The following is a 108,831-nucleotide window of genomic DNA, read 5'->3' on the forward strand; positions in this document are numbered from 1 at the left end:
AAAAAAGACTGCAGGCAAACTCGAAATTTTCGAGTTTGTCTACAGTCTGGAGCGACTCATTTTGAGTCGCCTTTTTATTTATTCACTTAATGCTTCTGTAAGTACTGGAACCACTTGTTTTTTACGAGATACAACACCAGGAAGTTCTACCTCATTGTCTTTTAAAGTCTTGCCAAATGCTTTTGCAGCATCCTCGCTTGCACTACCAACTACTACAGCAACTGAGTCATTATTTAAAATATCTGTAATGATGAAGAAGTATAAATCTAATCCATTTTCTTCAGTATATTTATTTAATAGGCCAACTAATTCATCTTTACGGCCTAATAGGTCATTTACATCAACAGCATTTACTTGAGCAATAATTGATTTTACATTTCCAAACGTAAATTCCTTTGCGTCTAGAGAAAGTAATTCTTCTAATGATTTGTCAGATAAATCGGCACCTGCTTTTAGCATAGCCAGTCCATACTCTTCTACATTCACACCCGCAATTTCAGCTAATTCTTTACCAGCTTTAACGTCTTGATCTGTACATGTTGGTGATTTAAATAATAATGTATCCGATACGATAGCAGATAACATTAATCCTGCAATATTTGAAGGAATTGCTACATTATTTTCTTTATAAAGTTTGTTTAAAATTGTTGCCGTACATCCAACAGGTTCTGCACGGAAATATAATGGATCTGAAGTTTCGAAATTAGCAATACGATGGTGATCGATTACTTCAATCACTTTTACTTCTTCAATACCATTAGCAGACTGTTGACGCTCATTGTGGTCAACTAAGATAACTTGGTTTGTTTCTGTTGCAACATTATCAATTAATCTCGGTGCTTCAAATCCGAATTTTTCTAATGCAAATTTTGTTTCATTATTAACCTCACCTAGTCGAACTGCTTCTGCATCTTCACCTAGCTGTTGTTTTAAAAAAGCATAACTAATTGCTGATGTGATTGTATCTGTATCTGGGTTTTTATGTCCGAAAACTAATACTTTGCTCATTATATTTTAGTACCTCCTAAATAGATGTCATTATTCGGATTTATTTTATCATACTGTCTAAGGAATTGAAAAACTGAACCAAATTTTTGTCTTTTTCCCCTACGAATTATAATAGGTTCACAAAAAAGCGTATTCGCAGTAAAACTTGTTACGAATACGCTTTTGAATTATATTCTTTTGTTTACTGTCTCTAATAAGTAAAACTACTTTCGATTTGTTCGTTTGTCTTCTGAAAATCATTATATTGTCTTCTGTTTTGTGCAATCATACCTTCAATCATTGCATTAATTAGTGAAAAAAGTGAAACATTCGTTTCTAAAGAATTTTGTTTATGTTGATGAATTGCAAAGAGTGCATTGGAATAATCACGAAGTGAAGAAAGTGTAGAATTTGTTATTGAAACCACTTTTGCATTTTTATTTTTTGCTAATTTAGCAACTGTTAATACATCTTCAAAAAGATGATCAACACCAATAATTATAAGTAATGATTTACTATCTATATTACTTAATTGTTGAACGATATCTTCCATGTCATGTTGTATCTGCTTAACATGTTTACGATAATTTTTCAGAATACTTGTCATATACGTAGCAGATGGTGCAGATTGTCTAAACCCTAATATATATACGAATTCAGATTCGTGAAGACATTTTGTTGTTTTTGCAAATAAATGTGGATCAATTAATTCCAAAGTATTTAATATATTCGTTACATCGCGATTCATTAATTCATTTATCGTATTGTCTATTTTTTTTGGTATTACTTCGCTTCCACTTTCAGTATTTCCGTCTTGCACTAATTCCTTTTTTATTTCTTCCTGTAACTCGTTATAGCCATTTAGCTCCATTGCATAGCAGAAGCGAATTACAGTAGATTCACTAACACCTATAAGCTGTCCTACCTCAGAAGCAATATGATTAGCTACTAAAGTTGGGTTATCAATAACAAATTGGGCAACCTTACGCTGTCCTCTCGATAATCGAATAAAGCGTTTTTTTATATTCTCAAGTATGTTCATATTAGCTTCCTAACCTCCTAAAAGGATCTCAATTGTATACAATATAACAATTGAAAGGTTAACATTTATAAATTTGAAAGACAATAAGTTTTCTGAAAAATCTCATATTTAAAATTTCCAAAAGACATATATTTGTCAAAATTAGATTAATATCATCTAATTTTTAGATTAGTTGGAATTAAGAGGATAGAAAAGCAATAAGAAAAGGGAATTACAGTTTTAAAACTAAACCATAACACCCCTTTAATAAAATATCTATTAATCTAATTCTACCTGTTTTGTTTCTTTTCCTAAGAAGATGATTGCAAGCACACCAATGACGATTGAAATACAGAATATGCTAAATATTGAACCTATATCCGAACCTGTTGCCAGTAAGTTTCCTACTAATAACGGTCCGAATATTCCACCTACACGTCCAACTGCAGCTGCCATACCAGCTCCAGTACCACGGATTACTAGTGGATATTGCTCTGGAGTATAAGCATATAAAGCACCCCATGCACCTAAGTTAAAGAATGATAATAATATTCCTGATGCTAATAAAACTTCAATAGAATCTGCATTACCGAATACAAACGCACTTCCCGCAGTTCCAAGTAAATATGTAACAAGAACAAACTTTCTTCCTGCCTTCTCAATTAGCCATGCTGCAGTAAAATAACCTGGGAGCTGTGCTAACGTCATGATCACAACATACCCAAAACTTGATATTAGACTAAACCCTTTTCCAACCATTACACTTGGTAACCATAAGAACATTCCATAGTAGGAAAAGACAACTACAAACCACACAATCCATAGAGTTAATGTAGCCTTTGCATATTTTTTCTCCCATATTCCCGCAATGTTTTTCCATACACTACGCTTTTTCGCCTCTGGTCTAGCAGTAAATTGCGGAGAATCTGGTAAATGTAAACGAATAAAAATTGCATAAAATGCTGGAAGCGCTGTTAATATTAACGCTACACGCCAACCTTCAATTGGCCAAAAATCTGCTGGGATAACAAAATAAGCGATAATTGCACCTAATAACCATCCACCAGCCCAAAAGCTCTCTAATAATACCACTACACGACCACGTTCTTTTGCTGGTACACTTTCAGAAACTAAAGTAGATGCGACAGGAAGTTCCCCACCTAATCCCATACCAACGAAGAAACGTAATATTAAAAATACGGCAAAAGTAGTAGTCAAAGCCGATAATCCACTAGCTACTGAAAACAGAACGAGTGTCCAGATAAAGATTGTTTTACGCCCTACTTTATCAGCAAATACACCAAATATAAGCGCCCCTACTGCCATACCTATGGAGTTGATACTTCCAATCCAGCCCATTTGACTAGAATTTAACCCCCAATCGGCTGCTAATGCAGCAATGACGAATGATAATAATGCAACGTCCATTGCGTCAAACATCCACCCAACCCCAGCAACACCTAGGAGTTTGTTACGTGATATGGGCTTCGTATTTGAAGAAGATTTTGTTATTGTTTTACTCATTACATCCACCTGTCTTTACACTTGTATTTACACTTATAAAAGTAACTCTTTTTGAATGTTATATCAAGGGGAAATTTCAAAATTAATAGTTATAGTTTGTGCAAATTATCAAATTCTATTGAAAAGTAGGTAAGATTTACGTTAAAATGTCTTTTATATAGAAACAAATGTTCATCTTGTGAGAACAGAAGGAGATACTTGTATATGTGGAAAGGTCTTATTGAAGAATATAAAGAATTTTTACCAGTAACTGATCAAACACCTGCATTAACACTAAACGAAGGTAATACTCCATTAATTCATCTTGTAAATCTTTCGAAAAAATTAGGTATTGAACTATATGGAAAATATGAAGGTTTAAATCCGACTGGGTCATTTAAAGACCGTGGTATGGTTTTTGCTGTTGCAAAAGCAATTGAAGAAGGTGCTAAATGTGTCATTTGTGCATCTACAGGGAATACTTCTGCTGCTGCGAGCGCTTATGCAGCACGTGCAGGAATTAGTTCCATTGTTGTCATTCCAAAAGGGAAAGTGGCACTTGGTAAATTAGCACAAGCTTGTATGTATGGTGCAAAAATAATCGAAATCGATGGGAACTTTGACGATGCACTTAGTATTGTTCGAGAAGTAAGTGAAACAACTGCTGTAAAACTTGTAAACTCAGTCAATCCATATCGGATTGAAGGACAAAAAACAGCAGCATTTGAGATTGTTGATAGTTTAGGATCTGCTCCAGACTACTTATGTATCCCTGTAGGTAATGCGGGAAATATAACTGCTTACTGGAAAGGCTTCAAAGAATATAATGAGGCAAAAAATACAGGACTCCCAAAAATGTATGGATTTGAAGCAGAGGGTGCTGCAGCCATCGTAAAGGGTGAACCAATCGCTGAGCCAGAAACTGTTGCGACAGCAATTCGAATCGGTAACCCAGCAAGCTGGAAGTTCGCTGAAGCAGCACGTGATGAATCAGGGGGTATTATCGATTCAGTTACTGATGAAGAAATTCTAGCAGCTTATAAATTAATTGCTCAGTCCGAAGGTGTATTTGTAGAACCAGGTTCTGCTGCATCATTAGCTGGGGTAATTAAATCAGTAGAAAATGGGAAAATCGAAAAAGGTAGCCGTGTCGTTACTATATTTACTGGTAATGGATTAAAGGACCCAGACACAGCGATGAAAGTATCAACTGTTGATCTAGTTTCACTTAAAAATGATAAAGAAGAAATTCGCAAATATATTGAGGGAGTTCTATGAGTAAAAAATGGCAAATCACTGTCCCTGGGAGTACTGCTAACTTAGGACCAGGATTTGATTCAATAGGACTTGGTTTATCGTTATATTTAAGTTTGACAGTGTCATTACAGGATAAGTGGGAGATTATTCACCTTTCTTCAGGCCTTCCGAAGACATTTAATCTTGAAGATCATCTTATATACAAAATTGCTACTGCGACCGCAGCACGATTCAATATGCAGATGCCTCCTTGCCGGATCGAAATGGAAAGTGAACTGCCATTTGCAAGAGGCTTAGGTAGTAGTGCAGCTGCCATTGTTGCAGGGATTGAAGTGGCGAATCTTGCATGTAATTTAAATTTAAGTGTACAAGATAAATGTAATATTTCTTCTCAAATCGAAGGTCATCCGGATAATGCGACCGCTTCAGTATTGGGTGGATTAACAATTTCAGCTATGGATGAAAATGGAGTTGTCGACACAATCCATATAACAGATTTAGATAGCTCTTTTGTAGTTTTTATTCCAGAAGTTGAATTAAAGACATCAGAAGCAAGAGGTGTTTTGCCCGAAACATTCGATCGCCAGTATTCGGTCTTAGGTAGCGCAAATGCCAATATGCTTGCAGCAGCCCTTGTAGCTAAGGATTATGCTCGTATTGGTCGATATATGGAAGCAGATTTATTCCATGAGCCTTTCCGAGCACAACTCATTCCGCAGTATGATGCTATCGTTAACGCTGCTAAAGCGAATGGTGCGTTTGGTACTGCCCTGAGCGGTGCTGGTCCAACAATGATCTCAATGATTCCGAGCAATATAGGAAGTCAATTTGTTCGTACTATGGATGAATTATTTCCTTTACACAAGATTATTTTGACGAAAGTAGCTCCTACAGGTGTAAATGTAACTGAAATTCCTATTGTTTCGAAATAATTGACAAAAGGGTAAATCAAAAGGATTTTATATCCTTGTGATTTACCCTTATTTTATGTTAACAAAACAAGGCTAATAGCCATAACAGCCATACCTGCGACTACACCGTAAATTGATAAATGTGTCTCGTCATACTTTTTGGCTGCTGGTAGTAGTTCATCTAATGAGATAAATACCATAATACCAGCCACTCCAGCAAAAATAACTCCAAACATTACATCATTTAAAAATGGCATTAATATTAAATAAGCAATTATTGCTCCCACCGGTTCTGCTAATCCAGAGAAGAAAGATAGTTTGAATGCCTTTTTTCGTATTCCTGTTGCAAAGTAGATTGGAATAGCTACTGCAATCCCTTCTGGAATATTATGAATTGCAACAGCTATGGCAATCGCAATACCAACATTTGGGTCTTGTATAGTGGCCATAAACGTTGCAATACCTTCAGGAAAGTTGTGTATTCCTATTGCTAATGCAGTAAAAATACCCATTTTCATTAGCTTATCGTGATCTATGTTTGTTGCACTTTTCTCAGCTGCGTGAAGATCCTCAACAGTTTTGACTTCATGAGGATTTTTGCTTTTAGGAATAAATCGATCAATCACTGCAATAAATAACATCCCTCCAAAAAAACCGAGGATTGTCATCCAATACCCCATCGAATTGCCAAGAGCATATGTTAATGAATCTTTTGCTTTTACAAATATTTCGACTAATGATACATAAATCATAACCCCTGCTGAAAAACCTAATGCAACTGAAAGGAACTTTTTATTTGTCCTCGATGTAAAAAATGCAATTAAAGCCCCTAATCCAGTAGCTAACCCAGCAAATAACGTCAAACCTAAAGCTAAGATTACATTACCGTCCATTCTCATTCTCCTCATTACATTATCGTAATTGTATTATATACACAAAGTTTCCTTTATGCAACTTTTTTCACCTAAGTTATCACTTATTCCTCCAGTGAAATTTTAGTGTATATTTGTACCTTTCATTAATAAATTAAAAAAGCGCCTATTGGATTAGGCGCTTTCTTTAGTCATTAGCTTTTTTATTTTTCTATTTCTACCTTCATACCAATAAACGCAAATGATGAACCATGTAAAACCTAAACTCCAACCCGCAATAACGTCGGTAGCATAGTGGTGACTACTAGAAATTCTAGATAAGCCCATTAATACTACAATTAAGATGGCAACTATCCAAGTTACCATAATTGATTTTCTATTCATTAGAAGCTCTGTAACTATGTATGCGATTGTAAATACATATAAGAATCCTACCATGGCATGACCCGAAGGCATACTAAACGAGGTTAGTTGCTCTACTACATCTGGACGTGGTCTTTCAATTAATGTCTTAGCAAGTTGATTAATCCCATTACCTGCACCTACCGTTAAAACAACAAAAAGCATTCCCCGATAGTTTTGCTGTCTAAACCATAAAGACAATATTAAAACAATCGAAATTATAATAATAAAATTTGTTTCTCCAAATAAGTGAAAGAAGGATATGAAGGAATTACCAAAGAATATTTGGTGCATTGCATCGTCAAATTGTACCGCTAAAGGTTGCTCATACGAAAAAGCGAGTACAATAAAACAGATTAACGCTATTAATGTCATAATATAAGTCCTCTTTTTCAATAAAAACACCGCCCATACTACATCTTTTTTTCATATTATCATATTCTCATATGGAGATAATATGAAAAAAAAAGCTGCCCTATATATTTAGGACAGCTTGTTTGAAATCTCTATTTTAATTCATTAAGAATTTCTTGAATTTTGGCTAATTCAGATTGTACTCCACCGCCACTTAAATACCAAAGTGGCCCATCTAAGTATACGATTCGATTATTTTTATAAGCAGTTGTTTGTTTAATAATATCGTTTTCCATATCAGATGCGATATTAGATGTTGCGCCTGTTGCAGCTGTACGATCAATGACAAACAAAACTTGTGGATCAAAATCTAAGATTGCTTCAAATCCGAAGTTTGAGCCATGGGAAGAAGCCTCAATATCCTCTGTAACTGGTACGAATCCATAGATATCATAGATATAGCCAAAGCGTGAGTTTGTAGCAAAACCAGATAATTTACCTTCGTTGTACATTGTTACTAATGTTGTATCAAACTCACTAGCTAAACCTTTTACTTCTTCAAGAGCTGTGTCAATTTTAGCGACATGTTCTTTTACTTCATCTTCTTTTCCAAAGATTTTACCAGCAATTTCTGTTGATTTTAAGAACGTACCCCAGTAGTCATTTTGGTTTGTACCTACAAAGATTACGTTTGGTGTAATTTCTTTTAACTGTTCATAGAATGTTGCTTGACGACTTGAGATGAAAATTACATCTGGTTCAAGAGCAGCAATATCCTCTAATAATGGAGCTTTTAAAGTTCCAATGTTTGCATAATCATCTGATGCGTATTTTGATAAATATGCTGGTAATGTAGTATCTTTTGGAATACCAACAATCCCTTCAACGCCTATTGCATCAAGTGTGTCTAAAAATCCATAGTCAAATACAACAATTCTTTCTGGCACTTTCTCAAGTGTTACATCTTTAAAAGCTACAGTACCTGCTTCTTCACTTTCAGTTGTAGCAATTGTTGGTGATATTGTCATCGGATAGCCATCTACCGAAGCCCCTTTACTTTGCTCTGAACTTGTATTTGAATCATTTGTTGATTCATTTCCAGAATTACATGCAGCTAGTACAAATACCATCATAGCTAAAACTAGCGTAAGTAATTTCAAATTTTTCATTGTAACCTCTCCTATTCTTCTCAATGAAGTTTAATCTCCTCCATGATAATGAGAATCATTATCAACTAATTGAAATTATATCAGTTCCAAAAGAAACGTCAATACTTTTTATAATTTTATTTTAGCCAAATTGTTTGATTGAAATTCGTTAATTTCCAACAGGAAATTTACCTTTTCCACATTAAGAAATGGTTTAGAAAAGCGTAAAACTTTTCTAAACCATTTAATTAATAAGAATTAAAATAAACACAAATCCTGCAACCGTTTTGTTCCTGCACAGGTATATCCATATCATAAATTTCTCGTAATGCGTCGCGATTAATTATTTCTACAGTTGGTCCACTTTTTACGACACTACCGTTCTTAAGTGCAACAATGTAATCTGAATACACTGATGCAAAGTTAATATCATGTAGTACGATGACAACTGTTTTCCCAAGCTCATCTACAAGCTTACGAAGAATTTTCATAATCTGAACAGAGTGTTTCATATCTAAGTTATTTAACGGTTCATCAAGAAGTATGTAATCTGTATCTTGAGCAATAACCATTGCGATAAATGCACGTTGTTTTTGCCCCCCAGATAATTCATCTAGGAACTTATCTTGCATATCCCCTAAATTCATATAATCAATTGCTTGATCGATAAACTGTTCATCTTCATCTGTTAACCGACCTTTAGAATAAGGGTAACGTCCAAAAGAAATTAGCTCACGAACCGTTAAACGAACATTTAAATAGTTTGACTGTTTTAAAATGGAGACCCTTTTAGCAAACTGGTCTGATTTCCACTTTTTAACGTTACTTTCATCAAGTAATACTTCACCAGTGTCTGCGTCTAATAAACGACTCACCATTGATAAGAGTGTTGATTTACCTGCACCATTTGGACCTATAAAAGATGTAATGGCTCTTGGTTGAATTTTTACAGAGACATTATTTACAACAGGCTTGCTACCAAAACGTTTTGTTAATTCTTTGATTTCAATCATCCTGCTGCCCTACTTTCTTTTAGTAATAAGTAAATAAAATAAATACCACCGATAAAGTTAATAATAACACTTAAAGTTGTTTTCATTTCAAATATATGTTCAACGACAAATTGTCCACCAACTAAAGCAATAACACTAATTAATCCTGCTCCTAAAATGTGAATGGAGTGTTTATACGTAACTAAAAACTGATAAGAAAGATTTGCAACGATTAATCCAAAGAATGTAATCGGTCCAACTAACGCAGTCGATGTTGCAATGAGCACTGACGACAAGACTAATATATTCATCACTAGTCGGTCGTAATTAATACCTAAGTTAATAGCGTTTTCACGACCTAGTGACATTACATCTAACTGGCTCATAATACGGTAACCATATATGAATGCAATTATTATAATCCCCATAGATATATATAATAGCTCTACTTTAATGTTGGTAAAACTTGCAAATAACCTGTTCTGTAAGCTTAAAAATTCAATAGGATCTATTAATACTTGTAGGAAAGTAACTAAACTTCCAAGTAAAGTACCTATAATCATCCCTATTAGTAACATTAAATAGATGGGATACTTATCAGCTCTAAATAGAAATCGATACAATAAAAGAGCAAATAACACCATTACAACAATTGAGGTAGCGAAGTTCAGATACTGGTTTACTACCCAGACAGAAAGTGAACCCGCAAAGAAGAATATTAAAGTTTGCACTACTTCATACATGGAATCAATTCCCATGATCGAAGGAGTTAAAATTCGATTTCGTGTAATTGTTTGGAACACTACAGTTGAATAAGCAATAGCAAAGCCTGTTACGACCATAGCTCCTACTCTCATCATACGTCTTGGAAACGCATAATCAAAGCCACCTTTAATATCATAAAATGCATATAAAAGAATACTGATAATAGCTATAACTGCTAAAATTATTAACTTCTTTGTATTACTTCGCATATGCTCTCCCCCTAAACAACATGATTAAGAAGATCGCACTGCCAATCACAGCTACTGTTACGTTCACAGGAATTTCATAAGGGTACACGACTACACGTCCTAGAATATCACAAATTAATAAGAAAACGATTCCCATTACTGCAGTGTGTGGGATTGTTTTACGTAAATTATCTCCTAAATATATAGAAACAATATTCGGTACGATAAGTCCTAAAAACGGTATAACTCCAACTGTTAACACAACAGTGGTAGCTATGATGGCTACTAATATAAGTCCGATATTTAATACCCACTTATAACTTAAGCCTAAATTTTTAGCAAAGTCTTCACCCATACCCGCGACTGTAAACTTATTTGCATATATATAGGCTAAAATAATTGCCGGAATACTTAAATATAACAATTCATAACGTCCTGCGATTATTAAAGTGAAACTTCCCATCAACCAAGAATTAATATTTTGGATTAAATCACCTTCGTAAGCAAAAAACGTCGTAATTGAAGATAATATATTTCCATACATAATACCGATTAACGGAACAAAAATAACATCTTTAAATTTGATTCGATCTAAAATCTGCATAAATAGTAAAGTTCCAACTAATGCAAAAGCAAAGCTGAAAATAACTTGTTGTGTATAACTTACATTTGTAAAGAATAACATCGAAATGAGAATCCCTAACTTTGCAGCATCTAAAGTTCCTGCTGTTGTTGGGGATACAAATTTATTTCTACTTAAAGATTGCATTATCAAACCCGCAATACTCATCCCTGCTCCAGCTAAGATAATAGCCAATAAACGCGGCAAACGGCTGATTAAGAAAATTTGCATTTCTTGAGATTCCCAATCAAGCAAGTCGCTTGGTTTAATATCAATCGCTCCAATAAATAATGAAACAATTGAAAGGATGATTGCTGCTATTATTAACATCCACAGTCTCATTTTTATCCCCATAATCCATTTATTCTCCAAGAGTTCATTGAAAATCATTCTCAACTCGAGTATATAACTAATTATAAGCACTATATTTTGAAAAATCAATATGTACTTGAGAATGATAATCATATATAAAAATTACAAAATTTATTATATAGTAAAAATTTTATATTATTTACTGAGTATACTGTTCACCTTTCATTTAGTATTATATAACCTTAAATTAACTATTCTCTTTATTCCCTTGGGGTAACCATTAGTTGTTTACAAATAAAAAACCCCCTAAAAATTTAGGGAGCTTTCGTTTATATTAGAAAGTAACTTCGGTAGCAGTATCGATAACTTCTTGTGGTACCTCTATTGCTTCTATCTTATTTATATTCATAAAGGCCATAGTTGTATTCATTTGCACTGTTTCACCAGAATTTGCTTCAACCATTTCCATGACCATCGTTATTTCTTCAGTATCAAACGTTTCTTTGTTAACTACGATAACATAACTCATATCATTGAATTTAATACTCTCAAGTACAGCTTGGTCTTCAGCTGAGATAGCACCAGTACCTAATGCTTGTTCTAAAACGAAGTCGTTAAATTTATCACCAGATGCATCTAACGTTAAAATGTACTGATTATCATTTTGTTCAAAGGTAAAGTCTTTTATGAAAGTTTTTAGCATTTCTAATTGCTGTGAAGCATCTGCTTGATTTGCGCTTTGTTCCATCATTTGCTCATAATTATCAGCAGGTAACTTCGACCATGCCGCAGTCATTTCATCATACATAAAGAAACCATCTTTAACCATATACATTTCATAACTCAATGGCATTTCTTCACCCGTAGTTGGGTCAGTCATTGTTGAAGTACCTTTTGCATACATCGCCATAGGATCCATTGTCATATCCATTGTCATGTCACTTTTTATAGTGATTTCTTCTCCACCACTAGTCATAACTTGGTGCATAGTAACTTCTGATGTAAGACTCTCTATCTCATTCTGTCTATCCATTGCTTTTTGATATACTTCTTCTAATGTTAATTCCGAAACTTTCGATTGATCTTCTTTTACTTCAGTTGATGTATTTTCAGTAGTATCTTTAGATGTGTCTTCTTCTTTTTTAATTGGAGTTGCTGTGCTGTTACATGCAGTTAAAATCAATGCAAAAAAGCAGGCAACGAATAACGATGACCATTTTTTCATCTTTTCAAATCCCTTCAGACTAGTCTGGTAATCTTTTAACATATTTAGGAAGATGACTTCCTATATAGTCATTATATTGGAAAAGATGAGGTAATTTACATAGGCCATTAGTATACAATTCTTTATATAGGTCATTTGTATATATGTTTCTACATCTTTATTACAAACTCTTCATATTTTTGATAATCAGAATGTTTCAATTCTAATGTGAGAAGTGTCCCTAGTTCTTCATAATCAGTTGAGAGAATTGATGCATTTGTATTCAAATAGGATACGATATCTCCGCGGTCAAAGGGAATAAGCATTTGGCATTTAGTATAATTCGCAAATATTCTTTGTCTAATTATTTCTACCAATTCATCTAGCCCTTTATCTTCTTTTGCCGATAACCATATATTATCCCCACTAACTAGAGGATAAGTAAGATTCGCTAGATCTGATTTGTTATATACATATATAGTAGGAACATCTACTACTTCAATTTCCTTTAAAGTATTTGTAGTTACATCCATCATAAATTCGTATTCCTCGTTTGATACGTCCACCACGTGTAGAAGTAAATCAGAATTCTTCGCTTCTTCTAAAGTAGATCGGAAAGCTTTCACTAAATGGTGCGGTAATTTACTCACAAACCCAACGGTATCGGTTAGTAAAAATGATTTGTTATCCTCTAATTCGATACTTCTTACAGACGTTTCCAACGTAGCAAATAACATATCTTTCTCAAAAACTTGTTTATTTTCGAGTTGGCCAAATTTCTTTAATAACTGATTCATAATTGTTGATTTTCCAGCATTTGTATAACCAACTAATGATACTACAGGAATTTCATTTTTCTTACGTTGCTTTCTTTGTGTTTCACGTTGATCTTTCACAACCTCTAATTCTTTTCTTAATTTTGAAATTTGATCTTCAATTTTCCGACGATCAAGTTCTAGTTTTGTTTCTCCAGCACCACGGTTTCTAAAACCACCACCAGTACCTCCACCTTGTCTTGAAAGAGAAGCATGAAGTCCAACAAGTCTTGGAAGCATATATTGTAATTGAGCTAATTCGACTTGCATCTTTGCTTCACGTGTTTTTGCACGTCTTTCAAATATATCTAATATTAACATCGTACGATCAATTACTTTACTATCTAACTCATGCTCTAAATTCCGAATTTGAGATGGTGAAAGCTCATCATTAAAAATTACAAGGTTAGCACCTGACTCTTCATAGTATCGTTTTATTTCTTCTATTTTACCTGTCCCCACATAATGAGATGGCGTAACACGATCTAAGTTTTGAGTAATTGTCCCAACAATCTCAACATTTAATGCTCTTGCTAACTCCCTAAGTTCTACCATTGAATATTCGAAATTTTGATTACTTTGAATATTAACTCCAACAAGAATTCCACGTTCTACTAAAACTTCAACTTCTTTCATTTCACTCACAGACTTTCCTCCATAATCAGTAGAAATTTTTAAAGTTCGTATATTATTATATCCTTTAAAATAGAAATAAAGACCCTAATTGCTAACTTGTTACAGTTCATAATAATCGATTCTTAAATAGAAGTGTTAATAGTTCATCTAATTATTCTTCAATATCTACTTATAGACTTACGATTAAGACTGCATCACATCTTTGTGCTACACTATTTTTCAGATAGCAAACGGAGGTTAATATATATGAACTTTGAGGAAATGAAAGAAGAATTACTACAACGAATGATTAGTAAACAGCTAGTTAGCGCTACAATAAGTCAACCTCGCCAGAAATCAAACGAAATAAAAAGAATTAAAATAAAGCCTATTGAACTAAAGGGCACTTATCATATTCAATTTGAATATCAATATGAACGGGTATTAAAGCATGAAAATGTTTTATTAGAAGATATTGGTCAATCTCTGGATAAAACTTTTGACCAATTCCGTCAAGTACACGCACAATTTACAAACGAAAGTATCCAAGTACAATTATCAAAGAAAAACAAAGTTTTATGGAAAAGTGATCGAACTAAAGAAAAAACAGTTAATTTATCACACAATCGTAAAAAGCAGTATTTACTTGATGATGCAACACCTTATCCTTTCCTTATCCGATTAGGTGTGCAAACTGAAGAAGGCAAGGTCAAAAAACAAAAGTACGATAAGTTTAAACAAATTAATCGTTTTATAGAATTTATAGATGATTCCTTAGATTACTTACCAAAAGATAAGCAAATTCGTATTCTAGATTTCGGTTCTGGCAAATCCTATCTAACCTTTGCTTTGTACCATTATTTAAAGATTGAAAAAGGTTTGGATATTAAGGTAACTGGACTCGATTTAAAGAAAGAAGTAATTGAAGAATGTGCTAGAATAGCATCGGATCTAAATTATACGGATCTTGAATTTCTAGTTGGGGACATCAATGATTACAATGAAGAAAACTCTGTTGATATGGTTGTAACATTGCATGCATGTGATGTAGCTACCGATATGGCATTAGCACGAGCAGTTAAATGGGGGGCTAAAGTGATTCTGAGTGTTCCTTGTTGTCAACATGAGTTAAATCGACAGTTAAATTCACCTGCGTTAAGTATAATGACTCAGCATGGTTTAATACGTGAACGATTTGCTGCACTTGCCACGGATTCTATTAGAGCAGAGTTACTAACTTTAGTGGGATATGAAACTCAAGTATTAGAATTTATCGACATCGAACATACTCCAAAGAATATATTATTACGCGCATATTATTCTGGTAAAAAACCTACTTTAGAGCAAAGAAACCGTTATGATGAGTTTGTTCATTTTTTATCTGCAAAACCCTTTCTTCAGAATGAATTGCAAGATTACTTAAATAGTTAGAGCTAAAGAACATATACTAATAAGGCAAGTCAGTCTTTGGGAAACCGAAGAACTGTACTTGTCTTTATTATTGAAGACATACAAATCAGAAATATTACAGCAGTGTAAATTTTGTATAAATCAACATTATTTTTATATAGATTTAGTAAAAATTTTGGTATTATGGTTAAGGTTTTTGAAAAAAATCTCACGTAAATCAGGAGGCATTACATGTTTAACTCTAGAAAACCAGATCCTTTTTTCATTTCATTACATAAAATTGCTGAAAATATGAGAGAAGCAATCCATTATGCAAATAATGCGAAATATGGAACTGTTGCAGAATTAAAAGATGTATCGATTAAAATAAAGCAATACGAAACTTATGGAGACAATCTTATACATGAACTGATTGTAATGTTAAACAAATCATTCATGACACCAATCGAACGTGAAGACATTTTAGCTTTAGCTAACTGCTTGGATGATGTATTGGATGGAATGGAACATTGTATAGCTCATTTTGAAATGTTTTCATTCACTGAAATTGATGAATCCATGAGAAAATTTTTAGAGTTCATTACTAAAAGTGCCGATGAAATTGTTTCAGCGATTGAGTTATTAAATAGAAAGAACTTATTAGAAATGCGAAAACATATCATTCTAATAAAAGATTACGAACGTGAATGTGACGAAGTATCTCGTTCTTCCATCAAACAATTATTCCTAAAAGAAAAGGATCCTATACGCTTAATTAAGTTCCGAGATATTTACAACCAACTAGAAGATATTGCAGATTACTGCCAAGACGTTGCGAATACTCTTGAAACAATAATCATGCGTAACGCGTAGGGTGAACTTTTATGGATACAATATTAATCATCACTATATTAGTTGTTATATTCGCACTTGCTTTTGACTTTATTAATGGGTTTCATGATACAGCAAATGCAATTGCTACTTCTGTATCAACACGTGCACTACCTCCACGTGTAGCTGTTTTGTTAGCAGCTGTAATGAATTTCCTTGGGGCCATTACGTTTGTAGGTGTAGCAAAGGCGATTGCTAAAGATATCGTCGATCCATTTGCATTGAATACAAGCGCCGATGATACTACAGGGACAATTGTTATATTAGCTGCACTATTATCAGCTATAACATGGAATTTATTAACTTGGTACTTTGGGATTCCATCAAGTTCTTCCCATACATTGATTGGGTCTATTGCTGGGGCAGCTATTGCAGCAGCTGGATTTGGCATTTTAAATTATAGCGGATTTAAAAACATTCTAATTGCCTTAATCCTATCGCCATTTTTAGCACTGGCAGTTGGATTTATCATGATGTCTCTCTTTAAAGTAATCTTTAAAAATTTGAATTTATATAAAACAAACCAAGGTTTTCGTATATTTCAAATTTTCACAGCTTCTTTACAAGCATTTACACATGGTACAAACGATGCTCAAAAAGCAATGGGGATTATTACAATGGCATTAATCGCAGCTGGTATACAAACAGACGATTCTGTACAAGATTGGGTACGAATTGCCTGTGCCATCGCAATGGGGCTAGGAACTTCCATTGGTGGGTATAAAATTATTAAAACAGTTGGCGGTAAAATTATGAAGATACGCCCAGTAAATGGTGCTGCTGCAGACTTAACTTCTGCATCAATTATCTTCGGTGCAACTCTGATACATCTGCCAGTTTCTACAACACACGTAATTTCATCTGCTATTATGGGTGTAGGATCTGCTCAACGTGTAAAAGGTGTTAAATGGGGAGTAGCTCGAAAAATTGTATTAACTTGGCTAATTACTATGCCTATTTCAGCTGTTATGGCAGCTATTATCTATTTCTTATTAAGTTTATTCATTTAACATCATTAGCAATCACATAAAACAATTTATACAAGCTAAATGGCCCATGCCATTTAGCTTGTATTTTTTGTGGGCAAATTGTTTGGGATACTTTAAACTAGTAATGTAGAAAATGTTGAAAGGTGGATTATGTTGAAATTATTCTCAAAATTCGTAACAAAATATCCAAAATCAATTTTAACTTTCTGGCTTGCTTTGTTATTAGTAATGACTTACTTTGCCATACAATTACCACAAAAGTTGGAGGGTGATGGTTTTTCCGTAATGGATGACCATGCACAAGTAACAGAAGAACTATCTGAAACCTTTGATCTACCTAAACAAACCATTTTCATACTCTTTGAACAAAAAACCAATGACGAAATTCACAATTTATTAAACACCTTAGAAGAACAAGTAAGTACTATTAGCAAAATTACCTCTCCAATTGGTATTGATTCATTAAATAAAGATGGATATTCATATGCAATATTAGCATTTGACCATACAGTAGACGATTATCCAAAGGTAGTTGCTGACATTAGAACTGTAATTGATAACCAAGAGGGAATTTCCATCACAGGTGCTCCTGTTATTACACAGGACATCAACGTAGCTAGTCAGAAAGACTTAGCAAGTGCAGAAGCGATAGGATTACCTATTGCAATAATCGTACTATTACTGGCATTTGGTACCATAGTTTCTGCACTATTACCTATAATTATTGGTGTTATTTCAGTTGTGGGGGCCCTAGGAATTCTTGCCTTACTTGGCGATTCATTGAATCTATCAATTTTTATATTAAACATTACACCAATGCTCGGTTTAGCATTAAGTATTGATTTCGCCCTATTGTTTATTAACCGTTATAGGGAAGAACGGCATCATTCTTCAATTATTGAATCTGCCCAAATAACAATTCAAACTGCCGGCAGATCTATACTATTTTCAGCCCTTTGCGTTATCATCGGTCTAGGTGCCATGTCGATCATTGAGGTTGAGATTTTCCAAAATATCGCTCTTGGTGGCACGATTGCTGTCTCACTAGCTGTTTTGGCAGGAGTTACTTTACTCCCTTCTCTACTTGTATTAATAGGTGATCGTTTAAATAAAGGACGAATTTTAAAAGTAAAGCCTGTAGCTACTCGGTGGCAAAAGTTTGCGGGATTCGTTATGAAATTTCCAGTTTCTATCGTTATTATTTCATTACTAATCTTATTAATTGGCATGATCCCTTTAAAAGATATGGAATTAAACATACCATCTGCAGATTCTCTACCGACAAAATACGAATCTCGCGCAACCTACGACCAGCTTCAAGAAACTTTTGGCGTAGGAGAAGAAGCAGTTGTATATTTACTGGCTGATCGAGAGGAAGGTTGGGATGATGAAGCTGGGCTAAATAAAATATTAGAAATACAGCAAAAATTACAAGAAGACCCTTTAGTAAATGATGTTACATCCATCTTTACTATTGCTAAAATTGACACATTAGAAATGTGGGATATGACAAAACAAAGTCCAGAACATGCTGCTACCTTACAAACAATTCAAGAAAGCTTTATAAAAGAAAATCAAATGTATATGATGGTTTATTTAGATGCTGAAGGTTCTTCAAGTGAAGCCCAGGACTGGGTTCGTGAATGGAAGGATATGGACTTAGGAGTCAATTTCGCACTTGGTGGGCAACCAAAGTTTAACCAAGAAATTTTTGACGAAATTTCAAATAAAATTTTAATTGCGATTGGAATTATATTAGTTTCTACATTCTTTATATTAATGGTTGCATTTAAATCTTTGTTAATTCCACTGAAGGCTATTTTAATGAATATAATTGGATTAGGTTCAGCTTTTGGACTACTTGTATTTATCTTTCAATATGGGAATTTAGGAATGGAACAGAGCACATTGTCCCTAATCATACCAGTCTTAGTCTTTTGTTTAGTGTTCGGGTTAAGTATGGACTACGAAGTGTTTTTAATCTCGCGCATTCAAGAGGAATACTTGAAAGGGTCGGACAATACAAAAGCTACAATCGATGGTTTAGTGTCTACAAGTAAAATTATTACTTCCGCGGCATTGATTATGATTGTATTAACTGGTGCCTTTGCCTTTACAGACGTATTACCTGTTAAACAAATAGGCGTTGGCATTGCCATTGCTGTTGCAATTGATGCAACAATTATTCGTCTAATGTTAGTACCTAGTCTCATGAAATTATTTGGCGACTGGAACTGGTGGTTACCATTTAGAAAATCTAAACCACAAAGAAAACTTAATGACTGAACAAAGAAATTGACCGACCTAAATTAGGTCGGTCACATTGTTTCCCTCTATAAATTTATAAGACTGTTCATCGATAGTTTTTTTCGGCTCATAGGTTGCAAAAAATACTTGAAACGCGATGACTATTAATATAACTGCTACTAACACAAAGCTAACTAAAGATATCGCTGCCTTTTTTCCACTCATCGTTTTCCCTCAATTTCTTCTCTAATCTTTTCTTTTGAATCCATCTTCTTGTAAATACGAAACAGCCGCTTCCCGAGTACCAAAGCTTTCTTCTAAATTCTGCTCGTAGTAAACATTCCAACTACGTTTTTCATAAATTAACTCAATTACCGCACCATTCTTTGAAGTCCATTTTTCAATAATCGGTTGGTCAGGATCTACAGATAAATAATTAATGGCATCTTCTAGAATTTCACGTAATTTCGATTCATTGTAATCTCTTATATTAACAAGACCTTTTTCATTTACCTCAGATTCATATTTTAATAAATCTCCAACATAAACGAAACCGTTCCCATTTGGATGAAGTTTTTCTACTACAATGGTCTTTTCATATAAGCTTTCATCATAATGATAATTTAATCGGTTTAAAGAGATTTCCTTCTTTGTTAATTCAGGAAATGTCTCGATAATCTTCTGTTTCTGTTCAAATGATAGCATGGGTGAGCTCCTTTTTATATACATTAATGTAATTGATAATTACTGTTACAGCGAAAAACAGCATACCATATTGGCATACTGTTAGTAACATGTTTTAAACTGATTTAGTTGCTGCTTCTTTAATCTTTTTACGTTCTTCATAAATATTGATAACGACTGCCTTAATTACTGCATATGTTGGAATAGCAATAATAATCGCGATAAATCCAGCAATGTTGCCAGCTGCAAGTACAATCGAAATTACTGTTAATGGGTGGATATTTAGCTTCTCTCCCATAATATTTGGAGTGATTAAGTTACTCTCTACCTGTTGTGCAACAAGAGTAATGATACATACCCAAACGACTAATAATGGGTCCTGTGGGGATTGTACTAAAGCAATTACAATAGCAGGTGCTAATGAAATCCATGGTCCGATAAAAGGAATCATATTCATAAAGAAGGCGAATATTGCTAGTAACAATGAATAGTCCAGTCTAATTAGAAGATATCCAATATATATAGAAACAGCTAATATTGCACTGATCATCACTTGCCCCTGAACATAGTTACGCAAAACATTGTCAATATCAGATAGAGTCTCTTTTACCCATCTACGTCTTTCCCCTGTGAATACGTTGTAAATTTGAGGCGCAAATTTTTCATGATCTTTTAACATAAAAATAAAGAAGAATGGAATTAAAATTAAAGTAAATGTGGCAGATACTGCTCCGCTAATAAACGATACAATCATTTGACTTCCCGCTACAGCAATACCTTGAATCGAATCAATTACAGAATCTATCATTTGCTGGGCCTGTAGAGGCAAACTGTCTTTGTTAGCTATGACAAAATCTGTTGCTTCCATAATCTTATCACCGATAAATGGAGCATTTTTTACCAGGTTACTTATTTGGGTTGAAATTGGGTTGGCGATTAACAATGCGAGACCTGTAAAAACACCTAATAATAGTAGAACAATCGTAATGATACTTCCCCATCTTGGCATTCCGCGCTTTTCTAAAAGTCTTTGTATCGGTTCCGTCACATAGTAAAGCACTCCCCCAATAAGCAAGGGCACAAATATTGTTTGCAAGATAATAAATAGCGGATTAAAAATCCAGTGTATTTCAATGGTGTATTTAATAATAAATAGTAATAGTAAAAGTCCAACACCTACTTGAAACCATACTTTTTTTGTCATTATTTTTTTCACTTCCTTCCTAAACCTTTAACTAGTTTTTACCAAAAATGAACAATTAAAACCATATACGAATATATTAACAAAATCACCCATTATATATAACAAAAACCCCTCGAAAAACGAGAGGTTTTTATTTTACAATTGTTCGTCATTAACCGAATTAATATATTCTTCGATAGATTCAATAATTGACTCAATACATCCATCTTTAAATGGTGATATTAAACCAGCTTCTTCAACAAGTTTTGTAAAGGATTTTGAACCACCTAATCCACAAAGGTGAAGATAGTCTTTCCAAGCATCATCAAAGTTCTCTCTTGAACGTTTCCAGAACTGATATGCACAAACTTGAGCAAGTGTGTAATCAATGTAGTAGAAAGGACTGTTATAAATATGTCCTTGGCGTTGCCAGAAGCCGCCTTGTTCTAGATAATCGTAGCCGTCATAATCTCTATGAGGTAAATATTTTTCTTCAATTTCTTTCCACGCTTGTTTACGTTCAGCTGGTGTCATGTTTGGATTTTCATAAACAACGTGTTGGAATTCATCAACCGCAACTCCGTATGGTAAGAATAATAATCCACTAGTTAAGTGAGTAAATTTATACTTTTCCGTTTCTTCTTTAAAGAATAGCTCCATCCACGGCCAAGTGAAGAACTCCATACTCATCGAATGAATTTCACATGACTCATAAGTAGGCCATAAGTATTCAGGGATACCAATATTACGACTTCTATACACTTGGAACGCATGTCCTGCTTCATGTGTAAGAACATCAATATCACCTGAAGTACCGTTAAAGTTAGAGAAGATAAATGGTGAATTGTAATTTTCGATAAATGTACAATAACCTCCGCTTTCTTTCCCTTTTTTCGCTTCTAAGTCCATTAAATCATGTTCAATCATGAAGTTAATAAATTCACCAGTTTCAGATGAAAGTTCTTCATACATTTTCTTACCATTTTCAGTAATCCATGCAGCGTCACCCTTTGGATTTGCATTTCCTGAAAGGAAGTTTAAACCTTCATCATAATATTTAAAGTTATCTACACCAATTCGTTTAGCTTGTCTTTCATAAAGCTTTGTAGCTACTGGTACAATATACTCTTTTACTTGGTCACGGAAATTCTTAACCATTTCAGCATTATAGTCCACTCGGTTCATATTAATGTAACCAAGTTCAACATAGTTTTTATACCCTAAAGTCGTAGCGATTTGATGTCTAAGTTTAACAAGAGCATCATAGATTTCATCAAATTTTTCACCATTCTCTTTAAAGAAGTCAAATCTAGCAATCATTGCATTTTTACGTACTTCTCGATCTGTTGACTCTCCATATGGAGCTAATTGAGCCAGTGTTAAAGTTTTTCCATCAAATTCAATTTGTGCAGAGGCAACAAGCTTACTATATTCTGATACAAGTTTGTTTTCCTTTTGCAGTAATTCAATAATTTCTGGTGAGAAAGATTTAATTTGGTTTTCAGCTAAAGCAAAAAGCTGAGTTCCCCATTTTTCCTCTAGTTGCGCACGGAATGGAGATTTGACAAGCTCTTTATAATATTCGAAAATTACTTCCTCAAATTGTGGTGAAATATCGTCAAAGTAATCACGCTCGTTTTGATAAAACTCATCATTTGTATCAATAGATGCACGGATATATACTAACGAAGATTGTGTTCCATATTCATTTCGTACTTTGTTTATTTGCTCAATAGCAGTAATTTGTGCTTCAACAGTTGCAGCATTTTTGAATTGCTCAATAAATAAACGAATTTCCTTTGTTAACGTTTCTAATTCGGGTCTCTTATAATCATATTCCTTAAAGGTAACCATTATCTAGCCTCTTTTCTTGTTTTTGGAATAGTTTGAATTTTAATTATATACCTAATCTGGACATCTAGCAAACTAGTAACCAATACATATTGACCTATTCAAAACTGTAGGTTCAACTTGCAGTTTTGAATAGGTATTGGAGTAAAGTTAAACTATTTTACAACAAACTGACTGATTGATTCTTGTAAACTTAGAAGCTCATGTGTCAAATCATTTGAAGATTCTGTAACCAGTTGAATTGCTCTTTGTTGTTCTTCTACTGATGCGGTTACTTCTTCTGCTGTTGCTGCATTGTTTTCGCTAATTTGTGTGATACTGTCAATTGCTCTCACAATACTATTTTTTGAATTATTCAATTGGTTAGCACTGTCGGTTACTTGTTTAATCGCTCTAATTATATTATCTACAGCTGTTTCAATTTCCCTAAAGGATGTTTCAGTTTCATTTACCGATTTATTTTGACCTAGTATAATAACATTTGTCTTTGACATTTCCTTTGTAACATTTGCAGTCTCACTTGCAATTCCTTTTAGTGTATTACCCACCAAATTCGTCGCTTTACTTGTTTGGTCCGCTAGCTTCCGGACTTCTTCTGCAACAACTGCAAATCCTTTACCATGTTCACCGGCTCTAGCTGCTTCAATAGATGCATTTAATGCTAATAAGTTTGTTTGATCTGATATTTCATTAATTGTTCCAACTATACCTTCAATTTCTTTTACTTTTAATACAAGATTATCTAGTACTACTTGCACATTATGAATTACATCTAGTGACTCTTGAGAGCGCACTTTTAATTCAACTAAATTGTTCATCCCATTTTCACTTGATTTCTTCATTAGTGTTGATGATTCTAACATTGTGAGATTTCTTTCATGGAGTACTTCTATTTCTTCAGCAAATTCTCTCGTTGTTCTACTAGTTTCCTCAGCGTCTGAAGCCTGTTGTGTTGCACCTTTTGCTACTTCTGTAACAGCCTTCACAATATTCTCTCCATAGGCTGTTGTTTCTTCAGCTACAGCAGTCAAATTACTAGAGGTACTTTGAATTTCAACAATAGTGGATTCCACACCTGATATGAGTGTTTTCAATTGACCTACCATATGGTTAAAACCATTATTTAAAAATCCTACTTCATCGCGTCTCTTCATTTCATCTAGTTCAACTGTTAAATTACCTTTTGCCACTTCACGAACATTTTTGGTTAGTTTCGTTAATGGGTGTGCAAGATACTTTGAAAAACCTAAAGCATAAACAGATCCGATTATTAAAGCAATAGTAATTGTAATAACGATTGTAAACAATAATTCATTTGCAGCAGCATTAAAGTCTTGACTGTACGTTCCTGACGCAACAATCCAATCCCAATGCGGATCTACTTTTGAAAAGATAAGTTTAGGGGCTACTGTTGTTTGCCCTGGTAATTCAAATTCATAATATGTAAACCCTCCTCCTGCTAATGCCTGATCTTTAACTTCTCGTATGAAGTATTGACCAGTGCTATCTTGGTCATTCCATAAATTATCGCCTTCTCGTGTTGGATGGCCAAGCAGTGTGCCATCATGACCTAAAATATATATGTAACCATTCTCACCCAAATCCCCAGGATAGGAAATTTCACGTTTCCCCTCAGCATTCATTGCCCCAATTAATGTTGTCTTTACTTGCTCCTGTGCTTCCTCTAGTGTTAATATACCGTTTTCCACATCTTGATTTACTCTTTCAATTAATTGTAAGGAGGATTCGACACTATTCTTAATAATTGTCTCACCTAGATTATCTAGGCTGCTTTGAGCTTTATAATAGCTTACAGCACCGATAATTATACTTGGAACTAATAGTAACGTTGCTGCAAATATTAATAGAGTTCCTTTAATTGAACGAAAAAACTTCATATCATTCCACCACGCTTTATATTATTAATTAATAATATTATTACAACATTTCCCCATTCTTACAATATTATCTTAGTAGAATAAATACATATTTTCTATTTCGCGTTCGATATTTTCTCCTTTGCTTTAATATATAATCGAACCCTATCTATTGGATAAACCAGTTTTCAAAGATATTTTTACACACAAAAAAACCAGTAGCTAGGGCTACTGGTTTTTACTCTAATTTTTAATCTTCTAATTCAGCGTTATGATACACGCGTTGAACATCATCTAAATCTTCTAATGCATCTATCATTTTTTCGAACTTTTCTTGTTCCTCAGCCGATAATTTCACTTCAGTTTGAGGTAACATTGTCAGCTCAGCTACAGTAAATTCTGTAATCCCTGCTTCTTTAAATGCCTCTTGAGCTACATGGAATTGATCTGGTTCTGCATATACAATCGTTACATCTTCATCTTCAAAGACATCACGAGCATCAACATCTGCTTCTAGCAATATTTCCAATACTTCGTCAGCAGATTTACCTTCTATTCCAAAAACAGCCGTAGAGTCGAACATATAAGTAACAGAACCACTTACACCCATGTTCCCACCGTTTTTACCGAAAGCCGCGCGAACATCTGAAGCCGTTCTATTTACGTTATTTGTTAACGCATCAACAACCACCATTGTTCCGCCTACACCAAAGCCTTCATAACGTAGTTCATCGTAGTCTTCGCCGCCAGCACCTTTTGCTTTATCAATTGCTTTATCAATAATGTGTTTTGGCACATTGTAAGTTTTCGCACGTTCTAATACAAATTTTAATGCTGCATTTGATTCTGGATCTGGTTCACCTTTTTTAGCAGCTACATAGATTTCAACACCAAACTTCGCATAAATACGACTAGTATTTTTATCTTTTTCTGCTTTTTTATCTTTAATATTATTCCATTTACGACCCATTGGGATCACTCTCTTTCATTGATTATGGATATACATCAAGGCATGTTCACCTATATTAAGAAAATGAGACTGTAATATTATACACCAAGATACTAAAAAGTTAAAAGATGATAATATATTTAAGCTTCTAGTTTTTAAGGATAATTTGTAATAGTGCCTGACATCCGTCTAATACCAATTCATAGGTCTCTTGAAAATCACCTGTGTAATAAGGATCTGGAACATCTTTATTATGATTTGTTAGATCTAAGAAACGGACAATTTTCGGATGATTCGGTTGGCCAAGCATATCACGGATATTACGAACATTGCTCGAATCCATTCCAATAATATAATCAAACTTATCAAAATCATCTTTATGTAATTGCCTTGCTTTTATGCCTGTTGTTGATATATTAAATTCTTTTAGTTTTGATATAGTTCCTTTATGTGGGCCTTCTCCAATATGCCAACTACTAGTCGCCGCTGAGTCTACTTTAATCTTATAGCTAAGCCCTCTTTTTTCAACGAGGTCCCTCATAACTGCTTCGGCCATCGGAGAGCGACATATATTGCCAAGGCAAACAAACAATACATTAATCATGTGATTTCTCCTTATAGAAAACACTCTCCATCTTGGGAGAGTGCATATATACTATTTCTTCTCTTTTAAATCCTCTAAAACTTTTATGAGTCGATTAAGTTCCGCCTCTAAAAATTCCGTTGCAGCTTCTCTTCCTTCTTTACCACTTTCTACAATAAATGGTTCCCCGTATATTAAGTATCCTTTTTGACGCTTAAATACTTCCTTTACATTACGTGGGCCAATATAAGCTGCTGGTACAATTTTCGCTTTTGACAGTTGCGCAATTGTAATAGCACCTTGCTTTAACTCTGTATTTTCTGTGGATCTTGTTCCACTTGGGAAAATACCAACGATTTTACCTTCTTTGATAAGCTGTCTTGGTATTTTAATTACACTTGGACCAGGGTTATCACGATCAACAGGAAATGCATTCAAATTTGCTATTAACGGGCCTAATACTTTTCCTTCAAACAGTTGTTTTTTTGCCATAAAGTGTATCTGACGAGGGAAAATAGAAACTCCTAAATTTAGAATATCGACATACCCATTATGAGTACAGGCGACAATATACCCTTCTTCTTTTGGTAAGTTTTCTTTCCCATATACTTTTGCTTTTGAACCATTAACAGTTAAAAAAGCTCTTACAAGTCTTGCTCCAAAATTATATAACACGAATGTCGCCTACCTTATACTATTTCTATTATTGTTATTGTAATCTATAATCTACTGTGGATTCAATCGATGTTTTATTCTATTTCTCCAACTAGAATATCTAAATCAATTGTTATCTCTTTAATATGCATTTGATTTATATTTTCTACATGCCACCCTAACGGTGTCATTTCTAGAAGTTTTGGTACAAGATGTTCTTCTAGAGGTTGAGTATAAGTTATACGAAAGACCTCCACTTTTGACAAGTGCTCTTTAAAGTGTCTAACCGTTCTTTCATTTGTATATTGTTCTTTGTCAGTTTTAGCAAACGCTTCTTTTCTCAACTGCTGTAAGTAGCCTTCTTGAGGAACTACTTTAATTACCTTTCCTTTTGGTGTTAACAGTCTCGTAAATTCTTCATAATTAGCTGGTGAAAGGAAATTTAAGATACAGTCAAAAGTTTGTTCCTGGAATGGACTATTTGCCAAGTCACCAACACACCATATGTTTTGGTCGTAATATTTTGCAGCTGTAAGTATACCTTCTTTTGAAATGTCTATCCCTACTGATACTGTATCAGACTCAAGTTTTCCACAGATTTTATCCAAATGAGTTCCTTCACCGCAACCAGCATCTAAAATATTAATTATATTTGAAGCAGAAAGTATCTCCACTATTTTTTCATGTACAGGATTATACAACCCACTTAGAATAATCTCTCTGCGTGATTCAAATAATTCTTTACTATACATAGACTGAATATGTTTTGTAAGAAAGTTTACATAACCTTGTTTAGCAATATCAAAAGAATGATTTTGTGAACAGCGAATTGTACCACTTTCATCGATAATCATGTCATTTTTACAAACAGGACATTGGAAATGCTTTTGCTGTTGTTTCATAGTTGAAATACTAGCTTCTCTTTTAGAAAGTTTACCCATTCTTTACTCCTTAATGATTATTAATAGTGTTATCCCTACTATACTTTATTTTAGGAAAGTGAGTGTGATTTCAATGTTATTTATAAATAAGCTTGTTTTATTTTTAATGCTTTTACAATAAATTATGAGCTACACCATTTGTGATAATAAAATAAACCGGAAGGAGTTTTAATTCCTCACGGTTTTCCATTTGCATTTTTAGTTTGCTCTTGTTGGAAACTGCTTGACCTTTTCTACAGCTTCTATAAGTTTTTCAGTTACAATATCCGATTCTTGAATGTGACTATTTAGAACTGAATTTGTTTCATCAAAAATTTCCGTAGAACGTTTAAAGTTATTTAAAACTTCCTCGTTGGATATTTTCTGATTTTGTATAAATGTAATTAATTCATGAACTTCGATTTTTACATCCTTAATCATACTCAGCAATTCATGAATCTGTTCTGATGTATTTACACTTGTTTTCATTCCTTGTTCTACTAGCTGCATATTACTTTGGGTATTATCAAATACTTTCATTATCTGTAACTGAGTTTCTTTTGTAAGATTCACTATATCTTCAGTACTTTTTTTAGTACTTTCTGCTAGTTTCCTAACTTCATCCGCAACGACTGAAAAGCCTTTCCCATGTTCTCCAGCTCTTGCAGCCTCAATGGATGCATTTAGTGCAAGTAAATTCGTTTGATTTGAAATATCACTAATCACTTTTACGATATCTTCAATTTGTTTAGAACGTACGCTTAATTCGTTCATATTATCAGTTGTTTTTTTCGATTCTTCTCCTAAACGGTCAATAATTTCTCCAACTGCACTTACGGCTTCTTTACTATCATTGGATACTCTAACCATTTCTTCAGAGGCATTAATTAATTTGTCACCTTTTTCCAAGGCTTTATCTGATATAACATTTGATTCAACTGTGCTTTGTTCAACTATATTAAATTGGTTTAATATGTCTTTAACCATTTCCCCTAGTATGATATGTTGACTATTGACTTTATCGTGCTGTTCAATTGTTGAGATAAGTTCCTTATGTAATTGATTTAAAAATATTTGAAATTTGTGTTCCTTTTCATCTAACTTCTCATTTAATTCATCAATTTTTTGCTTAAATAATTCAATATCGTCCTTTTTGGAAAATAAAGCAGATAGCATAGACATCCCCCAGTTTGTTATTAAAAAATAATATATATTACTACAAAGTATAGCACACTTTAAAACCAATACAGTTGTTCAATTTATTGATAGTTAAAAAAGCATTCCCAAAAGTCATTCTTACGTCGACTTTCAGGAACAGCCTCTAAATTCTATTAGCAATCTTCTGGTGGAGTATTGTGAATATTCGGTGGAGCGGGATGTAATTTTGGTTTTGGAGCAAGAGGAACAGGTTTTTCTACATATTTAAATACTCCCTCACAGTCCATGCTCGGTCCATGTGCCCATCTACCTTGCGCACTTTGATTTCCTGCTGAAGTATTAAATAAAACATGTGAAACTTCACGATGCTCTAATTGCCTTGGAAACGTACTTGGAACAACGATATTTTCCTTTTCTTCTAATTCTTTAATTGCAGCATACCATTGGTTTTGATGCATAGTATCTCGAGCTAATAACCAAGCAAGCATATCCTTAACACCACGGTCGTCTGTCATTTCATACAATCTTGCAACTTGTAGTCGACCTTGAGATTCTGCTGTTAAGTTCATGCGAAAATCCGCTAATAAGTTACCACTAGCGATGATATAATCAGCCGTCCAACGGTTACCATTACTATCAGCTGGCATTGCTCCTAAACCTGAAACAATAATATGTTGTGGGTTCATTCCGCCAAGAATCGCATTAATTACTGGATCTTTTGCTGCTGCCTCTAATGTAGGAACAGGTGCACCTTCAAGTAACCTTGCAATCATCGTCGCTAGCATTTCAATATGCGCAAGTTCCTCTGTTCCTGTATCTAAAAGTAAATCTCTATATTTTTCGTTACCTCTAACATTCCATCCTTGGAATAGATATTGCATAGCAACGGATATTTCTCCCCATTGTCCACCTAGAACCTCTTGAAGCATTCTTGCAAAAACCGGATCAGGTCTTTCAGGTTTTGCATGATACTGTAATTCCTTCACATGATAAAACATAACTCTATTCTCACACTCCTTAAATTGTAACTATCTGTAAACTATGCGAGTATGATATTATTTGGCACAGCTAAATAGATAATTATTTAAAAGTTTATAATTTATTAATTTTTGTAAATAATAACTGTGAGGTCTTATTACTTTAGGAAATTTGGAGGTCTCGCGATGGACATTATCAATGAATATTCTATACCTGCTTACCTTGAATCCAATGAACTAACCTTCGAGCTAGAGACAATCGTAGGTTTTGAACATATTATGTTCCCAGTTCAAGCAAATGAGTATGATTTAAAGCCACAAGTTGAGGTAAAAGTTGATTTAGATTTAGAAAAAAACAATCAAAAAAGTGTAGATGAAGGCCATTCTTCATGGAGACTCGACCCGGTATTTACTGCTCAGGTGTTCACAAGTTTGCATGTATTTCTGAAAGGTATAGTTGGTGATTTTCCTATTAAATATGAAAATTTAAAACTAATTTATAGCAACAATGAAGCCTCCGTAGTACAAGTGAATGATCCTGATACTAATATAAGTATGGTTTATCTAAAAAAACTTGTCCGACAAGATGAGACTGGAATATGGACAGTTGTTGGGTATGATATAGCACAATAAAAATTAAAAAACCGATTTGTCTCACATATTATGTGACAAATCGGTTTTTCTAAGTCCTTCATGAACAAAGGCTAATATTTCATTATTCTACGTCTTTTGTCCATTCTGCAACCTTATCTGGATTTGCTTCTACCCATTTAGCAGCAGCTTCTTCTGGAGATGTTCCCGAATTAATATCTAGCATTACTTCTTCCATATCAGCACTCGTCCAGTGGAATGCATCAATTACTTTAAATGCTTCTGGTAGATCTTCTTCTAATCCTTGACGAGCAAATGTATTAATTGTTTCTTCCCCACCGTAGACACCATTAGGATCTTCTAAGTATTTCAGATCATATGCAGCAAACTTCCAGTGTGGAGACCAACCAGTTACAATAATTTCTTCTTCATTTTTGATTGCTTGATCTAGAGAAACTGTCATTGCACCTGATGACGAAGGTACAAGTTCCCAACCATCTAAATTTTCATACTCTGCAATTGTTCTCTCAGTGGCAGCCATTACCCCCGCACCAGCTTCAATACCTGTGATTTTCATGTCCGCTTCGTCAGTTAGGTCTGCTATAGAATCAGCTTCCATATAAGTTGGAACGACTAAGCCAATTTTAGCACCAGATAGGTTTTCACCTAATTCTACTAAACCATCTTTATATCTTTCATATTGTGCAGCATGTGTGCCTGGTAACCAGCCAGCTACCATCGCATCCGCTTCCCCTGTTGATACTGCCTCCCACATAATGGCATTATCTAAAGGAGTAAGCTTAACATCATAACCTAAGTCTTTAAGAACTTTACCTACTACATGTGTAGAAGCAATTTCACTATCCCATTCAACATAAGCTAAATTAACTTCCTTTTTTTCAGCTCCACCATTATTTGTAGATGCGGTATCTCCTCCACCACAAGCAGCAAGTAATGCTCCTAAGCCTAATGTTAAACCTAGTAATTTCAATTTTTTGAAATTCAATTAAATCTTCCTTTCTTTCGATTAACTATTTAATCGTTTATTATTTATTCTTTTGCTGGTAAATCTTCTATTGAATCAATATCCATATAAGATGGAACAGTGAATCCGTTTTGTGTACCAGTTAAATTTGGACCTAAGTCAACAATATCTTCTTTATATTCTTCAAAGAATGCACCATGTGTACTTGGTAACCAAGGAGCTAGTGATGCATCTGCTTCCCCTGTAGCGATTGCTTGGAACACTACCGCTGGGTCAACAGGTGTGATGGTTACTTCAAATCCATGTTGTGTTAATACTTCTTCCATTACATAGACAGATGCAAGTTCCGAATCCCATTGAGTTGTCACTAATTCAATCTTTTCACCGTTTACTTTTTCTACATCATCTGTCCACTCATTTACTTTATCAGTGTTTTGGTCTACCCAATTTTTTGCTGCATCTTCAATTGGAGTCCCTTTGTCTTCCGCTTCATACATTACCGCTTCCATATCTGCTGGTTCCCAGTGGAAAAGGTCAAGAATCGTATATGCTTCAGGTAAGTCTTCTTCTAAACCAATTCTAGCAATCGTCTGAATATCTTCAGCTCCACCAAAAGTACCTTTCGGATCTTCTATAAACTTCAAATCATATGCTGAAAACATCCAGTGAGGTGTCCAACCTAATACTATAATTGGTTCTTCGTTCTTAATAGCCGCATCTAGAGCACCAAGCATTCCTGCTGTTGAACTTTCAAGAACTTGCCAACCTTCTAAGTTCTCATATTCTTCTAATGTTTTTCTCGCTTGACCGCTTATCCCTGCACCCGGTTCAATTCCGGTAATTGTATAATCTAGTGATTCACCTAAATTGTCCGTACCACTTGCTTGACCATTATCCGTTGATGTCTCTCCACTTCCACCACAAGCAGCTAATAATAAAGTTAAAGATATTCCTGCTGTCATACCAAATTTCTTAAATTTACTCATTTTTTCGTCCCCCTTGGTTACTCAATCAATTCGCCTTGGCGTAATTGCGCCCAGATTTTCTCGAGCTTGCTCGAGAAATTACCTTTAAAAATCTGTGGCATCCGCCGGAGGCTTTAACTTCATTCAGCCTGAATCAATTACCCCAATGATTGGATAGATTTTCTGCATGCATACTACTCACTACATATAGAAGTAACTGAATGAAGTTAAACAAACAGCCTTGGTTGCAGACTACTCATTTGAATTAAATTTTTTTATTTAAATAGCAATTCAATTTTATTGACGCTTTTTATTAAAGCTTTGTGTTAATCGGTCAACAATGATCGCTAAGATTACTAAACTTATACCTGCTACAAATCCATTACCCACTTTTGCTTGTTGCAACGCGGATAAAACATTTCGACCTAATCCTGGTGCCCCGATCATCGATGCAATGACTACCATAGATAGTGATAACAACACAGTTTGGTTTACTCCTGCCATAATCGTTGGTCTTGCAATTGGCAATTCCACTTTGTATAGTTTTTGCCAACCTGTACTACCATAAGAGTCCGCTGCCTCCACAAGTTCTTTTGGTACTTGACGAATCCCGAGGTTTGTAAAACGAACAACTGGCGGCAATGCAAAAATTATAGATGCGAACACACCAGGAACTACCCCAATACCAAAGAAAGCTACAGCAGGAATCAAATAAACAAATCCTGGCATTGTTTGCATAAAGTCAAGAAGTGGTTGAATAATTGTTTCCGCCACTTTGCTTTTCGACATGAGAATCCCTAATGGAATACCAATAATCACTGCAATGACACTTGAAAATAACACAAGCGTTATTGTATTCATTAATTCTTCCCAAAGACCTTGGTTATAAATGAAAAGAAGCCCTACAATTGAAAATATAGCTAAACCAAATTTTCGTTTTGTTGCAAAAAACGCAATCGCTGCAATGATTAATATAAATAGAACCGGCGGAATCATAACTAAGAAATCAGTTACAAACTCCATTGAGAATTTTCCACTTTTTTTAATGACGTCAAAGAAGCCTGCAAATGTATCTGTTAACAAGTCCATCGCATCTTCAACACTATCTGCTACCGGAATCTTTGGTATAAAATCAAGAAATTGAGACATTTTCCGTCACCCCCTCATTTTCATCACTTGAGGAGAGTGCTTCAATGACAACGCCCCTTATTAACACGCCTACTAATTTTTCCTCTTGTACAACTGCCAATGGTGTTTTGGAATCTGAAATGATCCCTAAAACATCTTGAATGTACATTTCAGGAGGAACTATTGGCATATCTGTTCTTACGTAATTAATAACGCTATTCTCGCCTTTTTTAGACGCTTCTAGAGCGTCATCAGCAGTGATATAACCTTTAAACTCTCTTAATTTATTAACAGCTAGAAGGACGCTAACTTCTTCTTCTCTCATTCTTTGTAACGCAACTTTAGGACCGTCAATATCAATATTTAACGAGATAGGACGAATCATTGCATTCTCCACAGTTAATACTTTTGATCGGTCTACATCCTCTAGGAATGTTCTTACATAATCGTTCGCTGGATTTGTTAATATTTCTTCTCCAGTTCCAATTTGAATGATTTCCCCATCTTTCATTAGCGCAATACGATCACCAATACGTAAAGCCTCGTTTAAATCATGTGTGATAAAGATAATTGTCTTTCTCACCTTTTGTTGTAAATCTAGTAATTCATCCTGCATATCTTTGCGGATTAATGGATCGAGGGCAGAAAAAGCTTCATCCATTAGCAAAATGTCAGGATCATTTGCTAATGCTCTTGCTAAGCCGACTCGTTGTTGCATACCACCAGATAATTGACCTGGAAGTTGGTCTTTGTATGGTAACAACCCAGCATTATTTAAAGCCTTTTCTGCTTTCAATCGTCGTTCTTCTTTTGAAATGCCACGGATTTCTAAACCGAATTCTGTATTTGCAAGTACAGTTCTATGTGGGAATAAGCCGAAGTTTTGAAAAACCATACTCATTTTTTCCCTGCGGACATTTATGAGCTGTTTTTTATTCATTTTGGAGATGTTTTCGCCATCTATGTAGATGTTTCCACTAGTGGGTTCAATGAGGCGATTTAATAAACGAACTAACGTGGATTTACCACTCCCTGAAAGTCCCATGATTACAAATATTTCACCTTCATTAACAGTGAAATTGGCGTTATAAACCCCTATAGTTGCACCAGTTTGTTTTAGGATTTCAGTTTTGCTTTTATTCTGCTCTACAAGCTTTAATGCCTGATTAATATGTCTGCCAAAAATCTTAGACACATTTTCAATCTTAATCTTCTCCATATCATACTCCTCTCCAATAAGTAATAAAATCCCAATTCCCTAAGTGACAACTCAATGTTATCAAAGGGTTGTTACTTGTGTCAATCTTCCAAACTTGTAATCTATCATACAAAGGAATAGAAAAAGGTCTACGAATACCTTTATGTCAGTACTCGTAGACCTACTAATTATGAATATAAAAATTTTTCGACTCGTTCCAAACTCTCATCATTTCCGATGAAATAGATAATGTCATTTGGCTCAATAGTAATATAAGGACCTGGTGAAATAAAAAGCTCTTGTCCCCTTTTAATACCAACGATTGTTGCTAGTGTATTTTGCCAGAAGTTAATTTCACCAATAGAGCGAGAGATATATGGTGAATGTTCATTTACTTCTAATTGAAGTGGCACAAAAGGATTTATAGAGCGAAATCTCTCCGTTCTACTTACAAGTCGTTCCGTAATTTCCTGTAAGAAGCTTAATTCTTCCTTTTGCCTTTTCAAGCTGTCTAACATTTCTATTTGAATTTGTTGAATAGACTGTACTTCTAAAAATTGCTGTACAAATTGGGCTGCTTTTTCATAAGACTTGATCATTACACCGCTGCCCTTTGTTGCTTCAACGATTTCTAAATCCTGCAATACGGCAATCGCCCTTCTAGCAGTTTCTGACGATACGCCATATTGGCTTGCTAGTGAAGACCTGGCATAGATTTTATCACCAACTAAATACTTCTTCTCTACAATTTTAGAAGCAATGTCCGCTGCTATTTTTGCATACTTAGGCTGTTTTACTTGTACTTTCTTCTGTTCCAATTCAATAACCTCACAAGGTATTATTCTAAAAATCCGTTTATTTTCATTCTTATCCATAGTAAGACATATTAATTTAACTTACTAGTGAAATCTAAGGGAGTGCATTGAAACAAATTACCTATCCTAAATAAAATCTATAATTTATTAGGAAATTTACGGTTGACCTTCTCGTTACGTAAACCTTTATTATAAAACTACAGGGGGGATCAGTAATGGAGTATACCATTAGTAAGCTTGCCAAATTAGCTAATGTTAGCGCGCGAACATTACGCTACTATGATGAAATCAATTTACTAAAACCAGCTAGAATTAATAGTTCTGGATACAGAATCTACGGTCAAAAGGAAGTTGATCGACTACAGCAAATTATGTTTTTTAGAGAGCTAGATGTTGAATTAGATACAATTATTTCTATTATGAACAATCCAGAATTCGATAAAACGAGATCATTACAAAATCATTTAAATCAACTAATCCAAAAAAGATCCCTACTGGAAAAATTAATTGAGACGGTTGAAAAAACAATCGCCTCTGACAAAGGAGAGCTAAAAATGTCAAATGAACAAAAATTTGAAGCATTCAAAGATAACTTGATCCAAGAGAACGAAAACAAATATGGAGAGGAAGTACGAGAAAAATACGGTGATAAAACTGTTGAAGAATCTAATAAAAAATTTAAAAACATGTCGCAACAACAGTACAATACGATGGTGAAGCTAGGTGAAGATATTTTAGCGCTATTACCAAAAGCCGTAGAAACTGGCGATCCTGCGTCAGCACTTGCTCAAGAAGTCGCTTCGAAACATAAAGAGTGGTTAACTTTTACTTGGCCATCTTATTCAAAAGAAGCTCATAGAGGTCTTGCGGATATGTATGTAGCTGATAAACGCTTTAAAGCTTTTTATGATAAAGCTACTGAAGGAGGCGCAGAGTTTTTAAGAGAAGCCATTATTATTTTTACAAATAAATAACCCGTTACTTTTAACATGGTGAGTATGGATTTTTCAACTCACCATGTTTTTATTATCTATTTATAAATCGTGTTGTAACAATTCGAATGAATTTTAACATATTGGAAACTATAAAAGAGAACTTACCTGAATGTTTATATGTACCATCAATTCTGTAAAAAGGAGCACTATCAGATGCAAAATAATGAGAACAAATTGATGAAAACTCAATACGAATATGACAATCAGGAGTACATAGTTTTAAACAAATGTCCTCATTGTAATCTAGATATTCATCCGACTGTTAAAAGTAGGTTTAACTTGGAAAATAGTAACTATAATGTCACCGCGTTATCTTTATCTTGCCCATCTTGTAAAAGAGATTATTTTATATTTAACGATTTTCGAAGTGAAGTTGCTGGTTTTGAAAAGTTTATTATGTCATTTCCTAATTACGGTTTTAGTGAAAATGCATTAGTTAAAAACACCTCAAAAAAGTTTCAAAATTTATATATGCAATCCATTAATTCTGAACTTTTAGGACATATTGATATTGCATTTTTTGGGTATGTTAAATCACTTGAGATATTAGTAAAAGAAATTGCTACTGTCCAACACCCTGAATCAGAAGATGTTATTCTTTTTTCCAATCTAATTTCTTGCCTAGAACAGTTTCATGCAACTAATATGCATTTATTTTCAAAGAAGTTACTAGAGGTTTTGAAAAATGATTATCTTTTCTATCACAAAACAGAAGATTTTCATACTTGCTCGGAACTCATAAAAGATAGCATAAATTACTTTTTACTGTATTTAGAGTTATTATTAAAAACCTTTTCGATAAATAATCAATCAAAAACAGAGAAACCATCCAAATAATAAAGGGGATTGTTTGTTATGCCAAAAATTGTTTCTGTTAGTACATATGAACCTCCATATTCAATTGAACAATCTAATTTGAAACTATTAACTAAAGAGCTCTTTCAAGATCGATTCCATCAGCTTGACAGACTTTTAAATGTGTTTGAAAACGGTGAGATTCAATCAAGGCAATTTTGTGTACCAGTAGAATGGTATAAACAAGAGCATACATTTGAAGAACGTAATAATCTATACATCGAACTTGCAACGAAATTTAGTGTTGAAGCGATAAATCGCTGTGTTGAGAATCAAAATTTTCTAGAAGAACCAGTTTCACTTGAGGAGATTAATGCAATAATTTTTGTAAGCAGTTCGGGAATATCAACACCGAGTATTGACGCTCACGTAATGAATTTAATGAAGTTTTCTAATAGGATAAAACGAATTCCCATTTGGGGTCTTGGATGTGCCGGTGGAGCCTCAGGTATAAGCAGAGCTTTCGACTATTGTTCTGCACATCCTAAAGAAAAAGTTCTTGTTGTTTGTGTTGAATTATGTAGTCTCACATTTCAAAAGAACGACTATTCGAAAAGTAATCTAGTTGGTGCATCACTATTTGCAGATGGAGTTGCTTGTGCATTAGTCTGTGGTGACGAAGTTACAATTCAAACAAAGAAACCAATACCTTCTATATTAAATACTGCTTCAAATTGGATGCCAAATTCTTTAGATGTAATGGGATGGGAGATTAAAGATGATGGTTTACATGTGATTTTCTCAAAAGATATTCCTTCCATTATTTCTAATTGGCTCGGGCCATTTATACAGGAGTTCTTATCTGAAAATGGTATCACTCAAGACAATCTTCTACATTTCATTGCACATCCTGGTGGAAAAAAAGTATTAAAAGCTTACGAAAATGCTTTAAACCTTACAGAAGATTTTACAGCCATTTCAAGAGAAGTCCTAAGGTCACATGGAAATATGTCTTCTCCAACGGTGTTATATGTTCTCGAAAAATTTATGTTAGGCGATTGTCAAGCTGGAGAGTATGGGTTACTTGCTGCATTAGGTCCAGGGTTTAGTGGGGAAACAGTTTTACTTCAATGGAGGGATTAAGATGATGATCTTTATTTTCATTATATCACTTGTAATTATGCAAAGAGTTATTGAGTTAATGATTGCCAAGAAAAATGAATCCTATATGTTAGCAAAAGGTGCGTATGAAGTCGGCGGAGAACATTACCCGTTTATGATTGCACTACATGTCGCTTTCTTTGTTTCCTTGCTAATAGAGGTCTTGTTTTTCCAAAATACACTCTCTACATTCTTTCCTATTCTGTTTATCTTCTTTTTAATCGTTCAATGTATTCGTATATGGTGTCTAGCTACTCTAGGTAAATTTTGGAACACAAAAATTATTATACTACCTGGTGCAAACGTTGTAAAAAAGGGTCCCTACAAGTTATTTCGACATCCCAACTATTTTGTTGTCTGTACAGAAATATTGATTTTGCCTTTAATGTTTAATGCATACTTTACAGCTATTACTTTTACATTACTTAATATCGCCATGTTAGCTGTTAGAATTCCTGTTGAAGAAAATGCATTAATGGAAGAAACAAATTATACGGAGCAATTTAAGAAAAAAATTACAACATCAACTCTAGAATAAAATATTCTATCAACAAATGAAATATATTAGAATTTCCATTCGAAAAGGCGTATAATTGTTTTTGTATGTCACACAATATTCATCAAATTTTAACCAATTTGTCAGTTTTTTTAAAATATTTAAAATTTTTACAGTATACGTTAATTTCATTATCATAGACAAAAATATGTACTTACATACGTTTTGTTCCTATCTACCAATCTTTTTTCTAAAAAGAGCGGTTGATAAAAATAATATTTATATTATTATGAAATTGATAATCATCTTTGTTAATAATATTTCATAATTAGTGTGCTTTCTTATATAGTGTGACTGTATGTGAAATATTTTGCAAACTTCCAAAATAATGTCTATAAAAGGCACAATGGTAAAAGAAAAGGAGAATGGAAATGTCAGAAGAATTGATTAGCCAAGCTCAAACAACATCTAAGAGTACACAAGATTTACTTGACCAGTTATTAAAACCTGAAGTACAGGAATCTCTAACTACTTTAGTAGAACAGTTACCAAAACTAGCTGAGGTTGCAACACTTTTAACACAAGCATATGACTTTGCGAAATTAGTTTCTACAGACGAAGTGCTTAAAAATGATACGGTTAGCGCAGTTAAAGAAGTTGCAGAACCAGTAATCGGAACAGTGAAAAGTGTTGCGGCAAACGCAATTGAAGCAAAAGAACGTGCAGAATCTTCTAGCGAAGCAGTTGGTATTTTCGGCGTATTAAAACTACTAAAAGATCCAGAAGTTCAAAATGTATTACGTTTTGTTAATGCATTCCTACAAGTAACTGCAGAACGTAAAAATCAACAATAATCGTTAAGATAAATTATTTTAAGTCAAGGACGGAGGATATAACATGTCAAAAGAAATCGTCATCTTAGGTGCTGGTTACGGCGGTTTACTTACTGCTCAAACATTACGTAAATACTTAAGTAAAGAAGAAGCAAAAATTACTGTGGTGAACAAATATCCAACTCACCAACTTATTACTGAATTACATCGTCTAGCTGGTGGAACAATTGCAGAAAAAGCAATTTCATTCGAACTAGAAAAACTTTTTAAAGGTAAAGATGTAAACGTAGTTATTCAAGAAGTTAAATCGTTTTCTGTTGCAAACAAAGAAGTCTTCTTAGCAAACGGTGCTGCAATTTCTTATGATATTTTAGTAGTTGCTTTAGGAAGCCAAACTGGTTACTTCGGTATCCCTGGTTTAGAAGAAAACAGTATGGTATTAAAATCTGTAGAAGATGCAAATAGAATTTACAATCATATTGAAAGTAAAATTGCATCTTTTGCAAAAACAAAAGATGCTGCTGATGGCACAATCGTTATCGGCGGTGGCGGTTTAACTGGTGTTGAATTAGTTGGTGAGGTTGTTGATAACCTTCCTAATATCGCTGTGAAATATGGTGTAGATCCAAAAGACATCCAAATTAAACTAGTTGAAGCAGGACCAAAAATTCTTCCTGTATTACCTGATGATTTAATTGCACGTGCTACTGAATCATTAGCGAAGCGTGGAGTTGAATTCCTAACAGGTCTTCCTGTTACAAGTGTAGAAGGCAATATTATCTCACTAAAAGACGGGTCAACAATTACTGCTAACACATTTGTTTGGACAGGTGGCGTAGCTGCACTTCCTGTTGTACAAGAATCAGGTCTTGAATGTGACCGTGGTAAAGCGATTATTGATGAGTATTTACGTTCTAAATCTCATCAAGAAGTATTCGTAGTTGGGGATGCATCTGTAGCACTTCCTGCAGATGGCGGTCGTCCATTATATGCTCCAACTGCACAAAACGCATGGCAAATGGGTGAAACTGCGGGGTACAACATTTTTGCTACTATTAGAGAACAAAAGTTAAAAGAATTCTCACCAATCGATTCTGGTACTCTTGCAAGCTTAGGACGTAAAGATGGCGTAGCAACTGTTGGTGGAAACAAAATCCCACTTAAAGGTTTACCAGCTTCATTAATGAAAGAAGCTAGCCACGTACGTTATTTATCACACATTAAAGCTTTACATGGCTTAGCATATTAATATTTAATTTTTAAAGTGCTGATTCATAGGAATCAGCACTTTATTTAGTATAATAATGAGTCGAACTAAAGGTGGCACTTCTATGAGTGAAAATAAAGCAGCTATAAATAACCCTATTTATCCTATTATGATTGCAATTGGAGTAGCGCATTTAATAAACGATACAATGCAGTCAGTTGTACCTGCCATGTATCCTATTTTTTCTAGAGATTTAGGTTTAAATTTTACACAACTTGGAGTAATTACATTTGTACTAAACATAGTATCATCATCATTACAGCCAGTTGTGGGCTTTTTAAGTGATAAAAAGCCGATGCCCTATGCTCTACCTATTGGAATGATTAGCTCATTTATAGGATTATTAATGCTCGTCTTTGTAAAAGAGTATTGGGTAATACTTATTGCAGTTATTTTCTTAGGCTTCGGATCAGCTATATTCCATCCAGAAGGTTCGAAAGTTACATTTTTGGCTGCAGGAAACAAAAGAGGCTTGGCCCAATCAATTTACCAAGTTGGAGGTAACTCCGGACAAGCTCTCGCCCCATTAATAAGCGCATTTATATTAGATGCACTTGGACAGCGTGGTGCAGCAATTGTATTATTATTAACTGCAATGGGAATCGCACTACTATTTAAAATTTCAAAATGGTATGTGCGTCAATTAGAAGCTGAGAAAAATTCAAAGAAAAATAAGAAGACTCTTATATCTTCTTTACCGCCATTGTCAAAGAAGCAAGTGCGTATAGCAATCGCATTATTATTTACCATAATTTTCGCTCGTTCATTTTACACAACAAACATCTCTAATTTCTACGTATTTTATTTAATGGATCATTATAATTTAACTTTACAAGTTGGACAAATATTCATATTTATTTTCATGGCTGTTGGTGTGGTTGGTACATTTTTTGGAGGTTCACTATCTGACCGTATAGGGCGTAAAAATGTTATTTTACTTTCGGTAGTAGGCCCAATGCCATTTTGTTTAACTTTACCATATATTCCGATTTGGCTAGTTCCCGTGTATTTAATCATCATTGGTTCTTTAATAATGATTAGTTTCTCTGTGACAGTCATCTATGCACAAGAGCTTGTTCCAACAAAGATAGGAACAATGGCCGGCTTAACAACTGGTTTTGCCTTTGGTATGGGCGCAGTAGGTGGTGTGGTTATTGGTATGTTACTAGATAACATCGGAATAGCAATGACAATGCAGATTATTTCTGTACTACCTTTACTTCTGGTTGTTTCATTCTTCTTACCGAAGGACAAAGTAGCCGGAACTGCATAAAAAAATAAAGGAGCTGTGAATTTCACAGCTCCTTTTCCCACTTATTTTCGTTTTGACTTTCTTCTGTACAACCAAATAACAAACAAAATTATGAGTACGGCAATAATTCCATAAGCAATATTAGAATATGTATCCATATACACTACAATCGAATCCCAGTTTTCACCGACTTGAGAGCCTAAGTAAATAAGTACAATATTCCAAATGAATGTTCCCACAGTTGTTAAAATTAAAAACAACCAAAAGTTCATTTTCGACATACCTGCTGGTAGAGAAATTAAACTTCTTATTAACGGAACAAATCGGCAAAAGAAAACTGTCCATACTCCATATTTTTTGAACCAGTCATTCGCTTTATATATATCTTCATTAGTAAGTCTTAAAAAACGTCCCCATTTATCTACAAATCTACCGATTCTCTTAATTCCAACAATTTTACCGATATCATACAATGCAATCGCTCCAGCTACAGACCCTAATGTAGAAGCAATTAATACACCAACAAAGGTAAGGTCAGACTGTGTGGTCATATATCCGCCAAAAGTTAGAATAACCTCAGATGGAATTGGTGGAAAAATATTTTCTAACATTATTAATAGAAAGACTCCGATATAGCCGAAATCCTCCATTATATTCGTAATCCAACTCTCCATCGATCTACTCCTTATACTTATTAGTATATTTATCTTTAATATATACATTGTGACTTTGCCATAAAACACTAGCAAAAATCAACTAAATCCACATGACATTTTGTTCAGTAACTAACTTTATATCATATTCTTTATCATGATTTATGATTCTAACAAGATAAAAAGAGTCAACAAGAATATTCCTGTTGACTGGTATTAACTATTTATATTATTTATTTCCATTTTTTAATTTGAGCATCCGTTCCATAGACAAAATGTTTTGGAGTTACTTCATATACACTTGCAGTTTCATCTACTTCTTCGTGTTCATAAGGTATTCGAGTTCTTGTTCTTTCAGATAGCGGATCTGGAAGTGGAACTGCCGATAATAATGATTTTGTATATGGGTGAATTGGATTATTATAAATTTCATCCGCCTCACCAAGTTCAACTATCTTCCCTCGATACATTACAGCGATTCGGTCACTAATATATTTAACCATCGATAAGTCGTGTGCGATAAATAAATATGTTAAGTTTCTCTCTCTTTGTAATTTCTTTAGAAGGTTTACCACTTGAGCTTGTATGGATACGTCTAAAGCTGAAATTGGTTCGTCTGCAATGATAAAGCTTGGATTTAAACTTAATGCACGTGCAATACCAATACGTTGACGTTGACCACCTGAAAATTCGTGAGCATAACGATTTGCATGTTCTCTATTTAAACCTACCGCTTCAAGCAAAGTACCAATTCTATCTTGACGTTCTTTTTTATTTTTATAAAGACCATGAATTTCAAAAGCCTCACTAATAATTTCGCCAGCTGTCATACGAGGATTTAAAGAAGCGTATGGATCTTGGAAAATCATTTGCATTTCACGGTTGAACTCTTTAACCTCTTTACGAGATTTTGCAGCATTGATATCTTTCCCTTTAAAAAGAATCTCCCCGCCTGTTATGTCGTAAAGTCGTATGATCGAACGGCCAGTTGTAGATTTACCACAACCAGACTCTCCAACCAACCCAAGCGTTTCTCCTTCGTATACATCGAAACTTATACCGTCTACTGCTTTAATAGGATTTGTCTGTGAGCCGAAATATTGTTTTAAATTTTTTACTTCAAGTAATTTATTTGCCACCTGTTTCAGCCTCCTTCAAATATCCTTCAATTCTTTGCTGTATAGCACTCGGTATTTCAATCTTAGGTGCATTTGGATGTAATAACCAAGTTTTTGCATAATGCGTATCAGAAACCTTAAACATCGGTGGCTCTTTTTCATAATCAATTGCTAACGCATATTCATTACGAGGTGCAAATGCATCCCCAATAGGTGGGTTGATTAAGTTTGGTGGCGAGCCTGGAATTGTACGTAACTCTTCTTGTACATTATTTTTCAGATCAGGCATCGATCCTAATAATCCCCAAGTATAAGGGTGTCTTGGATTGTAGAATATTTCATTTACTGTGCCGTACTCAACGATTTGTCCAGCATACATTACTGCCACACGATCGGCAATATTTGCAACAACCCCTAAATCGTGGGTAATGAAAATAATAGACGTATTACGTTCTTTTTGAATTTCTTTCATTAAATCAAGAATTTGGGCTTGAATCGTTACATCAAGAGCAGTAGTTGGCTCGTCCGCAATTAATAACTTAGGATCTGCTGCTAATGCAATTGCGATAACGACACGCTGACGCATACCCCCACTGAATTCATGTGGATATTGTCTAAAACGTCTTTCAGGCATTGGTATACCTACTTGACGTAGAAGTTCTATCGCACGTTCTTTAGCCTCTTGCTTTGAGATTTTTTTATGTTTTAAGATTACTTCTGTAATTTGGTAACCGACACGCATTGTTGGATTAAGGGCTGTCATAGGATCTTGGAAAATCATAGCGATATCGTTCCCACGAACTTTTGACATCTCTTTTTCCGTAAGTGGAAGAATGTCTTTTCCTTCAAATAATATTTCTCCCCCTGCGTAAATACCAGGTGGTTGAGGAATCAACTTCATGAGCGCGTTACTCGTTACACTTTTACCTGATCCCGATTCACCAACAATCGCTAGTGTTTCACCTTCGTGTAGGTCAAAACTCACACCACGAACTGCTTGGACGACGCCCGCATATGTTTTGAAGTTTACCTTTAAATCGTTTACTTCTAGCAACTTTTTACTCATTTTCTCACCTTCTTCTATTTACGTAGTTTTGGATCTAGTGCATCACGTAAGCCATCACCCACAGCATTAAATGCGAAAATTGTAATCGAAATTAAAAATGCTGGGAAGAATAAACGCCACGGTGCAGTCATTAGTGCCTTCATACCTTCCGAAGCCATCGTACCCCAACTTGGTATTGGTTGCGGAACGCCAAGTCCTAAAAAGCTCAAAAATGACTCTGTAAAGATAGCAGAAGGAATTGTTAATGTCATTGTTACTAAAATTGCCCCTAATGCATTAGGAACTATATGTTTTCGAATTAAATGTCCTGTATTTGCACCTAGGGTTCTAGCCGCAAGAACATACTCTTGGTTTTTTATCGATAATACTTCACCACGCACAATTCGCGCCATATTTACCCAACCTGTAATCGATAGGGCAATAATCATTGGTAAAATACCAGGCTCTAGTACAACTAGTAAAATAATAACAACTAGTAAATAAGGAACAGCAGATAAAACGTCTGCAATACGCATCATAATGTTGTCTACGCGTCCACCAGCAAGTCCTGAAATACTACCCCATAAAACTCCAATTACTAGGTCGATCAATGCGGCAGTTATCCCAATGAATAATGAAATTCGGGCACCATCCCACGCACGGACAAACACATCACGACCAAGATCATCTGTTCCGAACCAATGTTCTGCTGATGGTGGAGCGTTATAATTACCTAGCATCTGATTATATGTGTATGGAGAAAAGATTGGAACAAAGATAGCCATCAAGATCATAATGACTAAAATAATAACGCCAACTATTGATAATTTATTTTGAGTGAAGCGAAGGATAACTTCTTTCCAAAACGACACGGACTTTTTTGAAAGTTTGTCTGTTTCAGCACTACGTCCACCGACTACTTTAAACATATCTGGTGACATGTTCTCGATTTGTTCGTTCTGATTTGCCATTATTTTTTCGCTCCTTTCAATTTAATACGCGGGTCAATAATACTGTAAAGAATATCTACAATTAGTACTGCAAATAACAGAATAATTGCATAGAATACCGTTGTACCCATAATAACTGTATAATCACGATTTGAAATACTTGTTACAAAGTGTTTTCCTAATCCAGGAATAGCAAAGATTTGTTCTACGATAAAGCTTCCTGTTACAACCCCTGCAGTTAATGGACCTAAGTAAGTTAATACAGGAAGTAGTGCATTTCTTAATGTGTGTTTAAACACAGTTGTCCATTTTCCAAGACCTTTTGCACGAGCCATTTTTACATAGTCACTACTATTTTGTTCCAACATACTTGAACGAGTTAATTTCGCGATGAATCCCATATGTGTAATGGCAATGGCAAATGCCGGTAAAATACTATAAATGAAGCCCTTCCAACCACTTACAGGGAAAAGACCTAACTTAAACGATAAAAAGTACTGCATTAAACCAGCTAAAATAAATGAAGGTACTGAAATACCTAAAACTGCAATTGTCGATGCTACATAATCGGGGAAGCGATTATGGTAAAGAGCTGCAACCACACCAAATAATATCCCCAACCCTACTGATAAAAACATTGCCATTAATCCTAACGTTAAGGAAACTGGGAAACTTTCAGCAATGATATCGTTCGTAGAGCGCCCCTTATACTTCATTGATTCACCAAAATCAAACGTAACAGTATCGATTAAATAATCCTTATATTGAATATACCAAGGATTATCTAATCCATATTTAGCATTCAATTGCTCTTCAATCTTCGGTGGGAGTTCACGTTCACTTGCAAATGGGCTCCCTGGTGCAAGTCTCATTAAGAAAAATGTGGCACTTACAATAATAAATAACGCTATCAGAATATAGATTAATCGATTAAAAATGTACTTAACCATTCCTTGTCCCTCCTTTTTAATTTATAGAAAAATTAAGAAAGACACAGTTCAATCAGTGATTAAACTGGTGTCAATACTAAGAAAATATGTAAAATAAATACTTTCTCACTACTAAATAAAACAAAGGCTGCTTGTCATCGAATACACGACAAACGCAGCCCTTGTACTATTTTTGTTAATGTAAATAGTAACTTATAATAATTACTTTATTATTTGTCAATATCTACATATTTCAAATAGACATTACCAAGTCCATCAGGTGCCATATTTTTTACAAAGTCTTTTTTCACGTGAAGATTTGAATAGTTGTAAAGTGGAGCAACTGGGAACTCAGTCATAGCTACTGCTTCTGCTTGTTTTAGTAATGCAAGACGTGCTTCTGGATCAGTTTCAGCAACTGATTGTTTTAAGAACTCAGCATATTGCGGATTTTCCCAACCAGTATCGTTGTTACCATTTTCTGCAGAATCATATTGTTCTAAGAATGAGTATGCATCGTTGTAGTCAGCAATCCAACCCATACGTGCAACATCAAAGTCTAATAAGTTTAATTTATCTAAATAAACTTGCCATTCAGAGTTATCGATAGCTACTTGAATTCCTAAATTTTTAGCCCAAGATTCTTGAACAAATTGTGCAATTACTGCGTGTGCTTCACTTGTGTTAATAGATAATCCAATTTGAATTTCGCTTGGATCATTAATTCCAAGTTCTTGCATACCTAATTCTAGAGCTGCTTTTGCTTCTTCGATATCATTGTCTTTGAAGTAACCACGGTCTTCTTCAAATCCATTAATAGCTGGTGGAACCATACCTAATGCAGGTGATTGTTCACCTTTTAAGATATTGTCGATTAATTCTTGACGGTTGATCGCAAGTGTTAATGCTTTACGGATGTTAGCATTGCTTGTGAATTCACCTGTTGTATTAAATTTGTACCAGTAGATTGCTGCGTAATCTTCGATGTTAAGAGTTCCCTCTTCTTTATAACGATCGATTGAATCAAGTGAAACTGTTTGGAATGGAGCACCTAAGAAATCGATTTCTCCTTTATCAAACATTGTTCCAGCAGTTGTTTCATTTTCTACCATTGAAATGTTTACTTTATCTAAAGCAACATTTTCTGCATCATAGTAGCTGTCGCTTTTTTCTAAAGTAATTGAATCATTATGTTTCCATTCAGCTAAAGTAAATGGACCGTTTGTAACAAAGTTTTCTGCTTCAGTGTACCATTCTGGGTTACCTTCTACAGAAGCTTTGTGTAATGGGAAGTAAGTTTTAAATGCAGTTAATTCTAAGAAGTAAGGTGTTGGATTTTCTAAAGTTACTTCTAAAGTTTTTTCGTCAACTACATTAATACCTAAATCGTTTTCAGAACCTTCACCTGAATTATAAGCTTGAGCGCCTTTAATTGGGTAAAGAATTGAAGCATACTCAGATGCATTTTCTGGGTTTAATACCCATTTCCATGCAAATGCAAAATCTTCTGCAGTAACTTTGTCACCGTTGTTCCAAGTTGTATCTTTTAAAGTGAAAGTGTATTTTAATAGGTCTTCACTAATTTGTACATCTTCTGCTACTGCGTTTACTACTTCACCGTCTTTAATAGCTGTTAAACCTTCATAAATGTTTTGTAAAATTACACCAGATGTGCTGTCTGTAGCTAGTCCAGGGTGTAATGATGGTGGTTCAGATGCAATAACTAAATTTAATTCTTTAGCTGCTGTTCCATCTTCTTTTGTTGTAGTTTCTTTTGCTGATTCGCCGCCGAAGTTACATGCAGCTAAGATCGCAGATAAAACTAATAACATGCTTACAAGTAATAAACTGTTTTTCTTCATATTGAAATCCCCCTATTCTATGTTGTTTTATATTTCCAATTTTTCAGAAAATATAATTTGTGAAGTAGCATTTGTTATATTATCAGAATTTTATAGTTTTAACAATATAATTATATCACATTATTAAAAATTTCTATTCTTTTAGAAAATTTTAAAAGTTTATGTCATGTAAACGCCCCCATAACGCAAATATGTTGAATATTTACTATTTTTTAATTGTTCTATATTTTTTGAATATGTAGAAAATTCTCTATAAATTGTTTTTCTAATATCATTTTTTATTCTTTGTCTTTTTTATCGGAATATACTTTATATAAACTGAAAATATCGAATCAAAATAAAAAAGGTGTCAAGAAAGAATAACTTTCTTAACACCTATTATTTTGCTTTTTAATTAATTTTTGCTTTTAAGTACCCATCAATACAATTCCATATTGCAAAGATCGGATAAACAATAATTGTTAGCCACTGAATATATCCTGTAATCGCATTTTCATTTAAGTTAAGCAAGTCGCTCATATAAACGATGAATTCTTGATTAAAAATTGCTACATTCGTAATAATCACAATAACACTTATTGTACCAACAAGTTCTTTTACAACATTTAATAACGCAATATTCTTCGTCCATTGCTTTTTGAACAACATAAATAGTGCTAAAGCTACCTCTAAAACGACGCAAATGATTACGACTGGCCAATAAGCGTTTAAGATTGGTTGATTTAAGGCAGGCATTACAAATTGTAGACCATTCTCACCCTTTTGATAAACTCCCAAAAGATGATCTGCATTAAAATACACTGTAACCCAAATCGCTGTCCAAAGTAAGCTAAAAAATACATATCCATTTGAAACTGCTTTTTTCCTTGGAACATGTGCAACACTTTTCAAATCTTCAGGTGTCCATTTTTTACCGTTAAAAGATAAAGGATTCAGATCTTTTGTATTATCTACACGCTCAATAATTGCAAACACAATCGTTAACCAAAAGAATGTTTGTATGAAAACCTCTATAATTAGCCATATTCCTTTTCCAAGAACCATTAAAGCAACACTGAGAAACGCCTGATCCTCATTATAATTAAAAATATTTTCAGCTAATAATGAGATAATCGCTACAACAGCAGCAATTGGAAGAATCATTTTTAACAAAGATACATACACATCATAATATCGTGGACCAATTAAATGCATTGGCTTTTCACTGTAGTTACTAGCTAACACCGCCGGGTTACCTAAGTTATTTAGGACTACCTTGATATCCTGTTCTGTAGAATCCTCGGGCAACATATCTTCAATCGTTGACCTTAATTCAAGACCAATGTCTTCACGATTTTTTTCTGGCAAACGACGAGTTACTTCATTTATATATACATCAATAAGATTCATCCTCATTCTCCTTTCAACAAATCATAAAGCTGTTTTGAATTTACAAGCCATTCTGTTTTTAACTTTTCATAAATCTCAATACCAAAATCCGTTAAAACATAATATTTCCTTGGCCTTGACTCCGTTGTATCCCAGAGACTTTCCACTAGTTCTTGCTTTTCCAATCTTCTTAGTAAAGGATATAACGTACTTTGTTCTATAGATATCCCAGATTGTTCTAATAATTGGACAAGCGAGTAGCCGTATTGCTTTGTTTGTAATTGGCTTAAAACTGCTAATGTTAGCGTTCCTCTTCTTAATTCCGTAGTTAATGAATCCAGTAGATTACTCATAGTACACCTCCATACTGTTCAATACATACTATGTATCATACAGTATATATGATACAGTATTGTTGAAACAACAGTATTTTTTATTTTCTATCTTTTTGCAACGAAAATACTGGCTTCCTGTTTTCTTTTTTTATTTACTTCAATACATCTTTTAGATACTATTGTTTGTTGTAGAAAAAGAAACGAGGTCCTACCATGCTATTCGACATAGATTTAACTACGATTCTGCTATTATTTTTATTTGGATTTTTAGCTGCCTTTATTGACTCAGTTGTTGGCGGAGGGGTCTTATATCACTTCCAGCTTTAATGTTTACTGGGTTAAGTCCTTCTGCTGCAGTTGCAACAAATAAACTCGCTGGGACGATGGGGTCATTAACAAGCACAATTACATTCTATCGTTCTGGAAAACTAGATTTAAAAACAGTTATAAAGCTCTTTCCAATTGTATTTATAGCTGCAGGTATAGGGGCATGGATTGTCCATTCAATGGATCCATCTGTGTTAAAACCATTAATGCTAGTAATGCTTGCAGGAGTATTAGCATATACACTACTGAAAAAGGATTGGGGAAGCATTTCTACATATAAAAAGCTTTCAACTATAAAGTACATCGGGTTTTTCCTTCTAATATTTGCAATCGGGTTTTATGACGGTTTTCTTGGACCAGGTACTGGTTCTTTTTTAATTTTTGCTTTTCTGATGATTGGTTTTGACTTTTTAAAAGCAGCAGGAAATGCGAAGTTTCTAAATTTCGGTAGTAACATTGGTGCACTATTAATGTTTATGTTATTAGGTCAAATCAATTATGCATATGGCTTCATTATGGGGATAGCACAAGTGTTAGGTGCGATTTGCGGGTCAAAATATGCTATAAAAAGAGGAAGCGGTTATGTTAGAGTATTATTCATTATCGTGACAATTGTGTTACTTACCAAAAATACTTATGATTATTTTTTCTAAAAAAAGGCAGGTTTCTGAAGGATTTAAACTTCAGAAACCTGCTTATTAATTATTCTACCGAAACGTGGTCCTTTGGTTTACCAGCCTCAAGTAATGCTTTGCTTTTTACTAGGACGATTAAGAGCACAGTCATTGCAATACCCGTTCCAATTAAAAGCCATTCTATATCGACAATGTCTGCTATTGGACCAAAGATTAGCATTCCAATAGGCATCATAGAAGTTGAAATCATTCCAAACACACCAAATACTCTTCCTAAATAATCTCCATCTACTTTTTCTTGGATTAAAGTCATTGTTGGCGTATTAAAAATAGGCATGGCAATTCCAAATATCCCAAAGAATACTAGGTAGATCCAGAAAGTTGGAACAATCCCTAGCGCTACAGTACAGAGTCCCATAATGAGTCCAGAGAATGCCATTGTATAAATCTTGTTTTTAAAGCCTCCCCAAGCAGCAATAAGTCCTCCTCCAATCATCATTCCGATAGAAAAGGCTACTTCAATTGCCGCAAGTCTCCACTCATCATCCCCAAAACTACGGGTCACTTGTAACGGCGTTAAAAACGATGCAGGTGCCATTAACACAAAGAAAACGGCAAACATTGTCATTAAAACCTTCAGAAAACTATGGTTTTTAATATAAATTAAGCCCGCTTTAAAGTCGGTAAAGTAGCCAGTATTTTGAGTTTGTTTAGCCTTATTATGGGTAGGTATGCGTAAGAAAAATAACAATATTCCTACAGCAACGGCTGCTGTCACGACATCTATAAAGAGTATAACTTCCATGGAAGTAGTTGAAATTAATGCAGCACTTACCATAGGGGAAACGAACATTATAATCGCTTGAATCGAACCGTTAATTCCGTTAATTTTTACAAGATGTTCTTCAGGGACAATTTGTGGCAATACAGCCCCAACTGCCGGTGTTTGTATACCAGTCCCTAGCGCTCGTATCGCTGCTACTAAAAACAATAGCCACATTGCGTCATAGCCCATCATAAAGACAATTGCTAAGATTAAAGTAGCAATGGCTATCATCGAGTCTGATATAATCATTAATAATTTTCGATTGTAACGGTCTGCCCAAACACCTGCAAATGGTGATAATAAAAACGTCGGAATAAATCCGCAAAGTATATAAATGGTCATCATTATACCAGATTGTGTGGACAACGTAATGTACCACATAATCGCATATTGCACTAACGATGAGCCAAATAAAGAAATCGTTTGGCTACTTAAAAATAGCGTAATATTTTTCTTCCAACTAGCTGTTGGATCAGTTGATGTACTTGTCATATTAATTATTCCCTCATTATTCATTTAATCTCTTTCTTTTAAGGGAAACAAATTAATAAAATAATAGCATCATCATTTGTACTTCTCCCCCCTTAATAAATGATTAACTTAAATTATCTACAAATGCTTTAAGCCGACTAAAGTCAGTTAATTCTTCGTTACACGTATCACTATTTTCACATATATAGTTCCCTTTTCTTGTATATGTTCCAAGTTGCGTTCCTTTTTTTGATACTAACAATAACCCAACCTTTGCATGGTGATTACATACTAAACAGATACCGCTCTTTTCCAAGTGGTCAAATACTCCGCGCACACCTTTTAAAATACCTTCCTCATAATACACAATGTATTTTCTATTAGTACCAGCATCAAACCAACTCAAATAGCTAAGTTCTCTTAAATCGATTCCATCCATTTTAGGAAGTTTTACTTTTTTATCCTTAGGAAACAACTTTTTAACTTGGTTATCAGTTGGAACTTTAAATGGCTCAACGTATTGTTTAATTGAGTCTAAAAACAGCTCCAATTGTTCCCTTGCTTGTATAGTGAATATGGGTTGCAGTACAATTTGCTGTTCTATATCATCAAGTATTAGTTTATTATTAATTTCTTCTTGTACTAATGCTTGAATTGCTTGAATTACATTTGGATCCTTTGACGTTGTATTGGCATTTAATATCTTTTTTGCTTGTTTTTTAACGAATTGATATTGCTCTACATTCATAAATTTCATCACGAACACTCCTTCCGCTCTAGATTACAGAAAAAGCTTCATGAGTTCAATTGGCTACTTTATTTATAAATAAAGTAGCCATAAGGTGAAACTTCCATCAGTGGGGATTGATTAATCCCCGCTGATGGTTAGTTGGGGCCCACAGGACGTGGGTCATGCAGACGTTGCCACAGAGGCCAACACGATGTTGGTCATATCGCTGATGCTACAGGACGTAGCGCTTTCAGCGATATGTGGTGTTCTTAGTCTGCAACCAATCGGGGTGTTAGCGTCCGATAACTCCTACCTATCATCTTGTTCTAATTTAATCTGGAGGTAGGAGTGTTACGGACGGTTACACCGGGATAAAAATAAGGTTGGTTTGGAACCAACCTTGTTATTTCTTATAAACAATTTTTTTGATTGTTTCGATAGATAAACAAAATTCAACAGAAAGTACTTCTAAAGAAGTACCATTTTTAAACATTGTTTTAAGCGTTTTATTTCGTTCATCTAATCTTTTACGTTCTCCAGAAGCGACTCCCCATTTTACTCTTTGTTCTTCTGGTTTTGGAATATAAATTAAATCTCCTTGAACATAAGCTTGTAATTCTTCAAGTAGATGTTTCGGTAAAATATCATTTGCATTCACGTAACGCATTGGAACTCTCCTTTACTTAAATAAATAAGCTAAGGGCAAAGCGTTCATGAATAATTGACGTTTACTTGGCGATGATTTACATTAACTATCTCATACAAAGTATCGCCATATTATTCATAGGCTTTGCATGAGTTCTTCCAGTAGATGGCACATTGGATTTATGAGCCATTTCATCACATCCTTCTAAAACATTCTACATTTCCTATTCTATGAAAATCCATCGCTATTATCAATAATGAAGCAGCTTCCTATTGTTTTTTTACAGTATCGTTTGATTGCCGCTACTTCATTTGATATTTCTTCTGCTTTTTCAAATTGACGTTGTCTATTGGTTAATACAGCAATCGACAATGACATAATTGAGAGGTTTTCCATTTCACCCGATCTTCCTTTTATTTTAAAATTAGGATCTGATAGGTGTCTAGGATTGTAGAAATCAACGATTGTTTCGTCAAATTCTTTAATGATATTCTCACAGATTGGTTCTATATTGTAATGTGGGATAAGCGCCATAAAATCATCCCCTCCAATATGCCCTAGAAAATCTCCATTGTGGAGAACATGTCTTTTTAATATATCAGTTAAATGTAAGAGAATTTGATCGCCTTTATTGAATCCGTATAGATCATTGTAAGTTTTAAAGTAGTCTAAGTCGAAATAGAGTATACTAAATTGTTCCAATAAAACTGCTTTCGCAAGAGTTTGATGGATTAAGTGATTTCCAGGTAAATTACTTAACGGATTGAGAAAACTAGCAAATTCAACTTGAATTTCGACGAATTTCATTAATAATGCACGAATACTAACAACACCAATAAACTTATCGTCTTTTGTTACAATCACATCATCATAGAGGTCTTCTTCTTCTCGTTCCATCGCTAAGCGACTCACCTCTGTAATCGATTGGTAATAATCAACGATGAGCGGATCATTTTTTGCAAGAAGTTTACTTTCTCTACCCATATATAGGTTATACCCATATAGGGTACCGATTTTTTGATAAAAATGTGTTCTTGTAATATGCGCAACTGGTTTCTCATGATGTACGACAACTAAGCCTCGAATATCAGGATTATCCGTAAAAAGTTTGTCTACTTCTTTGTTCTTCACAAAAGGTTCAATAAACGGAACTTTCTTTACGATTCCCCCTATATTTGTTGCTACTTCACCTATTTTCGTAACCATTTTCTCACCTTATTTTACTGGTATATTTTTCGAATTTGGAATACTCCCGAGCTTTATCTCTTGATTTGGTCTACCTAACGCATATCCTTGAGCATATTGAATTCCTACAGACTGAAGATAGTTTAGTTCTTCTAATCGTTCAATCCCCTCAGCGATTATTTTTGTTTTAGATTGTTCTGCAAATTCATGTATTAATGAAACCAGGCTTTGTCCAGCTTCATTTTGATCGATATTTTGAATAAGTGATCGGTCTAATTTTATAAACTCTGGCTTTAAATAAATTAATGTCTTTAAACTGTTGTACCCCGAACCAACATCATCAATCGCGATTCGATAACCTTGTTTTCGATAATGGGATAATACTCGTTTAAATTCATTAAAATCTGTAACTGCACTTCGCTCAGTCAATTCAAAAACAACTTGCTCCGGTTGAATCCCTAATTCTTTAATAAACTTAAATGTTTCGCCACTATGATAATTTTTATCTAACAAAACATGTGGATGGATGTTAATGAACAAATTAAAGTTTTGACCATTTTGGGAATTGATTCGTTCAGTGAATCTTTTTAACGATAAGTTTCTACAAAATTGTTCAAATGGAAAGACTATATTTGTTTGTCCTACAAATTCATAAAAATGATCTGTACTATCAAAAAGAACGCATTGTAATGGTCTATTCAATGCTTCAAAGGCAAAAGTATCTCCATTTTGAATATTAACGATCGGTTGAAAATATGTTTGCATCGATTCATTCTTGATAATTTTTATTAATTCTTTATACCTTTTAAAGTAGATTAGTTCCCCGTGTTTACGTTGGATTCTATGCTTAAAATAGGAAAATAGGTTAAGTGTATTTACACCACTAAATAGGACTGACTTCATAATTTCTCCTTAATTTAAAGGGATTATTACCTATATTAGTATTCTATTATTAACTCGGTATTAATTTTCCATTAACCTTTGTAAACGAGTTATTTGTTCATATACAAATTTTGAGGAAAAATAACTAGTGCAATAATTTCCTTATACATAAAACAATCCTCGAAGATAAATACTTCAAGGATTTTATCTTTTATAAATTTTTCAACTGATTAATCTGTTTTGTTAGCTCGTTAAACTTTTTGTCTAGTTCTATATATTGTGGATCATTCGATGTCATGAAACTTAGTTTACCTAACACTTCCTGGCGTTCTGTTTCAAGTTTTAAAAGTAATTCTTTCAAATCATTAATTGAGCTTGATTCTGTTGATTTCTGCATGAATCTTTTTATCTTGTGATTTTGAATTTCAAGTTTGCTATTAGTTATTTTCTCAACAAAATAACGGTCATGAGAAACAACTAGTAAAGTACCATTGTAATGTGTTAATGTTTCTTCAAGCTGTTCGCGTGATGGTAAATCTAAATGATTCGTTGGTTCATCTAAGATTAGTACGTCTTTTTCATCTAGGATGAAAGCCATCAACTTACATTTAACTCTTTCTCCCAAACTCATATGATATATAGGTAATGTCCATGCCGACTTTTCAAAACCTAATCTTTTCATTAAATTCCGGACTTTCCCTTTTTCCTCATAAGAATCACGATAAAATAATTGCTCAGGAGTTTTCTCAAGAGGTAGATCAAATACATCTTGAGTTAAATAGCCAATGTTTACAGAAGGCGAAACCCAAATCTCTCCTTCCCCCTTTTCCTGTCCCATAATCATTTTAATAAGTGTTGATTTACCACTTCCATTTGGACCGATAAGCGCTACTTTTTCACCATGCAAAATAGTAAAGTTACCATTTTCGAATAGAACTTCATTATTAAAAGTCTTTTTTAATCGTTTCACTTCTAAAAACCGTTTTCCACGCTTCTTATTTGTATTTAACGTAAATTCAACATCGTAATTATCTTCTACAGGATCTACTTTAGATTTTTCCAATTCTTTTTCCAGGCGTTTCTTCTTTGATTTAATTTGGGAGTCTGTTCTTTTTGCCTTCACACGATAAAACTCTTTAAATCCTTCTTTTTTAGTTGATTCTGCATGAGCTTTTTGTGACCAGTTGGATAAATTATTAATTTGCGACTCGATTGTTTCAATCATTTTTTGTTGTTTTTCATAAGCTCTTTGTTGCGATAACCTTCTCTTTTCTCTTTCCTTCATATATTCCGTATAATTACCGGAATGTTCAATTAGATTTCTATTTTCAATGGACCATATTTTAGTTACAACTTTATCTAAAAAGTATCTGTCGTGGGATACAAGTATAATTGTACCTTTATAATGCTTTATTTGATTGATAAGTAATTCAGTACTTTCTTCATCTAGATGATTTGTAGGTTCATCTAAAAATAGAAGGTTTGAAGGTGACCCAAAGCCATTTGCAAGCCGCGCTTTTAGTTTTTCACCACCGCTAAGTTGATGGTAATCATTTGTTGGCACATGCCATTTCGACAACAGTGTAGCTTCAGAGGTTGAAACTTCCAAAGAATCATATCTCTGTGTCTCTTGTTCAACATAAGAAATTTTTATATTATCCTGCATCCAATGCAAATAGCCTTTTGTTGGTTGCAATTCCCCTGATAATAACTTCAATAAAGTGGATTTTCCAGCACCGTTTTTACCAATTATTCCAATGATATCACCTTGGTGGACTGTACCCGTAAACATTTCAAATAAACTTATATCATTTACATCAAATTGTAACTCTTGTAATTTCAATAATTCTTTCAAATCTTTCGTTCCCTTCTTAGGGAGATAAAAAAATCCTCCCGATTTTTCGGAAGGATTAGCCTTTGGTTTCATGATAAATAAAGCTATCTTTCGTAAAAGATAACTTAGTAAATATAGAAAATGGGCAGACTAATCCTATTTTTTGTTTGAAATAATTTTTTCTATTTCAAAAACGTAAAAAATAAGATTATTTATCCATTGTCCACCCATCTTCCCTTCATTCAATAATTAAGAACAGTGTAACATATTCACATTTATGTGTGAAGTTACTCTTTTAACCATTCAATAACGGTTGCTGCCCAAGTATAACCTGTACCTGCTGAAACTGTTACTATTATATCGCCTTTGTTTAGTCGATTTTCTTTCTCTGCCAAATATAACCCGTAGCAAGGGTCTAAAGCTGACATGTGACCATATTGATGTAAATAGATTGATTGATCTTCAGTTAGCCCCAAAGCTGTAAGTAACTCTAAATACATTGAGCGTTTTGTATGAAGAGGTAACAGCATTTTTATATCCTCTAATTTCTTACCGCTCTTCTCTAAAGATTTAGTAATTGCTTTTATAAAGTTTGGCATCGATACAGGGTCCAGCCTCTCCTTCATACTCATTGGATTTGGAACATCTAAAAAGTGCATCTTCTCATCTAGAACTTCTTTACTTACTGGATATACAGATCCCCCACCTGGAACTAAAACATCTTGTGAAAACGATCCATCTGTCATAATGAAGGAATCTAGTATTCTAGACTTTGTTGCATTTCTAGTAATTAAAGCTGCAGCACCACCGTCCGCAAAATTAAACATAAATCTCGATCTTGGATTATCATAATTTATTAGCTGAGATTCTTTTGATCCACCTACGAGCAAGATGTTCTGTATGCTTTGGTCTGACACGAGCATGTCTTTTGCCACTTTTAACGCAATTGGAAAGCATGAGCTAACATTCATTAGCTCAAATGCATAAGCATTTGTTGCTTCTAATTCATGTTGTATTTTTGAGGATGCTGTCCATACTTGATAATCTTTAAAAGGACTCCCAAAGTAAATTATTACATCAATACTTTTAGGATCAACGGTCTTCAGTATGTTCCTTACTGCCAATACAGCTAAATCCGACGCGTGAACTGAGTCAGGTGCTACTCTTTTTTCAGTTAAACCAAACTTTTCAATAATTACGTTTTCTGGAATACCTGTTAGATGTTCAAGATCTTTTGCGCGTACGATTATTTCTGGTTCATATATACTTGTTTGTTCTACCCCTATCATTTCAGCTCCACCTTTTTGTTATATTGTTGTTGCATTAATTTTTTGTCTAATTTCCCTGTAGCATTTTTCGGTAGTTCGTCTAAAAATATAATTCGTTTGGGCACTTTGTATTTTGCTAGCTTACTACTACAATAATTTTGAATATGTTCTTCCAAAATACTTTGACCTTCCCTTATTGAAGCAATCGCAATTGGTACTTCGCCCCATTTTTCGTCATGAATTCCTATGACTGCCACTTCATTTATTTCCTTAATTTCTCCAATCACTTGCTCTACTTCTAATGGATATATATTTTCTCCCCCGGAAATGATCATGTCCTTTTTTCGACCAGCAATATAGATATAACCTTCCTTATCTTTATAAGCTAGGTCTCCAGTATAAAACCAACCATTTATAATTGCTTCGGCTGTTTTTTCAGGTAATCCCCAATATTCTTTAAAGATATTTCCACCTCTTATGACTAATTCTCCAACTTCCCCTTGCTTAACGGATTTCCCGTTATCATCAACAAGGTCAATATCACAAAACATTACAGGTTTGCCAATAGACCCTACTTTCCTTTTATAATCTTCTTTCGAAAGCATAAATACGGTTGGTGATGTTTCGGTCATTCCAAATCCTTGGTAAAGAGGTATACCCTTTTCATGATATTCTTGTATCAATTCCACAGGACATGGTGCTCCACCGCTACAAAACACACGCACTGATGTGAAATCTGTTTGATGGAATGTTTCTTCGTTTAGTAACGCATTAAAAATAGTTGGCACACCCATCATTACTGTTACCTGTAAATCATCAATAATCTTCAATACTTGTTTTGGATCGAACTTTCCTGGAACGATGACAGTTCCACCAGAAAGGAAAGTAGGAAATGCAAATAATCCAATTCCTCCAATATGAAACAATGGGAGTATTACTAAACAATTATCGGAAGATGTAAGGTCAAGTGCATATTGGTTATTGAGTGCATTCCAAAACATATTCTCTTGAGTTAAGACTGCGCCCTTTGGTTTTCCTGTCGTACCAGATGTATAACAAATAATATAAGGATCGTTTGGACTACTACTATCACTAATTGGATTTTCCATTTGGAATAGTGTATAACCATCTTCAAACGTATGTGTACTTTCAAAAGAAACTAATTGGTTTAATTGATTAAATAAAGGCTCTAATTCCCTTTCAAAAAGAATGGCTTTAGCTCCGCTATCCTCGATTTGATAGGCTAATTCAGCGGTACTTAGTCGAATATTTAATGGTACAGCAACTAAACCTAACTGTGCAGTTGCAAAATATGTTATAAAATACTCTATCCGATTTTGTGATAGTATTGCTATTCGATCACCTTTATGAAGAAGTAACTTATGATGAAGAAATGCAGCTACTCTATTAATTTCTTGTAATAGTTCTTGGTAAGTAAATTCTCTATCTCCACCTATTAAAGCAACTCTATTCGGAGTAATATAAGCTCTTTTACGAATCCAATATGTAATGCTCTTTTCCATCTTTTTCCCCCTCAAAGTAGATAATCTAGTATATTTTTAAATAAAATAAAAATGACTTATCTTAATCGTCGACAAGTCACTCATAGTTGAAGGTTTTAGTTATTTAAATGATGTTCTTCAGTATCATATATTTCTATTAGTTCTTTCACAAAATCAATCGAGTGTTCAAAGTACTCTAAAGCCCCTCTTTGATATTGCAAATTGTTCAGCCCCTATAAATATTGATCCATACTATATGTATTTCTTTATAGAAATTTAAATTCCTTCTAATTCCTTACATAAAAAAGAAGCCCGGAATATTATTCCGGGCAGCTTCACTCATCCTCCATGATTTTTCACCCTCAATTAAACATAATTACTTATCGTATAATATGCTTTTGTTGAAAGTGCTTGGCGGGTTGTTCATGACAAATCCCTCCTGTACTTCATTTCGGATAAAGTGAATGTGATTCACAAAATCCTAAATGATGTTACCAGTGATGTGCTTTCGCATTACTCCTCAAAATCTGGTTTGACAGAGAAACCTCTGTTCGACCATTTATAAGAGACTTTTGCTTTCGTGGCTTTTGGTAATTACGGCCACGTTCTTGAGCTCTAGGATTAAAATGCCCTGGACCACTCACTGCCACTCACCTCTCCATCATTTTGGATTTCTATTGCGAAACCGTAATTAGTATGAGAAATACAAGTTCATTTATACTCAAGATACTTTAGAAAAAAATTTTTGAACCTTCGAATATTCTTAATGATTATTTTTCAATATAAATGAGTTGTTATTTATTCTGAAATTAATCCGTAAGCAGAAATATTTTTAATTCTTCTTGATACTAAAATAATGACAATATAGGACAATATTAGAATCCCTATACAAAGTATAAGTATACTTGGTAAGTGAATAATAAATTCTAATCGTTTAACTCCTGCACTTGAAAGTAGTACGGAAAGCATTGGGTTTGTGAAATAGTATCCAAGCACTCCACCAACTGCTACTCCTGTAATGATTACTGGCAAAAAGCTGATTGATATTTGATTCATCAATTGTATCGTGGAATAACCGATTGCTTTCATTACACCAAACTCTTTCTTCCGCTTAATAATCATTGTTTTAATGACAAGATATAGGATCATTACAACAACTAATACAGTAATGATAAATACCATCACCATAACTGCAAACACTGCAGATGTGTACATGCCTGTTTGGCTTTCAATATTTTCATCAATATCTAACACTTCAACTATTTGGTCCCCATATTGTTCCTGAAGATTTTTTATAAAGTCTTTATTTGCTATACCATCCAGATAAACATATAAGATCCACCCTTTATAGTCGGAATACAAAGTCTGTATACCTTCCATAGTCAAAGCTGCAACCGTGCCGCCATTACCCATCGCTTGGCTAAGACCTGTTATTATATAATCAGATGCTTCACTTCCGTATTTTACCTCTACTGTATCCCCAATCCCCTTGTTAATCTGATTTGAAACAATCCAGGAAATCGAGATTTCATTATCGTACTTTGGTTGGCGCCCTTCATAAACAATATTATTCTCCAGCTCATCATATTGTTTCGTAATATTTGTATATACCGTGTGATCATCTATTTCGGTTTTTATCATATCTAATATATTCACTTTTCTTACATGATCCATTTGTTCAATATCATTTATAAGAACTTCTGTATCAGTTTCTGATTTCACCACGATATAAACATTCGCAGGTTCGGAACCGAATAAATTAATAAAAGCTGTTTTGTCAGTAGCTACATTATAATAAAGTACTACTGAGAAAATAGATGCAAATGTTAACGCTATAATAATTAATAAAATCATTAGATTTTGTTTTGCATTTGCGATCGTTGATTTAGTAGCAAGTAAAAAATGCAGTCCACCTTTTGCTTTCTCTAATGGAAGATGATTTCTCTTGAAGTTGTGTGTTAGTAAACCTCCACGGAGTGCAGCTACTGGTACAATTTTTCTGACACGATATGCAGATAGTAAAGAAACGACTAAAACACTAAATGCTACAAGGAACATACTGATTAGATTAATTATTAAATCAAAAGTTTGAATCCATATTAATCCTGATAATGTTGAAATAATTCCTCCAAATATCGGCATTAGAACATATGACAAGGCAATACCAATAACACTACCGCTTAAGGCTATGATGATAAATTGAAGAATAATAGAAGAAAGAATCTGTCTGCTAGTATAGCCAATTGCTTTAAGTACTCCAATATTGGCCATTCCATCTTCAATGCTATTTGTAACTCTGAATCTAATGACGATTAGTGAAACAAGCACAATAATTATTGCAAAGGCTACTAATATTGTCGCTACCATATTAACAGTTAGGGTGTTTACACCTTTCACCAATTCGAAATCTAATCCCCAAATGTAAGAATTCGATTCTTCTGTTAATCGCTGATATTTATTTATAAAGTTGTTTTTAAATTTTGCTGATTGCGTTAGATCTTCCATAATTGCAGAAATAATAATCGCATCTGATTGAGTATCTAGTTCATCTTTCAAGTTTGAATAAGCAATTTCTGGTAGCATAAATTTAATAACTCCGATATTATTTGTCCCCATCATTGTTGTTTCAAGGAACCCTGCAATTTTATAATTATAATCATGGTTTTTATAGTTGATAGTAAGCTGTTCACCTAATTCATAACCAGCATTTGTTTTAAAACTATATGGAACATAAATATCATTTTCACTTGAAGTACCTAGCTTTTCTATTAATTTTAACTGACCTATTTCGCGTTGTTCATTTGCATTGAAAATTACGATATTTACAGATAATTCGGCTCCACCAAAATCAAATTTAGCAATATCCATATTTATTAGTTCTTCTGTTTCAACCTTTGTTACTCCGGGATAACTTCTCGCGTATTCCTCTTTAGACGTATCATATGTTGCTTCATCCATCACAAAGGTTACATGGGGATCTTCTAACTGCTCCACCTTATTATCAAAGAATGAACTTATTTGAGTAATTACCATTAAACCAGTGTTGAGAAGTAATGCCGCAATCATGATAAAAATGAGTAAAGAAATCGTCGCAGATTTACTTTTTTTAATATTAGCTAAGGCTAATTTCGTTATTTTCACTTTACCACCCCATTTCTGCAAGGAAATGTTTAAGCTTTTCATGACGCTCTATATTTTCATTTTCACTATACGGACCTAAATGCAGGTCACCTTGAATGACACCATCACGTAAATAGAGTATTCGATTTCCGCGCAAGGCTGTTTTCATATCATGTGTGACCGTAACAATGCTTTGTCCATTATGATTTATATCAGTAAATACATCTAAAACACTTTTACTAGAACTTGAGTTTAATGCGCCTGTAGGTTCATCTGCAAAAAGTATTTTAGGGTTATTGATTAATGCTCTTACAATACCCACTCTTTGTGCTTCCCCACCGGAAAGTTGAGTAGGGAATTTCGACCATGAATTTTCACTAATACCAACCTGGTTTAAAAGTTTTTTTGCTTTTTTTACAAGTTCACGTTTATTTTTATTTACTAATAATCCACTGGCTAATACATTGTCAAGTACACTCATATTGTCTAAAAGGTGAATTTGTTGGAACACAAACCCACAATGATTTCTTCTAAAAATCGCTAATTGATCATTATTTAGTTTTGATATATTTTTTCCTAAAAAATTGATTTCTCCTAATGTTGGTTTATCCATACCGCTAATTGCGTAAAGTAGAGTAGATTTCCCCGATCCTGAACTCCCCATTATGATTGTAAAATCTCCTTCTACTAAACTTATATCAAGGTTCTTTAAAACATGTTGCTGAAGTCCACCACTCGAAAAGGTTTTGCATAGCTTTTCAGTTTTAAGAATCATGCTTGTCATAATTGTGTGACACTCTCCCTTTATTAAAATGAAGTTATGACCTAAAGAAAAAAGACCGTAATGAATATTACAGTCTTATCATACAAAATGAATTCTTATTAAATCTTTATGTAATTCTTAACTAATCCTTAATTAAATCCTTAATTTTTAAGCAAGTTTCATTTTTATAACTATTGTAAATCCATCATTCCGGTTATAGCAGTTAATTTTGCCATTCATGTTTTCTATGAAATACTTAGATATATAGAGTCCGAGTCCCGAACCATTCTTCCCTTCTACATTTTTTCCCCGATAATATTTATTAAATAAAAGGGGGAGTTCATCTTCCTTGATACCTAGTCCAAAGTCATTAAAGTGGAGTTCAAGATAACCCTGATGAATTTGTGACTTAATCTCAATCTTTGTTCCTGCATATTTGTATGAATTACTTATTATATTGTCTATTACCTGCTGCAGACGTACCGGATCTATTAAAATAATACACTGTGGAATTGAATCATAGATTAGTTGGTTATCATAATTGACATTCTCTATCATTTTAACAAGTACTTCGCTCGATTCTTCAGTTACTGTTAACTTTAACTGTTGTAATTCTTCTAAAGTGGCATGAAACATATCTGTAATGAGTAAGTCAATTTGGTCCGCTTTCGAATAGATTGTATTCACTTGCTTTATGACCTTTTCATCCGCTGCTTGCATAAGCATCAACTCACTTACTGCTTTAATGGAAGCAACAGGTGTCTTTATGTCATGACTTAAAGTAGCTACAAGCTCTTTCTTACTACGGTTGGATTCATATTCTCTTTGACGTGCATTTGCCAATTCTTCACGCATTATATCAAAGCTTTCTGTAAAAGCACCAAAGTGATTGTTCTTGTCCATCACTAAAGGTATATCTAGATTTCCTCTAGCTACATTTGCCGCAAAGTTCTGAAGCTGCCTAAAAGGTTTTAATACCGTTCTATGAACATATAGAATAAATAAAATATTAATTAACATTAGTACACCAAAAATAACAATATTGGAATTGATCAGTTCACTTTTCATTTGTTGTAGAATTAATTGTTCGTTATTTCTAATAATTAATTTTCCTAAAAACTCATGTCCATGTTTTAAATCTACAACTATATCTCTATTCTTTATAGCCTCATATAAACCGTCAAAATGATTACCAGGTGTTTGATATATTACTTTTCCTAAGTCATCTAGGATTACGAATGGTTGTTTTAAATCGATATGGTGGAACAATTCATCGTTAACTTGTCCCCAATTTTTCTCAACAATTTTAACTACTTCATTAATGGCTACAAGATCTACTTCTGAATTATTTTTATTATTTATAATTATTACCGAAATTATAATTCCTGTAATAAACACAATTAAAATTAGTATAGTTAGCAATTTTACTCTCATTCGTTAGAATCCTCTAAAACATACCCTGTACCCCATACAGTTTTAATAAATAGTGGGTTCTTTGGATCACTTTCAATTTTCTCGCGCAAATGCCGGATATGTACGTTTAAAGTGCCATCCCCCACAAAAGAATCTCCCCATATATTTTGAAATAATTCATCTTTCGTAATGATTCTATTTTTATTTTTCGCTAAATAAGAAAGAAGTTTATATTCCATTGTTTTTAACTGTAGATCAACACCATTTACCCTTACTCTATGAAGCCTCGTATCTATTTGAATATTTCCAAACTGTAACACTTTTTGCTCGTTGCTTGTGCCTACTCTATATCTTTTCAGTACCGCTTTAACTTTAGCTAGCAAAATACTTAGTGTATAAGGTTTTTGAATATAATCGTCTCCACCTATATTTAATGCAATCAAAACATCATCATCGCTAGAACGTGCACTTATAAATAGAATAGGTATCTGTGTTGTTTTTCTTAATTTTTTACACAAATCAAAACCTGAAGAATTCCCTAGATTGATATCAAGGAGAATCACTGACGTTTTATGTTCCTCAAGAAAACTTTCGCATTCCTCTGCACTTGTTACAAATGCCGTTGTCACTTCAAACATATTAAAATATTCGCAAGTCGTCTCTGCTAAAGCAACCTCATCATCAACAATTAAACAATCATAAGTCATTTTTAAATTCTCCATCTAATTAGTTTTCCGAATCTTCACACTAACATATTAAGTATACAATAGATTTAAAATCAAATTGTAAATCTTTAGGTACTTAAATATCAAAAAGTGATTTATTGATAACCCTTGTGATTTTAGTAAATATCCTGATAAGCAAAAAAACTCGAAAAAAAACCCGAGTTTTGTCCTATTATTCTTTATCTATTGTTAAAAAGAAATTTAAGAAATTAAAAAAACAGCTTGTCAATTAAACAAGCTGTTTTCTCAACCATCAGTTTTTAAATTTTCTCTTTGTTTTCTTATAGCATAGAAGAAATAGAATATTGCTGCGACACCAAAAATAACTCCACTGCCTTGAATTGTCGTCATTGTTTGGTATGATTCTGCTATTATACTACCAATTGTAGGGCCGATCATGACACCGAGACCTTGTAAACTTGAGAATATACCCCATCCTACAGCTTTTAAAGACTCTGGTATATAGCCTGCAATAAATGAATTCCACGCAGGTAGGAAAAGAGCATAAAACACGCCTAAGACTATTACAACTGTTATAATCATAGCAAGACTTGGTTTTGATCCAAGTGCAAATAGGGCAGTTGCAAATATTAGGAAACCTATAATACATAAGATAATTTTGTTTTTCACGTTATCTACAAGTTTACCAAGGGGAATTAATGCTAATACTAAACTAGCACCACCAATGAGTATTAATAATGTGTATTGGTTTGTTGATAAATGCAGATCTTTCATCGCGAATATTGGAAGAATTGGAATTAGCATCCCCATTCCAATCCCTTGAAAAAGAATTCCCGGGACAACAACTTTACTACTCTTTACTAACTCTTTAGTTATATCCCATTGTTTTTTAATGTCTACTTTTTCAACACAAATATTTCCTGTGTTAACAATAGAATATATTATCCAAGCAACGATTGTTAAGCATGGTAAAAACCACAATAAATTATCGATATCAAACTGAACTAAATAATTCATAGCAACATAGCCTGCACCTAGTCCTAATAACCAGCCAAGGTAAACTACACTAATTCTTTGACCTCGTTTATCGCCCGCAGCTTTTGTTAATAAATAAATCCAAATTGGACATACAGCAATTCCAGTAAATAGCGTACTTATTATTAATGTGAAACTATTGGGCCAAATCATAAACAGGGATAAGCTTAAAGTCATCACCGCAAAGCTTAAATGTAAGACCTTGTTGCTTCCTATATTCTCAATAACATACCCCATGACGAAATTCGCAAAAGTATCTCCAATAAAGTGAATTGAAATAGCGACACCAACAATTGCTAAGGAAATTCCAATCGGATTAATAGAAAGACTTGGTAGATAACTTATAATATAAGCTCCTCTAACAAATTCAACTATTACTAAAGGGATAATTAGTAAATAGAATTCATATTTAGTAGATTTCATAATTTATACTATTATCCTATTCATTTTTTCTTTTTCAGCATGCAAGTACAGAACGTCTTCACAGATGACTTGTGCTGAATGCGCATTATATAGTTCTTTCATATTTTTTTTCATGCTCATACGAAGTTTTTCATCTTGAAGTAAATTAAATATACTATTCAGTAATTGATTTGAGCGAGTTACTTGAACGGCTGCGCCTTTACTTTCAAAGAATATCGCATTTTCTTTTTCTTGACCTGGGACAGGACGATATAAGATTAAAGGCACTTGTACTGCTAAAGCTTCACTTAACGTAATGCCACCAGGTTTTGTTACCATTAACGTAGCTATTTTCATTAATTCGTCCATTTTGTTAGTAAAGCCAAGAATCACAGCATTCTTATTACCCGCAAATTTTGTTGTTAATGTGTCTTTAAGTTCTTCGTTTTTTCCACATACGACTATTACTTGATTGTTATTGGCTGCAAGTAGCTTATTCACCATTTCATCAATATCTTTTAACACACCAAATGCACCTGCAGCAATTAAGACAACAGGTCGATTCATATCTAATTGATATGATTCAAATAGAGCCTTCTTATCGCACTCGGCTTCAAATACAGGATCAATAGGAATTCCAGAAACTTTTATGCGTTCACTTGAAAATCCAAGTTTCATAAGGTCACTTTTCATAGTTTCAGAAGCCACAAAGTATCTGTCAACTTCTTCGTGAATCCAGTTTTTATGGGCGTAGTAATCTGTTACTACGTGCACAATAGGTATTTGAGCACCGGTTTTTTTTCTAAACTCAGGTACAACAAGCATCGGAAATGTATTGACAATAATATCTGGTTTTACTTCTTCCACCAAGTTCGTCAATGTCGTCATACCGTACTTATTTAAAAAATCGTAAGATACAATTCTTTTTTTCTTACTTCCACCGTAGTAGAGAAACCCATAAATCTTTTGACCATAAGTAAAACTTTTTATATATAAATATTTTGAAGCTTTCGTTAAAATTGGATGTGAATCTAAATACAAATCAGATTCGACGATATTGTCTTGCGACACCCCTTGTTTCAAGAACATATCTTTTAAAGTTTTAGTTACCTTTAAATGACCATTGCCATAGCTACCTGTTAATAACAAAATTTTAGGGTTGCATGTCATTTTTGTCACCTTTTATCACCTTCGTTAAAGTATATATATCAATTAGTAAAGAATACATTGCAATTATTAACCAGTTATAAAAAAACTATTAAGATTAATAATATATGCCAATCTACCCCCTAAATTGCATATTTAGGTAAATTTAAATCTTATAATGTATCATTCTATATGACTTCCATTTGTCAAGCAAAGTTCCTATACACAACTGTAACATCTAAATAACCAGATTTCATTCTTAAATTTTTATCTTGATATCTGATATTATACTATATTGTAAAAAATATCAAAATGTAATTTTCATACAGCATTTACCAAAGATTACAAAAAAGAGTGTAGAATCATCTTATTTTCAGGTGACTCTTACACTCTTTTCTTTATTTTTAATGACTAAATGCTTCACTAAATTTTCCAGTCATCTTTTCAATCTCCACTTCAAAAAGTTCTGTTTTTGGAAGTGCAGGGTAACCACTTTTTTCAAATTGCCAATTTGGGTCCCCATATTTTTTCCATAATTGATCGTAAAACCATTCTTTTTTTATATCATCTACTATATGCAGAATTTTTCCAAATAGAACTACACTTGTATATGCCAACGCTGAATGACAAGCATATTTTTTCCCTGGTACAACTTGGCCCATTTCACTCACTTCAATTGAAACCTTTTGATTCGCTTTAACATTTGTAAAGAAGTGACTTTCTCGTAAGTTTCCTATATGGATATAAAATTTGCTTCCACCTTCATAAACATAAACAAACGGTATAACATATGGATATCCATCTTCCCCAACCGTTGCTACATGTGCGACTTTACCAACTTTTAAGAAATGTTCGGTATCTTCTGCTGATAGTTCTCTTTTTTTATTATTTAGTATACCTTTCATAACATTCCATCTCCTCTCTTAAATTAATATTCTAAATACATGTTTAAATTCCTTTTAATTCACTGAATTTTTTCGTTTACAATTGTTGGTTAATGATATTTCTTAAATAATTGAAATATGTTAAGATAATGTTGAATTTTATGTATTATTGTAGGGGGTAAGGTTAATGGGTAGTAAAGTACAAAAATTAGATGCAAAAGTTACACCAGAGCGACTACAAGAAGGCTTATTAGAACGTGACCGCTTAATTCTACAAATTATTATTAGTGTTCTAGATGAAAAACAAATTTTAGAACGCCATATTTTAAAAGAGCGTGTTGCTAACTTAATCGAACTTGCAGATCACGATGACGAGTTAAAAGAAACAATTCATGCATTATTAAACAGAATTTAATATTACTTATTTTCCAAAGATGTACATAGATTTCAATATGTACTTCTTTTTTTTATAAAATTTTATTTAATGAGGAGGGGCTTATGAAGATTGTTGCATTTATTGGTAGCTCAAGAGCCAATGGGAATACAGAATACTTAACCGATGTACTTTTAGAAGGACTTGATTTTCAAAAAGTCTATTTAAAAGATCTAACAGTGAAACCAATCGTAGACATGCGTCATACTGAAGAAGGATTCTCAGTCGTTGATGATGATCATGACTCTATACTAGAGGCAATTTTAGATAGCGATATCCTTGTTTTTTCAACTCCAATCTATTGGTATAGTACTTCAGGCTTAATGAAAAATTTGATAGATCGTTTCAGTCAAGCTATTCGAGATCAACGATATCCTAATTTGAAAGAACATTTACAAAAAGTTGAAAATTATGTTGTTGCAGTCGGTGGTGACAATCCAAGAATTAAAGGATTACCACTTATCCAACAATTTAAGTATACATTTGACTTTTTGAAAATGAATTTCACTGGTTATGTAATTGGTAAGGCGAGTAAACCAGGAGAAATTTCACAAGATAATGTTGCACTATCTCAAGCACGTCTTATGAATCAACAGATTAAACAAATGATTCAATCCAGATTACTAAATTAACTACTTTCGAAATAAGGAGGTGCGATTTAATCGCCCCTCCTTCAATCTTCTCTATTTATTTGTATTGGTGGGGTATTGTTATAAAGGAATGTTGGCTCAAAATTTGTTTGTCCATCATCGCCATAAAATTCCTCATCCAATTTCATATTCGCTTCTGTTGGTGAATCTATATGATCTGAACGCAAACGATAAACACTATTCATTTCTTCATTTAGTTTAATATTTGCTTCTACAGCCTCTCTTTGTTGATGCACATCAGGTTTTGGATCTTTCTGCATGTTAGTCCTCCTTTCTTCTTCTTAGTTTGAGTAGAGATAAACGATTAATCCCCAATAATTTGGACAAATATTTCCCTTTGGACAAACATACATTTTCTTATAATTAATAATCAAAGTTTAGGAGATGACCGTTTGGAAGGCGCACTTCTTTATATGGTATTATTGCGTATATTTTCAGGTAGTGTAGACATAGCTGCTGCAGGACTAATGTATAAATTTAATGATATTGAAAAAGCATTAACCATCAATACCATGCTCGCTCTAGTTGGACCAACAGTTATGATCATTACGACAGGTATTGGGATATCAGGTTTAGGCGATCGAATTTCATTAGGTAAAATCATACTCTTATTCACTGGAATTGCATTAATTTTAATAAGTATGCGGATGAAATAAAAGTTTTGAACTAGATTAATACAAAAGCTAAGTGAATGTAAAATTCACTTAGCTTTATTTGGATTACGTTACCCAACAGGCACATGCTCCGAAAGTAAAACGCATAACAGATTATATTATTTAAACCAACCTCTCCACCAAAACCAGATGAGCATCAGACTACCTATTACTACCATCATCCCTAATGAAATAAAATAACCATAATCCCAAGCCAATTCTGGGATATGTTTAAAGTTCATTCCATAAATTCCAGCGATAAATGTAAGTGGCGCGAATATTGAAGTAATAATCGTTAACGTTTTCATTACTTTGTTTGTTTGGTGAGAATTTAATGACAAATAACTGTCCCTTATATCTGCGGTTACTTCACGATTTGTCATAACCATTTCTGAAAGTTTTAGCAAATGATCGTAAATATCATTAAAATACACTTTTCTTTCTTCTATTCTATTCAAATTAAGATGATGTGAATTTAACATTCTATAGAGTAAATCACGCATCGGATTAACGATATGGAGTAGATTTAATAGCATATTTCTTGTTTCGAAAAGATCATCCATTAACTGATCCATAGATTTACTTTCTGTTTTTTTAATCATTGACTCAAGCTCATCTTCAATCTTATAAATAATTGGGAAATAATTATCAACAATTTTATCTAAAATCTCATAAAAAACATAATAAGGGTCCCACTTTTCTAAATTATCTTGTGCAAGGAGTAAATTCCAAACTTTCGTGATCTCCATGGATGGCTTTTTATGAAACGTAATGATATAAGATTCACTAATAAAAAAGTCTACTTCTTGTTTCTTTATCTCATTATCTTCTTCATGCACAGTATGGGTGACAAAAAAAGTATACTCTCTATAATAGTCTAACTTTGCGCGTTGAAACTTTTGAATACAATCTTCAATAGCTAATGGATGAAAGTGAAATGTAGTAGATAAATGTTGCATTTCTTCATCTGTCGCTTCACTAAAGTCAACCCAATACCATTTAAACGACATAAAATCTACGTTTTCAATTGAACTGTTTTTTTCTAAATGATGATCATTCGTTATACCTATAAAATTGATCATTAAATTGTTCCCTCATTAATGAATAAAGTTATTATAAATGCAATTTTCTTAAATAAATACATTTAGCTTTAGTTTTATCAAAGAATATCTTTTTTAAGCGCTTAATGACTAATACCTCTTATAATTTTTTTAACTCAATTTTATCTACAAAAAAAAGAGTATTCGAGGTTTATTTCGAATACACTTGAGCTATACATATTCACTGCTTAATCGCAGTCTATTCTATGTTTACATTTTATTTAGGATAACTTAAGGGTTTACTTTTGGAAAGCCAATTATATTCAGTTATCACACTACATGCTGAACCTTTAACAAATGTTTCAACACTTTTCCAGATGCATTTCGTGGAAGCACATCAATAAATTCAACCTCAGCTGGCACCTTATACTTCGCTAAATTTTTGACACAGTAGTTAATGATTTCGTCTGCATCTAGTGTCTTTCCTTCTTTTAATACGACAAACACCTTCGGAACTTCCCCGTACACTTCATGCGGAATCCCTACAACAGCCGTTTCTAAAATTTCAGGAATTTGATATATCACGTCCTCAATTTCAACCGGATAAACATTTTCCCCACCACGGATAATCATATCTTTTTTACGATCGACAATATATAAGTAACCTTCCTCATCAAAACGACCTAAATCCCCTGAATATAACCAGCCATCTTTAATAGTACGCGCAGTTTCCTCTGGATTCTTTAAATAACCAATCATCACTTGCGGTCCTTTAACAACTATTTCACCAACTTCACCTAAAGGTACAGGCACTCCTTCTGTATCTACTACTTGCACCTCTGTACGAACTAGTGGTTTCCCTACAGAGCCAATTTTTAGTAATGCTTGATCATCCAATAAGGAGGAAGCTGCTGGTGTATTTTCTGTCTGGCCATATAAGTTTTGTACTCTTACTTGTGGGAATGCCTCTTTTAACTGGCGCAAGATTTCATAAGGCATCGGTGCTGCACCGTAAGTGAAAAGTCGCAATTTAGGAAACGACAATGACTTTGTATTAGGTCGATTTAATAAAATCGTATACATTGCTGGTACACCAAAGAAAATAGTAGCCTCTGTTTCTACTAATTGCTGTAAGGTTTTATCTGGCGAAAAGGCTTCTTCAATAACAATTGTTCCACCAGAATAAAGGATTGGCACTGCAAATACATGGCTTGCTGCACAATGGAAGAGAGGCGTACAGATAAACATCCGGTCATGTTCATTCATTTCCATTGACTCAGACCAAATTCTTCCTGTTTCATAAAGATTTCGCTGCGAAAGCATTACGCCTTTTGGTTTTCCTGTCGTGCCTGATGTATACATAACAACTGCCATTTCATCTGGCTTAACTTCAACTGTGACAAACTTTTCATTCAGCGAAGCATCCTCTACGATTTTCTGTAATGACTTTTCATTAATAATGACTTCTTCAAATTCATAGCCTGTTGCTTCAGCATTTGTATAGAGTGCTTGATCTGCTATTAACACTTTTGCTTCTGAATGATTTAAAATATATTGCACTTCAGGAACTGCAAGCTTCGTATTAATAGGCATTGCTGCCATTCCTAATAACTGCACACCAAAATAACACACTAAAAACATATCTGAGTTATTCATATAAATTGCAGCGATATCACCTTTTTTATAGCCTTTACTTTGTAAATAGGAAGCTAGTCTTTCAGCTTGCATATATAACTCTTTATAAGTTAATGTTTTATTTTTAAATTGTGACGCAATCTTATCTGCCTTTGTTGTTGCATATTGTTTTAACATATTTGATACTAACATCATGAACACCCTTTCATTCAAGATTATTTAAAAAACGATGGTAAGTCAGAAGCTTTTAATGAGAATTCAGGCCTACGCTTTTCCATAAATGACTGAACCCCTTCATGTGCATCCTCATGACGAGAAGCCCAAAACAAAAATTGTGATTCTGGTTTATGGGAAGCAGAAGGATGTGGTGCATTTACCATTTTCCATAGTAGTTCCCGCGTAAATGCAATCGAAGTTGCCGCTGTATAATTTATAATGTCCTGGGCTATTTCTTGTGCTTTTTGTAGCGGATCCTCCACTTCATATTGAAATAATCCTGCTTCTAAGCCCTCTTTTGTAGAAATATAGCGCCCTGTATACATCCATTCCAGCGCTTTGCCAATTCCTACATGCTTCGTTAAAAACCAGCCTGAACACGCTTCTGGACCTATTCCCCTGCGAGCGAAAACAAATCCTACTTTTGTATCCTTCTTAACAATTCGAATGTCCATTGGGAGTGTCATTGTGAGTCCAATACCAACTGCAGGTCCATTAATAGCAGCTATGATAGGCTTATTTAACTCATAGATTTTGAGACTCACCTTCCCACCAATATCACGAAACTCCTCCGCTGAAACATCTACCTTAAATGAATCCTCACCTTCGGATAAATCCATACCCGCACAAAATGCACGACCTTTTCCGGTTACAATGATGACACGTACTGAATCATCATTCTTTACGTTTTGAAATAATTGTTCTAATTCTTCACTCATTTTGTACGTATAGCTATTTAATACATCTGGTCGATTTAATGTAACTGTTAATATCCCTTGCTCCAAAGAAGTTTCAATCGTTTCAAACACATCTTTCTCCTCCTCAGATGCCTATCTCGTTATTTGATGCAATATCTTCATCTTTTTTGATGAAACGAAGAAGCACTTCCACTACTACAAAGAAAAATCCGAGAGGTACTAAAAAGTAAATTGGCCATATTGGCACTAAAACTCCTGCTACTGGAATGGACATACCAATATTAAAACCTGATAATGCAAATTGAAGACCATAATATGTTAGTAATGAAAAAACTGCGGCATCAATGACAAGTAATAAATAATGATGGAATACTTTAAATTTTTGTGGTGCTTTTGCAATGAGTTCAGTTAATCTTGGTAAAATCCCGACCCAATACGTATAGCCAAGTGCTGGGAATATAACTAACGGCATGAGAAAGTTTTCAGTAATTTCGTACACCCCAGGAATCGGGGTTTCAAAAACATTCCGTCTAAACACATCTGCTGTAATGAGAATCATCATTGCTAAAACTCCAAAGCAACTAATATATTTGCAAACTTCTCTACAAATATGTGTTGTCTTAAAAAGTACCTTCATGTCTTTCCCCCTCGTATGTTAGTAGTAAGAACTTCTTTCCAATAGGGTTTCCAATTATCCCCTTTAATTGGAGAGAATATTAGTAAGAGGTTCCTTTGGCTCACTCACTCTTTTCACCACTGTTTTAATGCATTTGACTTGGTAACCATGTAACAATTTGTGGGAATAAAATAAGTAATGCGACAATAATAATTGTGCTAATCACAGCAAAGACCGTCGACACTCTAAATAGCCGTTCAATAGGGATGCCCGACACACTACCAACCACATATACACTCAAACCGACAGGAGGTGTTAACATACCGATTGTACAAACAATTGTCAGCGTAATACCGAACCACAGTGGATCAGTGTTAATGACATCTAAAATTGGTGTTAAAATTGGCACTGTCATTAAAATAACCGCTACACTTTCCATAAACATAAAGAGGAAGAAGTAGAACACCATAATCAAAATCAAAATTAAAACTGGCTGATCAATAATTGGTTGTAATAGATCAATGATTTTCCTTGGCACCAAAGATAAAGAAACAAATCGTCCGAATAAGGATGCTCCAACTACGATGAACATCGCCATAACAGTAATTTTTACCGTTTCCACGAGCGATGATTGCATAAACGACCAATTTACTTTTTTAAGTAGCAATGCCATGATAAACGCAATGGACGCACCGACTGCTCCCGCTTCTGTTGGTGAAAATATCCCCAAATAAATACCACCGAAAATTGCTACAGCTATACTTACGCCAAGTATAGTAACTATGATATATCTCGAAACAGGTACATTTTCTTCAAACTGCTCTTGCGTACTATTGTTCAATTTCATTTCTTTTTTATAGACTCTTAAATAAACTAGGGTAATCACAGAGAAGATTAACATTAATAAAATACCGGGTATTAACGCTGCCGTAAAAAGTTTCCCTATGGAAATTTGAGCTACTACTCCATACAAAATTAAAATAACACTTGGTGGAATAATCGCAGATAATGACCCAGCACATGCTGCAATTGTCCCTGCCAATTCAGGAGAATAACCACGTTTACGCAATTCTGGTACTGCAATTTGCGCGAGCGCTGCTGATGTGGCTGTACCTGAACCAGATACACCACCTAATAATCCACCTAAAAAAATTGTCATAATACCGAGTGGCCCTGATTTTCCTCGTGAAATCCTAAATAGTAGCCCATACAAGTCTTTTATAATTCCTGCTTGAATAATAAACTGGGCCATCAAAATGTACATTGGAATCGTTGTTAACGAGTATACCGACACACTATTAAACGGTTCATTTTGTATAAATCCTTTTAATAGATCCATTCCACCTAATAGATAAATACCGATGATTCCTACAACAAACATTAGTGAACTAATATAGTGACCAACTAATAGAAGATAAATAAATAGAATAAAACAGATTAGAATAATAATATTTTCCATCATTGTCACCCCCAGGGGATAAAGAAGTTAAGTGTTTACTTAACTTCTTCTCGGTTTGATATAATTACAGGTCCATAATTTCTTGTGGTAGTGTTGCGCCAGCCTTTACCAATTCGTCTCTCCATAAAATTGCCATCTCTCGTCCTGCATGTCCTTGTGCTTCTAAATTATCAATCCACTGTACCCAAGAGTTTACTATTGCTTCTTCGATTAAGGTTTTTACCTCAGGGTTTAATTGATCAAATTCAATAATCTTACCGCCTTTTGCAATATTAGAATCAATGTTTTGTTTTGTTTCACTCTTTGTTAATGTCGCACCGCCAATTGCTGCTTCAAGTGCATTCTTTTTAAAAATCTCTTGAACTTCAGGTGTTAATTTATTCCACGTTTCTTCAGTCATCGCTGTATGCCCTACAAAATGACCAAAGTTCGCACCAGTTATCGTATATTTGATTACTTCATCTAAACCGAAAGCAATCCAATCTGGTGCATTGTAGAAAATACCGTCTAATGCATTACGGCTAAGTGCATCATACGCATCTGAAATTGGTAACGACTGCCCTGTTATCCCTAATTCTTTCGATAAAATTTCATGTACGCGTGATGCAGTACGAATACGAATAGATGCAGTGAAATCACTTACACTTTCAAAATTTGTTTTTGTTGTAGAAAAAACATATGGCTCAGTCGGTGGATTAGCAAATGCAACTAATCCTTTATCGCCAAATTCTAATTCATAATATGTTTTACCGTCTTTTAACTCACGGTCACTAATCATGACATTCGCAAATGCTTTCTGTGCAATCTCTGCATCAGAAGAAAGTAAAGGTAACATAACTGCCTCTGTATATGGGAATCGCGCTGGATCGTATGGTGGCATAAGTGTTAACGCAATATCAATTTGACCTGATAATAACGCATCATACTCATTCCCTAGAGATACTAATTCTCCAGCGTTGAAGACGTCAAAGGTAATTTGACCATTTGTATCCTCTGTTACAGAGTCTGTTAATGGCTTAAACATACCGCGATACCAAAAATGCTTATCAGGCACTCCTGAAGAAGCTCTGAAATTTAATTTTTCTTGCGAAGTTGCTCCTGTATTATCACCGGATCCTGTTTCATTATTTTTTGCTGGCTCATTTCCATTACCACCACAAGCGACTAACACCGTAACTACTAGCGACAAAACAAACAAAAATAGTAATTTTCTCATCATTTACCCCCTAGTTTAATAGTTGTCTTCATTTCAGAATTTTCAGAATATTATAGGCAAACAAATCTATAATGTCGTCAATCGTAAGTCGACCATTTGGCCGTACCCATTGTTGAACCCAGTTTAACCCACCTAAAATAAACTGCCTTGTAATTATTGGTTCATGTACTACAAACTCTCCCTGCGTAACTCCTCTTTCGATAATTTCATCAAATAATCCAGCATAGTGCTTTCTCAATCGTAAAACAGGCTCCAAGTACTCTCCGGTATAAGCTTTTTTAGGCTCGATAATTAAATTTAAACTCTCTTTTTGGTTGAACGCATAATATATATGAATTTCTATCATTTTCTTAAGCGTATCACTAGCAGATACTCCATTTTCAGCTCTCAAGCACTTTTCAAGATCTTTTACTGCTTTACTTAATACGAAGTTATGACATTGAAAGATTAGGTCATCTTTATTCTTAAAGTAGTAGTAAAGAGAACCTTTTGTCATCAGTAGTGCGGCGGCGATTTCTTCCATGGTGGTTCCTTCATAACCTTTTTTATTTACAATTGCTATTGCAGATTTCAAAATTTCTTCCCTTTTTTTCTTAGCGCGTCTTTCACTTATTCGCATGACAACACCCCTAATCTAGCAATTTCTTGGCAATAATTCCTTTCATCACTTCGGTTGTGCCAGCGTAAATCGATGTTACTTGTATATCGCGAAACCTTCTTGCAATCTCGTATTCTTCCATATATCCATATCCACCATGTAACTGTAGACATTCTGTAGCAACTCTCTTAGCCATCTCACTAATCCACCATTTTGCCATAGATACTTCTTTTACGATGTCTTCATTTTGTATGTGTCTTTGCACTAACTGATTGACGTAATTGCGCCCTAATTCTATTTCTGTTGCCATTTCAGCAATTTTGAAGCGTGTATTTTGAAAATCTGCAATCCGGCTACCAAAAGCCTGACGCTCCTTTACATATTGTATTGTTAGATTCATCATTTCTTCTGCTTCAACCATTACCTGTAATGCAACAAGTAATCTTTCTTGCTGAAGCTTTTCCATCAAGTAGTAAAACCCTTTCCCCTCCTCACCTATTAAATTACTTACAGGTACCTTAGCATCTTCAAATATTAACTCGGCAGTATCACCACTATGCATCCCGATTTTCTCGAGCTGTTTTCCACGTTTAAATCCGGGTGTTCCTGACTCGACTACTAGAAGACTTATGCCTCGATACGCTGGCATCGCATCTGGATTTGTCTTACAAACGACAACAACAAAATCTGCTTTCCCACCATTCGTAATGAATGTTTTAGCGCCATTTAAGATGTAATAATCCCCATCTCGTATTGCAACCGTTTTCACATTTGCCAAGTCTGACCCTGCACCAGGCTCCGTCATTGCAATGGCGCTAATAAATTGACCCGTTACACTTTTAGGTAACCATTTTTTCTTTTGTTCCTCTGTCCCGTAATCCGCAATATAAGGACATACAATATCTGCATGTAGCGAAATACCACTCGACAAACCAACGCCTACTCTTTCTAATTCCTCTGTTAAAATTGCCGAAAAGCTAAAGTCTACCCCAAGCCCACCATACGATTCATCCACCCAAGGCATTAAAAAACCGTGCTCCCCGAGTTTTTCCCAAAACGCCCTCGGAATATCTCGCTGTTCCTCCCATTTATTGAAATAAGGGTATGCTTCTTTTTCTAACATCCTCCGAAGTGCTTTACGAAACTCCTGCTGCTCTAATGTTACTTCTAACAAATTCATCTTTTTCTCCCTCCCACCATTCATTTGAAATGTGATTACAATATCAATTTGAATTAACTTTAAAATTTGAACTACATTCAATTTTTTAATATATATGTAAAAACATTCCCTAACATGTTAAGAAAGAAAAAATATTTTTCTTTCTTGTAATGGAACGATTTAAAGTAATTTCAAAAGTAACATTTAACGATTGAAATATGATGGTATTTGGGCTTCAAATTCTATTAATAATGGGTACAGTTTAATAGATTAGTTTATTCAATGTACTTTATTCTGCTAATATAAATAAAAAAAATAGCCATCTCACCCGCGCATTTACTGGGGAGATGGCTTCTTATTTAGTCCTTTTTTAAAGTATCGTTTTCTACAACATACTTAAACTTTGTTAGTTTGTTATGCCAGAACCTTTCGTAGTAAGCTAACCATTCTTTTATATCTTTTAACGGCTCCGGCTGCAAGGAGTAGATTTTCTCTTTTCCACTTTTTTCTCCTAAAATTAGACCCGCTTCTGACAATATTTTTAAATGTTTTACTACTGCTGTCCTACTTATATCAAAATGTGACGAAATTTCAGCAATGGATTGATTTTTACTTGATAGTAGATGAAGTACTTTCCGCCTGGTTGGATCGGCTATAGCCTGAAACACATCATATGTTTGTTCTTCGGCATTCATTTTACTTCGATCACTTGCTTAAATTTCTTAACAATTCCTGCCCATCCAGCATTCATTGTGTCACGAATCTCTGAATTTGTACGTTGTGCTTTTGGAACAATTGCTTCGCCCTCTTTCCAACCACCATGAATCACTGTAAATTCTGTTCCGTTTTCAACTTCTTGCAATTTGAACGTAGCTACCCATCCATCCGTATCCCATTCAAATTTAATTGTATTTGGCTCGTTTACTTCAATTACTTTACAAGGAGATGGACCAAATGGGGATTGGATTGTAAATTCGTACCCTTCTTCAGCCTTGAAGTCGTTAGGCATAAACCATTCTGAAATACCCTCCGCAGTTGAAATATAGTTCCATACTTTTTGAATAGGTGCTTCAACAAAAATCGACTGAATAATGTCTGGTAATGTATTTTGATTGTTTATCATAATTTTCGCTCCTCATCATCTAACATATAACCAAATGGTGTTATATAGGATTATATATAACCAAAAGGTGTTATGTCAATGTTTTTTCTTTTTAACCGCCTGTCATCTATTTTGAACCACTTATCTTCATTTCATTTACTTTCATTCCTTTCTTCTCTTATAGTTTAACCAGAGGAGGTCATCGCGATGAAAATTGAATTATCTATAGATCCAACCTGTGAAGAACCAAAATTGATAATTATTACAAATGAAGTAACTGATGAAATTACTGATATCATGGAATTTTTATCCCCTGATTCATTCGGGCGGATTTCTGCTTATACCCATCGCGGAGTATCAATTGTTAATATCCAAAACATCATTCGAATATTTACTGAAAATAAAAAGGTATACATACAAACATCTAAAGACATCGCTGAAGTGAAACTTCGTTTATACGAATTAGAGGAGAAACTAAATTCTAAGCAATTTGTCAGGATATCAAACTCAGAAATTGTTAATATCGATGAAATTGCCAATATGGATATTAGTAAAACAGGAACCATTGGGGTAACTCTTAATGGCAATATACAAACTTATGCTTCCCGGCGATATGTTACTAAAATTAAAAAGCAGTTAGGACTGTGAGGTGTTAGACATGTTAAAAGATATTTTGCAAAGGATTACGGTAGGTGGAATTATCGGACTGATCATTTGTCAAATTGTATTAGTATTTATTTCATTAGGGGTTGGTGAGGGAAAGTTTATCGCTGTATCCCCAAATTTTGAAAAATTAATTCAACATGAGGTACTTGCATTTATATTGCAAAATCTAGGCTTTGCGTTGATTGGAATTACATTTGCACTTTGTGGTCTATTTTTTGAAATTGCTCGGTGGAGTATGGCTAGGCAATATGTCACCCATTTTTCTATTACGAGTATAGTATTAGTCTCTATTGTATTTACTATTTGGACACCAGAAACAATCTGGAATGTTTTAATTCTATTATTCAACTTCTCTTTAACCTATTTCATTACCTGGACTGTGCAATACAAAGTATCGAAAAGAGATATTGATCAAATTAACGCATTAATACAAAACCATAGAAAAGGAATGGATTTAAATGATTGAGATTAAAGAATTAGGAAAGTCATTCGGAGAACGTGTGGCTGTTGATTGTTTATCTTTGAAAATACGAGAAGGTGAATTTTTTGCACTTCTTGGTTCAAACGGTGCAGGTAAAACGACTACGATTAAAATGATGAGTGGACTTCAAACACCCACTAGTGGAGATATCAAAATTTCCGGTGAATCCATTTTTTCAAATCTACAAGAAGCAAAACAAATGATGAATCTATCACCACAAGAAACAGCAGTTGCTCCAAACTTATCAGTTAAGGAAAATCTCGAATTTACAGCTAAGATTTATGGCAGAGATAAAAAGGAAGCAGCATCTAGAGCAATTGAGATGATGGAGAAATTTGGTTTAACTGATCGTTCGAAGACAAAAGCGAAGACACTTTCAGGTGGTCTACAAAGACGATTAAGCATCGCAATGGCAATGATTACAAAACCTCGAATTGTTTTCCTTGATGAACCAACACTCGGATTAGATGTTAGAGCTAGAAGAGATTTATGGAATATCTTGCTCGGTTTAAAAGGTAAAATGACTATTATTCTAACGACTCATTATTTAGAAGATGTAGAAACCTTGGCCGATCGAGTGGGAATTATGCATAACGGGAAATTATGTGCGCTCGGTACAACAAACGAATTAAAAGAGGAATATCAAAAACATTCCTTAGAAGAAGTTTTTCTTTATGTAACAGAAGATTTGGAGGTATTCGTGTGAGTTCGCTACATTTAGCTTCTAGAAATCAAAAGGAGATTCTTCGCGACCCGATTTCATTAGTCTTTGGTTTTGGACTACCGATTGTTCTATTATTGTTGTTTTCTATCATGCAACAAAATATGCCTTATGAATTGTTTCAAATTGAGCAATTAGCTCCTGGCATTATTGTATTCGGGTTTTCGTTTTTAACCTTATTCTCTGGAATGCTTTTGGGGAAGGATCGAGGGAGCTCTTTTTTAATGAGGTTATTTGCCTCTCCCCTCGGTGCGAAGGATTATATTATTGGTTATTTTCTTCCAATGCTGCCAATCGCATTGTTACAAATTGTTATTTGTTTAATAGCAGCGAGTTTCCTAGGATTATCTATTAATGCGAATAGTATAGTAGCCCTCTTAGTCCTTTTAATAATTTCTGTTCTTTTTATTAGTTTTGGTCTTTTGTTCGGTACACTATTTACGGATAAGCAAGTTGGTGGAATTTTCGCCCTTTTTGTAAACTTAACCGCATTCTTAAGTGGGGTTTGGTTCAGTTTAGATTTAATTGGTGGGGCATATAAAGCAATATGTTACTTATTGCCTTTTGTCCATGCGGTTGATGCAGCAAAAGCAGCCTTTGAAGGGAAATATCAATCTTTAGGAGGATCATTACTAATTGTCACTAGCTACTCTGTTGTAATTATGGGGATAGCTATAACAGTATTCCGTAAGCGAATGAGTTCATAGCATCGTACTCACATGGCAAGTTTAATAAATATAGACCACAAAAGAGATCGCTTTTTTCGTAAGGGATCTCTTTCTTCTATTATATATATCAATATAACAGTATAATTGTTCCTAAAAGGTTCTTGTCCCACTTCCATCTAACCCGGTTTAGATAATTAGCTATCGCCTAAAACTCTTTAAACTTGGTTCTCAAGACTTGATGGGAGAACTTTTTCTTTATATTTCTCTAGTATTTTACTAAATTGAGCAGCTAACACTTGTTGGAATAGCATCCCAAACACGACTGGCATAACGACTTTCGATGGAAAATAGGTTGTTGCAATAACAACACCTACAGCTATATTTCTCATACCACCGGTAAAAACAAAAGTTGTAATAATGCTAACATCTTTCCACATTAAGTGACCTATTATTAAACATAACGCATAACCTGATACTGCTACGATAAATACCACGGCAATAATCCAAATTATTTCCCAAGTAATACTTTGGAAATAAGGAGCAATTGCACTACTATTGATCATAATTATAAGAAATAAGCAAATCTTTTGAAATGGAGCAAGTGGTTTTCCAAGCGTATCCACAATTTTCCCCTTTGTAATCTCATTGAAGATTACACCAAGTATAGAAGGTAGTACAATCATCCACAATAGATCAACCATAATAGATGTAGTATTAATAGATACCGCTTCACCAACGACAAAGTGTAATAAAGTTGGTACAACAAACGGGGCAATCAACGTATCGATTAAGATGATTGACAAACCAAGAGCTAGATGTCCCTTACAAAAGCTAACCCAAATAAAACTAGTTACTCCAGTAGGTATAACTACTGACAATACAAAACCTATCGTAAGTAGATGATCGTGGAATATTGCTGTTGATACGAAATACGCCCAAATAGGCATGATTATATGTAAAAAAGCGATAGTCACTAAAATAACCCATGGATACTTTGAAAAACTACTTAAACCTTTAAAATTTAAACTTAAACTACTTAGGAAAGTCATAATAGCAAAAATCCAAGGGACTAGAAATAATAATTGGCTTCCAATAACTGCTATTAATACACCCATAATGAGAGAAAGTGGTGTCAAAATTGGCATGTATTTTTGAAGCCATTTATTTAAACTATTTAACATAGTTAACCTTCTTTCAATTTGAATCTCTAAATATCTCAATATCTAAACTTTTAATTGTTATTTTACTCCTAATCTATTAAATAAGAAATAAATTGATTTAGCATAATAGTTAGAAATTGTACTTATTGTTTCTTTTAGACACTCATTCTCTTTAACTCCTTCTTTTTTTGCAATATTTGAACTTCAAAGTTTAATAAGATAGAATAATAATCAACTTAAAGATTTAAGCAGCACTAAATTATAGTCTCCTCCACTATAATCAATACAATCTTTGTTCATCCAATGAAATAAAAAGAATTTGAGGTAAAGGTATGATTTTACGATTTTTTTCTTATTACAAACCACATAAACGGTTGTTTTTAATTGATTTTAGTAGTGCCATTATTGTCGCTATTTTAGAATTAGCATTTCCAGTCGCTGTACAATGGTTTATTGATCATCTTCTTCCAACTAATAACTGGGATATGATTGTGAAAGTTAGTATTTTATTATTATTTACATATGTACTTAGTACAGTATTGAATTTCATCGTCAATTATTTAGGACATAAGCTTGGGATTAATATCGAAACTGATATGCGTCAGCAGCTGTTTAACCATTTTCAGAAACAGTCTTTTTCCTTTTTTGATAATATTAAAACCGGACATGTGATGAGCCGTATAACAAACGATTTATTTGATATTGGGGAATTTGCTCATCATGGACCTGAAGATTTCTTTATCGCTATTATGACATTTATCGGGGCATTTGCGATCATGTTCACTATAAACCCAACTCTTGCCCTAATCATCCTTGTTATGGTTCCGTTTCTTATTTGGCTCATTACCTATTGTAATAAGAAGATGAATTATGCATGGTGGGACATGTACGGTAAAATTGCCGATGTAAATAGCCGAGTTGAAGATAGTATTTCAGGAATTCGTGTCGTAAAATCCTTTACGAATGAAGATTTCGAGACAAAGCGCTTTAGCAAACAAAATGGGTTTTTCCGAAAGGCAAAGCTTTACGCTTACAAAATTATGGCTGGTACTCACTCCAGTATTTATATGATGACTCGTCTGTTAACACTTGTAGTGCTGGTTGTTGGAGCGTGGCTAAGTTTTAATGGTCAACTGACTTATGGTGAATTTGTAAGCTTTGTACTATTCACCAATGTACTTATTAAACCAATTGATAAAATCAGCGCTTTACTAGAGTTATATCCAAAAGGAATGGCCGGATTTAAACGATTTACAGAAATGCTAGATCATCAGCCAGAAGTTTCGGATAAACATAATGCAATTGAGTTTAACAAACTTAATGGTGATATTACCTTTGAAAATGTATCCTTCAGCTATGAAAATAACAAAAGAGTGCTAGACGGAATCTCATTCAACGTAAAGGCCGGGGAAACCATTGCCCTTGTTGGTCCTTCTGGTGCAGGAAAGACAACAATTTGTTCACTGATTCCTCGTTTTTACGATGTAGAAAGTGGAGCAATCACAATTGATGGAATAGATCTACGTGATATGACGCAACAATCGTTACGAAAACAAATTGGCGTTGTGCAACAGGATGTCTTCTTATTTACTGGAACGATTCGAGAAAATATTGGTTATGGACAACTTGATGCAAGCTTTGAGGATATTCAAAAGGCTGCTGAGAAAGCACATTTGAAAGAGTTTATTGAAGGATTGCCTGATGGGTACGAGACGGAGATTGGAGAACGTGGATTAAAGCTTTCTGGTGGTCAAAAGCAAAGACTTGCTATTGCTCGTATGTTCTTAAAGAATCCACCAATTTTAATATTAGATGAGGCAACTTCAGCACTTGATACAGAAACAGAAAAAATAATCCAAGCGTCATTAAGTGAACTTGCACAAAACCGTACAACATTGATTATTGCCCACCGATTATCAACCATTCGTGATGCTGACCAAGTTCTAGTTATCACTCCAAATGGAATTGAAGAATCTGGTACTTATAATGAGCTTGTTGCTGCTGAAGGCATTTTTGCAAACTTGCATCATATTCAATTTAACTAAAGTTCATTAGAATTATAAAGGGGTGTTTTGAAAATTTTCTTTTCAAAACGCCCCTTGTTTTTTACATTTTAACCGATCTAGTTGCATAAAAAGTTGGTACATTATGTTCATGGAGCTTGCCACTACCATTTGTATCATGATAGATATCTGTAAGCACTAAACCTGCCTTTAATTGTCCCCCAATTTGTTCTTCTATCGTGTGAGAAAATTGGATACCCCAATCATTTTTCATTGAATCATCATATAATTGTTTGTTTTTCAAAGGGTTGAATGGAAGCTTGTAAGTAACTGTTTTTTCATCTTCTCCAAAAATATAATTGACCCCGTTATCGAGACCTGATAGCAAAATTCCTCCCTTTTTCAACACCCTGTAACATTCTTTCCAAATAGGGAAAACATCCTCAACATAACAATTAGAAACTGGATGGAATATCAAATCGAAAGTTTCATCCTCAAAAGGCAATCGTTCTGTCATATCAGCTTTAATTGTTTGAATCTCATAACCTTCTCTTTCGGCCACTTCCTTTTCTCTTAACAATTGCTTTTCCGAGTAATCTAATACAGTACATTGTGCTCCTAATGCAGAAAAAATAGGCATTTGTTGGCCACCACCAGATGCTAAACCTAACACTTTTGCATGCTTCATTTCACAAAACCATTCTTTTGGTACTGGTTTGGTAGGTGTTAATACAACATTCCACTCACCATTTTGCGCTCTTTCAAAAACTTCATGGCTGATAGGTTGTCCCCACTCCCAACCGTCCTCAACCCATTGGTCAATTGTTTTAGAATTTATTTCTGTATATTTATTATTCATCTAACCATTTCCTCCTTTTGATCTTCAAAATGCGTTAATTGAATATTATTCACTGAAAAGAGACATAGAATAAGTTAACGTCTATCCCCTTTTTTGAACGAATGCTCCTATTACACTTATCAAAATTAAATAGGGTAGAATAAAGATTCCGTATGCTGTTCCATACTCTGTAGGGTCAGCTGTGAAATGTAGAAAGACTCCCCATAAAATATATAATAAGCATCCTATCGATACAGTAAAAAACCACTTCCACTTTTTTAAGAGTAATGGGATTAAAACAGGAAGTGAGAAAATAAAGAGAACTGGAATCATAGATATAAGTTCTCGAATGAATTCCACTAGGGTAGCCTCCGATTATTTACCAAAATTTTATAATTGAATTATACTTGGAATTTTATGCTTCTACTAGTTATTTTTCCAAAACGAATTTCCCCAACTCATATAAAAGAAAACACCCGTTTACTTTCCTAGGAAAAAGTGAACGGGTGTAATTAAGTAGTAGATGGCTTAAACTTATTCTTATGGAGATGTTTAAACTCTTAGTGAACCGCGGAAGCCTCTAGCTCCGTAGTATGAGTCTGCCCCGTTATGATACATAAAAACAGTATCGTAGCGTCGGTCACAAAAAATTGCCCCTCCGAGTTTTCTAATATTGGCAGGTGTTTGGACCCAACTCGATGTTTTCAAATCAAAACTTCCAAGTTTCTGTAATTCTCGGTATTGTTCTTCCGTTAATAATTCAATACCCATTTCCATTGCCATCATCATAGCGCTATTTTCCGGTTTATGTTTTTTCCTTGCCTCTAACGCCGCATGGTCGTAACAAAGACTTCTACGCCCTTTGGGACTTTCCGCTGAACAATCATAAAAAATGTATTCGTCATTCTCCCCATCATAACCAACAACATCCGGTTCGCCTTCTGTTCTCTCCATTTCATAAAGTGACCATAGTTTTTCAGGATTCGCTTCAAGTTTGGCTTGGATATGATCCCATTCAAAACCTTCATGGCGGTTCATATATTTTTTAAATCGTTCCTTCAATGTGCTAACTAATTCTTCACGTTGTTCTTGGGTTAACTCTTTATTTTTCATCGTCATATATTTCCTCCTAGTATTTACCATTGCGGGATAAGTTACTATATCTTAAACGATATCATACAGTTCTTTATATATAAATTTATTGGCACAAAATAGTTACCTTTAATATTACAATTCTTAAGTTAAATACACTATCATTGTATCCTATATTGGCGATAAAGTGCTCCTATCTCCGATCTGATAATCGCTTGAAAAATACTTTATAAAGAGCTTTAAAAATAGAAACACTAATTATTTTCCAAAGCCAGCTATACAATAAGGAAAAGATAACTACGATCAAAATAATTATAATACTAAATTGAGATGTTACAGAAGGTCCTAGTATAGGGAATTGTAGAACATACAATAAAATACTTATTCCCATTGTTAAACATAGCGCTCCAAACGAAACTATAAATAGTCCTCTTTTTAAAACCTTTAGACCGATACCTAAACTTAGTCCTAACAATCCGGTAGTACATAGGAACACTAATAATTCACTCGGCTGTAATAGTGCCAATATAAAGCACGTAATGATATAAGTCATCAATCCGATTCTGAGTGACAAAAGACTAGCAAGTACAACAGGACCAGTACTCATCATACTAAACATAAAACCAATACCCGTAAATATTCCAGTAGATTGTAAGATAACAGCCATTGAGCCTAATAACGAACCTACTAAAAGCCGCATTGTCATAGAATAACCTTCCAATGAAGGGATAGACTCTTCTTCCCATATACTTTTAGCTACTTTTTTGAAAAATGCGCCCATCCTGACACCCCCATAATAATAGGTAAATGCAGTCTAAAGGTATTTTATGCTTAAAAACAATTGCACTATTTTTAAATGTTACTTACGTTTGTAAATTTCTAAGTATCGGATTATCATTTTTCCGATATCTAACTGTGTACTATTAGAAATACATTAACCATATTTTATAAAGGAAATTTAATTAAGGAGTGCATATTAATTGAACAACGTTAAGGTTCGTTTACGACCTATTGCGAGTAAGTTAAATTTACCCACTGTTTTAAAAACGGCAATCCTTCCTGGTGAGTCAATTGAAAGATTATTCATCGCAACACAAGTAGGTGAGATCTTCTATGTTGGGGACGGTTTTATTAAGCTATTTTTAGATATTCGTTCACGAATCATAAAACTGGGTACTAATGGAGGGTACGATGAACGGGGATTACTCGGATTAGCATTTCATACAAATTTCCATAATAACGGATTATTTTATCTTCACTATACTTTAGCAGGTACTCAAGGTCCCGGAGCTCTTTCTGGACCGTTTGAGCCTAACCCTTGTGATCCCAGCACATTAAATTTAAAGTGGACAAATAGAGAAACGCAATTTGATCATATTGATACAATTGAAGAATGGATTTTTCAATCAAACAGTATGCCTCAAAAACGACGGACATTACTTAACTTAAAAAGACCATTTATGAATCATAACGGTGTTAATAGCTTAAACTTTTCACCTGAAACGGGAAGACTTGTTTTAACTACTGGCGATGGTGGATCAGGATATGATCCATTTAATTTAAGTCAAGATGATATGGAAATCGCAGGGAAAATAATTGAAATTGATGTAGCAAATAATACTTCTATCGATACCCCCCCTACAGTCACACGTTTTAACGAACTCCCCGTTCCTACTCAAGAGATTCTTACAGTAATTGCTAAAGGAGTCCGCAATATACCTGGCATTTCATATCAAAGTTATGAGAATGGGTACATTAAATATGTGGGTAATGTTGGACAGGATATGGTTGAGTCAATTTTTTCATTCTCAGATTATAAACCAATTCCTGTTACTCAGCTTACTAAAGCTTCATCAAATCAACCTGTTCTTGACCAAGAAGGATTTATTAACTTTGGTTGGAGAGGGTGGGAAGGATCTTTTCCTACTTCAATAATAGGGAGTTGTTCTACAAATGAGGAGAAGGTTGAAAGAACAATTGCATATTACGTAGAAGCAATAAAAACTAACACGAAACGTCTACAGCCTCTAACTAGTTATTATCATATAGATTCTAGACCCGAAAAGTTTGAAGGAAATGCACTAACAGGAGTGCAAGCTTATATGGGGAATGCAATACCAGAATTAACAGGAAGCGTCATCTTTACTGATTTTGCTCAAGGCGAAGAATCCAAGTCTCCTACTACAGGGGTGTTAGCTTATACAAGAGTAAGAACAGATTGTAAACATAGTGATTTTAGTCTTATTCATACCGACTATCAATTTGGATCTCCATCAGCATATTATGTTAGTTTAGGAACGAATTTGAGTCATACTAGTTTATTTTTAGGAGTTTATGGCTCCGCAAACGTAACTGATTATTACAAAGGTACTGTTTTTGAAATTGTTCCGTAAATAATAACATAACTCGCCTGAAATAAAATGTGCCAGTCACCTTGACATTTCTGATTACTCAGATATGTAAAGGTGACTGGCAATTATTTTAGTTATTTACTAGGATTTTTGTGTAGTCAACTGCACCTTTTTCAGTTAAATGACAAGCGACCTTTTGACCATTAGAAACTGAATTTAATACAGGCTCCTCTGTTGCACATCGTTCCATTTTATAAGGACAACGCGAATGGAATCGACAGCCTTTCGGTGGATCAATCGGCGATGGTACATCACCTTTAAGTATAATTCTTTCTCTCTTTTCTTCTTCAAAGTTCATGCTTGGTATAGCAGATAATAACGCTCTCGTATATGGATGCTGTGGATTTTCAAATAACGATTGTGTATCGCTAATTTCAACGATTTTTCCTAGGTACATCACGATAATACGATCAGAAATATGTCTTACTACACCAAGATCATGAGAAATAAACAAATATGTTAATTGGAACTTTCGCTGAAGTTCTTTTAATAGATTTAGTACCTGTGCCTGGATGGACACATCAAGTGCCGACACTGCTTCATCACAAATAATTAGCTTTGGATTAACAGATAATGCTCGTGCAATTCCAATACGTTGGCGCTGTCCACCGCTAAATTCATGTGGATAACGGTCAACTTGATGAGATCCAATTCCAACAGTTTCAAGAAGTGAAATTATTCTTTCACGTCTCTCCTTACTGCTCGTTCCTATTTTTTGTATCTTTAAAACTTCATCAATAATTTGACTAACAGTTTGACGTGGGTTTAGAGAAGCATAAGGATCCTGAAAAATTATCTGTAAATCCTTTCTTTTTTCACGCATCTTAGACTTAGAGAGGGAAAGTAAATTTCCTCCATCAAAATTTACTTCACCTGATGTTGGCTCATCAAGACGCAAAATCGCTCTCCCAGTTGTGGATTTACCACATCCTGATTCACCGACAATACTAACCGTTTCCCCTTCATAAACCTCAAAGCTAATATCATCAACTGCCTTGACATGATTTACTGTTCTTCCAAGGATTCCTCCCTTAATAGGAAAGTATTGTTTAAGATTTTTCACTTCTAAAAGTGGCTGTTTACTCATGAGTTAGATGCCACCTCCTCTTCTTGCTTCTCCCAACTTTCCGTATGAATCCAACAGCGAACTTGGTTTCCATCATCCATTGTTTTCAATTCCGGTAGCTGATTATGACAGATATCCTTTGCATGTGGACAACGAGATACAAATCGACATCCTTTTGGTAAATTGAATGGACTTGGTACAGAACCCTTAATAACAGGGAGATCCCCATCATAGACCTGATCATGTCTTGGAACAGAATTTAACAATCCGATTGTATAAGGATGTTTCGGATTCGTAAGGATTGTTTTTACATCAGCGTATTCAACGATCTTTCCACAATACATTACTGCCACTGTTTCGCACATTTCAGCTACTACTCCAAGATCATGGGTAATAATCATTAGTGATGTTCCCAATTCCTTTTGAAGATTTCGTATCAAATCTAGAATTTGCGCCTGAATAGTAACATCTAACGCAGTTGTTGGTTCGTCTGCAATTAACAACTCAGGATTACATGCAAGTGCAATAGCGATCATCACACGTTGTCTCATACCACCTGAAAGCTCAAATGGATATTGTTTTACACGTTTTTCAGGAGAGGGAATTCCAACGAGCTTGAGCATTTCAATCGCTTTTTCTTTAGCTTCTTTTCTTCCTAACTTTTGGTGGATTCGAATCGATTCCGCAATTTGCTCACCACAAGTCATTGTCGGGTTTAGAGAAGTCATCGGCTCTTGGAAAATCATCGAAATATTATTTCCTCGAATTGACCTCATTTCTTTCTTTGATTTTTCTAGTAGGTTTTCCCCTTTGAAAACGATTTCACCATTTACAATTTTACCTGCTGGCTCTTGTATTAGCCTGAGAATAGATAGAGATGTAATACTTTTCCCTGATCCAGACTCCCCTACAATTCCAACGGTTTTCCCTTTTTCTATAAAGAAGTTAACACCATCAACGGCCTTTACTTCCCCTTCATCAGTGAAGAAGGACGTACATAAATTCTTCACTTCTAATATCTTATTTTTATTTAAGTCAGACATCCTTTTCACCGCCTTTAATTCAAGTCAATACGTTTGTTTATTAATCGATAAGCTATGTCTACAAGGAAATTTACAAATACAAACGCTACGGCACAGACTAATATTGCACCCTGCACCATTGGGAAATCTCGCGCTTTAATTGCATCGATGACTAAACGGCCAATACCATTAACTGCAAATACCGTTTCTGTAATAACAGCACCGCCTAACAATGTTCCAAATTGAAGACCGACTACAGTTACTACTGGGATTAATGCATTTCGTAGTGCATGCTTGTAAATTACTAGTCTTTCACTAACACCTTTTGCATGTGCTGTACGAATATAATCATTGTCGAGAACTTCAAGCATACTTGAACGTGTCATACGTGCAATGATCGCAGCCCCACCGGATCCAATTGTAATAACAGGGAGTACCATATGTTTCCATGAATCCCACCCTACAATTGGGAACCAACCTAAGTTAACTGAGAAGAAATAGATTAACATGATCCCAAGCCAGAAGTTTGGCATCGACATTCCGAACAATGCTACAACCATGAGGGATACATCTGCAAAAGAATATTTTCTTGTAGCAGATATAATACCAGCAATAAGGCCGAATACTACTGCTAAAACAGTCCCCCAAAATGCTAGTTCCATAGTAATCCAAATTCTACTATCAAAAATTTCGTTTACAACCGGACGATTGGTACGAATGGAAGTACCTAGATCCCCCTGAATCGCATTACCGACGTAACGTAAATATTGTTCATGGAGAGGATCATTTAGACCTAAGTTTTCTCTCATTTGCTCAACTTGAGCCTCATCCGCTTTCTCACCAGCCATAATTTGAGCCGGATCGCCAGGAATTAAGTGCATCAATAAAAAAACAGCTAAAGTAACACCAATCATTACTGGAATTATTTGTAGGAATCTTCTTATAAGAAATGTAAGCATTTATTCACCTTCCTTCATTACTTTTTAGACTTTGGATCTAATGCATCACGTAGTCCATCTCCGAATAGATTAAAACCAACAACGACTAACAATATAACTAGTCCAGGGAATAGCGTTATATGTGGAGCTTGAGCTATATATGAACGTCCATTTGATAACATCGTCCCCCACTCCGGATCTGGTGGTTGTGTTCCTAGACCAAGGAATGATAGTGCACTTGCCGTAATGATTGCAGAAGCAATATAAAGGGTCGCTTGTACAATAATTGGTGAAGTTATATTCGGTAATATATGTTTGAAAATAATACGCGTATCACGTGAGCCCATTGCTCTAATCGCATCAACATATTCAAGTTTCTTAACACTTAACGTAGAACCGCGAACAATCCTTGCAAATGTTGGCACTGCAAAAATTGCTATTGCAATAATTGTGTTTGTTGTGCTGGGACCTAATATACTTACAATTGCTAAAGCTAAAAGTAGTCCTGGGAATGCTAAGAGCACATCGCAAATTCTCATAATTACTGAATCTATCCATTTTCCGTAATATCCTGCTACAATTCCTAAAACTACTCCAACAATTGCCCCTAATAACGTTGATAATATACCGACAGTTAATGAAATACGCGATCCAAATAAAAGTCGGCTTAAAATATCTCTTCCTTTATCATCTGTGCCTAGCCAGTGCTCAGACGAAGGACCTTGGAATTTTTTACTCATATCAATATGAGTTGGGTCATATGGTGCAATTAGCGGCGCCAAAATTGCCAATATCATAATCGTAAAAACTACAGTTGCACCCGCAATTGCAGCTTTATTTTTTGTTAACTTTTTCATAAACGATAACCAACGTGATTTTCTTACAGGTTTATCATTTAGAGAAATGTTAACATTTGGCTGTAGATGTTGTTGTCCCAAATTATTTCTTCCTTTCTATTAATCTACTTTTAAACCATTTTTCAGTCTTTTTAAAAAATAGCGACTCCTCAAAATATTACAATATTTATATTCTTTTTGGAATACAATATTACATTAATTTTACAAAACTTCTAAATATATTCTATATTTCCATGGGTTTTGGCCCTATTATTACATTAATTTTACAAAACTTCTAAATCATAGTTGTCTTTTCGTAATTTTTTGACTATTATAAAAATACACGTATAAAAACGTGTATTTCTTTTTGCAATTAATAGAAATTTAACAAATTTAGGGGGTATTTTATGAAAACAAGTAAGCGTTTGTTTCAACTACTTCTGTTATCACTAATTCTTGTGCTAGCAGCATGTAGTACAAACCAAGGTAGTACCGATACAAAAGGAACTGATACGAAAGACAACGGCACTACAACTACTACAGATGAAACAACTACTAATAATGAAGGTGGCGGAGAATTAGTATATGTTACTGGTTCTGATGCACCAACACTTGACCCACATGGTGTAAATGATACTGCATCAAACACTGCAACGACTCAAATCTATGAGCGTTTAGTGGATTATGCAGCTGACGGTTCTGTTATTCCATTATTAGCAACAGAATTTAGTGCTCTTGATGAAAATACATGGGAATTCAAATTACGTGAAGGTGTAAAATTCCATGATGGTACTGAATTCAATGCTGAAGCTGTAAAACTAAGCATTGAAAGAATTACAGATCCTGAGTTTGCTTCTCCAAAAGCATTCATTCTTAACGTAATCGAAGAAGTAGTTATTGTAGATCCATATACAGTACATTTAAAAACTTCTTCACCATTTGCTCCACTACCAGCTCACTTAGCTCATAATGCTGGTTCAATTATTGCTCCTTCTGCAATTGAAGAAGAAAGAAGTGGCGGTAAAAAAGTAGACGAAAACCCAATTGGTACTGGCCCATTCAAGTTTAATAACTGGAATCGTGGTGCAGAGCTTACATTAGAAAAGAATAACGATTACTGGGGTGAGCCTGCAAAGGTTGACAAACTTAGAATCGTTGTTGTTCCAGAACAATCAACTCGTGTTGCAATGCTTGAAACTGGTGAAGCAAACGTAATGTTAGTAGGTGCTTCTGACGTTTCTCGTGTTGAAGCTATGCCTAACGTTGAAATTGATCGTGTAAGAGGAACTCGTATGGACTATGTTGGCTTTAACGTACAAGTTGCTCCATTTGATAATGTAAAGGTTCGTCAAGCGATTGCAATGGCAATTAACAAAGACGATGTTGTAAACGGTATTTTAGATGGCCAAGGTGTTGCTGCTGTTGGTCCTCTTGCTCCAACTGTTGTTGGTAACTATCAAGGGTTAACTCCACTTCCATTTGACGTGGAAGGTGCAAAAGCATTATTAGCAGAAGCTGGATTCCCAGATGGTTTCGAAACAACTCTTTTTGTTAACGAAGGAAGCCAAGAACGTGCTGATATCGCAGAGTTAGTTCAAGCTCAATTAGCTCAAATCGGAATTACTGTTAAAATTGAAGTGATTGAGTGGGGAGCATTCTTAGAGCAAACTGCTGCTGGTAAACACGAAATGTTCATTCTTGGATGGACTACTGTAACAGCTGATGCGGACTACGGTCTATATGCATTATTCCATTCAGGTCAATTCGGTTCTCCTGGTAACCGTTCATTCTATAAGAACGAAAGAGTAGATGAGCTTCTTGACTACGCTCGTTCAGAATCTGACCAAGAAAAACGTAACGAAGCTTACAAAGAAATTTCTGAAATCTTAGTTGATGAAGTACCAATGGTATACTTACAACACCCAGATTTCGTTCATGGTATGAACGGAGTTGAAGGTTTGTTCGTAAACTTCAGTGGAACTCCATTCTTCAAAGGTGTATCACTTAAATAATTCTAGTAATCTAGTTAATAAAGATACTACTCAACCCTCGACTAATCAAGAATAGTCGAGGGTTTTTTAGTCGCATTTTCTATTGCCATACTTTAGTGGAGATAAATTTTAGCGAGAGGATCCAGGGTATTGTTTAGTATGGTGGAGGAAGTAACGGCGTTAAGTGAAGTGATTCTATTATTAGGCGAAACTAAATCAATCCTTGAACGTAGAGTTACTTAATACAAATATTATAAATCAGTGATTTCCTATGAAAGGGTATGAGTCATGTGAGAGAATGGTGGAATAAAAAGAAAAGTAAAACAAGAAAGAATAAAAAGGGAAATAACCATTATACATTTTTTGATTTCATTCTTGATGCACTCTTTTGGCTTCCAGAATTACTATTCTTGCCTTTCAGAATAGTATTTTGGTTACTTAGGGGCCTTGGGAGACTTATTTGGGATTTATTTTAACTGCAAAACCTTTAATTTCCCTCCCGCAACTATTATTATTCTATCTTAATTCTTTTAGTACTAACGTACCTATGCTATTAGGGAAATTGTAAAATATAAAAACTCGACCCAGAAATTTGGATCGAGTTTTTTAATAGTTTCCATCTGTTGTATCAATGTACCAAAATGCTTAAAAAGGAAACCCCTATTCCACAGTAACTGATTTTGCCAAGTTACGAGGTTTATCCACGTCTGCACGACGATGAAGGGCTGCATAGTAGCTAATTAACTGTAATGGAATTACAGAAACAAGCGGTGTTAATAAAGTGTGCACTTTTGGGATTACTAATCGATCGCCTTCTTCATTTATGCCTTCCATTGAGATAATACATGCGTTTGCTCCGCGCGCAACTACTTCTTTCACATTTCCACGTATGTTTAAAGCAACATACTCTTGTGTTGCTAACGCGAATACTGGTGTACCTTCTTCAATCAGAGCAATTGTACCGTGCTTTAACTCTCCACCTGCAAAACCTTCTGCTTGAATATAAGAAATCTCTTTTAATTTCAAAGCGCCTTCTAAGCTTACATAATAATCTAAATTACGTCCGATGAAGAATGCGTTGCGAGCAACTTTTAAGTAATCTTCAGCAATTAATTCTAGATCATCTTTTGAATCAACCAGCGTTTGAATTGCATTTGCAGCAATTCCTAACTCTTGTTTCAAGTCAAAGTTTAAGTCTTTACCTAGAGATTGAGCAGTTACATATGCTGTTAATGCTAATACCGCTACTTGAGCGACATAGGCTTTTGTTGATGCAACAGCAATTTCAGGACCAGCATGTAATAATAATGTGTAATCCGCTTCACGTGAAAGTGTTGAGCCAGGCACATTCGTTATTGTTAATGCTGAGTAACCTTTTTCTTTCACTTTAACTAATACTTGACGGCTATCCGCAGTTTCACCAGATTGTGTTATGAAAATAAACAACGGCTTTTCTGACAATAACGGCATGTTGTATCCGAATTCACTTGAGATGTGTACTTCTACTGGAATGCCTGCAATTTTTTCAAAGTATTGTTTACCTATTAAACCAGCATGGTAGCTTGTTCCTGCTGCAATAATATACAGGCGATCAGCTTCTTTAATTGCTGTTAATATATTTTCGTCAATCGATAACTCACCATTTGGGTTGCTGTATTCTTGAATGATTTTACGTACAACACCTGGTTGCTCATCGATTTCTTTTAACATGTAGTGAGGATATGTTCCTTTTTCAATATCACTCGCATCTAGTTCTGCTTTAAATGGCTTACGATCTATAACACGGCCATCAAGAGTTGTAATCTCCACTTTATCTTTATGAACAAGGACAATTTCTTTATCGCGAAGCTCAATAAATTGGTCTGTTACTTGCAGCATAGCCATTGCATCAGATGCTACTACGTTAAATCCGTCACCAACACCAACTAATAATGGCGATTTATTTTTAGCAACATAAATTGTATCAGCATCTTCTTGGTCAAGTAAGGCAAGAGCGTAAGAACCATGAACTAAAGATAATGTTTTGCGGAACGCTTCAACAGTTGATAGTCCCTCTTTCGCAAATAAATCAATTAACTGAACGATGACTTCTGTATCAGTATCAGATTGCATTTGAATCCCTTTTAAATATGCTCTTTGTAATAAATGATAGTTTTCAATTACACCATTATGCACAAGTGTAAATCTTCCAGTTACACTTTGGTGAGGGTGAGCATTTAATTTGTTAGGTACGCCATGTGTTGCCCAACGAGTATGTCCGATTCCGATATTAGCATCTACTTCATCATTTACGGCAGTACGTAAATCCGCAATACGGCCTTTTTCTTTGAATACTGTAACGCCTTCTTCATTTCGAACAGCAATACCAGCTGAATCATAACCACGGTATTCTAGTTTTTCTAAACCTTTTAATAATATTTCCTTCGCGTCTAATACGCCATTATATCCAACGATCCCACACATGATAAAATTCCTTTCATCAACGCAGACCAACCTAATTCCTAAAATAGACAATGCAAAAGGAATCTACTATTACCTAACTTTCGTGAACTCTGTCTAGTTCAGCAAGTAAGCAATGTAGGTTGATCATGCATTTATCCATTTGTATTTGCCTTTTCGTTTCTTTGTCCATAAAATCACTTTTATGTTTTCAAACGAAATTACGACCGGGCATTCGATCGGGAGGCATCCGCCGAAATTTCGATAACCTCCACCTCGTCAACTAAGGATGATAGACCGTCCGATTTCCTTAGCTCAGGCGCTATAATTGTTTTCCATTATTTTTTTAAAGCGCAAGTCAATTATCCTCCTTTTAGTGCGCTGTTGCTTGAACCCTACATTCCATATATGTTTAGTTTTCAAGCTACTATATCATACAGAATATGCAACTTCTCGTCAATAAGTTGTGTATTAAGTACTATCTCAAAAAAATAATGTTGTCTGAAAAAAATTCCACTAGATTCGGCTTTCTAGTGGAAATTGTAGGACATATTTATTCTAATTGTGCTATATTTTTTTAATTATTGAGAATATTATCGGTTATTAATTACAATTGTATTACTAATATTACAATCCTTTTTCTTCTAATAAATTTACAATTTCACGGTTAAATGCATGTAGGTCTTGTGGTGTTCTACTTGTTACAAGTTGTTTTTGACAAACTACTACCTCTTGATCGTGGAATTTTGCTCCCGCATTTTCTAAATCAACACGAATCGACTTATACCCTGTAATATCTCGACCCTCAATTGCTCTTGCAGTGATAAGTAGCTGCGGTCCGTGGCAAATAGCGAATACTGGTTTCATAGCATTCATAAAGGATTTTGCAAAAGCTACAACACGATCATCATCTCGAAGTAAATCTGGAGAGAATCCTCCAGGGATAAATAGCGCGTCGAAATCTTCTGGGTTTACATCTGAAATACCATATTCAATTTCTACACGTGCCTCGCCTTGTTTTCCTCTTACCGCTTTACTACCTTCTTTATCAATGGTTACTACTGTATGCCCGTGTGTTTCTAATGCTTCTTTGGGGCTTGTAAATTCCATATCCTCAAACATATCAGTAATTAAAGTCGCGATTCTCGCCATCGTTTTCACTCCTAATAGTAGATTCACACCTACTATTGACTAAATACATTTCAATTAAACACAGAAAAAATAAAAATCCAGTAGCAATTGTTCTACTGGATTTTTTGTTTATTCAGTTAAGCCCATTTCTTCTTTTACAACATCAGCAATACGATTAACATAGCTTTCACACTCAGCTTCAGTAGCAGCCTCTACCATTACACGAACAAGTGGCTCTGTTCCTGAAGGACGAACTAACACTCGACCGTTTCCAGCCATTTCACTTTCAACTTGTGCAATAACTTCTGCAACTTTCGAATTTTGTGTAACAGCATGCTTATCCGTAACTCTGACATTAACTAATTTTTGTGGATATATTGTCATTTCTGCAGCAAGTTCTGATAATCGTTTTTCTGTTTCTTTCATAATGTTTACTAGCTGAATAGCTGTAAGTAGGCCATCACCAGTTGTATTGTAGTCTAGGAGAATAATATGACCAGATTGTTCTCCACCTAAGTTGTAGTCGTTTTTACGCATTTCTTCTACAACATAACGATCTCCTACTGCTGTCTTCACGCTAGACATATTATTATCTTCAAGTGCTTTATAAAAGCCCATATTACTCATGACCGTTGATACAACAGTATTCTTCTTTAAACGACCTTTTAGATTCAAATACTTTCCTAAGATGAACATTATTTGATCGCCATCGACAATCTTACCATTTTCGTCAACAGCAATTAGTCTATCTCCATCACCGTCAAATGCTAAACCTACATGTGCACCACGCTCTAAAACGAATGCAGCTAGTTTTTCAGGATGTGTAGATCCAACACCTTCGTTGATGTTTAATCCATTTGGAGAAGATCCAATCGATGATATATCAGCTTCTAAATCTGCAAATAAATGTGTTGCTAAAGAAGAAGTGGCACCATGTGCACAGTCTAAAGCAACATGTATACCCATAAAGTCTTCATCAACTGTTTGCTTTAAGTATGAGATGTATTTTTGGTTTCCTTCAAAATAATCACTAACAGTACCCAACTCCGCTCCAACTGGGCGTGGTAAAGTATCTTCTACTTGGTCAAGATAGCTTTCAATTTCTTCTTCTTGTGAGTCTGTTAGTTTGAATCCATCTGGTCCAAAGAATTTAATACCATTATCAGCTACTGGATTGTGTGATGCAGAAATCATTACCCCTGCATCTGCATTCATAACTCTTGTTAAATAAGCTACTCCCGGTGTACTAATAATACCAAGTCTCATAACCTCGACACCAATAGATAATAGTCCAGCAACTAATGCTCCTTCTAACATATGTCCTGAGATTCTTGTGTCACGACCTATAATAACTTTTGGACGTCCAGTAGCATGCTTTGTTAAAACATATCCTCCAAAACGACCAAGTTTAAATGCAAATTCAGGTGTTAATTCACTATTTGCTATACCACGAACGCCATCCGTTCCAAAATATTTTCCCATTCGATTCTTCTCTCCTTCAATGCTAGTTATCCTTGTAGTACTAGGCATTTAACGCTTCTTCGAAAACTTCACATAAATCATTCGGATCTAATATTAATCATTTAAGTCATTGGTTTCAGTAGTATTAGTTGGATTTTCAGTTTCTGTATTATCTTCACTAACTCCATTAGATGCCTCATCTTCGTTTACTGAAGAATTTATCTGTTTTGAAACTGCAGCTTGTACAATAATGGAGCTTGTAGAAAGCTTCGTTGCACCATTTGGTACTGTGACATCTACTTCGTACTGGCCTGAACTTTCAATTTCTGTAACGTCAAATTCTACGACTAGTTCATTCAATCCATCAATAATAGATTTTGGGCCGAACACTTGAACTAACGGATTTGGTGTTGACAGTCGATTTATCGAAACACCTTCTATCGGTGTACCAACTTGTTGAATTCGGATTGGTATATTTCGACTATATTCTGCTAATTCAACTTTCACTTTTACTTTCGAAGGTTCGATTGCTACATCTAGCTTGTTTAATTTACTATCCAAAACTTTAACGTCAGCATCTTGTTCAAAAGAGCTGTCTATGCCCGGATTACCTGTCACAGTAGCTTTCACATAATTAATACTTGAGATTACGCTTTTCGCACCTGTTACAAATACAGTACTCGGTTCTGCTACCATACTTTGTAGTACGAACGCCTCATTAATAAGGTTATAATTCATTTCTGGTTCAATCGGTAGTTCAGCTGTGACCTTTTCTTCGATTGAAATAGGAATAGTTTCAGGATCAATTTTAACTGATAACTTATCTGAGAAGGCTTCCGTTTGTATTTTAACTCGATGTTCACCAATTAACAATGCATTTAAATCAACAAATACTTTAAAGTCTTTTTTTAGTTTTGTATTTAATACAATTTGAATTGGTCCTTCTATCGTTACATCAACTGTGTCAGGTAAACCTGAAACAATTAAATTATCAGAATCATAATATGCTTCAAGTGGAACGTCCGTAAGTACATCCACATGGTTAGGAGCTGTTGGGTTAATGCCTTCACCAAGCAAGGATTTCACATAAAAGAACATCAATATCGCTAATACTAAAGCAGTAATCCTTAAAACCCAAGGGCTATCAAATAGTTTATCCATTCTTTTTCCCCCTCCAAGTCCACTTAGAGGATAGATCCGGATCTTGCTCTGGACCAAACCACATTTTTCTTAAATCTGCTTCAAATTGATCGATTGTTAAATTTCGATTTAAGTTACCGTTCTTAGCTAAACTAATTGCACCTGTCTCTTCAGAAACAATAATTGTTATAGCGTCCGTAACTTCACTTAGTCCAAGGGCTGCACGGTGACGTGTACCCAACTCTTTCGAAATAAATGTACTCTCTGACAGTGGTAAGTAACAAGCAGCTGCGGCAATTTTCGTTTTTTGTAATACAACTGCTCCATCATGTAATGGTGTATTGGGTATGAATATATTAATTAGTAGTTCAGAACTAATATCAGCGTTCATTTTGATACCGGTTTCAATATATTCTGTAAGTCCTGTTTCATTTTCAATGGAGATCAAAGCTCCAATACGCCGTTTGGCCATATAACTAACCGCTTTTTTCATGGCTTCAATGAGCCTAGATTGTTCGTCTTCTAACTGACTTGTAGAACGTTGAAAAATCTTTCCTCTACCAAGTTGTTCTAATGCTCTTCGAATTTCAGGTGTAAAGATAATAATGATTGCTAAGAATCCGAAGTCAATTACTTGTTGTAGCATCCAACCAAGTGTATCAAGTCCAAAAATTTCTGTTGCTATTCTCGCAAAGATTATGACAAATAGACCTTTAAGTAATTGAACAGCCTTTGTACCTTTTATGAGGGTTAATAATTTATAAACAACGTACCAAACAAGTAGGACGTCTAAAAAGCTAACAATCACATTTACAGGTGTATAATCTGTAAATTGTTGAATAATCTGCATGTGGCATCCCCCACTTTTTCTAGCTAATACCCTAAATCGATCATTCGTTTTTAAAAATCACATTCACCCAATTTCATAATCAAATACTCATTCGTATTTGAAGCTGCAGTTTCCTTTTTCCAAAAGAAACAAACTAAAAAATAAGTTAAATGGATTTGATGTTAAACTAATGAATTAAGGGAAATTAATTCAAAATGTTAAAAACAGTATATCACATTTCGTATGTAGACGCTTGATTTTATCAACCTAAATGCCCTTTACATATACTAGTTTATTGCCTTTATTTTGCTGATGTCGAAAGATAATATACTTATTTTGTTCTTTGAAAAACACACCTCGACCCAAATAGGTCGAGGTCATTTTTTTCTTATGCGGATTTCCTAAAATAACTATCCTATCCGCCAAGAAAAAAGCCCACTCATGCGAGTAGACTTTCATCTATTTATATTTTATGAATTTCCAATTGAATATATTAGCTTTATTGAATTAGGCCTATGAAATTATTTCCAATTGACTTCAATTCGTACCAAAGCCATTCAAAGATCTCATCTATTTCTTCAATTTCTCCAGTTACAACAGCAGTTGAGGCCATGTATTGACCATTAATGACTGTTACATTTCCATCGACTTCGCCCTCTATAATAATATCACCGTTTTTAACAACGATATCACCTTTGACAACTTCCCCTTCAGGAACAATTACAGTTTGCCCATCAACTATTAAATTTGGTTGCTTTGTTACTGAAAACTCATTATTTTGGTAACTCCCAACTAAGGAGGCACTCATAAAAAGTAAGAAAACGCAGGCAGCAACTAAAATCGGATGGCGTCTAAACCAATTTTGAATGCCAACTCGGTTTTTACCTTTTGGTAGACGTTTCATAACCTCACTTTCAAAATGAGGAGGTGCCGTTATATGTGCTGCACTGATAACGAAGGCTACTGTGTCACTCAATTCGTGCATGTGTTGCCTACAAGATGAGCAATTGTTTAAATGTTTTTTGAGCTGTTGTTCATGGTCTCGGCTGATATCACCATCTAAGTACTCGTGCATATAGTCAACAATATGTTGTGGACACGTACTCATGCATATAACCTCCTACAGATTGTTTAATTGCTTCCTCAGAGCCTCTCGCCCTCTGTGTATTCTAGTTTTTACTGTACCAAGGGGCATATCCAAAATGTCACTTATTTCTTGAAGAGATAGTTCTTCTATATATTTTAATACAATAACTGAACGATATTTATCTGGCAACCTACTTATTTCATATTGAATACGATCTTGTAGTTCCATTTGTTCTACAACATCATCCGGTAGCTTATCATCAGACGATAATTGCGAATACATATCTAGACCGTCTGTACCAGCGATTTCTGCATCTAAGTAATAATCAGGTTTTTTCTTTCGAATTCTATCAATGCACAGGTTTGTAGCAATTCTGTACAGCCAAGTTGAGAACTTCCTTTTCTGATCGAAGGAATGAAGGTTAATATATGCTCGAACAAAAGCTTCTTGCGCAATGTCTTCTGCTTCGTGTTTATTGCCTAACATTCGATAACATATTTGGTATAACTTATGCTGGTAGAGGTTCACAATATCAGAAAATGCGTTTTGATCACCTTTAAGCACTTGCTTTATTCTTTTGTTCACTAGCGCATCCATCTTGTTTTCCTCTCCACCTTTTTCGGTTCCATAGTATTTACGAATTTAGTATTAAAAAGTTTCATTTTTATAAAATTATTATAACAGATTTTGCACACACCTAATTAAGTATAATTTAGTTATTTTTACCAACGCATATAATTCATTAATACTTTATCAAATCTAGGAATAGAATAAAATAAAATCTAACTTTTAAGAAGTTTTACTAAGACATTTATCCTCCCAAATGCTTACTTGCATAAAAATTCCAATCTAAATTTAAACCAATTTTTCTCCGAATAACGACCCCATTAATGCAACAGCTGTATCTGCAGTTTTATTCCTCTCATCTAAAATTGGGTTTACTTCGACAAACTCAGCAGATGTAATAATATTGGCTTCTTCAAGCATTTCCATTGCAAGATGACTCTCTCTATATGTTATGCCCCCTGGTACAGGTGTTCCAACTCCTGGTGTATATAACGGATCTATTGCATCTAAATCAAGGGACAAATGTACACCATCTACTTGTCTTTGTAACATATATGAAATGGATTCTTCCATAACTTTAGTCATACCTAAACGGTCAATTTCATGCATTGAGTACACTTTAATACCTAATTTTCTAATAAGCTCTTTTTCACCTGGATCTACTGAACGAGCTCCGATAATAATTATATTTTCAGGTTTAATTTTTGGAGCAAATCCACCTATTTCGGTTAAGCGATCATCACCTATCCCAAGGCACACTGCTAATGGCATTCCATGAATATTACCTGACGGTGTCGTTTCAGGTGTATTTAAATCAGCATGTGCATCATACCAAATAACACCTAAGTTTTTATATCTTTTTGCAAGTCCAGATAATGTACCAATAGCAATACTATGATCTCCACCTAAAACAAGTGGAAATCGATTTGCATTTAGCACATTTTCGACCATGTTACCCAATTCCGTACTGATTTTTATTATGTCATTAAGATTTAAGAGCTTATTGTTTTGCTCAACGATTAAGTTACCTTTTTTTACTTGGATATCCCCTTCATCCAACACTTCATATCCTAATGCTTCTAAACGTTCCACTACTCCAGCGTAACGAATTGCGCTTGGTCCCATATCTACCCCTCGTCTATGTTGACCATAGTCTGATGGAACTCCAATTATTGATATGTTTTTATTTTTCATAGTTATTCCCCCTTACCAATATTTTAATTGGTAATTTAAGGTGGCTCAACCTGACAGTTTTTTGTATTTTTATACAGCTATTGGATTTCAAATCCGCTGTGATTTTAGTTACGATTATTATGACGCTTGGGGTTAGAATAAGGGTTATGTAATGTGATGTTTATTGTTTCCCGTGTTACTTGTGCAGGTGTGTCTCATCGACAATTGCGGGCAGAATTTGTGATCTTGTGTCCTTGAGAGCACGTGTCATGGACAAAATGTATGAAAATGTAGCGGGTCTACCGTTAGAATGCGCATCATGAATCTATATGTTGAATATCAAGCCTTGAGAAGCTTTCTACGAGACACTAGCGGAGGAATTATAGCATGAAATCTCCCGTTGAAGTGCTCTATGAGACATTAACGGAGCATTCATTGCTAGTAATGTCCCGTTGAAGCGCTCTATGAGACACTAACGAAGGTTTCATTGCTAGTAATGTCCCGTAGGACCGCTCTATGAGACAATTGCGGAGGATTCATTGCTAGTAATGTCCCGTTGAAGCGCTCTATGAGACAATACCGGAGGATTCATTGCTAGTAATGTCTCGTTGAAACGCTCTATGAGACATTACCAGAGGATTCATTGCTAGTAATGTCCCGTTGAAACGCTCTATGAGACAATAGCGGAAGTTTCTTTACAAGAAAAGTCATTTAGAACCACAAACAGTAAAAAACCTCTACTCATAGAGTAGAGGTTGACTATTTGTATTTAAATAAATGGCTGGGGTACCTGGATTCGAACCAGGGCATGACGGAATCA

Annotated in this window: 103 protein-coding genes and 1 pseudogene; 25 read left to right on the forward strand and 79 right to left on the reverse strand. The window is 34.4% G+C overall.

Translation table 11 applies throughout. The features are described 5' to 3' along the window. Nucleotides 1-78: 78 nt before the first annotated feature. The 3 genes from CD29_RS12615 to CD29_RS12625 form a co-directional block, all read right to left on the reverse strand. Nucleotides 79-1,008 (reverse strand): manganese-dependent inorganic pyrophosphatase, encoded by a 930-nt coding sequence (locus CD29_RS12615; RefSeq protein ID WP_036187392.1) that lies wholly within the window; start codon nucleotides 1,006-1,008, stop codon nucleotides 79-81. Nucleotides 1,009-1,198: 190 nt separating this feature from the next. Next, nucleotides 1,199-2,029, reverse strand: a complete 831-nt coding sequence (locus CD29_RS12620; RefSeq protein WP_036187394.1) for a MurR/RpiR family transcriptional regulator — start codon at nucleotides 2,027-2,029, stop codon at nucleotides 1,199-1,201. Nucleotides 2,030-2,287: 258 nt separating this feature from the next. Beyond that, nucleotides 2,288-3,532: an MFS transporter gene (locus CD29_RS12625; RefSeq protein WP_052124149.1), complete on the reverse strand. Its 1,245-nt coding sequence runs from the start codon at nucleotides 3,530-3,532 to the stop codon at nucleotides 2,288-2,290. A 204-nt stretch (nucleotides 3,533-3,736) separates the two neighbouring features. Between CD29_RS12625 and thrC the strand changes: the two genes are divergently transcribed. Both thrC and thrB read left to right on the forward strand, forming a co-directional pair. Next, complete coding sequence (thrC, locus tag CD29_RS12630) at nucleotides 3,737-4,789, forward strand: threonine synthase (protein WP_036187397.1); 1,053 nt, start codon at nucleotides 3,737-3,739, stop codon at nucleotides 4,787-4,789. Further along, the gene (thrB, locus tag CD29_RS12635) at nucleotides 4,786-5,700 is read left to right on the forward strand and encodes a homoserine kinase (protein WP_036187399.1); all 915 of its coding nucleotides are present in this window, start codon (nucleotides 4,786-4,788) and stop codon (nucleotides 5,698-5,700) included. The genes thrC and thrB overlap by 4 nt, the downstream gene beginning before the upstream one ends. A 53-nt stretch (nucleotides 5,701-5,753) precedes the next feature. Here the strand turns inward: thrB and zupT are convergent, their stop codons facing one another. From zupT to hflX, 8 genes are all read right to left on the reverse strand, one after another. Further along, nucleotides 5,754-6,572 carry a zinc transporter ZupT gene (gene zupT, locus CD29_RS12640; RefSeq protein WP_036187402.1) on the reverse strand — a complete coding sequence of 273 codons (819 nt, stop codon included), beginning with the start codon at nucleotides 6,570-6,572 and terminating at the stop codon, nucleotides 5,754-5,756. A gap of 153 nt (nucleotides 6,573-6,725) precedes the next feature. Beyond that, nucleotides 6,726-7,328 carry a phosphatase PAP2 family protein gene (locus CD29_RS12645; protein WP_235801833.1) on the reverse strand — a complete coding sequence of 201 codons (603 nt, stop codon included), beginning with the start codon at nucleotides 7,326-7,328 and terminating at the stop codon, nucleotides 6,726-6,728. Between the two features lie 131 nt (nucleotides 7,329-7,459). Further along, entirely contained in the window at nucleotides 7,460-8,476 is a 1,017-nt protein-coding gene (locus tag CD29_RS12650) for a siderophore ABC transporter substrate-binding protein (RefSeq protein ID WP_036187404.1), read from the reverse strand. 227 nt (nucleotides 8,477-8,703) lie between these two features. Continuing rightward, nucleotides 8,704-9,468 (reverse strand): iron ABC transporter ATP-binding protein, encoded by a 765-nt coding sequence (locus tag CD29_RS12655; RefSeq protein WP_036187406.1) that lies wholly within the window; start codon nucleotides 9,466-9,468, stop codon nucleotides 8,704-8,706. Next, a complete protein-coding gene (locus CD29_RS12660; protein WP_036187408.1) occupies nucleotides 9,465-10,421 on the reverse strand; it encodes an iron chelate uptake ABC transporter family permease subunit in 957 nt (318 codons plus the stop codon). The genes CD29_RS12655 and CD29_RS12660 overlap by 4 nt, the downstream gene beginning before the upstream one ends. Then, nucleotides 10,411-11,364 carry an ABC transporter permease gene (locus CD29_RS12665; protein WP_036187617.1) on the reverse strand — a complete coding sequence of 318 codons (954 nt, stop codon included), beginning with the start codon at nucleotides 11,362-11,364 and terminating at the stop codon, nucleotides 10,411-10,413. Before CD29_RS12665 ends, CD29_RS12660 begins: the two co-directional genes overlap by 11 nt. A 304-nt stretch (nucleotides 11,365-11,668) precedes the next feature. Continuing rightward, nucleotides 11,669-12,559, reverse strand: coding sequence for a DUF6612 family protein (locus tag CD29_RS12670; protein ID WP_036187409.1), 891 nt, complete (start codon nucleotides 12,557-12,559; stop codon nucleotides 11,669-11,671). A gap of 149 nt (nucleotides 12,560-12,708) precedes the next feature. Then, entirely contained in the window at nucleotides 12,709-13,989 is a 1,281-nt protein-coding gene (gene hflX / locus CD29_RS12675; RefSeq protein WP_036187619.1) for a GTPase HflX, read from the reverse strand. 246 nt (nucleotides 13,990-14,235) lie between these two features. On the opposite strand from hflX, the gene CD29_RS12680 reads away from it, so the two are divergent. The 4 genes from CD29_RS12680 to CD29_RS12695 all read left to right on the forward strand — a co-directional run bounded on the left by CD29_RS12680 (nucleotide 14,236) and on the right by CD29_RS12695 (nucleotide 19,523). Continuing rightward, nucleotides 14,236-15,399: a class I SAM-dependent methyltransferase gene (locus CD29_RS12680; RefSeq protein ID WP_036187411.1), complete on the forward strand. Its 1,164-nt coding sequence runs from the start codon at nucleotides 14,236-14,238 to the stop codon at nucleotides 15,397-15,399. A 210-nt stretch (nucleotides 15,400-15,609) separates the two neighbouring features. After that, nucleotides 15,610-16,230 carry a DUF47 domain-containing protein gene (locus CD29_RS12685; RefSeq protein WP_036187413.1) on the forward strand — a complete coding sequence of 207 codons (621 nt, stop codon included), beginning with the start codon at nucleotides 15,610-15,612 and terminating at the stop codon, nucleotides 16,228-16,230. An 11-nt stretch (nucleotides 16,231-16,241) separates the two neighbouring features. Beyond that, nucleotides 16,242-17,258, forward strand: coding sequence for an inorganic phosphate transporter (locus CD29_RS12690; protein ID WP_036187415.1), 1,017 nt, complete (start codon nucleotides 16,242-16,244; stop codon nucleotides 17,256-17,258). Nucleotides 17,259-17,390: 132 nt separating this feature from the next. Then, entirely contained in the window at nucleotides 17,391-19,523 is a 2,133-nt protein-coding gene (locus CD29_RS12695; RefSeq protein ID WP_036187418.1) for an MMPL family transporter, read from the forward strand. A gap of 18 nt (nucleotides 19,524-19,541) precedes the next feature. On the opposite strand, the gene CD29_RS20290 is transcribed toward CD29_RS12695, so the two are convergent. The 11 genes from CD29_RS20290 to CD29_RS12745 all read right to left on the reverse strand — a co-directional run bounded on the left by CD29_RS20290 (nucleotide 19,542) and on the right by CD29_RS12745 (nucleotide 30,341). Continuing rightward, the gene (locus CD29_RS20290) at nucleotides 19,542-19,709 is read right to left on the reverse strand and encodes a hypothetical protein (RefSeq protein ID WP_156111893.1); all 168 of its coding nucleotides are present in this window, start codon (nucleotides 19,707-19,709) and stop codon (nucleotides 19,542-19,544) included. A gap of 21 nt (nucleotides 19,710-19,730) precedes the next feature. Continuing rightward, nucleotides 19,731-20,189, reverse strand: a complete 459-nt coding sequence (locus tag CD29_RS12700) for a hypothetical protein (RefSeq protein WP_036187421.1) — start codon at nucleotides 20,187-20,189, stop codon at nucleotides 19,731-19,733. A 94-nt stretch (nucleotides 20,190-20,283) separates the two neighbouring features. Further along, a complete protein-coding gene (locus tag CD29_RS12705; RefSeq protein WP_036187424.1) occupies nucleotides 20,284-21,372 on the reverse strand; it encodes an AI-2E family transporter in 1,089 nt (362 codons plus the stop codon). 135 nt (nucleotides 21,373-21,507) lie between these two features. Further along, nucleotides 21,508-23,205, reverse strand: a complete 1,698-nt coding sequence (locus CD29_RS12710) for a M3 family oligoendopeptidase (protein ID WP_036187427.1) — start codon at nucleotides 23,203-23,205, stop codon at nucleotides 21,508-21,510. A 152-nt stretch (nucleotides 23,206-23,357) separates the two neighbouring features. Beyond that, nucleotides 23,358-25,100, reverse strand: a complete 1,743-nt coding sequence (locus CD29_RS12715; RefSeq protein WP_036187429.1) for a methyl-accepting chemotaxis protein — start codon at nucleotides 25,098-25,100, stop codon at nucleotides 23,358-23,360. 229 nt (nucleotides 25,101-25,329) lie between these two features. Further along, complete coding sequence (locus CD29_RS12720; protein WP_036187430.1) at nucleotides 25,330-26,049, reverse strand: YebC/PmpR family DNA-binding transcriptional regulator; 720 nt, start codon at nucleotides 26,047-26,049, stop codon at nucleotides 25,330-25,332. 127 nt (nucleotides 26,050-26,176) lie between these two features. Then, nucleotides 26,177-26,632 carry a low molecular weight protein-tyrosine-phosphatase gene (locus CD29_RS12725; protein WP_036187432.1) on the reverse strand — a complete coding sequence of 152 codons (456 nt, stop codon included), beginning with the start codon at nucleotides 26,630-26,632 and terminating at the stop codon, nucleotides 26,177-26,179. Nucleotides 26,633-26,683: 51 nt separating this feature from the next. Further along, nucleotides 26,684-27,286, reverse strand: coding sequence for a lysophospholipid acyltransferase family protein (locus CD29_RS12730; RefSeq protein WP_036187434.1), 603 nt, complete (start codon nucleotides 27,284-27,286; stop codon nucleotides 26,684-26,686). A 74-nt stretch (nucleotides 27,287-27,360) separates the two neighbouring features. Beyond that, entirely contained in the window at nucleotides 27,361-28,206 is an 846-nt protein-coding gene (locus CD29_RS12735; protein WP_036187437.1) for a putative RNA methyltransferase, read from the reverse strand. 198 nt (nucleotides 28,207-28,404) lie between these two features. Next, nucleotides 28,405-29,361 carry a methyl-accepting chemotaxis protein gene (locus CD29_RS12740; protein WP_036187440.1) on the reverse strand — a complete coding sequence of 319 codons (957 nt, stop codon included), beginning with the start codon at nucleotides 29,359-29,361 and terminating at the stop codon, nucleotides 28,405-28,407. A 155-nt stretch (nucleotides 29,362-29,516) separates the two neighbouring features. Beyond that, nucleotides 29,517-30,341 carry a manganese catalase family protein gene (locus CD29_RS12745; RefSeq protein ID WP_036187442.1) on the reverse strand — a complete coding sequence of 275 codons (825 nt, stop codon included), beginning with the start codon at nucleotides 30,339-30,341 and terminating at the stop codon, nucleotides 29,517-29,519. Nucleotides 30,342-30,506: 165 nt separating this feature from the next. On the opposite strand from CD29_RS12745, the gene CD29_RS12750 reads away from it, so the two are divergent. Beyond that, a complete protein-coding gene (locus CD29_RS12750) occupies nucleotides 30,507-30,953 on the forward strand; it encodes a hypothetical protein (protein WP_036187444.1) in 447 nt (148 codons plus the stop codon). 82 nt (nucleotides 30,954-31,035) lie between these two features. Here the strand turns inward: CD29_RS12750 and CD29_RS12755 are convergent, their stop codons facing one another. From CD29_RS12755 to CD29_RS12775, 5 genes are all read right to left on the reverse strand, one after another. Then, entirely contained in the window at nucleotides 31,036-31,917 is an 882-nt protein-coding gene (locus CD29_RS12755; protein WP_036187446.1) for a glycine betaine ABC transporter substrate-binding protein, read from the reverse strand. Between the two features lie 44 nt (nucleotides 31,918-31,961). Next, entirely contained in the window at nucleotides 31,962-32,882 is a 921-nt protein-coding gene (locus tag CD29_RS12760) for a glycine betaine ABC transporter substrate-binding protein (RefSeq protein ID WP_036187449.1), read from the reverse strand. A 276-nt stretch (nucleotides 32,883-33,158) separates the two neighbouring features. Further along, entirely contained in the window at nucleotides 33,159-34,010 is an 852-nt protein-coding gene (locus CD29_RS12765; RefSeq protein WP_036187452.1) for an ABC transporter permease, read from the reverse strand. Further along, complete coding sequence (locus CD29_RS12770) at nucleotides 33,994-35,208, reverse strand: quaternary amine ABC transporter ATP-binding protein (protein WP_036187455.1); 1,215 nt, start codon at nucleotides 35,206-35,208, stop codon at nucleotides 33,994-33,996. The genes CD29_RS12765 and CD29_RS12770 overlap by 17 nt, the downstream gene beginning before the upstream one ends. Nucleotides 35,209-35,375: 167 nt before the next feature. Beyond that, a complete protein-coding gene (locus tag CD29_RS12775; RefSeq protein WP_235801835.1) occupies nucleotides 35,376-36,005 on the reverse strand; it encodes a TrkA C-terminal domain-containing protein in 630 nt (209 codons plus the stop codon). A gap of 212 nt (nucleotides 36,006-36,217) precedes the next feature. Between CD29_RS12775 and CD29_RS12780 the strand changes: the two genes are divergently transcribed. From CD29_RS12780 to CD29_RS12810, 7 genes are all read left to right on the forward strand, one after another. Continuing rightward, nucleotides 36,218-36,976, forward strand: coding sequence for a MerR family transcriptional regulator (locus tag CD29_RS12780; RefSeq protein WP_036187458.1), 759 nt, complete (start codon nucleotides 36,218-36,220; stop codon nucleotides 36,974-36,976). Between the two features lie 174 nt (nucleotides 36,977-37,150). After that, nucleotides 37,151-37,834, forward strand: a complete 684-nt coding sequence (locus tag CD29_RS12785) for a hypothetical protein (RefSeq protein WP_036187461.1) — start codon at nucleotides 37,151-37,153, stop codon at nucleotides 37,832-37,834. Between the two features lie 18 nt (nucleotides 37,835-37,852). After that, complete coding sequence (locus tag CD29_RS12790) at nucleotides 37,853-38,935, forward strand: type III polyketide synthase (RefSeq protein ID WP_036187464.1); 1,083 nt, start codon at nucleotides 37,853-37,855, stop codon at nucleotides 38,933-38,935. A 4-nt stretch (nucleotides 38,936-38,939) separates the two neighbouring features. Further along, entirely contained in the window at nucleotides 38,940-39,491 is a 552-nt protein-coding gene (locus CD29_RS12795) for an isoprenylcysteine carboxyl methyltransferase family protein (protein ID WP_036187622.1), read from the forward strand. A 389-nt stretch (nucleotides 39,492-39,880) separates the two neighbouring features. Next, complete coding sequence (locus tag CD29_RS12800) at nucleotides 39,881-40,303, forward strand: DUF1641 domain-containing protein (protein WP_081976245.1); 423 nt, start codon at nucleotides 39,881-39,883, stop codon at nucleotides 40,301-40,303. 43 nt (nucleotides 40,304-40,346) lie between these two features. Continuing rightward, nucleotides 40,347-41,531 (forward strand): NAD(P)/FAD-dependent oxidoreductase, encoded by a 1,185-nt coding sequence (locus CD29_RS12805; protein WP_036187470.1) that lies wholly within the window; start codon nucleotides 40,347-40,349, stop codon nucleotides 41,529-41,531. An 82-nt stretch (nucleotides 41,532-41,613) separates the two neighbouring features. After that, the gene (locus CD29_RS12810; protein WP_036187474.1) at nucleotides 41,614-42,822 is read left to right on the forward strand and encodes an MFS transporter; all 1,209 of its coding nucleotides are present in this window, start codon (nucleotides 41,614-41,616) and stop codon (nucleotides 42,820-42,822) included. A gap of 41 nt (nucleotides 42,823-42,863) precedes the next feature. Here the strand turns inward: CD29_RS12810 and CD29_RS12815 are convergent, their stop codons facing one another. The 8 genes from CD29_RS12815 to CD29_RS12850 form a co-directional block, all read right to left on the reverse strand. After that, nucleotides 42,864-43,475 carry a DedA family protein gene (locus CD29_RS12815; protein ID WP_036187477.1) on the reverse strand — a complete coding sequence of 204 codons (612 nt, stop codon included), beginning with the start codon at nucleotides 43,473-43,475 and terminating at the stop codon, nucleotides 42,864-42,866. A 212-nt stretch (nucleotides 43,476-43,687) separates the two neighbouring features. Beyond that, entirely contained in the window at nucleotides 43,688-44,593 is a 906-nt protein-coding gene (locus tag CD29_RS12820; RefSeq protein WP_036187480.1) for an ABC transporter ATP-binding protein, read from the reverse strand. Continuing rightward, nucleotides 44,583-45,638 carry an ABC transporter ATP-binding protein gene (locus CD29_RS12825; protein WP_036187483.1) on the reverse strand — a complete coding sequence of 352 codons (1,056 nt, stop codon included), beginning with the start codon at nucleotides 45,636-45,638 and terminating at the stop codon, nucleotides 44,583-44,585. Before CD29_RS12825 ends, CD29_RS12820 begins: the two co-directional genes overlap by 11 nt. A 14-nt stretch (nucleotides 45,639-45,652) precedes the next feature. Further along, nucleotides 45,653-46,588, reverse strand: a complete 936-nt coding sequence (locus CD29_RS12830; RefSeq protein ID WP_036187486.1) for an ABC transporter permease — start codon at nucleotides 46,586-46,588, stop codon at nucleotides 45,653-45,655. Then, nucleotides 46,588-47,517 (reverse strand): ABC transporter permease, encoded by a 930-nt coding sequence (locus CD29_RS12835; RefSeq protein WP_036187489.1) that lies wholly within the window; start codon nucleotides 47,515-47,517, stop codon nucleotides 46,588-46,590. The genes CD29_RS12830 and CD29_RS12835 overlap by 1 nt, the downstream gene beginning before the upstream one ends. Nucleotides 47,518-47,726: 209 nt before the next feature. Further along, nucleotides 47,727-49,358: a peptide ABC transporter substrate-binding protein gene (locus tag CD29_RS12840; protein WP_036187492.1), complete on the reverse strand. Its 1,632-nt coding sequence runs from the start codon at nucleotides 49,356-49,358 to the stop codon at nucleotides 47,727-47,729. 390 nt (nucleotides 49,359-49,748) lie between these two features. After that, entirely contained in the window at nucleotides 49,749-50,747 is a 999-nt protein-coding gene (locus CD29_RS12845; RefSeq protein ID WP_036187494.1) for a hypothetical protein, read from the reverse strand. A 2-nt stretch (nucleotides 50,748-50,749) separates the two neighbouring features. After that, on the reverse strand, nucleotides 50,750-51,079 hold the full coding sequence (locus CD29_RS12850) for a PadR family transcriptional regulator (protein ID WP_036187497.1): 330 nt from the start codon (nucleotides 51,077-51,079) through the stop codon (nucleotides 50,750-50,752). A 195-nt stretch (nucleotides 51,080-51,274) separates the two neighbouring features. Here CD29_RS12850 and CD29_RS12855 point away from each other — a divergent pair. After that, nucleotides 51,275-52,041, forward strand: a pseudogene (locus CD29_RS12855) (TSUP family transporter). 49 nt (nucleotides 52,042-52,090) lie between these two features. On the opposite strand, the gene CD29_RS12860 reads toward CD29_RS12855, so the two are convergent. The 16 genes from CD29_RS12860 to CD29_RS12930 form a co-directional block, all read right to left on the reverse strand. Then, entirely contained in the window at nucleotides 52,091-53,365 is a 1,275-nt protein-coding gene (locus CD29_RS12860; protein WP_235801836.1) for an MFS transporter, read from the reverse strand. Between the two features lie 79 nt (nucleotides 53,366-53,444). Further along, a complete protein-coding gene (locus CD29_RS12865; RefSeq protein WP_036187503.1) occupies nucleotides 53,445-54,077 on the reverse strand; it encodes a FusB/FusC family EF-G-binding protein in 633 nt (210 codons plus the stop codon). 376 nt (nucleotides 54,078-54,453) lie between these two features. Next, nucleotides 54,454-54,717, reverse strand: a complete 264-nt coding sequence (locus tag CD29_RS12870; RefSeq protein WP_036187506.1) for a CD3324 family protein — start codon at nucleotides 54,715-54,717, stop codon at nucleotides 54,454-54,456. 207 nt (nucleotides 54,718-54,924) lie between these two features. Beyond that, nucleotides 54,925-55,902: a GGDEF domain-containing protein gene (locus tag CD29_RS12875; RefSeq protein WP_036187509.1), complete on the reverse strand. Its 978-nt coding sequence runs from the start codon at nucleotides 55,900-55,902 to the stop codon at nucleotides 54,925-54,927. Nucleotides 55,903-55,911: 9 nt separating this feature from the next. Then, nucleotides 55,912-56,784 carry an EAL domain-containing protein gene (locus tag CD29_RS12880; protein ID WP_036187512.1) on the reverse strand — a complete coding sequence of 291 codons (873 nt, stop codon included), beginning with the start codon at nucleotides 56,782-56,784 and terminating at the stop codon, nucleotides 55,912-55,914. A 190-nt stretch (nucleotides 56,785-56,974) separates the two neighbouring features. Further along, the gene (gene abc-f / locus CD29_RS12885; RefSeq protein WP_036187515.1) at nucleotides 56,975-58,618 is read right to left on the reverse strand and encodes a ribosomal protection-like ABC-F family protein; all 1,644 of its coding nucleotides are present in this window, start codon (nucleotides 58,616-58,618) and stop codon (nucleotides 56,975-56,977) included. 266 nt (nucleotides 58,619-58,884) lie between these two features. Beyond that, nucleotides 58,885-59,886 (reverse strand): 3-oxoacyl-ACP synthase, encoded by a 1,002-nt coding sequence (locus CD29_RS12890; RefSeq protein ID WP_036187518.1) that lies wholly within the window; start codon nucleotides 59,884-59,886, stop codon nucleotides 58,885-58,887. Next, the gene (gene menE, locus CD29_RS12895; protein WP_036187521.1) at nucleotides 59,883-61,388 is read right to left on the reverse strand and encodes an o-succinylbenzoate--CoA ligase; all 1,506 of its coding nucleotides are present in this window, start codon (nucleotides 61,386-61,388) and stop codon (nucleotides 59,883-59,885) included. Before menE ends, CD29_RS12890 begins: the two co-directional genes overlap by 4 nt. Nucleotides 61,389-61,858: 470 nt before the next feature. Further along, nucleotides 61,859-62,017 (reverse strand): YpzG family protein, encoded by a 159-nt coding sequence (locus tag CD29_RS20295; RefSeq protein ID WP_328286490.1) that lies wholly within the window; start codon nucleotides 62,015-62,017, stop codon nucleotides 61,859-61,861. A gap of 148 nt (nucleotides 62,018-62,165) precedes the next feature. Beyond that, entirely contained in the window at nucleotides 62,166-64,508 is a 2,343-nt protein-coding gene (locus CD29_RS12900; protein ID WP_036187524.1) for an ABC transporter permease, read from the reverse strand. Between the two features lies 1 nt (nucleotide 64,509). Further along, nucleotides 64,510-65,271: an ABC transporter ATP-binding protein gene (locus CD29_RS12905; RefSeq protein ID WP_036187527.1), complete on the reverse strand. Its 762-nt coding sequence runs from the start codon at nucleotides 65,269-65,271 to the stop codon at nucleotides 64,510-64,512. Between the two features lie 147 nt (nucleotides 65,272-65,418). Next, on the reverse strand, nucleotides 65,419-66,672 hold the full coding sequence (locus CD29_RS12910; RefSeq protein WP_235801837.1) for a HAMP domain-containing sensor histidine kinase: 1,254 nt from the start codon (nucleotides 66,670-66,672) through the stop codon (nucleotides 65,419-65,421). Nucleotides 66,673-66,680: 8 nt separating this feature from the next. After that, the gene (locus CD29_RS12915) at nucleotides 66,681-67,385 is read right to left on the reverse strand and encodes a response regulator transcription factor (protein WP_235801838.1); all 705 of its coding nucleotides are present in this window, start codon (nucleotides 67,383-67,385) and stop codon (nucleotides 66,681-66,683) included. Nucleotides 67,386-67,634: 249 nt separating this feature from the next. Further along, nucleotides 67,635-68,807, reverse strand: coding sequence for an MFS transporter (locus CD29_RS12920; RefSeq protein ID WP_036187536.1), 1,173 nt, complete (start codon nucleotides 68,805-68,807; stop codon nucleotides 67,635-67,637). A 3-nt stretch (nucleotides 68,808-68,810) separates the two neighbouring features. After that, the gene (locus tag CD29_RS12925; RefSeq protein WP_036187624.1) at nucleotides 68,811-69,956 is read right to left on the reverse strand and encodes an MGDG synthase family glycosyltransferase; all 1,146 of its coding nucleotides are present in this window, start codon (nucleotides 69,954-69,956) and stop codon (nucleotides 68,811-68,813) included. Between the two features lie 380 nt (nucleotides 69,957-70,336). Then, nucleotides 70,337-70,837 carry a pyridoxamine 5'-phosphate oxidase family protein gene (locus CD29_RS12930; protein ID WP_036187539.1) on the reverse strand — a complete coding sequence of 167 codons (501 nt, stop codon included), beginning with the start codon at nucleotides 70,835-70,837 and terminating at the stop codon, nucleotides 70,337-70,339. 166 nt (nucleotides 70,838-71,003) lie between these two features. On the opposite strand from CD29_RS12930, the gene CD29_RS12935 reads away from it, so the two are divergent. Both CD29_RS12935 and CD29_RS12940 read left to right on the forward strand, forming a co-directional pair. Continuing rightward, nucleotides 71,004-71,231, forward strand: a complete 228-nt coding sequence (locus CD29_RS12935) for a hypothetical protein (protein WP_036187542.1) — start codon at nucleotides 71,004-71,006, stop codon at nucleotides 71,229-71,231. Nucleotides 71,232-71,314: 83 nt separating this feature from the next. Beyond that, nucleotides 71,315-71,881 (forward strand): flavodoxin family protein, encoded by a 567-nt coding sequence (locus CD29_RS12940; protein ID WP_036187545.1) that lies wholly within the window; start codon nucleotides 71,315-71,317, stop codon nucleotides 71,879-71,881. Nucleotides 71,882-71,922: 41 nt separating this feature from the next. On the opposite strand, the gene CD29_RS12945 is transcribed toward CD29_RS12940, so the two are convergent. Next, on the reverse strand, nucleotides 71,923-72,159 hold the full coding sequence (locus CD29_RS12945; RefSeq protein ID WP_052124151.1) for a hypothetical protein: 237 nt from the start codon (nucleotides 72,157-72,159) through the stop codon (nucleotides 71,923-71,925). Nucleotides 72,160-72,291: 132 nt separating this feature from the next. Here CD29_RS12945 and CD29_RS12950 point away from each other — a divergent pair, with 132 nt between their 5' ends. After that, nucleotides 72,292-72,555 (forward strand): YqhV family protein, encoded by a 264-nt coding sequence (locus CD29_RS12950; RefSeq protein ID WP_408056624.1) that lies wholly within the window; start codon nucleotides 72,292-72,294, stop codon nucleotides 72,553-72,555. A gap of 116 nt (nucleotides 72,556-72,671) precedes the next feature. Here the strand turns inward: CD29_RS12950 and corA are convergent, their stop codons facing one another. From corA to CD29_RS13000, 10 genes are all read right to left on the reverse strand, one after another. Beyond that, complete coding sequence (gene corA, locus CD29_RS12955; protein WP_036187549.1) at nucleotides 72,672-73,634, reverse strand: magnesium/cobalt transporter CorA; 963 nt, start codon at nucleotides 73,632-73,634, stop codon at nucleotides 72,672-72,674. Between the two features lie 288 nt (nucleotides 73,635-73,922). Beyond that, entirely contained in the window at nucleotides 73,923-75,419 is a 1,497-nt protein-coding gene (locus CD29_RS12960) for a class I adenylate-forming enzyme family protein (RefSeq protein ID WP_036187551.1), read from the reverse strand. A 23-nt stretch (nucleotides 75,420-75,442) separates the two neighbouring features. Further along, on the reverse strand, nucleotides 75,443-76,252 hold the full coding sequence (locus tag CD29_RS12965; protein WP_036187553.1) for an enoyl-CoA hydratase-related protein: 810 nt from the start codon (nucleotides 76,250-76,252) through the stop codon (nucleotides 75,443-75,445). Nucleotides 76,253-76,265: 13 nt separating this feature from the next. Continuing rightward, nucleotides 76,266-76,778 carry a TRAP transporter small permease gene (locus tag CD29_RS12970; protein ID WP_036187555.1) on the reverse strand — a complete coding sequence of 171 codons (513 nt, stop codon included), beginning with the start codon at nucleotides 76,776-76,778 and terminating at the stop codon, nucleotides 76,266-76,268. A gap of 124 nt (nucleotides 76,779-76,902) precedes the next feature. Continuing rightward, nucleotides 76,903-78,216: a TRAP transporter large permease gene (locus CD29_RS12975; RefSeq protein ID WP_081976247.1), complete on the reverse strand. Its 1,314-nt coding sequence runs from the start codon at nucleotides 78,214-78,216 to the stop codon at nucleotides 76,903-76,905. 64 nt (nucleotides 78,217-78,280) lie between these two features. Beyond that, a complete protein-coding gene (locus tag CD29_RS12980) occupies nucleotides 78,281-79,432 on the reverse strand; it encodes a TRAP transporter substrate-binding protein (protein WP_036187559.1) in 1,152 nt (383 codons plus the stop codon). Between the two features lie 28 nt (nucleotides 79,433-79,460). Beyond that, nucleotides 79,461-80,051 (reverse strand): TetR/AcrR family transcriptional regulator, encoded by a 591-nt coding sequence (locus CD29_RS12985; RefSeq protein ID WP_036187561.1) that lies wholly within the window; start codon nucleotides 80,049-80,051, stop codon nucleotides 79,461-79,463. Nucleotides 80,052-80,061: 10 nt separating this feature from the next. Beyond that, nucleotides 80,062-81,210, reverse strand: coding sequence for an acyl-CoA dehydrogenase family protein (locus CD29_RS12990; RefSeq protein WP_052124152.1), 1,149 nt, complete (start codon nucleotides 81,208-81,210; stop codon nucleotides 80,062-80,064). Between the two features lie 338 nt (nucleotides 81,211-81,548). After that, nucleotides 81,549-81,884, reverse strand: a complete 336-nt coding sequence (locus CD29_RS12995; protein ID WP_036187563.1) for an ArsR/SmtB family transcription factor — start codon at nucleotides 81,882-81,884, stop codon at nucleotides 81,549-81,551. Then, nucleotides 81,881-82,309 carry an SRPBCC family protein gene (locus CD29_RS13000; RefSeq protein ID WP_088322166.1) on the reverse strand — a complete coding sequence of 143 codons (429 nt, stop codon included), beginning with the start codon at nucleotides 82,307-82,309 and terminating at the stop codon, nucleotides 81,881-81,883. The genes CD29_RS12995 and CD29_RS13000 overlap by 4 nt, the downstream gene beginning before the upstream one ends. A gap of 189 nt (nucleotides 82,310-82,498) precedes the next feature. Between CD29_RS13000 and CD29_RS13005 the strand changes: the two genes are divergently transcribed. From CD29_RS13005 to CD29_RS13020, 4 genes are read left to right on the forward strand one after another with little or no spacing between them, the layout of a single operon-like run. Next, entirely contained in the window at nucleotides 82,499-82,939 is a 441-nt protein-coding gene (locus CD29_RS13005) for a LytTR family DNA-binding domain-containing protein (RefSeq protein WP_036187568.1), read from the forward strand. Between the two features lie 25 nt (nucleotides 82,940-82,964). After that, the gene (locus tag CD29_RS13010; protein WP_169716182.1) at nucleotides 82,965-83,423 is read left to right on the forward strand and encodes a DUF3021 domain-containing protein; all 459 of its coding nucleotides are present in this window, start codon (nucleotides 82,965-82,967) and stop codon (nucleotides 83,421-83,423) included. Next, on the forward strand, nucleotides 83,416-84,144 hold the full coding sequence (locus CD29_RS13015; protein WP_036187576.1) for an ABC transporter ATP-binding protein: 729 nt from the start codon (nucleotides 83,416-83,418) through the stop codon (nucleotides 84,142-84,144). The genes CD29_RS13010 and CD29_RS13015 overlap by 8 nt, the downstream gene beginning before the upstream one ends. Next, on the forward strand, nucleotides 84,141-84,866 hold the full coding sequence (locus CD29_RS13020; RefSeq protein WP_036187577.1) for an ABC transporter permease: 726 nt from the start codon (nucleotides 84,141-84,143) through the stop codon (nucleotides 84,864-84,866). Before CD29_RS13015 ends, CD29_RS13020 begins: the two co-directional genes overlap by 4 nt. A gap of 176 nt (nucleotides 84,867-85,042) precedes the next feature. Here the strand turns inward: CD29_RS13020 and CD29_RS13025 are convergent, their stop codons facing one another. Continuing rightward, entirely contained in the window at nucleotides 85,043-86,008 is a 966-nt protein-coding gene (locus tag CD29_RS13025) for a bile acid:sodium symporter family protein (RefSeq protein ID WP_036187578.1), read from the reverse strand. A 311-nt stretch (nucleotides 86,009-86,319) separates the two neighbouring features. Here CD29_RS13025 and CD29_RS13030 point away from each other — a divergent pair, with 311 nt between their 5' ends. Continuing rightward, nucleotides 86,320-88,032, forward strand: coding sequence for an ABC transporter ATP-binding protein (locus CD29_RS13030; RefSeq protein ID WP_036187579.1), 1,713 nt, complete (start codon nucleotides 86,320-86,322; stop codon nucleotides 88,030-88,032). Between the two features lie 61 nt (nucleotides 88,033-88,093). On the opposite strand, the gene CD29_RS13035 is transcribed toward CD29_RS13030, so the two are convergent. The 4 genes from CD29_RS13035 to CD29_RS13050 all read right to left on the reverse strand — a co-directional run bounded on the left by CD29_RS13035 (nucleotide 88,094) and on the right by CD29_RS13050 (nucleotide 90,701). Next, entirely contained in the window at nucleotides 88,094-88,849 is a 756-nt protein-coding gene (locus CD29_RS13035) for a class I SAM-dependent methyltransferase (protein WP_036187580.1), read from the reverse strand. A gap of 81 nt (nucleotides 88,850-88,930) precedes the next feature. Further along, nucleotides 88,931-89,188, reverse strand: coding sequence for a hypothetical protein (locus CD29_RS20490; protein ID WP_036187582.1), 258 nt, complete (start codon nucleotides 89,186-89,188; stop codon nucleotides 88,931-88,933). Between the two features lie 192 nt (nucleotides 89,189-89,380). Continuing rightward, complete coding sequence (locus CD29_RS13045) at nucleotides 89,381-89,947, reverse strand: DUF4256 domain-containing protein (RefSeq protein WP_036187584.1); 567 nt, start codon at nucleotides 89,945-89,947, stop codon at nucleotides 89,381-89,383. A gap of 166 nt (nucleotides 89,948-90,113) precedes the next feature. Beyond that, complete coding sequence (locus CD29_RS13050; protein WP_052124153.1) at nucleotides 90,114-90,701, reverse strand: hypothetical protein; 588 nt, start codon at nucleotides 90,699-90,701, stop codon at nucleotides 90,114-90,116. 199 nt (nucleotides 90,702-90,900) lie between these two features. Here CD29_RS13050 and CD29_RS13055 point away from each other — a divergent pair, with 199 nt between their 5' ends. After that, nucleotides 90,901-92,313, forward strand: a complete 1,413-nt coding sequence (locus tag CD29_RS13055) for a PQQ-dependent sugar dehydrogenase (protein WP_036187586.1) — start codon at nucleotides 90,901-90,903, stop codon at nucleotides 92,311-92,313. Between the two features lie 88 nt (nucleotides 92,314-92,401). On the opposite strand, the gene CD29_RS13060 is transcribed toward CD29_RS13055, so the two are convergent. From CD29_RS13060 to nikC, 4 genes are read right to left on the reverse strand one after another with little or no spacing between them, the layout of a single operon-like run. Continuing rightward, on the reverse strand, nucleotides 92,402-93,418 hold the full coding sequence (locus tag CD29_RS13060; RefSeq protein ID WP_036187588.1) for an ABC transporter ATP-binding protein: 1,017 nt from the start codon (nucleotides 93,416-93,418) through the stop codon (nucleotides 92,402-92,404). Next, on the reverse strand, nucleotides 93,415-94,440 hold the full coding sequence (locus CD29_RS13065; protein WP_036187590.1) for an ABC transporter ATP-binding protein: 1,026 nt from the start codon (nucleotides 94,438-94,440) through the stop codon (nucleotides 93,415-93,417). Before CD29_RS13065 ends, CD29_RS13060 begins: the two co-directional genes overlap by 4 nt. A gap of 14 nt (nucleotides 94,441-94,454) precedes the next feature. After that, nucleotides 94,455-95,378, reverse strand: a complete 924-nt coding sequence (gene nikB, locus CD29_RS13070; protein WP_036187592.1) for a nickel ABC transporter permease — start codon at nucleotides 95,376-95,378, stop codon at nucleotides 94,455-94,457. 17 nt (nucleotides 95,379-95,395) lie between these two features. Beyond that, nucleotides 95,396-96,262, reverse strand: coding sequence for a nickel transporter permease (nikC, locus tag CD29_RS13075; protein WP_036187635.1), 867 nt, complete (start codon nucleotides 96,260-96,262; stop codon nucleotides 95,396-95,398). Nucleotides 96,263-96,600: 338 nt separating this feature from the next. Between nikC and CD29_RS13080 the strand changes: the two genes are divergently transcribed. Further along, nucleotides 96,601-98,205 carry a glutathione ABC transporter substrate-binding protein gene (locus tag CD29_RS13080; protein WP_036187594.1) on the forward strand — a complete coding sequence of 535 codons (1,605 nt, stop codon included), beginning with the start codon at nucleotides 96,601-96,603 and terminating at the stop codon, nucleotides 98,203-98,205. A 639-nt stretch (nucleotides 98,206-98,844) separates the two neighbouring features. Here the strand turns inward: CD29_RS13080 and glmS are convergent. The 8 genes from glmS to rocF form a co-directional block, all read right to left on the reverse strand. Then, the gene (gene glmS / locus CD29_RS13090; RefSeq protein ID WP_036187599.1) at nucleotides 98,845-100,647 is read right to left on the reverse strand and encodes a glutamine--fructose-6-phosphate transaminase (isomerizing); all 1,803 of its coding nucleotides are present in this window, start codon (nucleotides 100,645-100,647) and stop codon (nucleotides 98,845-98,847) included. A 603-nt stretch (nucleotides 100,648-101,250) separates the two neighbouring features. Beyond that, nucleotides 101,251-101,775 (reverse strand): type 1 glutamine amidotransferase domain-containing protein, encoded by a 525-nt coding sequence (locus CD29_RS13095; RefSeq protein ID WP_036187601.1) that lies wholly within the window; start codon nucleotides 101,773-101,775, stop codon nucleotides 101,251-101,253. Between the two features lie 108 nt (nucleotides 101,776-101,883). Then, nucleotides 101,884-103,236, reverse strand: a complete 1,353-nt coding sequence (gene glmM, locus CD29_RS13100) for a phosphoglucosamine mutase (RefSeq protein WP_036187603.1) — start codon at nucleotides 103,234-103,236, stop codon at nucleotides 101,884-101,886. A 93-nt stretch (nucleotides 103,237-103,329) separates the two neighbouring features. Continuing rightward, the gene (locus CD29_RS13105; protein WP_036187605.1) at nucleotides 103,330-104,376 is read right to left on the reverse strand and encodes a CdaR family protein; all 1,047 of its coding nucleotides are present in this window, start codon (nucleotides 104,374-104,376) and stop codon (nucleotides 103,330-103,332) included. Next, entirely contained in the window at nucleotides 104,369-105,205 is an 837-nt protein-coding gene (gene cdaA / locus CD29_RS13110) for a diadenylate cyclase CdaA (RefSeq protein ID WP_036187607.1), read from the reverse strand. The genes CD29_RS13105 and cdaA overlap by 8 nt, the downstream gene beginning before the upstream one ends. A gap of 478 nt (nucleotides 105,206-105,683) precedes the next feature. Next, nucleotides 105,684-106,292, reverse strand: coding sequence for a zf-HC2 domain-containing protein (locus CD29_RS13115; RefSeq protein ID WP_036187609.1), 609 nt, complete (start codon nucleotides 106,290-106,292; stop codon nucleotides 105,684-105,686). A gap of 12 nt (nucleotides 106,293-106,304) precedes the next feature. Then, nucleotides 106,305-106,868, reverse strand: coding sequence for an RNA polymerase sigma factor SigW (sigW, locus tag CD29_RS13120; RefSeq protein WP_036187611.1), 564 nt, complete (start codon nucleotides 106,866-106,868; stop codon nucleotides 106,305-106,307). Between the two features lie 258 nt (nucleotides 106,869-107,126). Further along, nucleotides 107,127-108,032 carry an arginase gene (rocF, locus tag CD29_RS13125; RefSeq protein ID WP_036187613.1) on the reverse strand — a complete coding sequence of 302 codons (906 nt, stop codon included), beginning with the start codon at nucleotides 108,030-108,032 and terminating at the stop codon, nucleotides 107,127-107,129. Between the last annotated feature and the right edge of the window lie 799 nt (nucleotides 108,033-108,831).

Origin of the sequence: Ureibacillus manganicus DSM 26584 (genome assembly GCF_000772945.1) — a bacterium.
Lineage (GTDB): Bacteria > Bacillota > Bacilli > Bacillales_A > Planococcaceae > Ureibacillus > Ureibacillus manganicus.

Coding starts and splice junctions, on each gene's coding strand:
- CD29_RS12615 (WP_036187392.1), bottom strand. CDS start 1,008: ATGAGCAAAGTATTAGTTTTCGGACATAAAAACCCAGATACAGATACA.
- CD29_RS12620 (WP_036187394.1), bottom strand. CDS start 2,029: ATGAACATACTTGAGAATATAAAAAAACGCTTTATTCGATTATCGAGA.
- CD29_RS12625 (WP_052124149.1), bottom strand. CDS start 3,532: ATGAGTAAAACAATAACAAAATCTTCTTCAAATACGAAGCCCATATCA.
- thrC (WP_036187397.1), top strand. CDS start 3,737: ATGTGGAAAGGTCTTATTGAAGAATATAAAGAATTTTTACCAGTAACT.
- thrB (WP_036187399.1), top strand. CDS start 4,786: ATGAGTAAAAAATGGCAAATCACTGTCCCTGGGAGTACTGCTAACTTA.
- zupT (WP_036187402.1), bottom strand. CDS start 6,572: ATGGACGGTAATGTAATCTTAGCTTTAGGTTTGACGTTATTTGCTGGG.
- CD29_RS12645 (WP_235801833.1), bottom strand. CDS start 7,328: ATGACATTAATAGCGTTAATCTGTTTTATTGTACTCGCTTTTTCGTAT.
- CD29_RS12650 (WP_036187404.1), bottom strand. CDS start 8,476: ATGAAAAATTTGAAATTACTTACGCTAGTTTTAGCTATGATGGTATTT.
- CD29_RS12655 (WP_036187406.1), bottom strand. CDS start 9,468: ATGATTGAAATCAAAGAATTAACAAAACGTTTTGGTAGCAAGCCTGTT.
- CD29_RS12660 (WP_036187408.1), bottom strand. CDS start 10,421: ATGCGAAGTAATACAAAGAAGTTAATAATTTTAGCAGTTATAGCTATT.
- CD29_RS12665 (WP_036187617.1), bottom strand. CDS start 11,364: ATGAGACTGTGGATGTTAATAATAGCAGCAATCATCCTTTCAATTGTT.
- CD29_RS12670 (WP_036187409.1), bottom strand. CDS start 12,559: ATGAAAAAATGGTCATCGTTATTCGTTGCCTGCTTTTTTGCATTGATT.
- hflX (WP_036187619.1), bottom strand. CDS start 13,989: ATGAAAGAAGTTGAAGTTTTAGTAGAACGTGGAATTCTTGTTGGAGTT.
- CD29_RS12680 (WP_036187411.1), top strand. CDS start 14,236: ATGAACTTTGAGGAAATGAAAGAAGAATTACTACAACGAATGATTAGT.
- CD29_RS12685 (WP_036187413.1), top strand. CDS start 15,610: ATGTTTAACTCTAGAAAACCAGATCCTTTTTTCATTTCATTACATAAA.
- CD29_RS12690 (WP_036187415.1), top strand. CDS start 16,242: ATGGATACAATATTAATCATCACTATATTAGTTGTTATATTCGCACTT.
- CD29_RS20290 (WP_156111893.1), bottom strand. CDS start 19,709: ATGAGTGGAAAAAAGGCAGCGATATCTTTAGTTAGCTTTGTGTTAGTA.
- CD29_RS12700 (WP_036187421.1), bottom strand. CDS start 20,189: ATGCTATCATTTGAACAGAAACAGAAGATTATCGAGACATTTCCTGAA.
- CD29_RS12705 (WP_036187424.1), bottom strand. CDS start 21,372: ATGACAAAAAAAGTATGGTTTCAAGTAGGTGTTGGACTTTTACTATTA.
- CD29_RS12710 (WP_036187427.1), bottom strand. CDS start 23,205: ATGGTTACCTTTAAGGAATATGATTATAAGAGACCCGAATTAGAAACG.
- CD29_RS12715 (WP_036187429.1), bottom strand. CDS start 25,100: ATGAAGTTTTTTCGTTCAATTAAAGGAACTCTATTAATATTTGCAGCA.
- CD29_RS12720 (WP_036187430.1), bottom strand. CDS start 26,049: ATGGGTCGTAAATGGAATAATATTAAAGATAAAAAAGCAGAAAAAGAT.
- CD29_RS12725 (WP_036187432.1), bottom strand. CDS start 26,632: ATGATTAATGTATTGTTTGTTTGCCTTGGCAATATATGTCGCTCTCCG.
- CD29_RS12735 (WP_036187437.1), bottom strand. CDS start 28,206: ATGGGTAAACTTTCTAAAAGAGAAGCTAGTATTTCAACTATGAAACAA.
- CD29_RS12740 (WP_036187440.1), bottom strand. CDS start 29,361: ATGCTATCTGCTTTATTTTCCAAAAAGGACGATATTGAATTATTTAAG.
- CD29_RS12745 (WP_036187442.1), bottom strand. CDS start 30,341: ATGTTTTATCATGTGAAGGAATTACAGTATCATGCAAAACCTGAAAGA.
- CD29_RS12750 (WP_036187444.1), top strand. CDS start 30,507: ATGGACATTATCAATGAATATTCTATACCTGCTTACCTTGAATCCAAT.
- CD29_RS12760 (WP_036187449.1), bottom strand. CDS start 32,882: ATGAGTAAATTTAAGAAATTTGGTATGACAGCAGGAATATCTTTAACT.
- CD29_RS12765 (WP_036187452.1), bottom strand. CDS start 34,010: ATGTCTCAATTTCTTGATTTTATACCAAAGATTCCGGTAGCAGATAGT.
- CD29_RS12770 (WP_036187455.1), bottom strand. CDS start 35,208: ATGGAGAAGATTAAGATTGAAAATGTGTCTAAGATTTTTGGCAGACAT.
- CD29_RS12780 (WP_036187458.1), top strand. CDS start 36,218: ATGGAGTATACCATTAGTAAGCTTGCCAAATTAGCTAATGTTAGCGCG.
- CD29_RS12785 (WP_036187461.1), top strand. CDS start 37,151: ATGCAAAATAATGAGAACAAATTGATGAAAACTCAATACGAATATGAC.
- CD29_RS12790 (WP_036187464.1), top strand. CDS start 37,853: ATGCCAAAAATTGTTTCTGTTAGTACATATGAACCTCCATATTCAATT.
- CD29_RS12795 (WP_036187622.1), top strand. CDS start 38,940: ATGATCTTTATTTTCATTATATCACTTGTAATTATGCAAAGAGTTATT.
- CD29_RS12800 (WP_081976245.1), top strand. CDS start 39,881: ATGTCAGAAGAATTGATTAGCCAAGCTCAAACAACATCTAAGAGTACA.
- CD29_RS12805 (WP_036187470.1), top strand. CDS start 40,347: ATGTCAAAAGAAATCGTCATCTTAGGTGCTGGTTACGGCGGTTTACTT.
- CD29_RS12810 (WP_036187474.1), top strand. CDS start 41,614: ATGAGTGAAAATAAAGCAGCTATAAATAACCCTATTTATCCTATTATG.
- CD29_RS12815 (WP_036187477.1), bottom strand. CDS start 43,475: ATGGAGAGTTGGATTACGAATATAATGGAGGATTTCGGCTATATCGGA.
- CD29_RS12825 (WP_036187483.1), bottom strand. CDS start 45,638: ATGAGTAAAAAGTTGCTAGAAGTAAACGATTTAAAGGTAAACTTCAAA.
- CD29_RS12830 (WP_036187486.1), bottom strand. CDS start 46,588: ATGGCAAATCAGAACGAACAAATCGAGAACATGTCACCAGATATGTTT.
- CD29_RS12835 (WP_036187489.1), bottom strand. CDS start 47,517: ATGGTTAAGTACATTTTTAATCGATTAATCTATATTCTGATAGCGTTA.
- CD29_RS12840 (WP_036187492.1), bottom strand. CDS start 49,358: ATGAAGAAAAACAGTTTATTACTTGTAAGCATGTTATTAGTTTTATCT.
- CD29_RS12845 (WP_036187494.1), bottom strand. CDS start 50,747: ATGAATCTTATTGATGTATATATAAATGAAGTAACTCGTCGTTTGCCA.
- CD29_RS12850 (WP_036187497.1), bottom strand. CDS start 51,079: ATGAGTAATCTACTGGATTCATTAACTACGGAATTAAGAAGAGGAACG.
- CD29_RS12860 (WP_235801836.1), bottom strand. CDS start 53,365: ATGAATAATGAGGGAATAATTAATATGACAAGTACATCAACTGATCCA.
- CD29_RS12865 (WP_036187503.1), bottom strand. CDS start 54,077: ATGAAATTTATGAATGTAGAGCAATATCAATTCGTTAAAAAACAAGCA.
- CD29_RS12870 (WP_036187506.1), bottom strand. CDS start 54,717: ATGCGTTACGTGAATGCAAATGATATTTTACCGAAACATCTACTTGAA.
- CD29_RS12875 (WP_036187509.1), bottom strand. CDS start 55,902: ATGGTTACGAAAATAGGTGAAGTAGCAACAAATATAGGGGGAATCGTA.
- CD29_RS12880 (WP_036187512.1), bottom strand. CDS start 56,784: ATGAAGTCAGTCCTATTTAGTGGTGTAAATACACTTAACCTATTTTCC.
- CD29_RS12890 (WP_036187518.1), bottom strand. CDS start 59,886: ATGATAGGGGTAGAACAAACAAGTATATATGAACCAGAAATAATCGTA.
- menE (WP_036187521.1), bottom strand. CDS start 61,388: ATGGAAAAGAGCATTACATATTGGATTCGTAAAAGAGCTTATATTACT.
- CD29_RS12905 (WP_036187527.1), bottom strand. CDS start 65,271: ATGACAAGCATGATTCTTAAAACTGAAAAGCTATGCAAAACCTTTTCG.
- CD29_RS12915 (WP_235801838.1), bottom strand. CDS start 67,385: ATGGAGAATTTAAAAATGACTTATGATTGTTTAATTGTTGATGATGAG.
- CD29_RS12920 (WP_036187536.1), bottom strand. CDS start 68,807: ATGAAATCTACTAAATATGAATTCTATTTACTAATTATCCCTTTAGTA.
- CD29_RS12925 (WP_036187624.1), bottom strand. CDS start 69,956: ATGACATGCAACCCTAAAATTTTGTTATTAACAGGTAGCTATGGCAAT.
- CD29_RS12930 (WP_036187539.1), bottom strand. CDS start 70,837: ATGAAAGGTATACTAAATAATAAAAAAAGAGAACTATCAGCAGAAGAT.
- CD29_RS12935 (WP_036187542.1), top strand. CDS start 71,004: ATGGGTAGTAAAGTACAAAAATTAGATGCAAAAGTTACACCAGAGCGA.
- CD29_RS12940 (WP_036187545.1), top strand. CDS start 71,315: ATGAAGATTGTTGCATTTATTGGTAGCTCAAGAGCCAATGGGAATACA.
- CD29_RS12945 (WP_052124151.1), bottom strand. CDS start 72,159: ATGCAGAAAGATCCAAAACCTGATGTGCATCAACAAAGAGAGGCTGTA.
- corA (WP_036187549.1), bottom strand. CDS start 73,634: ATGATCAATTTTATAGGTATAACGAATGATCATCATTTAGAAAAAAAC.
- CD29_RS12960 (WP_036187551.1), bottom strand. CDS start 75,419: ATGTTAGTATCAAATATGTTAAAACAATATGCAACAACAAAGGCAGAT.
- CD29_RS12970 (WP_036187555.1), bottom strand. CDS start 76,778: ATGAAGGTACTTTTTAAGACAACACATATTTGTAGAGAAGTTTGCAAA.
- CD29_RS12975 (WP_081976247.1), bottom strand. CDS start 78,216: ATGGAAAATATTATTATTCTAATCTGTTTTATTCTATTTATTTATCTT.
- CD29_RS12980 (WP_036187559.1), bottom strand. CDS start 79,432: ATGAGAAAATTACTATTTTTGTTTGTTTTGTCGCTAGTAGTTACGGTG.
- CD29_RS12985 (WP_036187561.1), bottom strand. CDS start 80,051: ATGCGAATAAGTGAAAGACGCGCTAAGAAAAAAAGGGAAGAAATTTTG.
- CD29_RS12990 (WP_052124152.1), bottom strand. CDS start 81,210: ATGAATTTGTTAGAAGTAACATTAGAGCAGCAGGAGTTTCGTAAAGCA.
- CD29_RS12995 (WP_036187563.1), bottom strand. CDS start 81,884: ATGAATGCCGAAGAACAAACATATGATGTGTTTCAGGCTATAGCCGAT.
- CD29_RS13005 (WP_036187568.1), top strand. CDS start 82,499: ATGAAAATTGAATTATCTATAGATCCAACCTGTGAAGAACCAAAATTG.
- CD29_RS13015 (WP_036187576.1), top strand. CDS start 83,416: ATGATTGAGATTAAAGAATTAGGAAAGTCATTCGGAGAACGTGTGGCT.
- CD29_RS13025 (WP_036187578.1), bottom strand. CDS start 86,008: ATGTTAAATAGTTTAAATAAATGGCTTCAAAAATACATGCCAATTTTG.
- CD29_RS13030 (WP_036187579.1), top strand. CDS start 86,320: ATGATTTTACGATTTTTTTCTTATTACAAACCACATAAACGGTTGTTT.
- CD29_RS13035 (WP_036187580.1), bottom strand. CDS start 88,849: ATGAATAATAAATATACAGAAATAAATTCTAAAACAATTGACCAATGG.
- CD29_RS13045 (WP_036187584.1), bottom strand. CDS start 89,947: ATGACGATGAAAAATAAAGAGTTAACCCAAGAACAACGTGAAGAATTA.
- CD29_RS13050 (WP_052124153.1), bottom strand. CDS start 90,701: ATGGGCGCATTTTTCAAAAAAGTAGCTAAAAGTATATGGGAAGAAGAG.
- CD29_RS13060 (WP_036187588.1), bottom strand. CDS start 93,418: ATGAGTAAACAGCCACTTTTAGAAGTGAAAAATCTTAAACAATACTTT.
- CD29_RS13065 (WP_036187590.1), bottom strand. CDS start 94,440: ATGTCTGACTTAAATAAAAATAAGATATTAGAAGTGAAGAATTTATGT.
- nikB (WP_036187592.1), bottom strand. CDS start 95,378: ATGCTTACATTTCTTATAAGAAGATTCCTACAAATAATTCCAGTAATG.
- CD29_RS13080 (WP_036187594.1), top strand. CDS start 96,601: ATGAAAACAAGTAAGCGTTTGTTTCAACTACTTCTGTTATCACTAATT.
- glmS (WP_036187599.1), bottom strand. CDS start 100,647: ATGTGTGGGATCGTTGGATATAATGGCGTATTAGACGCGAAGGAAATA.
- CD29_RS13095 (WP_036187601.1), bottom strand. CDS start 101,775: ATGGCGAGAATCGCGACTTTAATTACTGATATGTTTGAGGATATGGAA.
- glmM (WP_036187603.1), bottom strand. CDS start 103,236: ATGGGAAAATATTTTGGAACGGATGGCGTTCGTGGTATAGCAAATAGT.
- CD29_RS13105 (WP_036187605.1), bottom strand. CDS start 104,376: ATGGATAAACTATTTGATAGCCCTTGGGTTTTAAGGATTACTGCTTTA.
- cdaA (WP_036187607.1), bottom strand. CDS start 105,205: ATGCAGATTATTCAACAATTTACAGATTATACACCTGTAAATGTGATT.
- CD29_RS13115 (WP_036187609.1), bottom strand. CDS start 106,292: ATGAGTACGTGTCCACAACATATTGTTGACTATATGCACGAGTACTTA.
- sigW (WP_036187611.1), bottom strand. CDS start 106,868: ATGGATGCGCTAGTGAACAAAAGAATAAAGCAAGTGCTTAAAGGTGAT.
- rocF (WP_036187613.1), bottom strand. CDS start 108,032: ATGAAAAATAAAAACATATCAATAATTGGAGTTCCATCAGACTATGGT.